Raw genomic sequence first — 115,343 nt, forward strand, 5'->3', positions numbered from 1 at the left:
CTCTATTATACGGTAGAGCAAAAACTTCACGCCCTTCCGTCGATTAGAAGCACTCTATTATACGGTAGAGCACTAACTTTACGTGCTTCCGTCGATTAGAAAGATACAAAGTAGGGATAGAGCTCTAAAATTATGCTCTATCCCTGAATTAGATGATCCTAAATGAAATCAAGCTTAGTAAACGAGAGAAAGAAAGTCTTCTTGCTCAATTTTTCCTAAGTAATGCTGTACATCTACATTTTCGACCGCTTTTAAAATGGATTCGCGATCGTATCGGACACCTTTTAATTTTTCTTCAAGCTCATGTACTTCACCGATACCAAAGAAATCTCCGAAGATAGTTACGTCTTCAATAATTCCTTTTTTCACTTCAAGACGGAAGTCATATGAGCCGACGCCTTCAATTCGTTTTGAATGCTGAATATTGAATTTAGGTGATTTTCCATAGTTCCAATCCCATTGTTGGTAACGTTCTTTGGAAATCTCGTTGATTTTTTGCCAGTCCTCATCCGTTAACTCGTAACGAGGAATGTCATCCAAGTTTTCTGTATCGTAAATATACTTCAAAATAACTTCCTTAAATTCTTCAGTCGTCATTTTCTCATCCATAAAATCTTGGATATTCGCTACTCGGCTACGGATTGATTTAATCCCTTTGGAGCGAATTTTTTCTGATTTTACTTTCAACGAACGAACAACATTTTCTACCTCTGAGTCAAACATCAATGTACCGTGGGAAAACATTTTTCCTTTCGTCGTAAACTGAGCATTCCCAGAAATTTTCTTCCCATCAGCCGTTAAATCATTACGCCCAGTCAATTCTGCTGGAACACCTAATTTATTCAGTGCATCAACAACCGGTTGCGTAAATTTCTTAAAGTTACTGAAGCTATCTCCTTCATCTTTTGCCAAGAAACTAAAGTTCAAGTTACCTTCATCATTATAGACTGCTCCACCACCAGAGAGTCTGCGGACGACTTGAATATTATTGTCCTCCACAAACTCTGTGTTTATTTCTTCAATGGTGTTTTGATTCCTTCCAATGATAATAGAAGGCTTATTAATGTAAAACAGTAAATATTGATCTTCACTCGTGATGTTCAAATGCTTCAGAACATACTCTTCAAAAGCTAAGTTAATACGTGGGTCGTTAATTCCGTCATTTGCATCGATGTAGTACAACATTGCTTGATCACTCCCTTTTTAATATCCATTTTCATTGTAAATAACTATATATAATTATTCAACTTAGTTCGCTGGTTATATAAATTTACGTTGAAAAGCTAAGTCCTTCTTTAGCTAACCGAACTGTACCTTTAAACTGCTCTTTAGCTTCATTGTATAATTGTTCGTGGTCTCCAAAATGCGGCAAGTGTGTGAGCCACAGTTCTTTTACGTTTGCCATATTAGCTAATTTACCGACTTCCTCGCTTGTCATATGTCCCGCTTTCTTTCCATCCATTCCCTTGTAAAAACTCGTTTCTGCTACTAGCAAATCAGCATCTTTTGAGAAATCGATGAGTTCTGGAAAAAATGAAGTATCAGCTGTATAGACGATTGTGTTTTCTCCATTTGTTATTCGCATAGCGTAACACGACTTAGGATGCTTTGTTTTTAAAAATGAAAAATGAACAGATCCAATAGTCAAATCGTGTCCCTCTTGATACGCTTTTCCGACTGTACCATTGTGTGTTAATCGCTGAAAGTCTTTCGGGTTATCTTTTGATGCGTAGATTGGTATTTTCTTGTTTGTTTCATTGAGATGTTGTTGAACCAACAAAGCGTATTGCAAAGAACCTAAATCGGCTATATGGTCATGGTGAAAGTGTGAAAGTACAACACCATCAATATCTTCTATGCTGTAGTACTGAAACAAGCGGGATAGTGCACCACTTCCTAGGTCGATTACAACTGTGGATCCATTGCTTTCCAATACATAACAAGATGTCGCGCTTTCTTTTTCTGGATACGCTCCCCAGTAACCAATTACAGTAAATTTCATAGTTCTTTCCTCCTGTTTTATTGTTATGATACAGAATATAGTTAACATTCTTGTATTAATACAGTATACTACTAGTAAATAAACATAAGGAGGCATTCAAATGCTCGAATCACCTGTAAAATTTTTTAAGAACCTACCGAAGAAGCGTTGTACTAGCTGTAAGAAACCGATGGTAGAACAGGCAGATTGCTATACGAATAAATGTGAAAAATGTACTCCTGTTATATAGTAGTTTAAGCAACTTGAATTGTTAGCTCGTTCTATTCTTAATCCAATCCTAACCACCTGTTTGATTTTCCAAACAGGCGTACTTCCGACTCGAAGAAATGCCACCCACATTTCTTCGGGGTAAAATGTACGAAAAGAAGCTGTTCTATCGGTCCGTTGTCAGACTGTTAGAAGCAGCTTCTTTGTTATTAATAATGATTCGTTTTAATTTGATTGACCGCTTCGATCGCTTGGTCCATACAATCTGGAAGCCCAACACCGCGGTAACTATTCCCGGCAACATATACACCAGGTAACTTTTCTTTTAAAGCTTTCTCAAGTGAATTGACTCGTTCAATATGGCCAACAGTATACTGTGGCATAGCATTCTCCCATCGAGTAACTACTTGAAAATTCGGTTTTTGTTTAATAGTAAACACACGATTTAAATCCTGAATTGCAATATCAATGATTTCGTCATCACTTTTCTGAAGAATCTCTTCATCACCAGGCTTACCTACATAAGCTCTAAGAAGTAGATGTCCTTCTGGCGTAGTATGTGGCCACTTTTTATGTGTCCATGTACAAGCTGTAATTCGATAATCACCTTTACGTGACACAACAAATCCTGTTCCTTCAGGCAATTGTTCAATCGCTTCGTGAGGAAAAGCCATTGCTACATTGGCTACGGATGTATTTTCTTCTTCTAACACTTGTCCGAACAGTTCAGGCTTATTGAAAACTTTCTTAGATGCTTCAAAGGGAAGTGTAGAAAGGATTTGGTCTACAGCAATTTGCTTATGATCATCCAACTGAATCTGGTATCTATCCCCATTTTTCTCTACACTTTTTACTTCTGTATCGAGCATGACATCGACTGAAGGTTTAATCTCATCATGCAGTGCATCAACAAGTGAGCCTAATCCGTCTTTCAATGTCAAAAATTGTCCTTGTTTCGGCTTATTCGATGCTTTGTTTGTTTGTGTTTTTCGTAAAGCTTCAATCAAACTGCCATATTTCTGTTCCAGTTGATAGTATTGCGGAAATGTCGCCTGCAAACTTAGCCGGTCAATATCTCCTGCATAAATTCCCGAGATTAGTGGATGGATTAGTTTATCGACCACTTCATCACCTAATCGATAACGGAAAAATTCACCAACGGACAAGTCATCTTTTGGCTCCATTTTTTCCTTCGTCAACTCTTGCTTGACCAACTCTTTTCCTTCATCGGAAATTAACGTAGTCTCTTCAAACGCATCGAAGTCTGTTGGAATACCCATGACAGCACCTTTCGGCATGGCATGCAAGTGGTCTTCTGACAGAATATAAGCTTGTCCAGTCGCATTACGAATTAATTCATGCTCTAATCCGAGATCTTCCACTAGTTTCTTGGCAGTATCTTTTCGTTCCAAAAATGAATCTGGTCCTCTTTCGATTGTGAATCCATCTGATTGGTACGTTCGGATTTTTCCACCTAGTCTTGAATTTTGTTCAATAAGTACAATATTGACTGGCAGATTTTCTTTCATTAAATAATAAGCAGCAGTCAGCCCTGTAATCCCACCACCTAGGATGGCTACTGTTTGTCGCTTGCGCTCCATGAATGCCACTCCTTTTGTTTACAGTTCTGAAATGACTTTTGCTAATGTTTCAATAAATTTTGGATGTGTGTTTGGCATTTCTGGACGATAATAAGATGCCTGCACATCATCACAAACTTGTTTACACTCGACATCATTGTCGTATAAAACTTCTAAGTGATCGGATACAAAGCCCACTGGCGCATAAACGAATGCTTGATAACCATGTTCTTCAAAAAGGTCTCTCGTCAAATCTTGAACATCCGGTCCTAACCAAGGCTCAGGCGTGTTCCCTTCACTTTGCCAACCAACAGCATAGTTTTCAATACCAGCTTGCTCTGTAATCAAGCGCGCTGTTTCATCTAATTGCTCTTTGTACGGGTCGCCTTCTTGAAGTATTTTTTCTGGAAGACTATGTGCAGAAATAATTAAGCATGAATTATTTCTTTCTTCCTCCGTCATTTCTCCATACGTTTTATTTATTTGCTCTACCCAATATTCAATAAAACCAGGTTCGTTATACCAATCAACAACGGACTTCAATTCAATGCCTTGCTTCTCAGCTTCCTCTTGCGCTCTTCCATTGTAAGATTTAATACTAAATGTAGAATAGTGAGGTGCTAACACAATACTTACCGCTTCTTTAATCCCATCATCAGCCATTTGCTTAAGGGAGTCTTCGATAAATGGGTCAATATGTTTTAAGCCTAAATAATATTTGTACTCTACATCATCGCTTTGTTCGTTCAGTTTCGCTTCGAGTGCTTCTGCTTGCTCTGTTGTAATCCGAGCTAGAGGTGAAATTCCGCCGATGGCATCATAACGGCTTCTTAAGTCTTCCACCATTTCATCGGTCGGTTTTCTCCCTTTACGAATGTGCGTATAATAACGCTCTAGATCTTCTTCTTTATAGGGTGTGCCATATGCCATAACTAAAAGTCCTACTGTTTTTTTAGACATATTCGTTCAACTCCTTCACTTAGCTTCGTGTATATTCATGAATAAAGCTTGCCAAACGCTTCAACGTTTCAGGCTTCACCTCAGGGAAAACACCATGTCCAAGGTTAAACACGTATCCGCCGGATTGATTCATTCCTTGGTCTAGAATTTCTTTTGTGCGTGCTTCAATAATTTCCCAATCTGCTAGTAAAAATGCTGGGTCAAGATTTCCTTGAAGTGTTTTATCAATACCCATTTCTCTTGCTTCCTGGATGGATGTACGCCAATCCAGACCAACTGTTGAAATAGGAAGTTCATTAAACTCTTTTAACAGATGACGTGAACCGATTCCAAACAAGATTGTCGGAATGCCTTCTGCTTTTAACGCTTCAAAAATTCTTTCCATGACAGGACGAATAAATATGCGATAATCTTGCTCATTTACAGTTCCTACCCAAGAATCGAATATTTGAATCGCTTTCGCTCCTGCATTTACTTGGGCTTTCGTATAATCAATGACCATATCACCCAATTTATCCATCAAAGCAAACCACATCTTCGGATTGCCATACATCATAGCTTTTGTCTTGTTGTATTGTTTCGAAGGGCCACCTTCAATCATATAACTAGCCAATGTAAAAGGAGCACCACTGAAACCGATTAACGGAACAGATAATTTCTCTTTCGTCAATATACGGATGGTGTCCATGACATAATGTAAATCTTCTTCTGGATTGATCGGACGTAATGACTCAATATCCTGCATTGTGCGGATTGGGTCATCAATGACAGGCCCGATGCCTGACTTAATTTCTACGTCTACACCCATTGGCGGTAATGGTGACATAATGTCTTTATACAAAATAGCCGCGTCAGTATTATAATTTTGTACAGGTAATTCCGTCACATAGGCACATAATTCTGGTTGATGTGTAATTTCAAATAATGAATATTTTTCTTTTAATTTAAGATATTCTGGTTGTGACCTTCCCGCTTGCCGCATAAACCAAAGCGGTGTGTAATCTGTTTTTTCTCCATTGTAAGCTCTCAGTATAGTATCATTAAACGTTGTCATTCTATATCACCCTTCATATACGATCCACTCTCATCCTTCACTATAAAATAAATATAGATGTGTGTATAGGAAAAGAGCGTAAATGTCATGAATTTGACGAATATGCAGACACTTGTCCGTCATATCTTCCTTGTTTTCATATCATTTCTGCTTTTGTACTATCGAAAATCAAAAAGCGTTCACTGTATTGGATCGCTCCCCTTCTTCTTTCGTTTGCGGATTGACCGGTACAACAAAATAAGATGGATTTTGAAAAACGTTGACGCTGTTGACACGGTATGTCCCTTTGCCTGTTACTTCGCCAATTTTTTTTGGACCATTACCCGACTCGCGGTAAATATGGTAGACGATTCGCTCGTCTGCTGAAGGTGTCCACGATAATTTCACATGAATGCCGCTTCGCCAACCAACAGATACATTCGCTTTTAAATCCGTGATTTTCGCCAGACGGACGGGGTTTTCCAACTCTTTCACTCGTTCCGGCTTTTCAAAAGCGACGGGAAATGTATGTGTTTCATCCAGTTGCCGGAATATTGATGTCGTTAATTGAGTGGGCGCTTTACTCCCTTGCGTCATATAATGTTCTTCATTACTTTGATCGTAACCAATCCATGTCGCAATTGTATAATCCGTATTAAAACCGACAAACCACGCATCTTTGTATGCCCCACTTCGATGGGGATGCTGTGTCGAACCCGTTTTTCCTGCTAGTGCTTTATTATAATCCACAAAGCTAGCTGTACCTTCAGTGACGACACCTTCAAGCATGCGTGTCAGATACCAAGATGTTTGCTTTGAAAATAGCCGCTTCACTTCCTCTTGGTCACGTTCCAACACATCTCCATCACGATCTTTTACTTCGACGACCGTTTTCGGTGTAATGAAGCGACCTTCATCATAAAACGTTCTGTATAGTGAAGCCATTTGAACCGGAGTTAATCCTTCCTCCATTCCGCCTAATGCAATTGAAAGGCCTTGCTCCTCAAATTGAATCCCAACATTTTCAAGATAATCTTTTGCATAATTGACGCCTATTTCATTCAATAAGTCGACGGCTGCCACGTTCTTCGATTGTATTAATGCGTCATACATCGTAACCTTGCCTTCATAAACACCATCGTAGTTTTTCGGACTGTAATCACCGTAGCTTTTTTGCACGTCATCGATTAACGTATATGGTTCGTATATACTTTTTTCCAAAGCCGGACCATAAACAATCACTGGTTTCATTGTTGAACCTGGTTGCCTTCTCACGTAAAGTCGGTTCAGGTCTCCACGGTTATTATTACGCCCACCATGCGCAGCCCGAATCAGTCCGTTTTCTTCATCTAAAACAACCATCGCTGCTTGAATGTTATCTTGTGAACCATGAAAATAATCATCTTTTTGAAGTTCATGATAGGTCGTTTCTTGGATCGATAAGTCAATCCCTACGGTAATGTCATAACCACCGGTCAGTATTTCGTTCTTCGTCAGATGGTAATCTTTTTCAACCTCATCCATAACCATATCAATATACGTATTCAACCACGGAGAATCTTGACGGTCGCTTTGATTAAGCCCAATCGTTTTACCTTGTTCTCGTTTTAATTGTTCCGCAGTTAAATAATCTTGTTCATACATGTTTGATAACACGAGGTTTCGTCGCTCGATTGCCTTCTCTTCATCTTTTAACGGCGAATACGTATTTGGCGCTTTCGGTAAAGCAGCCAGCATTGCGCCTTCAGATATCGATAGCTCGTTCACAGATTTGGAGAAGAAATACTGTGACGCTTCCTCAATTCCATAGATGCCATGGCCGAAATAAATTTCATTTAAATAATACTCTAATATTTCATCTTTCGACTTAATGCGTTCCAAATAGATGGCACCCATCGCCTCTTTTGTTTTCCGAAGCCAAGACTTCTCATTCGTTAATGATGTATTTTTAACGAGCTGTTGAGTAATCGTACTGGCTCCTTCTTTCTTACTCCACGTAACAAGATCGGTATAAACCGCACGTGCAATTGAACGGAAGTCCACACCACTATGATCGTAAAATCGTCGGTCTTCAATAGCGACAAAAGCTTCTTTCACATGATCTGGAATCTGATCACTCGGCACGTATGTTCTGTTCTCGTCATATAACTTCATTACTTGCTCTCCGTCTTCGGTTTCAATGACGGTGGATTCCGAAAAAACAAAATGCTTTTCGTCGACAACGAATCTCCCACCTAGTAAAATAAACAAATAACCGAGTACACTTAAAACGAAAAGAGCGAGTATGGCATATAAAGCCCATTTCCACTTTTTCTTGATCGTGAATGCCAAATTATCCACCTCAATAATTTCCAATTAAACTCTTTTCATTATATTACAGTCGACGTAATGCGACAAAAATATCACCTTATTGACCAAGGAGGCATTTAAATGAAGAAATTATGGATGACAAACGGAACCTATGATTACTTAGCTGAATTACAAAAAGAGTCTGATGAAATTATTATTGCCCAGGACGAAGATCAGTATTTAGCTGTTCTGGAAAACAGTGGTGAAAATCCATTCAGTGAAGCTCGTGAATACGAAGTTATTGGCGAGGCCGGCACCCTGTCATCAAAGGGATTTTTCGTCATGAATCATATTCCTGTTACGTATGAAGGCCGTCCGCTGTTTGAAAGCCGTTTCAAAGACCGAGCAGGAATGATCGAAAATGAACCCGGTTTTCAAGCGTTTAAATTACTACGACCACATAATAATCAAACGTACGTCGTATTGACACAATGGGAAAAAGAATCGGATTTTGAGGCGTGGAAAAACTCTCAATCATTCAAGCAATCACACAAATCTTCTTCAGATAAAAAAGAAGAAAAACCATCTTATTCTGCTGGTCCATCGTATGCGAAGAAATACCAAGTCATCCAACCAGAGGACGAATAAGCTTTTAAATGAAATAAGCCTTGGCGTTGAGGTTCATTATCCCTTTCGCCAAGGCTTATTAGTTTTAGTAGAGAGCTGTTTGATGAAGCTATACCTTTTTGGATCTACAAAAGAAGTTTGGAATGATTTAGAACCGTTTTGTTAACCACAACTAATTCTAGCTAATCCCTTCCGAAATTCTTTTTGCTCAGTACAAGAGGATATAACAATAATATTCCCAAAGCTGATATGATCACTCTAACCGTTTTTCCAAACTTACTACCTTTCCACATAAGAATAAACCCTACAGGGAAAAATAAAAACAACATGAATACGACAAACCAAGTTTTGTAGTAATAAGGGGAATTCTCCGACATTGAATAGTCTCCTCTATTTTTTGTAGTACTTACTTGTAAACACTGCTGATAAAATCATAAAAAGAGGTAAAAGACTCCACATGAAAAATCCCCATTGATCTGTTATTAGAGATAATACCAAGAAAAAGACAAATCCTGTAATCACTATGTAAACAGATCTCTTTTGAGATTTACTCATCACATACACCCTCCTTAAAAGTAAGTGTTCATCTCTACGTTTGTTTTTTCATCAAACCATTTCGATGCGCATAAACGGCGGCTTGTGTTCGGTCATGTACCTCTAGCTTACTCAAGATATTGCTGACATGTGTTTTGACTGTTTTTATGCCAATAAATAATTCTTCACTGATTTCTTGATTGGTCAAACCATTTCCAATACATATTAAAACTTCTCGCTCTCGTTGCGTTAATTCATCATGCGCATCCTTGTTTGGTGTTCGAAATCTATTCATCATCGCTCCTGCGGCCTTCGGTTCGATAACATTTTCTCCACGTTTCGCTTTGCGAATTGCCGAGACAATTTCTTCTGCAGCGGATGTTTTGAGCATATAACTAAAAGCCCCCGCTTCCAGTGCTGGAATGACCTGCTCTTCATCATAGAAGCTAGTCAATATAATGATTTTACAAGATGGGTTTTCAGCAATGATTTTTTCGGTCGCTTCAATTCCTGTGCCATTTTCCATAATCAAGTCCATCAATACAACGTCGGGATTCAAGTCTAAAACGAGCCGAGCCCCTTCGTTGCCGCTTGAAGCTTCACCAACAATTTCAATATCTTCTTCTGTCATCAAATACGTCTTCATGCCTCTCCTGACAACCTCATGATCATCCACTAAAACGACTGTGATTGGTTTCATAACAACCTCTCCCGTCTTCTTATTTAGGTATACGTACATCAATATATGTTCCTTGACCTTCTTTGGAACGAATTCGGAATGTCCCACCAATTTCTTCACTGCGTTCTCTCATTGTTTTTAAGCCATAGGAAGTTTTTGATTGTGATTGTTCTTCAAGGTTGAACCCGATGCCGTTATCACTAATATGTATGTGTATGGCGTCGGACTTTTCCTTAATATTCACAGTGATTTTCGTTGCATTTGCATGACGTAATGCGTTGGATAGCGCTTCTTGAAGTAATCGAAACAAATGGTCTTCTTTTGCTTGAGAAAGTTTTGGCAATTCATCAATGTTCACATCAAATTGTAAATTCGATTTCTGTTTTAATTCGTTCGTCAGCTTCTTAATACCTTCTTCTAATGATTCGCCGGATAATTGAATTGGTCGCAAATGCAATAACAAAGCACGCATTTCATTTTGTGCTTGTAAAGCAATTTCAGAAATTTCCCTTACCTGCTCTATCGCTTCTTCGGGCTTTTTTTCTATCGTTTTGACGGTTGCTTGCGACATCATCGTCAATGCGAATAACTGTTGACTGACGGCGTCATGTAAATCTCGGGCTAAACGTTGACGTTCTTCAATCGTAGCGGCCACGTGCGCTTGATTCGCCAAATCTGTTTTCTCATCGGCTAATTTTTGAAGGGAACGAACTTGGTCCTTTAACTTCTTCGCTAAACCGTTCAATTCGTTTCCAATTAAATCAAGTTCATCATTTTCTTCGAGATTTAATAGCTCGGCCTCATACTTTCCTTCCGACAATGTTGATAGAAAGACTGAATAGACATCCAATCGCTTTTTTATGTTCTTGGTAGATTGTAAGGTTAGATAAATACCGACAGGAGTCATAATAAATACTAGTAAACCTAGGGATAGAAAAATAGCTTGTAAGCTTAACCAAATCGGTTCATAGACGGAATATAAAAAAAAGAGACATAACGCTAAAATAAACAATGAAAAATAAATGATTTTCAATTCTTTACGAATCATTTGAAATCGTATACTTTTTAACTGTTTAAACATACTTTCATCCCCTAGACAAAAACGACTTGAATATCTCCGATTTGATAGTTCATCACGATATTTAGCTTCCGTGTGGCCTGATCATAGTCTTCGGTTTTATACGCAATTGAATTGCTGAATCCAGATTGATCTTCATCGCCAACACGTGTTTCTCCAATCGATATTTTTGAATAAATTTTCACAGGAATCTCTTCAGGTATTTTCATCTGGATGTCCGCTATATAGCCCTTCAATACAATCTTCGACTCTTGGTCAGGAATATAGGCTTTTGAAAAATCAAAGTAGAGATTTCCAATACCTGTTTTTAAACTCATCGATTGGACCTCCCAATTATCCCTATTGAAGCTACGGTCTGCGATTAATTGATTGGATTTTTGAGCATATTTCACTTTTTGCTTTTTTTCTTTCTCTCTAGAATAATTCAGACTGTCGTCTCGTTGCTGATGAGAGGTAATACTTTCTTTAATCTTCTTATCCTTCTTCGGCACATTCACTTCTACGTGGGCCCCTTTATTATCAAATAACATCGAAGCACCGATATAAACGATGATCAAAGGCCATAAATGCCAGATATCCCAAAACTTAAAATCGATATAGTTGTAATTTCCGGCAAAAAGCAAGCCTCCGAATATGATGAGAAAAGAACCAACCTTCCAACTTCCAAATTTATTAGGCTGAAATGAGTGTATGAAGGAAATCAGCCCGAATAATACGACGACTAGTGGCCATGCCCCCCAAATTTCGTCGAATATTTCCAGGGAAATAATGTCGAGATTTCGTAGAACTAAAGCTACGCCAATAAATATTAAAAATAAAGAAAACATCCACTTAAAGAATGTATACATTTTTCCACCTACTTATGATTTGATTATAGACGCTTAATTATTGTTTGAATAGTTACTAATTTAATTATCTTCATCTTATAAGAAAATTCATAGCGTGCCTACATGCTTTGGGTTGTTTTCCTCTCCGCCTTGAGACTGATTCATTGTTTAATACAAATTTCATAGGGTATATAAGTAATATAGTAATTTTTCTAGAAAGGATGATTTGTTTGGACCAAAATGTACAGAAATTAATCGACGGATTGAATGATGATTTAGCGCACGAATATGCAGCAGTCATTATGTATACGTATAATGCGGCAGTTGTTTCTGGTATGTACCGACAAGTTTTAAAGCCTTTTTTCCAAGAAGAAAGCACTGATGAGATCGGACACGCATTATATTTATCTGAAAAAATTAAGACGCTAGGCGGCACACCGACCACCACTCCAGCTAAAGTTAAGCAACTGACTGACGTAAAAGAAATGCTTGAAGAAGCGTTACAAAATGAAAAAGATACAATTGAACGGTATGAAGAACGTAAGAAGCAAGCAGAGGAACTAGGGTACACGGAATTAGTCGTCACGCTGGAAGATTTCATTGCTGATGAAACAGGTCACAAAGAAGAAATGCAACGATTACTGGATGATCCTCGACTTAGTTAATTTAATAATAAAATAACTGTTCAGGCCCCCGTGCGTGATAGTCGTAATGACGTACGGGGGCTATCTTTGTAAATTAGGCAAAATATTCCGCTTTTCTGGTTAGTAAATCATTTTTAGTTGGTTGTTCGTTTTATATTCTTCAAGGTAAATGGAGTTGGTTTCTGCGTTATTTGCATTTTCTCCAGGGTTAAATCAATCTGCTTCAGCGTTATTTGCATTTTCTTCAGGGTTAAATTAGTCTGCTTCAGTGTTATTTGCACATTCTTCAGTGTTAAATCAGTTTCCTTCAGTGTTATTTGCACATCCTTCAGTGTTAAATCAGTTTCCTTCAGTGTTATTTGCATTTTCTCCAACGCTCTCTTAGCACTGGTACGTCTTCAACTTCGCTCGTTTTCACCAATATTCAGCCATTTAACAAATCATTGCTCACGGACTAGTCTATGACAATCACTCTCATTAAAAAATCCTTTCCTAAGTCCTTCTCTCGTCTGATATACTATTTATAAATAGTTTGTGGGGAGTGATTGATGTGTGGAGTCAGGTTTATGAAAAGATTGATCAGTTAGCAGAACAAATGGTGGAAGATCGTCGGTATTTACATCAACATCCTGAATTATCCTTTGAAGAAAAAGAAACAGCTGCCTTTATTGCTGATCGTTATGACAAGCTTGGAATTCCTTATCGAAAAAATGTCGGTGGATATGGAATAATCGGAACCATTCAAGGTGGGAGACCAGGTAAAAACATCGCTTTGAGAGCAGACTTTGATGCATTACCGATTCAAGAAGAGAATGATGTACCTTACAAATCAAAACGTGACGGTGTGATGCACGCTTGTGGCCATGACGGTCATACGGCAACGTTACTTGCAGTTGCAGAAGCTGTTCTTCCTTTTCAAGATGAACTTGCAGGAACATTAACTCTTATTCATCAACCTGCTGAAGAGTTGGAACCAGGTGGAGCAAAGCCAATGATTGAAGAGGGTGCACTTGATGGTGTTGATGCTATATTTGGCACACATCTTTGGGCAACAACACCCGTCCACGCAATTGAATCTTCGAAAAGTGTTTTTATGGCAGGAGCTGATCGATTTGAAATTACCATCCAAGGTAGAGGTGGGCATGGCGCCATGCCACACCAAACGAAAGATGCAATTGTCATGGCTGGCCAAGCGATCGTTGAGTTGCAACAAATCGTCAGCAGGCGAATCGATCCGTTAAAGCCAGCCGTTCTCACGCTTGGTGAAGTTCATGCAGGTTCGACATTTAATGTCATTGCTGACTCTGCACGTTTAACTGGAACTGTTCGGTATTTAGATGAAGACGTTCAAACACAGGTCATTGAAGAACTGCACGCCATCTTAAAAGGAATCACATTAAGCTATGGTGCCGATTATGAACTGGATTATGTGAAAGGCTATCCTCCTGTCATTAACCATGTGGATGAGGCCAATTATTATATTGAAGATGGAACTGAAATACCTGGTGTTCAAAAAGCATACGAGATTATCCCCGTGATGGGTGGCGAAGACTTTGCCTATTTCTTACAAGAACGCCCTGGTGCTTACTTTTTTACTGGAGCAAAGATTGAAGGCCGGGAAGCTTACCCACATCATCATCCAAAATTTGATATTGATGAAAGAGCATTACCTATAGCAGCGAAAGCTTTACTGCACGGTTACCGAAAATCACAAGAGAAATAAATATTATTTAAAAATAGACGCGAACGAAGACTTATAATCTTTGTTCGCGTATATTTTTCTACTTATCCATTATTCAACCTGAAATCCTTGACCTAATACTTCTGATGAATCCATCACAATGACAAAAGCTTTTGGGTCGACAGCTTTAATCGTGCGCTTTAACGCAGCAATTTCATTATGATTCACGACACACATTAAAATCGGGCGATGATCCTCTGTAAAACCACCTTGTGCAGTGATACGTGTCACTCCACGGTCGACACGTGTGTAAATCGCTTCTTGAACATCCAAATATTCATCGGAAATAATGAATGTTGCTTTCGAACGACTAAAGCCTGTTTGAATGAGATCAATAGATTTACTTGTCAAGTAAAGTCCAATCAATGCATACAAACCGAGTTCAATATCAAACACGACCATGGCGGTGATGACAATTAAACCATCAATGATTGCTAGGCTTGCACCAAGTGATAGATTCGTAAATTTGTGAATGAACTGAGCGATCAACGACGTTCCCCCCGTTGATGCGTCGCCCAAAAATACAATTCCCAAACCGATACCGACACCTAACCCACCGAAAAGGCCTGCTAAAAGTGGATCCGTCGTAAATGGTTCCATATTTCTCGACAAAAATACGAAGAAAGGCAATACCAATGAGCCAACGAGTGAACGGAATGTAGCCGCTCTTCCCAATAAAAAATAGGATGTTATGAGAATCGGGATATTAATGCCCCAAATGACATAAGCCGGTTCTAAATCAAATAGCGCTTCTGTAATTGTACTAATTCCACTAACGCCACCAGCAGCAATATAGTTTGGCAGTAAAAATCCGTTATAAGCAAATGAGACAATAAATGATCCTATAATGACGTAAATAATTTGTTCTAAGTAATTTTTTGATGTTGTTCTTCTTTTTCGCTCTATCATTTCTATCTAGCTCCCTTTTTACGAAACCTTGACGATTTTATCACTAAACGACCACTTTGTGAACTTCTACGTAAGAACGCATTAAAGGATCAAAATAATTCACACAAAAAATGCACACCTACATCGAACGGTAAGTGTGCAAATTCAGATAGTTGATTACTCTTAATCGTTAAACAGCATTCATAAATGATGATACTGCATCAACCAAACTGTAAATTCCTAGTCCGCTGACGATAAGAACAATCACTCCGCCAATCATATTTAATTTCATGGAATTGACGTGCTTCCCCATGACATTTCTATTATTCATCACAATGAGGAGCGATAGTGCGATAATCGGTAAAATTAAACCATTTAGAGCTTGTGCGGTTAAAATTAATTGCATCGGTTCAAATCCGATTGCTGAAGTGATAATCCCAATACTAATCACTACACAAAATATTGCTTTGAACTGCCAATGATTGAAGCTTGTCCCACACTTCGTCAAGCCACCAATAGTATAAGCGGCTCCTAATGGAGAAGCCATTGCTGAAGAGAAACCTGCAGCCAACATGCCAATGCTTATGAACACACTGGCCCAGCTACCGAGAGACGGCTCTAATGCAGACGCTAATGCTTCAATTCCAGCCTTTTCCGTACCTCGAATGATTGAACCGGCTGTTACCATAATGGCAATCGTAATCAGACCTCCGATACTAATTGTTAATAAAATGTCCCACCTGGCTTTTCTTAAATCATCAGGACTTCCCCATTTTTCTTTTGCACTAGAAGCATGCATGAAAAGATTATATGGCACAACTGTCGTACCAATCAATGCGACAATTACCACAATTGATCCGGAGGGAATTGACGGAACGAATGCCCCTTGGAATACCTCTGACAAATCTGGTTGGATGACAATCATCGTAGTCAAAAAAGTCACACTCATGATAGCAATCAATGTAAGTAATATTTTTTCAAAGCGCTTATAACTACCTGTCAATCCAAGTATCAAAATAGTGATGCCTATTACAGGCGCAATATAATTTTGTGGGATACCAGTAATCATGGAGATTCCTAACGCTCCACCTGTCAAGTCACCAGCTAAATATGCAGCACAACCGACACCGACAGAAAATCCAATGACAAGGACTAAACTATATTTTAAAATTGGTCTCTCAAATTGATCCCGAATGGCTTCGCCAAGACCACTTCCAGTTACAACACCGAGACGTGCAGCCATTTCTTGTAGGAATATCGTTGTAATAACGGAAAATACAATTGCCCAGATTAATGCATACCCAAATGAGGCTCCTGCTTCAGTTGCTGTTGAAACAGTCCCAGGACCTATAAAAGATGCTGCAATGAGTGCTCCTGGTCCTATTACTTTCGCTTTTTCTTTCAAGCGCTCCTTGAAAGATTTTGTTTGTTTGCTCATCCATGAACCCCCAACGAGAAGATTTGCTAAATCTCTAAGTTGTTTAATTGCCTTCCCCAAATCATGGGCGGACAAACTGGATAGAGGTTCCATCAATTAAATTTTTTCAAAAAAGAAGATGCATAACAAAAATTAGCACGCATAGGTCAGAAATCAAAAAACCACAAACGGCCATCCTCTGACGACACGTTTGCAGTTTCGTTTAAGAATCACTCATTCGATTCATTCGATTTTTTAAATAAAACGTTTCAAACAAAATTGTTAATACAATGGCTAAACTCGTAAAAATTAATGCATTGCCAATATTTCCAAACCAAATATAGACAGGGAATATCACTAAAATTTGAATGATCATTAACAATAAGATTATTTGATGGATTGCTTTTTTCCGTACGGATTCAGACACTGGATACAATCGAATCCAATCCAACCCTTTATGATGATGATAAATCGTGATGAACTGAAATCCACTGACGAATAACAATAAAAGGCTAAAGAAAATCTTTCCCCAGAATAATGGTATCCAGTACACAAAAAAGATTGATAAAAGAATTAAACGAAAGTACATACCAAAATAGTCACGGCTTCTTAAAAAGGTAATGCTGTACAAATAGAAAAAACTTTGCTCTTGGTTGAAAGATAGTGTACTTGTGACTAGACGAACGAGCCAATGGCGCTTCTTCGGCTTTTGTTTTAAATTCGGTACATCCGTTGAGAGATTAGCCATCCGATAGAAAAATTGAAGCTTTTCTTCCTCTCTCTCAATCAATAAGTCCCAAGGGAAGCTATTTCTCACATTGACTTGTGTATAGTGAACGAACATAATCCCTATAAACACAATTGCCGCCATGGCCGCTAACGTCCAAACCTCAGATACAACAAAAAACACAAACAATGTATTGACCACCAAACGTACGCCGTAATCAACGTAGTGATAAGAGTTATCCCGCGTTTTTTGGGCAAACCAGGTTGCTAGTAAGTTGCCTATCTTTAAAACGACAAGAAATGCAAATAATCCTAGCACATGGCCAATTGATATATCTTCCTTGACTGTCATCATTAGTGGCGTTAAGGCAAATAAAAAGAGAGCTAACCAATAACCTTGGATGATCAAACTATAAATAAAAGCATTTCTCATATATGGTTTCATCGCATCTTCAATTGGCAATAAAAACACTTCATCTGCTTGTCTCAAAAACGTACGGACGGAACTAAATGTAACGAGGAAACCAAATATAATGGCCGCCATCCATTCGACAGGAAAGTTTGGTGGAACCGTTTGTAACCATTGTTGATAAAAGTAAGCAAACGCGGCGACAAAGAAAATTAGCGCAAAAGCTAAATGGTCATTGAACATGAGCTTCAGGTAACGGCTAAGCATTTTTATATGTTGATTAAATCGATCCTTCCATAACTGATTGGTGTTCATCTTATCCCTCGTCTCTCGTTAAACGTACATAGAGATCGTCCAAACTAGCACCTGGCATCTTAAACTCATCTTGCAGTTCTCGTAGCGTTCCTTTTGCACGGATTTTCCCATCGTGCAAGATAATGAACCGGTCGCAATAACGTTCAGCGGTTGCCAATATATGCGTCGACATCAAGACACCCGCTCCCTGCTCCTTCATTTCATTCATCGTATCTAAGTAAGATTGAATTCCTAAAGGATCCAAGCCGACAAACGGCTCGTCCACAATATAAAGTGAAGGTTTAACTAAAAAAGCACACATGATCATCACTTTTTGACGCATCCCTTTCGAAAAGTGCACTGGAAACCAATTCCGTTTAGACTCTAAGCGGAATTCCTTCAATAAAAAGCCAACGCGTTCATCATATGTCTTTTTATCTAAACCGTAAGCCATCCCTGTTAAATGCAAGTGCTCATCCAATGTCAATTCTTCGTACAGCATAGGCATCTCAGGTATGTAGGCAAACTCTCGTCGATACGTCTCCAAATCATCATGGATGGTTTGTCCATTTATTTCGACGCTACCTTGTTTAGGTGTCATCAACCCGATAATATGTTTGATGGTTGTACTTTTACCTGCACCATTCAAGCCGATTAATCCAACAACTTCGCCTTTTTTCACATGAAAGGTCAGACCATGTAACACATGATCTCTCGTGTATCCGCCGACCAAATTTTCAATTCGCAATAAATCTTCCAACTAGATCCCTCACTTCTTCGCAAAAGCTATCTTTTACTATCATAACAAAAAATAAAACGCTTTTGATAAATATGTGTTTTTCTCCTGTCATTCGACATTGAGTTACGCTACAATTGAATTAGATGATTAATAAGGAGGAGTTTCATGTCTGACTGTATTTTTTGTAAAATTATTGATGGCGAACTACCATCAGCAAAAGTTTATGAAGATGAAAACGTTTATGCTTTCATGGATATCGGACAGGTTACGGAAGGCCATGTCTTATTAATTCCAAAAAAGCATTATGAAAACATTTATGAGATGGATGAAAAAACAGCCTCCGATTTATTTAAAGTTGCACCAAAAATTGCGAATGGCATTAAGGAAGCATTTAATCCAAAAGGTATGAATTTAGTAAATAATAACGGTTCTTTCGCTGATCAAAGCGTCTTCCATTTTCACCTACACTTCTTACCTCGTTTTGACGAAAACGACGGTTTAAAGGTAAGCTGGGAACAACATAGTGATGAATATACACCAGATAAACTCAAACAGCTTGCAGAGAAGATTTCATCAGCATTATAAATTACAAAAGGTATACAAAATGACTACCAAGTTGGTTTCAACTTGGTAGCCATTTTTTAGTCACAGGAAAAACAGTGCTTTTAAGATACGATTACTGAAAAACTTGAGGATTATTTCCATTCAACATCGGGAAAAATGATATAATGACAATGAGAAAAGAAAGGGGTTAGGTAATATGGTAAATGGAAAATCACTTGTATTAGGTGTCGTCGTCGGTAGTGTTGTTGGTGCGTCGATCTCATTATTAACTGCTCCGAATTCTGGCGAAGAATTTCGAGGAAAAGTGAAAGATCAAAGTAGCCGACTAAAAGATTTAGCAAATCAATTACAAGAAGACGGCATGAGATTGAAAGAACAAATTACAAAGACTTCCCGCGAAGGCGCTGCATTGATGAAAGACCTTTCTCAAGATATAAAAGTCTCTGTGGAAAGTTGGAAAGACACCATCGAACCCCATCAAGAAAGTTTACAAAATCATTTAATGCAAATTGAAGATAGTATCAAAGAGTTGGAAGAAAAAATGAACAGTTCTTCAAATCAGACGAAAGGATAAGTGAAACACGAAAAAAACATTGAACGACTCTCACCTAAAATGTCTTTTGCATTTTTGAGGAAGGAGTCTTCTACCTATAAAAATTAAAACCTCGTCCTTCGTTAAATACGGAGGTCGAGGTTATTTTTGTGCTAAGCTACTATAAGAATGATATTAAATCGTCAACGATTCACCTTATAATCGAACATTCTGATGGACCAAAAACAAAATCCCGTAAAAAAAACACATATACCAGCATTTCTGCCGGTATATGTGTTTTATGTCAAACAGTCGATTACTCGACGTCTGCAGTCCACTCATCAACAAGATCTTGATTTTCTTCTACAAAGGTTGCAGCAGCTTCTTCAGGATCTGTGCCATTATGAATTTCAAGCATTACGTTATTGAATTTCTCTTCGCCCCAAGAGAAGTTCTCCAAAACTTTGTAAGCGTTTGGAAGGTCTTCTTCAAGTCCTTGACGTGCCATTGTTTTAATTTCTTCAGCACCACCATATACTTCTTTTGGATCTTCAAGATATTTCAAGTCGTATTCAGCAAATTTCCAGTGTGGAGACCAGCCAGTAACAGCAATTGGTTCTTCATTGTCAATAGCTTCACCTAAAGCTGTTGCCATCGCACCACTAGAAGAAGTTTGTACTTCCCATCCGTCTAGACCATATTCCTCTACGGAGTTTTCTGATGCTTTTACTACACCAGCACCTGGTTCAATACCAGTAATTGTCTGACCCAATTCATCTGCAACTTCTGGTAGGTCTTCAATACTGTCGATGTCCATATAAGAAGGTACTACCATACCAATTTTCGCACCATCAAAGTTAGCACCTAAATCAACAACTTGATCTTTGTACTCTTCATATAGATCTCCGTGAGTAGCTGGTAGCCAAGCTGCGACCATAGCATCTGACTCACCATTAGCAACAGATTGCCACATAACGGCGTTATCGAGTGGAGTAAGTGTTACATCATAACCTAAATCCTCTAACACTTTACCTACAACATGTGTAGAAGCGATTTCTGTGTCCCACTCAACATAAACAAGTTCGATCGATTTACCGTCGCCTACATTTGAACCGCTAGAATCTCCGTTATCTCCGGCTGATTCACTATCACCATCTGAGCCGCCACACGCTGCAACGATAAGTGTTAATGCTAAAACAGCGATAAACGCAAAACGTTTTCCAACGTTTTTAAACATATAAATACTCCCCTTTTCTAATAATAAATATATTGGATCTTTCTCAATAGGAGAAAGTAAATCCCTTCATTAAAATAAAGTTTACTAAAAATCATGTTCATTACTGATTCGGTTTATTCAAGTTTTGTGTTAACCGGTCAATAATAATCGCTAAAATAACGATCGCAAAACCGGCTACGAAACCAGCACCTGCTTCCGCACGTTGAAGTGCAGATAGTACGTTTCTTCCTAGTCCGGAAGCACCGATCATTGATGCGATGACGACCATTGACAAGGAAAGCATAATTGTTTGGTTGACACCTGCCATAATGGTAGGTTTTGCCATAGGTAGTTCCACCTTAAACAGCTTTTGTTGACCTGTTGCACCAAAAGCATCAGACGCCTCTACCAACTCTGTTGAAACTTGGCGGATCCCCAAGTTGGTAAAACGGACAACTGGTGGTGTTGCGAAAATAAACGAAGCAAAAACACCAGGTACCATTCCGATTCCAAAGAAAGCTACTGCTGGAATCAAGTAAACGAATGCAGGCATCGTCTGCATAAAGTCCAAAACTGGCTTAATAATACTTTCAGCTGTATTACTTTTAGACATCAGTATTCCAACTGGGATACCAATAACAACAGCTAGCAAACTGGAATATAACACTAATGTGAATGTATACATTAGTTCGCTCCACAGTTCTTGGTTTTCAATAAATAGCAACCCAATGATTGAAAATACTGCCAACCCAAACTTTTTCCCACTCATAAAGAATGCCAGTACAGCAACTAAGAGTATAATAACTACAGGTGGAATCATCGATAAATATTCTGCTGTTGTATCCAATAACCACCCAAAATTATCTTTGACAGGATCAAAAAAGAATTCAAATGTATTGGTCACCCATTTAACAGCTTCATCTACCCATGATGCAATCGGAAGACTTGGTATAAAATCAAGCATTGTCTTCCACCCCATTTCCATTCACATTTGCCAAGGCGGCAATTAATGTTCCACGTACGATAATTCCTCGTAACTTGCCTTCTTCTGTCACCGCAACAGGTACAGGTGAATCATGAATAATATCAAAAATTTCCTGAACTGGGGTTTCCTTTTCAACCGTTGGCATATCATTCTTAATAATCTCTTTTAGACTTGTCACTTGATTGTTTCTAGCTTCCAATACATCATCCGCATTGACGTACCCTTTTAATTGGCGAGTTCGGTCAATGACATATATGCTGGAAAGTCCTTGCTCACGCATTCTTTCTAACGCTACGCGAGGTCCATGCTTATCAAAATCAACTGTTTCTGGGCGCATCATAATATTTTCTGCCGTCAGTACTTTCGAACGGTCAACATCTTCAACGAATTTTTCTACGTAATCATTCGCTGGATTCATCAAGATTTCTTCCGGCGTTCCGATCTGAACAATGGAACCGTCTTTCATTAATGCAATTCGGTCACCAATACGCAATGCTTCATCTAAATCATGCGTGATAAAGATAATCGTCTTCTGCATTTTTTCTTGCAGGTCCATTAGCTCATCTTGCATATCTTTACGAATCAATGGGTCCAAAGCGGAAAAAGCTTCGTCCATAAGCAAAATCTCTGGATCATTCGCTAAAGCTCTAGCTAGACCAACACGTTGTTGCATACCACCTGATAGCTGGCTTGGATACTGATGGATGAAACTTCCCAGTCCAACAAGCTCAAGTGCTTCTGTCGCTTTCTTTTCACGTTCTTCTTTATCCATCCCTTGAACTTCCATACCGAATACTGTGTTTTCAAGTACAGTACGGAATGGGAACAGTCCAAATTTTTGGAATACCATACTCATTTTTTCACGACGCACCCGACGCAATTGTTCTTTATTCATTGTTGATAGGTTATCGTCATGAACATATACATCTCCGGCAGTTGGATTAATCAATCGGTTCAATAAACGAACGAGCGTTGATTTACCACTTCCTGAGAGTCCCATAATAACAAATACTTCTCCAGCTTCTACCTGGAATTTCGCACGGTTTACACCTACCGTACAGCCTGTTTTCTTTAAAATTTCTTCTTTGGAAAGGCCTTCATCTAACAGAGATAAAGCTTCTTTAGATCTCTTCCCAAATATTTTCGATAAATTATCTACTTCAATAACAGGCAATTCTCTCACCTCTCTTATTTTCTCTTTTTCAAATTTAAATGTATTACTTATGGACTAATTTGTAACCGATCTGTAATACAACACTCTTTATACTATAGAGGTAAACATTTGAAAGTTCAACGTCTAAATACAGTCGTATCAGTCCATTATTTCTGTACAGTTTAAACTGTACGAACTTACCAAAGGAAATACTTTAAAATACGTTACATAACTCTTTTTTACTCCCAACATTGCTGTTTTTAATTTTTGTAATAATTTAGTATGGTGAATATTAGCAGAGCCAGGAGGTCATTAACTATGACGATGGAAAACTATACTGAACAACTTACTGACATTCATAATGAAGTCATATCGGAATTCTCTAAAACATTAGAAATGTTTGCTTTGAACCCCTCTGAATCACAATTATTTGTCACTCTGTACTTAAGTGATCGTCCAATGAACTTAGATGAAATGAAAGAAGCTTTAGGTAAAAGCAAAACAGCAATGAGCAATGCAACTCGAACATTACTCGATTTTAATTTGATTGAGAGAGTCTGGAAAAAAGGCGAGCGAAAAGATTTATATAAAGCTAAAAAAGATCTTTACTATAAATTCATGAAAGCATATGTGCGTAGATGGCTTGATGCGATTGAACAACAAAAAAACAATCTGAATTTTATTGAAAACAAACTGCAGGATTTAAGTAATTCTGAGGAGCGGGCTTTTATTGAAGAAAAAATCCATGAGGCCATTTTATTTCACAAGTCACTCGAAGAAGTATTTAAACAATTAAATCAGCACAAGACTGAATGACTATTCTACAACGACTAGGATAGTCTTTTTGCTACATGAAGACCCTAGTTTCATTCCTTTGTATATAACATATTAAAAAATCTTCATCTTAACAATACCCGAAAATTTCTTACTATAAACCTCTTTTACACAACCATTCTTATACAATGCTTATTTATAGTATGTTACTATATTGAAAGAAGTAGTCACTTACGGTTTTACTCGATAAAGCTGTCTTTGTTCCCCATTTGCTGAGATTTTATCATTCATTTATTTTTCGAAGGAGTAGTCAGCGTGAAAAATGAATCCTATTCTTTACAAGAATCTTTAATTTACGCCCATAAAATGGCGCAATTGACGAAAGCAATTTGGAAGCGTGTTGAGAAAGATTGGCAAGAGTGGATCAAGCCGTACAATTTGAACATCAATGAGCATCATATTTTGCTAATCGCTTATCATTTGGATGGTGTTTCAATTTCTGAAGTTTCAAAACTAGGTATTATGCATGTTTCAACGGCTTTTAACTTCTCAAAAAAGTTGGAGACTAGAGGGTTAGTCAGATTATCAAAAAAAGTGAATGATAAAAGAAGCACATACGTTGAATTGACCGATGAAGGACGAGAATTATTTATCGAAACAATGCAAGAGATGGATCCCGAAAAAAATTCAATTGTTTCTGCCTCTCTTTCTCTACGATCTGAAGGCGGAAATTTCCCGGAATTTGAAGAACTCGAGACAATTGTTGAAGAGCTCTATGGTGCGGATTACATCGATATTTTAAACCGTTCCTTATCGCGTGTAAAAAGAAAATATTAAATTTATGAAATTAGGCTTGAATTTTCTTTCTATAGGGCGTATTATTCGAGAGGTAAATGCATATTGCATATAAAAGGAATCTATTATTCTTTTCTCTTGAATGGGGGTTTTAACATGACTTGCTGGAAAACAGTGAACGTTACGAAAGAAATCGGTCAGAACAGATTACTACTATTATCAATCCTAACAGCCATTTTAGCCTTTATCGTTTTATATATGCCGTTTTCTATTGTATTTCAACACATTCAATTGACTGAACCTCCTTTTGCGTCTGTCGTGATTAGCTTATTTTTGTTGCCAATTATGCATAAATTAATGCATGTGGCTCCTATATTATTTACGAATAAAACAATCCACCTTAAATGGAAAGTAAAGTATAAAGTCATTGTTTCATTGAGAGCACAAATGGAATCAACGTTATCTAAGAAAACGTCTATTCTATCAATTATTGCACCAACTTTGATTATTACACTACCTTTAATTATACTTGCTTACTATATTCCGACTTATCACCCAATATTATTGTTCATGGCAGCCATCCACATTGGCATGTCTTTACACGATTGGTTGACGTTGTTTTCAATACTTCGGGCTCCAAAAAAATCTGTTATTGAGAAATCGCAAAATGAGTTTGATATACTAGTACGAGACTAAATTGTTTAGACCGAAGTTGGGAGGTACAAGAAATGTTTTATTTTTATATCGGATTTGCGTTGTTTATCTTCTATTCATTTAATTCGTTGACGCACAAATTTTGTACCAAATCAGAAATGTCAGCAGAGAAAAGTAGTAAAGTATACCGGACGATTAATGTCTCAATGCTTATTCTATTATTCTCTTCCTATTATGAAGTATTTCATCTCTACTAAAATTTAATGTGAAAGACGTGTCGGTGAACGGCTCGTCTTTTTTTATTGTCAAATTGCTTAGCTTAAACCATCAATTTAATTACGCGGCTGTTGAGCGCCGTCAAAATACGCACACGAACCAGTACACATTCGTCATGCAAACTATCGATTAAGTTTTACTATGTAAAAACTGACCTTGGAAAGCCTCCAAGGTCAGTCTCTTTCGTCTACGTTCTCCTCTTTAGAACCAAGCGGCACCGACAATGATTAATAAAATAAACAATACGACGATCAACGCAAAGCCACCGCCGTAGTATCCTCCTTTGCCTGACATAACTTCACCTCCTTGGTTGCTTAACTACCCTATACTATGTAAGAAATTAAATGAGTGATTAGGCAATTAACGGAATTTAACTCATGTTCAGAAAAAGATTTTTATGGTATATTTATCTTTGTGACTAGGTATGATTTTCTGTCGTTTATTGACAATCATTAACGACCTAAGAATCAATACATACAGGGAGTGTTTATTTTGGTAAAAAAATTATTTCAAGGACTAGCTATTGGTGGATTTGCGATGTTTTTGACAGCTTGTCAGTCAGATGACACTGACACAGTGGTCGAAACGGAGTATGGATCCATTACAAAAGAAGAATTCCATGCAGAGTTAGAAGAAAAATACGGTGAAGAAACGCTACAAAACATGACGAAGAAGCTCGTGTTAGAGGGACAATTTGATATTGACCAAGAGGAATTTGAACAAGAAGTTGAGGAGTTCAAAACACAGTTGGGACCCCAGTTCACTCAGTTCATTAATCAGCAAGGATACAGAAATGAGGAAGAATTCCGTTCCGCTCTTTATATCAGTAAATTAGAATTCGAAGCAGCTACTGCTGACATTGAAGTAACCGATGAAGAAGTCCAAACACATTATGAGCGTATGCAAGAAGAACGTAAAGCGAGACATATTTTAGTCGATGAAAAAGAAACAGCTGAAGAAATCATCAAAAAATATAACGATGGTGAGTCTTTCGAAGATTTAGCCAAAGAATATTCAAAAGACGGTTCTGCAGCGAACGGCGGAGATTTAGGCTATACGACAGCTGGGCAAATGGTCAAGCCTTTCGAAGATGCTATGTACGGACTTGAGGAAAATGTAATCAGTGAACCTGTTGAATCCAAGTTTGGCTGGCATGTCATCCTTGTAGAAGACATTCGTGAATCAGAAACAGAAGTTCAGCCATTTGATGAAATGAAAGACCAACTACGCGAACAACTATTAGCGAGCAAAGTTGACCCTGAGAGCTATAACTCCAAAGTCAAAGAAGCGATGGACAAAGGAAAAATTGACGTCTCTGATGATCAATATGAAGGCTTATTTGGATCCAATAAATCTGAATCAGAAGATTCTGAAGACGAATCATCCGACGAAGATAACGAAAAGAAGGATTCTGAAGAAGAGAAAGACGACTCGGAATCCAATGATGAATAAAGATGAACAAACTGACTTAGAGAGTATATTCTCTAAGTCAGTTTTTGTTTAAGCGTATTCTTTAATTCAATTAATTGGTCAGTGTATTGTCTTTTTTCATCTTCGGTTAAATGTTGTTCTCCATAACGGACAGTTTGATAGAAGTTTATGACATCTGCATACCTATTTGTATCCAATTGAAGCCGGTGTAACCACTGTTCGACAGTCTCGTCATCATATCGCCCGAGCTTACGTTTTGCTGCCCATCTCTCGAGCTCAAAGAAAGCTTTTCGAATCTCGCTTTTAGGTGCTTTCCTTTTTAAGTTCTCTTTTAAATCACTAAACCGGAATGATAGCTTTTCCGTTTCCATCTTCATTTTTTCTTCATCGGCTGTTTTTGATTTCCTTCGAATAAGAAGGTTCCGATGTCGATAATAAATGCCAATCGCGATGATGAAGCATATGAAAATGATGATATACATAATTGTTTCAGCACTAATTGTCTCTGTTTGTTCACGAGCTTGTTCCAAAACATTTTGTTCTTCTTGTGAGATGTTTTCTTGCTCACCATTTGGAGTCGTTTCTATTTCTGCTTGTTGTCGATTGAACCACTCAAATAACGGTGTTGCACCGAGTCCTATTTGATACGCAATCCAACTAAATAGTGAATAAAAACCTTTGATCGTGAAAGGCGTAAACCAAAATAAGCCAGCGGTAATCAATAAAATGCCGCTTGGAACACCAAATATATAGCTTAGTTGCTTAGCTTTCCCAGAGTGATTGTGTTCTTCGACATTCATCATACGAGTAGAAATCTTTCCACCGATTAGTATTGTAAATTGTACAAGAATAAAATATAGACCTGTATGAGCATCAGGATTTTCTAGAAAGATTGCAGGCAAATAAAGAAAAAAACCAAGCAGCACGCTTGTGATTAATATTCCTTTTTCTTGATTTGTGTCTGGCTTGAAATAATAGAGCGCCATCCGCCACGTAAGAAAAATGGCAATGATCGTTGCATGAAACAACAACAAGCCTAGCCATGCATACATCATGAACGAAATAACACCGATTAAAACAAAGTGAAATAATAACATACGCCCATTCAACAACTGCTTTAAAACAAAATATATGAAAGCAAGAAAGATCGTTGAAATAACTAATGATGCCACATTGATTTCTCTGCCGGCGTCAACGTTTAAGAAATAAATGACCATCATGATGAGACAAGCATCAATTAAAAAACGGTAGACCGCATTTATACCTGTATTCATTTGGCCACCTCCTGATGGCTCTTAAACGATTCAAACCATGTTGTTTGAAACCTTTCATGCATTACGTATACAGAAGTACCTGTATTCTCCATTTCTTGATAACTAGCTAAAAAACTTTGCTCAACTTCACCTATATGAAACACATAAGGATGAGATCGGCCAATTGACTTTCCGAACGCTAAACAACTATTAAAAGAGGCCGTAAGCCCTTGTGTATTCACACGTGCTAACACTTCCAATGAATGTGCGTAATGGTCCCTTCCATATCCATTAGACACATGATAAAACGGTACATTACCTCGCTTAGGCACATTAATGAGTAACTCGTATGGAATACCTTTCATTGTGGCATATCGACTAAGGTATGCAACAGTACTAATCAAATTTTCAATCCGATCCGTAAACGCTGGACTATCCATAGTCCGTACGTTTAATAGAATCAACCAAGAACGCTGGTTGACACGTTCCACGACTTTCGATTGAAACACTTGTTTTTTGGCAGTTGATTTCCAATGAATTCGATTTAGTGGATCTCCTGGTGCATAATCTCGTGTTCCATAACTCGTTATAGGGTCTTCAAAAATAGAGAAGTTCGTTTGATACTCTCCCATTTTTTGATGTTTGCTTCTATGATTTAGATGAACTTTTTTTATTTCAGGGTACACAAGAATCTCTGCTTTCACTAATTCTTTTAGTGTCAACGTTATTTTTCCATATCCGAAAAGTGAGGGGATTTCAATACGTAGCGACCGTACTCTTGCTATTCCTCGCTTTGTCGCCGTGAAAGGAATAGAGATTTTCCTTGATTCCCTGCCAAATAAGTTCAACCGTTTTTCAACTGTAGATATATTCATTGATTCATATTTTGATTGATTACCCATCTGTATATTCGAATCAAATGTCATCACTAGCCGGGCACCGAACATAGGTAACCAGCCATTTTGGCGTAAATGAAATTCCAATTGACCTGTTTCACCAGGATACAATCGAATCGATTGTCGTAAATTAATGAATGCTAACTTGCGATCGATGTTTTTTTCATACAGATGATTAATGAAGTAAATGACATAGAGAAATATACCGATGAGCATTAACGAAGAATAGATGCCAAAGATACCGAAAAAGCTGAAAAAGATAAAAAAGGAAGCTATAATCGCTAGCCCGTGATAAAACCGGTCATTTCTAATGTCTTTATGAAACTGTTTCATCGTTCGACGCTATGTTCAACAGGTACATTTACCTGTTGCAACACCTCTCCCATAATCTCTTTTTGATTATGTTTGGTCGCCCCTTCCAACGTCAACACCATTCGGTGAGATAAAACGAGCGGTGCCATCTTCTTCACATCGCTCGGTGTAACATAAGAACGATTACGCATCGCTGCTTCAGTTTGCACACTTTTCATTAAAGCAATTGTACCTCTTGGGCTGGCACCCACCTCAATATACGGGTGTTCTCGAGTAGTTCTGACGATATCAAGGATATAATTTTCAACAGCTTCGGATATATGTACTTGTCGAACTTTCTCGCTTAGCTCTTTCAAAACTTCCTTTGTAAATATCGGATTTGGTATAGGCCTTTCAGTATCCATCCGATGCGCTTGCATAATTTGTCGCTCTTCTTCGATCTTTGGATAAGGCATTTTCAATTTCATAAAGAAACGATCCAATTGGGCTTCGGGTAAATCAAATGTTCCTTGTTGCGATTCAATCGGATTCTGCGTCGCCAACACGATAAATGGTGGCTCAATTTTTACGGTCTCCCGATCGATTGTGACCTGTTTTTCTTCCATGACCTCCAGTAAACTTGATTGTGTTCTCGGTGTCGCACGGTTGATTTCATCAGCAAGCAAAACGTTTGTCACAACAGGACCGACCCTTAGTTCAAATTGTTGCTCTTTCGGATTAAAAAAATGAATACCTGTTACATCTGAAGGTAGAACATCCGGTGTAAACTGAATACGGTTGAAATCGCCATCGATCGTCCTTGCTATACTTTTTGCTAAAGTGGTTTTTCCAGTTCCAGGCACACTTTCGAGAAGTACATGACCTTCATTAATTAGTGCATTTAATATCCATTCAACAGTATCTTCGTTTCCGATAATTACTTTTCCGATCTCGGCTTTTACGTCTTTTACAAATTGGTGTGTTTCCATTACATCTCCTCCATTAATTATGTTCTTAATTTTCTAACATCATTCAGTAAAGAAAAAGACTCGTCAATTGACGAGCCTTCAAAGGCAAGCTCAAAATCAATATTTCTAAATACAAAAGATTTATATAAGCAGTTATACGTTTAAACACTGAAGTTCGTTTCACTTCGAAATTAATTTTCCTCGAAAGTCGGTCGGTAAAACGAACGATTTTCAAGTGGAAATATTCTAGGTGTAAACTCACCTGGCTTTGTTTGTTTCAATGCCCGATTCATCATATTCATTTTTGCATCGATCAAGTCAATCATATGAAGTAATTCTGCTTCACGAATAAGTGGAGGCTTTGGAGAACCCCATTCGGATTTTCCATGATGACTTAACACCATATGCTGAAGCATTAACACTTCTTCTCCTTCGATCCCTAATTCGCTAGCTGTCGCAGTAATTTCATCAACCATAATCGTGATATGGCCAAGAAGTTTTCCTTCAAGCGTATACGATGGTGAGATTGGATTCGATAACTCTTTGACTTTACCGATATCGTGCAATATAATCCCTGCGTACAACAAGTCTAGATTAATTTCTGGGTATAACTGTTTTAATTGCTTAGCTACTTTTAACATTGAAACAATATGATGAGCTAAACCAGATGTGTATTCGTGATGGTTTTTTGTAGCTGCAGGAAACACGAATAATTGGTCTTGATACTTTTTGACAATTTGCCTAACAATACGTTGGATCTTAGGATTACTCATCTCAAAAATGGTTTGCGTAAGATATGACTTTAGTTCATCGACCTCAACAGGTGCTTTTTCAAGAAAATCTTCGAGACGAACTTGATCTGTATCATTCGTCAAGCGAATTTGACGAATATTTAATTGAGATTTCCCGCGGAATTGACGAATCTCCCCTTGCAGATGAACGATTGATTCAGGTATATACATTTGCTCGTCTTCGTTGGTGATATCCCAAAGTTTCGCATCCATTTCACCTGATTGGTCTCTAAAGATAATCGTTAAAAAAGGTTTTCCGCCTGAAGTAACCCCACGGTCTACCGTTTTAATTAGTAGATAACCTTCAAATAGTTCCCCGACATCAAATTCAATAATCCCTCGTTTCAAGTATTCATCCCCCTTTTGCATCACTTACTTTCTCGGTTTTCTAGGCACATAGTCAAAAATTTCGCCTGTTTCCACGACACGGACTAAGCGAATGAGCCACTCATAGTATTCATACGAGTACTCCAACTTTTGGATGTCTGACTGAATCTTTTCTTTTAATGTTGGGTCAGTCGTTTCTTCTTGAAGCTTTTCCAATTGTCGAATCGTTTCTTCTGCTTCTTCAAGGTTATTTTCAGTTTGCCTACGCCATTTTGTCGTAAATAAGGAAGTAAATGATTTATACCAATCTTTTTCAGTCTGATAGAGATCTTTTCGAATGCCTTTACGAAAAGTCGGCGTGACCATTTTCATATCAGCCAATGCCTTCACACCGGTTGACATGCTTGTTTTACTCATTAATAGAGCATCTCTCATTTGATCAAGCGTCATCGGTTCTTCAGCAAAATACAAGGTCCCATACAATCGCCCGACAGACGGAGTAATTCCATATAAATTCATGTTTTTAGCAATAACTTGGATATATCGTTCAATGAGCTCTTCATAATTGTTCCAATCTTGATTGGTTTGGCGATCATCTGTCAACGTACACCCTCCCGACCTTCACTTCTAGACCTTATGTGAGCAATTCTACTTGCCCATTCTGACTTCGTTCTTGAGCTGTCAACTCAATACGGTTCGCTTCAACTTTATCATTAGAATCATTCGCTTCACATGTAAAGTAAATGATTTGATGTTCTGATGATTGTTTTTCCAGGAGAGAAAACATATGTTGTTTTCTTTGTTGGTCAAAATTCACGAAGGCATCATCCAATAAGAAAGGCAAAGCGGTTGATGCATGTAATGCTTTACTTAATGCAAGTCGTAAAGCAATATATAACTGATCTGCCGTGCCTTCAGATAGTTGACCTACTTGAAACCATTCACCATTGCGGTCACAAACATTAATCGTTTCTGACTCTGATGAGAACTGCACTTCTACATACTTGTTTCCAGTGAGTACAGAGAAGTTATCACTCGTATCTTTCATGATACCTGGAAAATAAACATTTTGATAACGATCTTTTGTTTCTTTTAAATAACTGTAAGCCAACCGATACGTAGCCCATTCTTTCGACCGTCTTCTGATTTCTTCCACAAGCATAGATTTTTGATGGATTAAATCAGACAACTCACCATCTTCTTCTAATTGCTTGATTTGCGCTGTCAATTCAGCTCGTCGATTTAATAACTCGTTGATTGTATCACGGATTTCTTCCAAGCGCATTGATTCAATTCGTAAATCTTCCTCAATTTTATCCCATGTATGGTCGGTTCGTAAAATCTTATCCGTTTGTTCTGAAAAAGTTTGATAAACAAATTCATAAGCTTCTTCTCTTTTTTTCAGTTTGTTCATATATTCTTGATGTTGTGTGATGTTGTGAACGAATGTAGCCTCATCTGCTGAGTTTGTCCGTGCTAATAAGGTTTTCCACTCATCAGCATGTGGCTCAAAACGTGCATGCAAGTCCTTTAATTCCTGTTGCAACTCTAAGAGATCGTTATGAATTCGCTGAAGTGTTTTTCCGTTATCTTTTTCACGTGTAAGATGATTTTGCACCTGTTCCCAGATGGAACGCTCATCTGCGTTTGAATCATAAAGGGCAAGAATGGATTGAGCAACTCGATAATTTTCATCTAATTGAGCTTGCTGTTCTCGCTTCTTTTCCTCTAAATTTTTTATTGATTCTGCTATTGCTTTTGCTTGACTGATGGTTTGGTAAAGACTTGGCCAGAAAGAAATATTTGTCGCTGATAAAAACGGAAAACGATTTATTTCCTCATCACGTTTTTTCTCTAATTGTTCCATTCGATGGTTTAAGTAATCTTGTTCAACGACCAATTCCTTTACATTATTCTTAGCGTATTCCAATTTCGTTTCTAATTGGTTCGCCTTTTTAGAGAGTTCATCTTGTTCAATCAGAGTAAGCTCAATATTTTTCAATTGTTCTGGATCCGTTTGATTCAACGCTTCACTTTGGTCTTCTTGTAGTTGCATTAATTTAGTAGTCGTTTTCTTCGACTGGTTAAAACCGACTAAACCACCCACTACACCGACACTAAACACTACAGCAACAATAAACCAGTCACTGTTATTACCTTCAAATAAAAATACTAAGAAGAGCGCGAGCAATATTCCTGTTACAACTGGAAATCCCCAAGTCATTTTCGTAAACAATTGCTTGCTTGCTTCCAACTCACTTGCTTGCTTTTTCTTTTCTTCTTCGAGCTGTTTTTTCCATTCACTTGCAGATTGGTTTGCTTTCAGTGCATCTCGTTGTTGCTCTAAATCAATTTTTTCATCTCGTGGTAATTGTTTTTTCGTAGTGCTATTTAAAAGCCCTTCTAATTCTGTCACTTCTTCTTCATATGTTCGCTTCTTCAGCTGTTGATCCGCTAGTTTCTCGGTTAATTCTTCTTCTTCTTTAGCTAAGTCTTTCCACATTTCGCCGGTGTAATCATTACTATCTATACGGATTACTTCATCTGGACTATAAGATAATCCTGCTTGATTCATATATCGATTGAACTGCTCGTATTCTTTACGTAAATTTTCATCGAGCTCTGTTAAGGAATGTTCAAGCTGCTTTGATTCACCAACTAACTTCTCAATTGAATCAATCGATAAAGGATATTCAACTTGTTTGGATTGATTTTGAAGCGTTTCTTTTTCTGACTGCAATCGCTCAATACGAGCCAAATGCATATTTTTTTGTTCCTTAAACTTTAACTCTTCGGATTTATATTGATCATACTTACTTTTCGCATCTGGCGGAAAACCTTCAATCCATGACTCATTTTTCAAGTCCTCCGATAAGCGTTGGTGACTTAAAATTTGTGTTTTTAACGAATGGAGTTTCTCATGATGACGTATAGATTCCTGTAATGTTTTTTGCTCTTGTTCATACGTCGAAAGCTCCTCTTCAGTATGCCTCAATGTTTCTTTGAGCGATTGATGAGCTTCTTCATCTGCCTTTACTTCATCAATTTTTTTAAGTATTTCTTTTAACTCGCTAATTTTTACATTCAATAAAGGTTTGCGGCCTGACTTTTTAAATAGTTCTCCCGCTTTTTTATCTAAACTATTTTCTAAAGTGACGATACGATCTGAACCTGTTAGTCCTAAATTAAACAACACTTTCCCGACTTCATCTGCTTTCTTCTCTCGGATTGCCTGCAAATCGCGTGCTTGAAAGGAAAATATGGATGCAAATAAATTACTGTCCATTCCTTGATAAAATTGTTTCGCTTCATCTTCTGTCACACGTTCTCCACCTCGATAAAGAACAGCTTGGCCACGATGACGGTGTAAAAAACGTTCAACAGTCCATTCTTCTCTATTGTGAGTAAGGTGGATTCTTCCCCCAAGTTGTCCGTCTAATTTCGAAATGAATCGTTCACGCAACTCTTTCTCAAGGCCAAACAATATATACGTAACGAACATACGGACCGACGTCTTCCCTGATTCATTTGGTCCACAAATAATATTCATCCCTTTATGAAGGTGAATGGTTTTACGATTCCATTTCCCAAAAGAAACGAGTTCCAATTTGTTCATTTGCATTAGGATTCACCATCTTTAATGAGTTCTTTAACAATCATTTGCTCTGCCTCTGCTTTCATTTCATCCAATGTCTCTTTCGTAAATGGCTCTACATGTTTTTTGACAACACGATTGTTTGCTAAAATTTCTAAATGTCTTATAGGGTCTTCATCATCATCTATTGCTTGCAATACTTCACCAATAAATTGACTAGACGCTTTCATTTCATCTCGATCATAATTCCAATCAACTGACCAATAAATGGCTTGGATCCAAACCCAATCCCTTTCCGTATCTTCTTGTTCATTCAGTAGCTCAAGCAATTCATCAATTTGCGGATGCTCAACGGTGGATGCAAATGTTTCAGGTAACTGTAAGTGTAGCCGAATAATATATTTATGAGAAGTGTTTCTCCAACTTTCCTTTATCCGAAAGAGCTCTTCCGTTAGTTCTTCTATGTTGTTTGCTTCGGAATCATTTATTGTTCGTTGTTCAAAAATAATCTCTTGTAACGAGTGAAATTCAACTTCAGTTTGATGTGGAGTCATGTCGACTACATAACAACCTTTTTCGCCAGGTTCATTAATATGGCGACCTTGAATATTACCTGGATAGATGATAAACGGGTTTTCCGAAAGAATTTCACGCTTATGAATATGGCCTAGCGCCCAATAATCGGCTTGATGTTTTTCAAAGTCTTCTAATTGGAACGGTGCGTAAACATCGTGATCCGTATTGGATTGAATGCTGCCGTGTAACGTTCCAATCTGATAAACATCCGGCCGATCGAAGTTAAACTCACGAATCATTTTCTTTTTGACCGCTCGTTTTTCGTAGCTGAAACCGTGAATTTGTGCGACTTCTTCGCCATTCTTGTTATATGGAAAACATTGAATCTCTTCTGACTGAAAAACGTATGTATTATCAGGAAATGTCAAATCAACCTTATCGCCCATACCGAAGTCGTGATTTCCATAACTAATATACGCAAAAATTCCATGTTCCTTCAGTTTCTCTAGGCCTCTTTTTAAGGTAATGACAGATTTAATCGAAGTCGATTGCTGATCAAATAAATCTCCGACAAATAAAACAAAATCGACTCTTTTTTCTATAGCTAGCTCGATTAATCGGTTATATGCCAACAATGTACTTTCTTTGACGTCTTTAAAAATGGATTCAGGCAAGTTTTGCATACCGACATAAGGGCTGTCTAGATGCAAGTCCGCTGCATGAATAAAACGGATGGTTGTTTTCATCAGATAACCTCCTCATTTTCTTGTTTCCATTTTACCAGAAATAGCACACGAATGCACGTTCGGTCATTAATGAATAAGTATTCACTATTTACAAAATGGCCAAGATTCCATATAGTTAAAAGTAAATGGGTACACAAGTGGAGGGAAGATGACATGCAAACATACTTTTTGACCGTCTATTCGCAAACAGGTGAAGCACTATTAAACGAATCGTTTGAAGCAGAAAATGATGAAGCGGCAACGAGCTTGGGGAAAGAAAAATTAAACGAAAACGGACATGCAGATATTACCCATCGTCTCGTATCGCCTGACGGACGACTATTGTTATTTCATCGTTAATAGAACGCAACTTCATCATAAAAAAGACCTCAAACGTTTTTCATATCGCTTGGGGTCTTTTTCGTTTACTGAACATCATTATTGTCTGAACCGTAAAGCTCTTCTAATGGTTTTGTAATAATTTGGCTAATGTCAGAAATAACTGTGTTCAAACGCTGTTCTTCTTCCATCAATTTGTTAATATCTTCGTTTTGCTGAACAAGTTCAACAACTTGTCTCGCTTTTTCAACTTCTTCTTCAGAAATTTCTTCGCCCTGCATTTGCTTCTGCTGCAAATTCAATTGGGTTTCACGGAAATTATCAAACATTTGCTTAGCGGATGGATCGTTCATTACTTTATCATACGCTTCTTTCAATTGTTGAAATTCCTGGCTGTTTCGCAATCCCTTTTCTAAGTCATAAGCTAAATCATAAATATTTGCCACAATGATTCCTCCTTAATTTTCATGCCATTTGACTCTTTTAACTGTAACAAAAATCATCTTCACTGTATAGGAATAGTCATCATCCAATGATTGATACGAGAATGGCTTGAAAGAAACCGATCGCACCTCCTAATAATGCGCCGAGATACGTAATCATCTTTAACTCTCTTTTTGTAATTTCAATTAACATACCTTCAAGCTTTTTGATTTCAAAATTTTTCACTTCATTTTCCACAAGACCAGCCAAATTCAGGTGTTTCATCATACTTGGTAATCGAGTCGCTAAAAAACCAATCGTTTGCTGTGCAATTTGAGGAATAACTGTTTTTTCAATTCGGTCCGCATAAGGATCAAGGATGTCCGAAAGTGGACGATTAATCTGTTTATTCACATCAATGGCTTCGACGACCTTTTGTGCGATCTGTTTTTCATCAAATCCCGGGAACACCTTTTCTTGAATTGCTTCAATATCATATTTCTTTATTTGTTGCCATTCTTTTGTCAGTAACCGATCTACTGTTTCCTCCAGTTCACCCGACTGAAGAACTTGCAAGATGGAAGGTAACAGTTTTTCACTAATTCGTTTCTCCCCCAAGTATTGAACGACCATCCTTCCTAAAAATCCTTTTTCACGTAAAAACCGATCAGCAAATTGAGATAGTTGATGCTTTCCATCTGTACTTTGGATATATTGTTCAATATTTTTCAATAAACGCATTCGGATTTGTGGAATCAATTGAACGGCCTGCTCATCAAAATCTTTACTGATATACTGTTCAATTTGGTTATTTTTATTTCGTTGGTATAGTGTCGTCAGTCGCTTTTCCAATGACCGTTCTAGCGATTGTGCAATTTGGTCCTCAGTTAAGGAAAATCCAGTTTTATTTATGAACTGGTGTAAAGTCAGCTTTTGTTCATTCATTTCATCCCAATTTCGACGCAAGAATTTTTCCAGTTGTTCTTGATAAATGGGATCTCTTAATTTTGACTGAATGGATGCTGTCGTCACCAAATAATTAGTCACTAACCGCCCGAGTTGATTAGCTAATTCATTTTGACGCTTCGGAATTAAACCAGGCGTAAACGGTACTTTCCATTTCCCAAAATATTTCGCAGTATATGGGCGAAAAAGCATTCGAATTGCTAATAAATTTGTCACGCCACCAATCAATGCCCCAATGATGATCATGATGAGAGATAAGATCAAAAAATTCATGATTCAAGACTCCTTATTAAGATTGATGATTTTTATATATAAAATATTTCATTTAAAGCTTTTATGAACGTTAGTTGGCACATACCTTTCATATTACTACATTCCCTTTCAGTACCTGTTTAAGCACAAACTTCATACTGTTTTTCCAGTAAGCTTGCGGTATGTTCTGTCCGTTAAATCAAAAGATAATGGATGAGGAGGGATGATTCATGTCAAAAAAACAACGAAAAAAATTGACGATACGAAAAGCTCACGATTTAAATTTAGACGGTGTCACTAAGAGCGAACAAAGTGAAGATGGAATCACCGCAAGCGAAATACCAGATGAAGTTCCAGCGTATAATCAGGAGATTGCTGCCGACAGCTCGATTGATGCGGATCAGTACACGCTCGATTTGGAAAATGAAGGTCGAAATGCTTATGACCTCGATGTTGATCGGATGATTAATGAAGGGATGGCCGGTGGCTATATTCGGGGGGAAAGGAATCAAATTAGCGAAGCTCATCCGATTCTCGAAAATGATGCGCCTTTCCCAACTCCTGGAGAAGAAAGTGAATCTGAATAAGCAATATGTATAAATGAAGAGGGTCATGTATTCATGACCCTCTATTGTTTGTGTGATTATTTAGATCCTCCACCTAGTTGTTGTTCAGCCATTTGAACTAGGCGCTTAGTGATTTCACCACCAACAGAACCGTTGGAACGTGAAGTGGAGTCAGGACCAAGCTGTACACCAAATTCTTGGGCAATCTCTACCTTCATTTGGTCTAAAGCTTGGGCAACACCAGGTACGACTAATTGGTTAGAATTATTTCCTTGGTTAGAAGCCATTGTCATTCACCTCCTGTGTATCTCTAGTTTCTTCAGGAGGGCAAAATAATATGAGTAAAAATAAACGGTAAATATTGTTAGCTTATTTAACGTTTGGCTTCGTCATTTCTTCCGGTTTAACTAAGCGTTCAAAGTCTTCTTCGGAAAGAATGCCAGTCTCAACGGCAGACTCTTTTAAGGTTAATCCTTTTTCGTGTGCGTTCTTTGCAATTTTTGCAGCATTTTCATAACCGATATGTGGATTCAATGCTGTAACAAGCATTAATGAGTCATTCAGGAACTGTTCAATTTTGGCATGATCCGGCTCAAGACCTGCTAAGCAACGCTCATCGAATGAGATCATACTATCAGCTAAAAGCTGACAAGATTGCAAGAAGTTATAAGCAATGACAGGCTTGTACACATTCAATTCAAAGTTTCCTTGACTCGCAGCAATGCCGATTGCTGTGTCATTTCCCATCACTTGAACGGTTACCATTGTTAACGCTTCAGCCTGAGTTGGATTGACTTTTCCTGGCATGATGGAACTTCCAGGCTCATTTGCTGGGATTGTAATCTCACCAATACCAGAACGCGGTCCACTGGCTAGCCAACGGACATCATTGGCAATTTTCATTAAGTCAGCCGCAAGTCCTTTTAATGCGCCGTGTGTATGAACTAATTCATCATGACTTGTCAACGCATGGAATTTGTTTTTCGCTGAAACGAACTGACCATTCGTTTCTTCATTGATTTTTTGAGCAACGACATCTGCAAAATCAGCATGCGCGTTAATTCCTGTACCGACTGCTGTACCACCAAGTGCGATTTCACGAACGTATTTTAACGAATCAACGATCATCGATTCCGTTTTTTCGAGCATGCGGAACCAGCCACTGATCTCCTGACCTAGTGTGATTGGTGTTGCATCTTGTAAGTGTGTACGTCCAATTTTTACGAGGTCCATATATTCTTCTGACTTTTGCTTCGTCGTTTTCTTAATTTGCTGAAGTGCAGGCAGAACATGCTCTTCGACTTTTTTTACTGCCGCAATGTGTAACGCTGTTGGATACGTGTCATTAGAGCTTTGTGACTTGTTGACGTCGTCATTCGGATGAAGTCGAACTTCTTTTCCTTGCTCTTCAAGCCACTCATTTCCGACATATGCAATGACTTCGTTGACGTTCATATTTGACTGGGTTCCACTACCTGTCTGCCAAACAACTAACGGAAAATGCTCGGTCAATTCTCCGCTTAAAATTCGATCTGCAGCGTGTGCAATAGCATCAGCTTTTACAGGGTCAAGCAATCCTAGCTGTGCGTTGGCACGAGCAGCACTTTTTTTCAAAATTGCAAAGCCGTTGATAATCTCAACAGGCATCTTTTCATCTCCGATAGGAAAGTTTTGAAAACTACGCTGTGTTTGTGCTCCCCAATACTTATCACTCGGGACTTTCATTTCCCCTATTGTATCTCGTTCAATACGGTAATCCATTCAAGTATCCTCCTCATTAATCTGCAAATTTTTCATTCCTACCTCTTATTATAATGCGAATTGCGATTTTTTTAAATGAATTGTGACAGAATAGATGATAATTCGAGAAATTAACCGTCTTCATATAGGTATTCTCGTGAATCCTATGTGGCTGTCGGGCGGCTTGGTGCATTTGTCGAGCGGTTACACGCGTTTGTCGAGCGGCTTGAAACGCTTATCGAGCGGTTGGAGCACTTTGTCGAGCGGTTCCATCCTTTTATCGAGCGGTTACACGCGTTTGTTGAGCGGTTCGGCGCGTTTGTCGAACGGTTACACGCATTTATCGTGCGGTTCGACGACAAACTGAAGTGTTGATGAAAAGCCAATCAAACAGAAAAACCCGAACGAATATAATCGTTCGGGTTTATGGCTTATTCAACTATTCCAAAAAACTTTTCAATCGTCACGTTTTGTTCGTGGATGCTTGTCGCGATTTCCGGACCAACATAACGTAAGTGCCAAGGCTCATAATTGTATCCGGTAATATCACTCTTCCCTTTTGGATAACGGATTACGAAGCCGAATTCATGAGCGTTTTCAGCAACCCATTGTCCTTCAGGAGTTTCTTCAAATGCTTCAACTAAATCAAATGCAACAGACGCTGCAGAGACATCCATTGCGAGTCCTGTTTGATGTTCACTATGTCCTGGTTTTGCAGAATATTGATCTGCATATTCTTTTCCTTTAACTTCCACATTGCGATTATATAGATATACTTGTGTTTCGTATCTGCGGTATCCTGAGACGGCTACTAATTCAATCCCATCCTCTTCAGCAGCTTTGAATAATTTTTCCAATGCTAATGCAGCCGGTTTCCGTAAATGCTTACGCTCTTGATTGACTGCTTGAAACGCCACATCAGGTATCATCAAATCCGGCGGTTCATAGCCATCAGGGAGCTTGCGGTCCTTATTCACGATGACTTGTTCCGAATCTGGTTCGCCAACGACAGTAACACCATCTGAATTCACTTCACCAGAAACGGCTTCTGCCAAGACCTCTTGTCCAATATTCGCCCTACCATTGGTTATAATCTTTTCTTTCTCTGATTGCTCTGTTTGTATATTATTTAACGAATTTACAGTTTTCGCTTCACCATTCACTGAACAACCTGCAAATAGTGCTAGTAGAGATATAACAAGTATTGTGTATGCAAATCTCATGTTGTACCCTCTTTACTAATCAAATTTAATTCATTGTTTATTGTAACAAAAAAAGCTACCCGAAAGTAGCTTTTTTCGTAATTCCTTATTCATGAATAATATAGTGTGCATATTGTTTACTTAATCGATGAAATTCTTTTTCATTTTGATTGTCAATCGCTGTATCAATTTTAGATTCCAAATTTCGTTTATTCCACTGGTAAATTGCTTCATCTAAGATTAACCTTGCTGCAAGTTTAATTTCATAGTTCATTTCTTTCCGTGCCTTTAACGGTAAGTGTCCATTGGAAAAGTGTAAGCGTGATAGTTTATAGGAGCTGAATTGCTTCTTCATCATTGTAATGCCCCCTTATCTCCTTTTTAATAGTTTACCCCAAATACCCCTTAAATTGCAATAATTTTCTGACTATATAAAGTTTGAAAAAATCCCTGGCATTACTATGCTGCCAGGGAAAGTCCTCTGTTGGGAGAGAGGTGTATAATGAACTTCGCTTCTGCGAAAGGTTCATCTAAGCTGTATATTATATTCATTAGGATGATCTTCCCTGTTTGTGGGGGTAATTAAAAACATTATGAATGAATTTGTTTTGTTATAGTATACGCTCTTTTCGCTTGATGTTTCACAGCTTTTTCAACATCATCTTGAAGATTTCCTTCACCATCTACTGTAGAGCTTGTTCCATAAGGGTTTCCACCTGCTGCAAAAATTTCTTCAGCAGAGTAGCCTGGCGTTACAACGATTGCTCCCCAATGGAACATCGATGTGTAAAGTGCTGTTAATGTCTGCTCCTGTCCACCATGTGGATTTTGTGCAGATGTCATTGCAGTAACGACTTTATTCACCAATTTTCCTTGTGCCCATAAACCTCCTGCCTCATCAAGTAATTGTTTTACTTGAGCAGGCACATTACCGAAGCGCGTCGGAACACTGAAAACAAATCCGTCTGCCCAATCAAGGTCTTCAGTACTTGCTTCAGGAACATCCTTCGTTTCTTCATAGTGTTTTTTCCAATTTGGATTACTTTCAATTGCTTCCATCGGTGCTGTTTCGCGAACTTTTAATAATTTTACTTCCGCACCAGCTTCTTTTAAAGCTTCTTCAGCCCACTGTGCCAGTTGATAGTTAGCACCCGTGGAACTGTAATAAATGACTGCGATTTTAGCCATCTAAACAAAACTCCTTTCAGCGATAACTGTTCTCAAATAAAGCGTTCCCTAGATTTCAAGTAATTAAACGAATTTAATCGGAACTTGTTTTTAGCACTGAAAAGTATTACATGGTTAATAAAAACACGGTCAAAATCGCACCGATTACAGAAAAAATGACATTCACATTTAATAGCGCAATCGCTGCTGCTACAAGACCACCTATAATTCCTACCCAAGGTGCTTCTTCTATGACAGACATAATCCCCGGAAAAATTAATGCACCTAAAGCAGCAAAAGGGATTGCATTTAACCATTTATTGACCCATGGCTTTAACGCAAGTCGATCCATAATAAATGCAGGAATGAAGCGTGGCACCATCGTAACAATCGCCATACCGAGTATCGTTAACATCGTCACGATGCATCATCCTCCTTCATCATTGGAATGGCCATTAAACTACCTACGACTGTAGCCAGAACAATCGCCCACCCTGTGTCTAATCCGACGAACTCACTGAAAATAAAATTAAGCAACATGCTGATGACTGCTACTACTCCAATGCGCCATTCTTTTTTGACTGAAGGAGTCAATAAGCCAATAAACATGGCGTATAATGCAATGCCCATGCTGTCACTTAGTTGCGACGGAATGATTTCACCTAAGAGTGCCCCTGCAAAACTACCCACAATCCAAGAAAAATAGGCCGTCAGAATTAGGGCTAAATAAAAAAACATACTATTTTCTTTATTCGTCTCTTTTTTATGTAATGCGGAAACAGCAAAGGTTTCATCCGTTAATCCGAGCGATAGGCCGAATTTCCACGGTAGAGAATAATTCTTCAGTTGGTTCATAAATGACATACTCATAATGAAATGTCTAAAATTCAAAACGAATGTGGCTACGACAATCTGTAAAAACAACGCTCCTTGAGCCATCATATTCGCAGCCATAAACTGCGCTGCGCCTGCAAAAACTAATACACTCATCATCGTTGTTTCAAAAATTGTCAAACCAGACTGGCTCGCTAGTACACCATAAGCGATAGCAATTGGCATATAACCTAGAAAAATAGGCATTCCTGCAAGCGATCCTTGCTTAAACGCCGATCCGATTGATTGCTCTGTTTCCATGACTACTTCCTCTTTCACTTCATCTCCCCCCATTTTTCAGGCCACTTTATTTTCTATTAAAAATATCTGGATGTAGTATCGGGGCAAGCTTCTTCAATCCTTCCAATAATCGTGGAGATGGGCGGCAATACAAGTGTTCTTCAAGAACGTGAATGCGGTCTTGCTGTACTGCTTGAAGCTGATCTGCACCTTCTCTTTTTTTAATAATTTTTGGATTCATTTTTGCTTCTTGTACACCTACCCATACCATGCAAATATCATCCGGGTCTTTTTCTAACACTTCCTCCCATTCAACTTGGATGCTGGCATCAGCATATGTTGAAAATACATTCTCCGCACCTGCCAATTCGCTAATATAACTTAACCAATTTTTACGACCTGGTGTAAAAATTGGCTTTGGCCACCATTCCCAATAAATTCTTTTTTTCACTGGCACTTCAAGTGATTTTTCTCTATAATAATTAATTGTTTCGTGATATTCATTGTATACGCGATTCGCACGATCTTCATAACCTGTCAACTTCCCAACCGTCAGAATATCCTCTCCAATCTCATCCAACGAGTTTGGATTTAAAATAACATAAGGAAGATTGCGCTCTTTTAATCCTTCAATATTCTTTTCCATACCTGGAACACTTAAAGAAGCCAATACCAAGTCTGGCTGTAATTGTTCTACTGCATCCATATCAACACTTAAGTCGCGACCTACTTTCGGCAGATCATTTACCGCTTCTGGCCAATCAGAATCGTCGTCTACACCAACTACTAAATTCATTAAATCCAAATAGGCCATAATTTCGGTATTGCTCGGACAAATAGAAACAATCCGCATGTCTCATCCCTCCAGTAAATAAAAAGAAAAGACTGCTCAACACAGTCTTTAAATGTTTTCATCTATTATAAACGAAATTTTTCAACTTTTCTATTTAATTCTCCTGCCAACTGATTTAAGTCATTGGCAACCTTCGAAATCCCATCCATCGAATGGCTCGCTTGCTCAACAGAGGCCGCCGTTTCTTCAATTCCTGCTGCTGATTCCTCTGAAATGGATGCAATTTCTTCTACGGATCCACTCATATTCACACTTTCATTCAAAACATCTTGTAAATTGAAAGTAATCTCTTGAATTTGTTGGCTCATCTGCGCAATTGCTTCATCGATTCCTTCAAACGTTTCTTGTGTAGAGTGAATTTGTTTCGTACCTACCGTCACCTCTTCATATCCTGCCTGAAGCGTTTCTGAGACGATGTTTGATTCATTTTGAATGTTAGAAACGATTGATGTAATATCACTGACTGAATTTCCTACTTGTTCTGCAAGCTTTCTCACTTCGTCCGCAACGACAGCAAACCCTTTACCATGTTCTCCAGCGCGTGCAGCTTCGATTGCAGCGTTTAATGCTAATAAGTTCGTTTGATCAGCAATATCTTTAATCACTTCAACTAACTGAGAAATCTCACCGGATTGTTTAGCTAGGTCCTTCACTTTAGCAACCGAATCTTCAACAATCATATGAATCCGACTCATTTGAGTTACGGAGTCTGCCATTTTTTCTCGGCCCGAAGCAGATAAGTTCATTACTTTTTCCGAAGTAGATGAAATTTGTTCACTATTTTCAACCGAAAGATTCATTCGACCGACCAGTTTCTCTGTTAGCTCAGATATTTGTGAAGCACTTTCCGCTTGCGTTTCCGAACCAGAAGATAATTCCTCCATTGTTGAGGCAATTTGCTCACTACCCTCTTTTAATGACTCAGCAGCATGCTTCAGTTCATCTGATTGATTTGTAATGGATTGATTCGAAAAATTAACGTCATGAATGATTCCGTGCAAACTTGCTTTCATGGAATTAATTGATTGTGCCAGATCTGCAATTTCATCTTTCCCTTTTACAGGAACATCGGTCACACTAAGGTTACCTTTTGCCACCTCATTGGCGACATCTTGTACAGCATGGATGTTTTTACGAATTCGACGATTGACGACAACCAATAACAGAACTGCCATAAGGACGGCTAATACGATACCCAGCATTAACGCGAGCTGCATCTGTTTGAATGAAGAACTCATCTCATTTTTGGATTGTTCAAATTCAGCTTGTACAGATTCTGTTAATTGAGTAAGTAGTCCAACAGCATCCCGGCTTATAATGGTTGCTTTCATCCGGCTTGCAATAGCATCCCCTTCGTTCCGATCCTGAACATTAGGGATAATTTCTTCCTCAACAATCGTATTGATTTCCTCATTGATTGTAACCACTTGGTTTAATAGGGTTCTCTGCTCTTTATCCAAGTGTTGGCGCACATTTTCTTCGATGTTTTGAAAGGATTGATTTAACTCCTCGTATTGACTGGCATAGTCATTTGTTTTAAACGTAATATAATCTCCTAGCAATCCATTCTTGGCCCGAAATGCTGATTCCATATTGCCGATATCAATAGCAACACTTGTCTTCGTCTCTTGTTCATTCAGTTTCGCTTCAGACTGAGAAGAGAGTATGTAAACAATGCCTGATGCAATAACAAAGAAAAGCATAATTGTTATGACAATCCAAGCATATTTGGCACCGAGTGACATCCTCCTTCTTTTGATTGGTATGTTTTTTGCCTTTTTTGTCTTTCGTTCCTTTTTCTTTTTGTATTTTTTCACCAATCTCCCCCACTTTCTAAATCATTCTCTTTGGTTTGATAAAAACTTTCTCACCCCAAATAGTTTGTAAATATAAACGTAGTTGTTGAAAATAAGCGCTGTTATGTATGTCTCTTACGTGATAATAGATCGTTAGTTCCCCTGTTTTTTCCGTTTTTGCCCGATCTACCTTTAATATCGGATAAAGATCGAGATTTGATAAGTGTATTAAAAATTTTTTTACTATTTCATAATCGGTGAGGTGTTTTTCTTTCGTAAAAATTACAGAAATATTTTCATGTTGATGGACAGTCTTCGTATATGCGCGTTGTATTAAGTCTGCATCGTTAAATGATTCAATGGCTTGAATGATTTCCGCTTCAGACAATTGCTGCAAAAGAGTTTTTCCTAATTCATGCAGGCGAATACCTATAGGTCGACTTCTCATTCGACTAAATAATAATGCCGATTCAATCGCTTCTTGTTTGGACAACACATTTGATATGATGTCCATTTGTTTTAAACTCGCCCATCCCTCACGTAATAATGAAGTTGAGTGGACGATGGATTGCTGATGAAGTCGAAGTCCAATTTCTTGTCCCAACTTTTTTTGCCATGGAAGCAGTTTGGATTTCGTTCCCACTATGTAATCGTATAAATTACTAAGGCTTTGCAAACTAGAAAACGCCGTTGCTTCAAACGCTTCATTCAATCGATTAACTTCATTTGTTCCATATTTCTCTCGATAGGATTGAAGATCCAGCTTAGGATGAGATCGCCCCAGATGTTTCACTCGTTGATTTCTTCTATAAAAATCAGCATAAACCATTCCCCGAATGATCGCCAACTTTTTTTCGCTATTTTTTAAAAATTTAGATACTATCAATGTTAATTGACCATTGGTACCAAGTGTTATTGCACTAGGCAATTGATTTTTACCATATAAAGAAGCATAGGTAAGTGGAAGGTCATTCACATAGGTTATGTCAATCTGATCTGCATATAGACCTAGTTGTGTACTTACCGATTGAATTTGTAAAAAATCATTCATTGGATATAGCCTCCTTTTTACTTATATATATGAAAGGCTATATCCTTTAAAGTCAATCCACTTTCATTTTCTATACAACAAAAAAGAAACCAGCATATAAAGCTGATTTCTTTCTGTTGGATTAGCGATTATTGTTTTCACGTCGATCTGGAAAAACTCGTTGAATCATATCATTCATTTCTTCGAATAAGCCTTCAACAGGTTCGCCATTTTCAATACTATCTGCATAATCATTTAACGACCCAGCAAAGTCCGGATTTGCTGTAATATACACGTCGTCAATTTGATTACTCGATGTTTGAACGACGTCAGAAATTTGATCGTTTAGTTGTTGACCGATTTCATTTTCGTTTCCATTTGTGTCACGATTCTTATCTAACTCAACTGCAACATAAGCGTTTTGACCATCCGTCATGACGTTTGCATCCTCAACGCCATCGACATTGTTGACAATTCGTCGAGCAATTCCTTCGGCCATCTCAAAGTTATTCTGTTGATTCCCAATACCATATTGATCGTCATCGAGGTTGTTCCGTCGATTGATTCTGTCTTGTACCCCGTTCCCATTTCGTCCATTATTCATCTGGAAACCTTGACCTCGATTATCTTGATTAGCTGTATCATTATACCCTGTTTGTTCATAATTTGTTTGGCCGTCATCGTTGCCCATTCCTGTATCGTCTGTTTGACAAGCTGCAAGCATCATAATGGTGGCGAAAAATGCTGCCATCAAATATTTACGCATAAAAATTCCTCCTTTCACGATATTACTCGTTAGTATGGAGTGAAAAGGAGGAAATATGCTTCTTATCATATTACCAATATTTTCTAGAAAACATGTACCTAACCTTTATGACCGGTGAAATGAGATCATTTTATGAAGAGCAGTTGACGTGTTTGGCAATTCAAGACGATTGTGAACAACTTCATCAACTGTTGTTTCTTGCAGTAAATTTCCGCTTTCCATCAACCACATTTTATCGGCTAATTGATGGATGACTTGCCAATCATGTGTTACGAAAACGATAGTAACTCCCCTTTTGTTCAGTTGATTTAGCCAATTAAGCATATCGTGTTTCGCCGCTAAATCCACACCTACAAAAGGCTCGTCTAAAAAAACAATTTCCGGTTGCTGAATCATACCGACAGTGAGATTTACTTTACGTTTCATTCCACCACTAAGTTCATCAATCTGCTTATTCCAGAAGTTTTTTAATTGTAGCGTTTCAATCATTTCATTTATAAAATTTTCCGTATTGTTACCTGCCATTTTTCGGTAGAAACGAAGATGCTCTTTCACCGTTAAATTATTAAATAACGCTAATTGTTGTGGGACGTAGCCAATTGCGTTTTTAGCTTTTAACAAATCATTAGAAGTAATTGTTCCACCAGTCGGTTCAATTATACCGGCCATGAGCCGCATGAGGGTCGACTTCCCCGCTCCGTTTGGCCCAAAGATTGTCAGTCGATCCCCTGCGTGGACAGACGCTGAGACACTATTGACTAAATCACTTTTACTCTTTCGGTAGGATACATTATTCAGCTGCAGCATAACCTCACCTCTCTTTCACATATTTATCCGAGCAACCATGTTGGTATAAATAAATACATCCATTCACTTTCTATGATTTGCCAATCAGCCAATAAAAAAATAATAAAGGAAGCTACACTATAGCTAATTAACCAAGCATACATCGACCATTTCTTTTTCACGAGAATGAAAAATAGAAAACAGATCAATACAGTACCGAATGGAATGAAATACGCCCAATTGTTCAACGGCACTTCGATCAGTTGGATTGCCACGAATGAAAACGAATAAGTAATTGCGAGCACACCAATGAACCAAGACCAATAATAGTACTGAGTTTGCTGAAGTAACTTCAGCCGTTCCAGAATTCCATCAGTTCGCCATTCATATAAAATTTTTGTGAAATAGCCAATAAGCATCGATAAATATAACCACATGATGATAAACAGTAATTGGTTTCCCGAATCAATTGATGAGGTGTTTTGAGCACTATGAATATGTTCGAATTTCATTTCAAAAATCGGACGTGGATCAAAATATTTTAATCCATATTTAAAAACTTCATCCCATTCCGTTTCTGGTCGATAATGGGAAACAATCGATGCCGCTTCTGCTCTGACCACCCGACTCATAATCGCCGACGCGAGCTTCTCTTTGAATAAGCCGTCCACATAGCTATTTTCAGTCCGATACCACGTAACAATCTTATCTGTATTTCCGGATAAAATATTTGCTTCCAATTCGTCATTGAAAACAAAAATAGCTTCTGCCTCACCTGTTGATAATAAACGAAGGTCCAATGATTCCGTTTTGGTGACTTGAAAAGGTGAATCTTCAATTTCTTTTAATAATTCTTCTGTAATTGCCTGGTCTGTTTGATCGACGACTGTAATTGGCACAGATACTTGACTCACCGTATCCTTAATCATCGGATAAATAATGATTCCTAATACGATTGGAATTAGTACCATTAGCACCCAAGTCGTTATTCTTTTGAAAATTGACTTCCAAATGATAAGCATCAGCGTTGCACCTTCTTTCTAGGCAAGCTGTTTAGCAAGAGAGTAATTCCTGTACCGATTAGTATGAAAATCCATTCAACCCATGGCCATTGATTGTGCGTCAATATAGAAGAATATCCTATATATAAGCTACGTACTGGTGCTAACCAGGCAGCTTGTAAATACTCTGGTAAGTAAGCAGGTGGAATAATGAATCCATTGATTAACAGTAAAGCAATTGAAGCCAGAATGAACACAAACCATTTGCTTGCTCGTTCATTAATCAAACGATCGGTGACCATAAACAATCCGGCTAGAATCATAGCGATACCAAACCATTGGAATACGTATGGCCAGCTAAATGGTAAGTACGTCTCAAACTGCTTGGATATCATCCATACCAATACAAATAAATAAATCCAACTAAACGAAATATGAAATAGGAACGTTGCCAGTCGTTGCTTAGCCTTTGTCACACCAATCAGTCGTAGACGTTCCTGAATGGCTTGGTTTTCTTTTGGTTGAAAGAGGCTCACTAATAATATGTACGTCAGAAAATAAATAAGTAAAATACCAGTTAAAACAGCTTGGTCATTCCAGCTAAGCAAACCACTAGCAACTCCTTCGTGCATCTCGAAAAGATCATTCCTTCCTAAAGCCAAAAACGTAAAATGAATGGTGTTTTTCTGCAATACATCCTTACGTTCTTTACCTTCCAATTCACTGCTATAAAAATGGTGAACTGTATTTACACCCGCTTGAGCTGAAGTGATATAAGATTGTCCACTTTCTAAAAACAACTGAGCCAGCTGGGAACTAAAAGGTATTTGGTCATTCAAGAAAACCGTAATGCTTTCATTTTTCCCCGAACGAAGTTGTTCTGTAAAACCTTCAGGAATTTGAATAATTGCTGCTGCCTCTTTTGGGTTACGTAAATGTTTTTGAAGATCGGCTCCACCGTTAATAAAATCAATTTGTTCTGCTAACGTTCGGTCGCCGGCCAACTGTTTGATAAGCGCTTTCGTCTCAAACGTTTCATCTTCATCGATTATAATCATTTCAACTTCATCTAGCTCTTCTTGAACAGTTGAATATACAACAAAGCCAACAACTATAAATAACGCAATCGGTAATAATAACGTGAATAACAAAAGGGTTGGTGATTTCAAAAGTCTTTTCCACTCATTTACCCACAAATGATATAACAACAATTCACCGCCCCTTTCTTTTTCAATATGAAACCATTATAGTATATTTTCCATTTCTCGTTAACTTGTGTTGAATTTATATTTGATGAAAATACGAAAAAACCCGCACAACGATTAAAAACCTTTTCATCATTGCACGGGTGTGTTCTATCATTATAGTCTTAATCTCAAATTGTCAATTCATCATTCTTTATCCGAATGTTTTCCGCGATTTGATGGATGATCATCATCCTTATTCGATGGATGATCTTGTCCTTTGTTTGAAGGATGATCATCATCTTTATCAGAAGGGTGGTCCCCTGAATGCTCAGGTGGACCGTGACCATTTGAATGAGAAGGATGGTCATCCTCTTTTTCTGAAGGATGACCTTCTTCTTTGTCTGAGTGATTTTTCTTGTTAGTCGAAGGGGGGTCAGCTTTTTTGTTTGATGGGTGACCATTGCCTTTATTGGAAGGATGGTCTTCTCCCTTATTTGACGGATGTTCTTTTCCCTTATGGGATGGATGGTCTTTTTCTTTATCCGAAGGGTGACGATCTCGTTCGGTCTCATTTTCCTCTACATCTTCTTGTGATTCTGTTGAGGAGTTGTCTTGTTTATTCTCTTTCTTTTTCAATCCAGGCGGAAGTGATTGATCTTCATGTATTTTCTTCATTAACCCAGGCGGCAAGGAATCGGCATTCGAACGCTTAAGGAATCGTTTCATAATCTCAACTTTTTGTTTTTGATTATGAGTACTTGAGTGGCTGTTCGTCTTCTCCTCTTTACTCTCTTGATTAGCATCATCTTCTTTTGAATCGTTTGTGTCATTGGAATCATTGTTTTCTTGCTCTTCATAGTACGTTGTCAATGTTTCGCTCGCATAAGTTAAATTCATGGATTGATTTTTATGTTGTGCTTGCTTTCTAACGTGTTCTGGAATAGTGAACATAGCTACTTTAATACGATCATTATAGTCATTTATTTTTTCGGACATTTGACCAAGCAAGTCGGATTCTTCTTCATCATTCAAATAACTGATTCCAAGCATCACTTCATGGTCTTTTTGGAGATAACCTAATTCGTCACTCTTATGAATGATCGCCTCAGCCAAGTCGACAACAAGTTCATCCTGCCATTTTAGTTCATTGATTAGTAGGGTGCCATCTTTGTTTAAACCTGTTATATCGATTACTTCATCGTTTTTATTGACTGTCAATTCAATACTCGGGTTGATATCAATGCTGACGTATGCTTCAGCTTTGTTCGACTGACCGACCCAAGAATATATTGGAAAAATAAGTATCATAATAAGTGCTAAAGCGGTACTAATGCGTATGGAAGGATGTTTGAATAGGTTACTGAAAACGGATACAAAAGACTGGCGAACTTTAATGGGTGGTACCATTGCTTCTTCACCAATTTCGACATCAGTTACAGGACCCGTCTTCCGAAAGTCACCATCCTCAGTCAAAACGATGGCATATGATTTTCTTTTTTCAATCAAAACGCCTTTAATCATACTGAGTTACACCTCCTTTACGTACTCTTTCAGATAAATAAAATCTTCATTGAGTAATATAAATACAGCAAGAATATACTTGCGATTTCGCTCAATTGTTTTTTTGCTGACGTTAACAAGGGGTAAAATTTTTTTAATCGGCAACCGCTTTTTTTCCATAACATATTGGCGTATTTCTGGTTGCTCGTATATAATCTTCGCAATCTTTTGAGCCTGTCGTTTCGCATCTTGGTGCTTCGGTGAAAATTTCACCAATTCTGCAAAAGATAGATTGTATTTACGTAATTGTTCGTTATATTCTTCGATTTCAATTTGTCTGTTCCAGGCGTGTTCGTTTTCGATAAATTGATTCTTTGAAAGCTCAGAAACACTTTTTTCATCGGTATACGTCTCATTCGTATCATCTGAATATTCAAGAGGAATCATTCGACGATGATGCTTTTGTTGACGAATGTAATCAATTACTTTTCTTGAAATCACCAGTCGGGCAAACGTAAAAAACGAACTACCCTTACCTGCTTGAAAAGAATCAATTGCTTCGTTAAAAGCAATTAAACCAATACTGAATTCATCGTCTTGCTTTTGATCGATATACCTTTTACAGACTTTCGACACACTGGTCGCGATGAAAGGCTGGTAGTCTTCAATAAGACGCTGACGAAGCTTTTCGTCTCCTGCTTGCACTTGGAGAACTTGTTGCTCGAGGGTTGTGTCATTTTTCTTCTGTCGGCTGAACACCCCTCATCACTCCCAACTCAATTATAGTTTTCGAATCTTTTATTCGCGTTAAGGCTGTTCTTTAGAAGATTTATCATTCGACTTCGGTAAAATGGTATCACCTGTTTGTTCAAGTAATGCTTCAATTGGAATAGCCAACCCGATTCGCCCATGCTCCGGGTCATCTTTTGTTGCATAAATAACACCGATAACCTGCCCATCCTCGGTCATGACAGGACTACCACTATTCCCTTTATAAACAGGTGCATCGAGCATGTACGCATCTTCTTCAATGGATACAGCATCTGTTTTTCCAATTATTTTTCCCTCGTTGGCTATTCCGCTAAACCGTAACGGGTTCCCGATAAAATAGATTGATTGTCCAGTTAAATCTCCTGGTTCTTCGTTGACTTCAAGATAAGGAAACTGACTTCCTTCTAAGTCCAAAACAGCTAAATCAATTTCTTCATATGTATGGATGACTTCAGCAGAATATGGGCCCTTCTCGTTCATATACACCCATAGTTGTTCTCTGTCCTCAATCACATGATGATTGGTAATGACATATCCTTCCGGGTGAACAGAAAATCCTGTACCCTTACTCGATCCTGTATCCACTAATGCAATGGATTGCTTGTGCGCTTGCATATCTTCATCCATGAATAACGTTACAGACGTTTGCAGAAAATCAATTGCAGGAATCGAAAATATTCTTGGTAAAGCTGCTCCTAAATTAATGACCATAAAAACAGCTATAAGCCAAAAAACCCATTTTGGAAACGGGGGGCCTTTTGGCTTGCTGTTATTAACTGTTTGTTTATGCATTCCTTTTTGTTCATGAATGATTTCACGAATTTCTTCTTCCGTAAGATTTTCATACAAATCGTGTTCATCCACAGTTTCAGGTGGAGATTGTTCGTTCAGAGAACGATCTTCCTGTGAATCGGAATTTACATCTCCGTGATTTGGCCTATGCTCATTTTGGTCTCTGTCACTCATCGTTCTTCCCTCATTTACCAAACGTCTTAGGAAACGCTTTCTGGCTGCCTGCCATGTTGCATTTCATACATCTTAAAGTATTCACCTTTTTCTTTCAACAAGGAATGGTGTTTCCCTTCTTCTATTATCTTACCATGTTTCAAGACAAAAATTTGATCAGCTTGCTGAATGGTTGATAGACGATGAGCAATGACTAATGTCGTTCGGCCTGATTTTAAAACATCCAACGCTTTCTGGATCATCGTTTCCGTTTCTGTATCAATGTTTGCCGTTGCTTCATCCAGAATAAGTATTGCCGGATCAAAAGCCAATGCTCTGGCAAACGATAGTAATTGACGCTGCCCCGTTGAAAATTCATTCCCTTTCTCTTTGACTGGTTCATCATATTGTAGAGGGAGCTGCTCGATAAACGTATCTGCTCCGACAGCTTTTAACGCTTGAATCGCATCCTCTCGTGAAATTGACGGATCATTCATCGTAATATTTGAAAGGATTGTTCCTGTGAATATAAACGGATCCTGAAGGACAATGCCAATATGTTGTCGCGCTTCCTGTCTCGACCCAACGGTGATATCCTTCCCGTCAATTCGAATTACGCCATGTGTCGGATCATAAAAACGGAATAACAAGTTCATTATCGTACTTTTACCAGAGCCTGTATGTCCGACAAACGCTGCAGTATCTCCAGGTTTTATGGTAAACGTAATATTTTTAAGCACATATTGATCCTTTTCATAAGCAAATGAAACTTGATCAAATGCAACCTTTCCATCATAGCGTTTTGAAGGTTTTTCTTTGACCGCCTCACCTGGTACATTCAATAATTCAAAAACCCGACTACCAGAAACGCGTGCTTGTTCTAATTGAGGGAGTTGACTAATAATACGCTCCACTGGCTCAAACAACCGGGTTAAATAATCGACGAATGCATATAGCACACCTGCTGTCACGATACTTGTCGCATTTAGTGATGCTCCACCGAAGTAAAGAATAAATACAACGAAAGCTAGATTTCTAAACAAATCGACGAGATTAAATGATGAGTAAGAAGTAAATGTGTTCATTCGTGTTTGGAAATCTCTTTTCTTTTCGTTTAACGCTTCAAATTCATCCTTCATTCGTTCTGTCTGATTGAAAGCTTGAATAATTGGCATACCTTGAATCGATTCATTAATATTCGCATTAATTTGGCTATTCGTTTCCCGGATGACACGGTTATACTTCCCACCGACTTTTTTATAGACCTTCATCCAAACGTATAAGATCGGTAAAAGTACAAGACAAATAGCCGCCAATTTTGCGTTCAATAAGAAGAGTGCGATAAATATGCCGGTGATATAAATAAATCCAGATGCGAAAACCTCTAACACTCGCTCATATAACTCTTTAATCGCTTCCGTGTCATTTGTCACTCTCGATAATATAGTTCCAGCTGGCTGATCGACAAAATATGAAACAGGCAATCGTTGCACATGTTCAAATGCGTCACCGCGCATTTCCTGAACAATCCGATTGGACACATATTGAAGCAAATACGTTTTGTAGTATAAAAAGACAGATGCAATGAGAATGAGACCCATATATAAGGCAAGAAGCCATAGAATCGGTTCTATTTCTCTTTTAAAGAATAGAAAGACTTCATTAGCTGCTAGCTTTTCACCAGTTGTCTGTATCGAACGTTCTTGATATTCGAACTGAAATTGTCCATTACTATTGTCAATTAGCTTCGCATCTAAAGGTACTCGATCATTTAAGAAGTAAAAGGATAACCCATCTTGAAATAGTGTAAAAACTTGATTTTGGTTCTCTCCTTGAAGTCTTTCTAATTGAATGCCATTAAAAGTGATTGCCGACTCATCTTCTGTTTCCACATAATGATTAGCAACAGCGACAATATGGTCGTCAATTAACTTTTTGGCAATGAATGGACCTGTGAGTTCCAGAGCAACCGCAATAATTAAACAAAATAGTCCAATAAAAATCGTTTTCTTAAATTGCATTGCATAATTAAATAAACGTTTTTCTGTTGATGGATTATTCATGCTGGCTCCCTCCTTCCATTTGTTGTTTTTTATATTGAGAATAATACCAGTTTTTATTGCGCATTAATTCATGATGACAGCCACGTTCAGTGATTTCCCCATCCTTGAGCACGATAATTTCATTAGCATGTTTCACCGCTGATAATCGGTGTGCAGCGATCAACGTTGTTTTACCTTTTCGTTCTTGCTTCAAATGTTCAATGATTTTTGCTTCGGTTTGACCGTCGACTGCCGATAACGAGTCATCTAGAATCAAAATCTCGGGATTTTTAATAAGTGCTCGCGCAAGTGATACCCGTTGTTTTTGTCCACCGGATAGTGTTACGCCACTTTCACCGACAAGTGTGCCGAGTCCCTCCGGCAATTCCTCAATATCCTTTTTTAAAGAAGCCATCTCTAAAATTCGGTAAATCTCCGCATCAGTTGCGTTTTCTTTTCCGAATAAAATATTTTCTCGAACCGTTTTGGAGAATAAAATATGGTCTTGTGGTACATAACCAATCCACTCACGCGTTTGTTCTAACGCATAGTCTTGAATTGGATGGTCATTGATGAAAACACTTCCCTCATCACATGGTGGATATTCCCGTAATAGTTGGCGAAACAAAGTCGTTTTACCTGCACCTGTTTTCCCAACAATTCCAACCGTTCCTCCTTTATCGATACGTAGTGAAACATCATTTAAGCTAGAGTCAGACGCATTTGGATAACGAAATGTAACATCGTCAAATATAATTTTTTCAACCCGCTCTACATGAATCGGATTCTTTGGATCGGATACATCCGCTTTTTGGGATAACAATTCTCCAGTACGATCAAGTGAAGCATTTCCCCGTTGCATGACATTAATCAATTCGCCAACTGCGAACATTGGCCAAATCAACATGCCCAAAAAAATGTTAAACGTAACCAGCTCGCCGATAGTTATGACACTCTGCATGACAAAAAAAGCTCCATAACCAATCCCAATCGTATAAGAAAGACCGACCAATACTTTGATGGTTGGTTCAAAAAGTGCATCCAACTTCGCAACTAAAATATTTCGTTGGAATACATCCTCTGCTTGCTCTTTAAACCTTTCCGTATCCCGGTTTTCTTGCACGAATGCTCGGATGACCCTTACACCTTGAATCGATTCGAGTGTATTATTATTCAAATCACTAAAGGCCGACTGTGCGTCCATAAAGCGCTCATGAATTTTTTTGCCGTATTGTTGCATAATGATTGCCATAATCGGCAAAGGAATAAGCGCAGCAAGAGTCAGTTTCCAATTGATCACAACCGCCATGACACCGATGATCAGAGCCATAAAGATAGTTGCATCGACTAACGTTAATATGCCGAAGCCTGCGGTGATGTTGAGCGCCCGTAGATCATTCGTACTACGAGCCATCAAATCACCCGTCCGGAAACGACTGTAGAAAGCCGCTGTCATACGCATAAAATGGTCCATTAGTTTTGAGCGCATTTTTTTCTCTAATAAAATCGCCCTTCCGAATAATGTGTAATCCCAATAAATAGACAGCAAATAGCTGACTGTCAATATAGAGATAAACAGAACAACATATTGCGTGAAGTTTTCCTGTGTAAGTCGGTTGTATTGAATTAAATCAATGACCTGACCGACCAGTATAGGTGGAATAACGCCTAAAATATTTACAATAATCAGTGCGGAAATCGCTAACGTATACCTTAGCCATTGCTCCTTAAAATACCATGATAATTTTCTAAATACGGAAATCATTTGATTCCCTCCTTTTAAACCTGTTCTCAATGACATAGATTGTTTTCGACTTGCTGTATTCGATTTTTAAAACATGCGCATAAGTGCACTCAGTAACCTGATTTTAGACACAAAAATGCCGTGGGTGATATAGCCCACGGCATGCGCATTCGATGAAAAGATTAAATCAACAATTCATTATTCATTCATCTTATAAGCATCTTAATAAATTGAACTTACAAAATGGATATGAACTGCTTAATCACGATCGACTCCAGCAAGGTCACGGACTTTTCGTGTACTATGCAATTTTACTTTGTTCATTTGTTTACTATTCAACATTTCCCTGACCTCCTTTAAATTGATTTGCTGTTAAGAGTATACCATTAAAAGTTAAGAATTCAACCACTTTTTTAAAAAATCTAATAAATAAAAGATAATCTTAAGACATCTGCTTACATAAATCCTCATTCAACTCACATACTACTTGAAAAGGATAATCAAGGGAGATTCTGTATGAAACGAAAATCAACGAAGAAAAAACAACAAAGTCTTTTTCCTTCTTCATTGGAAGTAGTGGAAGAAGATTTAAATGAAAAAGCGTTGAATAGTAGTCCAGATTTCACGATGAAAATAATTGAAACGGAAAGCGGGCAGCGGATTGGATTCTATTTTTTATATTCAATTATTAAACCGCAAGTATTGTACGAACAAATTATTTCGCCAGTACAAAAAGCGAAAAAAACATTAGATATCCAATCGATTGATAATATGATTGCGTTGCCGAATTCAAAAGAAGAAAATAAATTAGACGAGATTGGCAAGAAACTTCTTCAAGGTGCCGTATGTATTTATATCGAAAACGACCAAACATGTCTCATGCACTCTGCCCCACTGCAAGAGCATCGGTCGATTGATCGAGCAGAAACAGAATCACTCATTTTTGGTCCGCAAATGGCTTTTACTGGGTCAATCGAAACAAATCTAAATATGGTTCGTAACATGATCGACACACCTCAGCTAAAGATTGAACGATTTATTCTAGGGAATAAAATTCCGAATGAAATTCAAATGATGTACATGGATGACATTGCAAACGAAGAAAACATTAACGAGTTAAGAAATCGACTTACTTCCTTGCAGAGTGAAGATATAATGAATGCTTCTGTTCTGAGTCAAAAAATAGAAGATAATCCGTATTCCTTTTTCCCTCAGTATATTGTTACGGAATTGCCTGACCGTTTTACGTACAGTATCAAAGAAGGGAAAATTGGTATCCTCGTTGATAATAGTTCAGCAGGAATTATCGCTCCGATTACATTTTCGAGCTTTTTTGAATCAACAGACGATATTTATGGTCGATGGATTATCGGTTCATTTACACGTTTAATGCGCATGTTTGCCATGATTCTATCGATTACGTTAACACCTTTATATGTCGCTGCATTAACCTTTCATTATGAAGTCATTCCAGAAGCGCTGTTACTGTCACTCGGTGAATCACGTAACCGGGTACCATTTCCTCCGTTAATGGAAACGATAATCTTAGAAACCATGATGGAATTCATTCGGGAAGCAGGTGCTCGCTTACCGACAAAAGTAGGACAAACAATGGGTATTGTCGGCGGTATTGTTATCGGACAGGCGGTTGTTCAAGCCGGATTTACGAGTAATATATTGATTATTTTAGTCGCATTAAGCGCACTTGCTTCCTTTACGACACCTGATTACGTCATGGGGACGTCTTTACGCATATTACGGTTCCCTATTATTTTACTTGCGGGAACATTTGGTTTCGTCGGGATCTTTTTCACGGTAGCTTTTATCATAATTCATTTACTGCGGCTTCGTTCGTTGCATCGTCCATATACAGCACCGATTTATCCATTTAGATTCTTCGACTTTGACCAGTCCCAAGTTCGCGTTCCATTTGTTTTGAACAAGCGACGTGCCGCATCGCATCTTCCGAAAAAAACGAAACGGAAAAAGAAGACGTATGGTCATTCGCTATTTAAGACAAAAGGAAAAGACATCGATGAATAGGTGATTAAATGAAGAATCCAGTTAATATCCCTACACACTTAAAATTTCGTGCTAGTTATTTGTTCTTTATTATATTTAATATATTGATTGGTGTAGGGATCGTTGCATATCCGAGTAGAGTTTTTCAGTATGCCAAGCAAGATAGTTGGCTGGTGCTAATTTTAGTAGCAATCATTGTTCATTTAATTTTGGCTATCATCATCTTTATTTTGAGAACTTATCAAGATACCGACCTATATGGAATTTTACAAGAGACATTCGGTAACTGGTTTGCTAAGTTAATTTGCTACTTGTTCATCATTTATTTCTTTACTGTATACTTAAGCGCACTTGCAAAGTATACCGAGTTTATTGTCGTTTTCATTTTTCCTCAACTTTCAAAGTTCATTATCGGATTCTTTATTACAATTTTAATAGCTTACAGCATTTATGGCGGAATACGCGTGATTGTCGGAGTTTCTTTCATCTTTTTCTTTCTGACTTTCTTTGTCTTTGCGTTATTGGTTGTCCCTGCTAGCATGATCGATATTAATAATTATTTCCCATTATTCGAAGTCAGTCGAAAAGAAGTGTTTGAAGGAATGCTTCTTTCAACATATTCTTTTATAGGAATTGAAGTTTTATGGTATTTGTATCCTTATATTCGAAACAAAGAGAAAACGATGCTTTATAGTCAATTAGGTCTCTTTGCGGCTACAATTTTACTTTTAATAAATGTAATTATTTCCATCGGATTTTTTGCACCAAAGCAACTAGAGTCACTGATTTGGCCTGTATTAGGCATGTATAAAATAATTTCTTTTTCCATCTTTGAAAGACTTGATATTTTCGCTGTTTCTTATTGGATCTTTATTATCTTGCCAAACTTAATTTTGTATGCTTGGTTAATCACACGTAGTCTCAAAAGAATACACCAAATTAAGCAGAAGCATTCAATCTGGGCAATTATTATTTTATCGGCAATAGGTTTATACTTCATTCAATCTTCAATAAAATTAGAAGCTCTTTTGGATGTTGCTGACATTTCCAGTATATTCTTTGTGTTTTTATTTCCGATACTTTTATTTCCTTTTGCAATCATCAAAAGAATTAGGGGTACTAAAAAATGAAAATGAAAATTAAAAAATTTTTTCTAATCTTAAGTATCGTGGTGTTATTAACTGGATGTGCAGAAGAACGAGTACTAGAAGATTTAGGAATTATTACTACTGCCGGATTTGATAAAGGTGAAGACGGTCCAGAAGTATTTGGTACATTTATAACTTATAAGTTTAGTCAACAATTAAGCAATGTGAATTCTCCAATACACTCATCTGGTCGAACAGCTCAAGATGCTTTTCATCTTGCCTTTGCAAAAACAGCAAAAAAATTAGTTACCGGACAACTAAGGGCTGTCGTCTATGGACCTGATCTCGCTAAAGAAGGCATTTGGCCTCACTTAGACACATTGCAACGAAACCAATTCGTTTCTGATTTAGTATATATAACCGTTTCGGAAATGCCATCAAGAGAAGTGCTCAATGCTCAAGTGTTTGAAGAAGCGCCTAATGTTGGTATTTATATTTATCGGTTACTGGATCAGGTGATTGGGAAGGAAGAGATTGTTGATAGTAGCTTACATGAATTTATTAAAAATTATTTAAAGGTTGGAGTCGATCCAATCACTCCAGTCTTATCAATAGAAGAAGATCGGGTGATTGTTACAGGACTTGGTTTATTCCAGGATGACCGATTTATCGATACGATTGATTTACATGAAGCCTTTTATGTCCGATTGATTCTTGATGAATTTAAAGCTGGAGAGTTACAAATTGAGTTACCCACAGAGAACTATCGTCAATTCATGGAAGATTTTGAGCCTTCTCCTGAAGAAGAAACATTTGAAATTACAATGCAGCAAATCAAGAGTGCTTCTCAGATCTCACCAAAAGACTCAGGAAAATATCACTTTAGTATAAAGATAAGATTTGAAGGTGATATTAGAGAGCTTACTAAAGAATTGGATTTGGAAAGCAAAGAAGTCATCCATATGCTTGAAAAAGATATGGCAAAAAAAATTGAGGAAAATATAAGTAAACTGTTAGAAAAAACACAAGAATTGAATGTAGATTCTTTAGGTTTCGGGACTTTTTGGAACGCTAAATTTAAAGGAGATAAAAAATTAACGGAGGAGGAATGGAGAAAAGAATATCCAAACTTTCAATTTGATATCGATGTCACAACAGAAATACTTCGTAATGGAATCACACAGTAACCGGTAATTATCGTAATGATGTGAGCATTTCGATTTCTTAAAAATAGAAACCCGAATGATGCAACTAAATGCACATTCGGGTCTTAGTTATTTTTTCATCGTTTCTTTAATTAATTGAATAACTTCATCTTTTGTTTTTCTCGGTTCATATTTTGCCATATAGTCTTTATAACGGAACCGCTCATTATATAACTCATTCACATGATCGACTAGTCGGTCTCCGTCAAGTTCTTCCTCTTGTAACACCGAAGCGAATCCTTGTTTTTCAAAGGACTCTGCGTTTAGTAGTTGATCTCCACGGCTTGCTTGTAAAGATAACGGAATCAATAGCATTGGCTTACGCAAAGCTAAAAACTCAAAAATGGAGTTAGCACCAGCTCTAGAAATGACAATATCGCTAATTGCCAGCAAGTCCTTTAATTCATCTGTGACATATTCATATTGAACGTAGCTTTCTTGTTGGATAGACGAATCAATATTCCCTTTGCCGCATAAGTGGATTATCTGAAATTTTTCAGTTAGCGTTTGCAGTTTATTTCTAATTGCTTCATTCATTTTGACAGATCCAACACTTCCGCCCATCACTAAGAGAACAGGTTTCTTCTGTGTAAATCCAGTAAATGAATATGCCTGCTCACGATTGCCTTGAAATAGTTCTTCACGAATAATTGCGCCGACATACTTCGCCTTCTCTTCCGGTAAATACTTCACCGTTTCCGGGAAGTTCGTCAAAATATACCGTGCAAACTTTGAAGCGACTTTATTCGCTAGACCTGGTGTAATATCTGATTCATGGATTATGGCCGGTACGTTTTTAAATTTCGATGCGATGACAACGGGTACTGATACAAACCCACCTTTGGAAAAGACGATCGAAGGCTTTATTTTTTTTATTAACCGATTGGATTGATAGACGCCTTTCATCACTTTAAATGGGTCTTTTATATTTTCTTTTGACAAATATCTCCGAAGCTTTCCAGTTGAAATTGCGTGATAAGTCACCCCAGATAATCCTTCGATTAGCTCACGTTCAATACCTTCATAAGAACCGACATAATGAACATCATATCCCTCTTCCACAAACTCGGGAATTAGTGCCAGATTGACGACGACATGACCAGCCGTCCCACCTCCGGTAAATAAAATCGTTTGTTTTCCCACTCATTCCCATCCTTTCTGCTTTTATGTCTTAGGCTATTTTTATACTTTATTCATTATACTATTCTATGGTCAATTTTCCATTATTACTTTCATATTTGCTACATAACCAGAACAGCATTAAAAAACTGCACCTACAATGGAATTCATGTAGATGCAGTATTATTGAAGTATTAAACAAACAATCCAGCAATTGTTGCAGATAGGACAGATGCAAGAGTCGCACCAACTAATAACTTCATTCCGAAGCGGGACACGATTCTCCCTTTTTCAGAACTAATCCCAGCAACAGTACCGGCAATAATACCAATGGAGCTAAAGTTTGCAAAGCTTGTCAAGAATACAGAAACAATAGCTTTCGTTTTAGCGGAGAACTGTGCGGAGATATCTCCATATTGAGACATCGCAACAAATTCGTTTGTAATAATTTTTGTTCCCATTAAACTACCTGCATTAATGACTTCATCCATTGGAACACCCATTAAGAAAACAAGTGGCGCAAGAACATAACCTAAAATTTGTTGTAATGTTACTCCAGTGAAAATACTACCGATGATCCAGTTGACAAGCTCTAGAGATGCTAAAAATGCAATTAACATAGCAGCAACGATTAAAGCAATTTTACCCCCGTCTAATGCACCATTCGCCATAGCTTCAAATACACTTTTTGCGCCGGAAACATCCTTTACATCAACTTCATCATCTTCTTCTTCTGTTTTTACAGGCGCAATAATTGAAGCAACAATTAAAGCACTGAACATGTTTAATGGTAGCGCAACCAAAACATACTGTGGTGGAATCATCGTCATGTATGCACCAACGATCGAAGCTGATACAGAACCCATTGCAGACGCACTGACAATATACAAACGGTTATCTGTTAATCGATGAAACTGTGATTTTATGCCAAGTAATGCCTCCGATTGACCGAAGAACAAACTGTTAACCGCGTTAAATGATTCAATTTTAGGTAAACCAGTAATCTTAGACAAGACAGCACCGACATATTTAATAGTAATCGGTAAAATTCTTATATACGTTAAAACAGACAATATCGTTGCGAAAAAGATAATAATCATCAAGACATCGAAAAGGAATACTTGATCACCCGATATCTCAATCCCTCCGATAACAAATTCTGCACCGGAACGTCCAAATGAGATGAGTTTATTAAATAAGTCAGAAATCCATAAAATAATCTTTTCTCCAATTGAAGTATTAAACATAAACCAGGTAATAATCACCTGTGCAACTAACATAATCCCTATACCTTTGAAGGGTATGTATTTTTTATCATTTGATAATAACCATGCTAGCCCCAACACAAGAGCTATTGCGACAATGGCTAATATAATTCCCATTTCGTCTCCTCCTCATAAATAGAACAAAAAAAGATTTTAAACTATTTTTAAATGTATCAAGAAATAAGTTTTTAAGCAATAGAAAAGGGGAACAAAATTATATTACTTTTAGTTCTTCTCATTGTTTTTTTAGAGGTACCTCAGTATCATTTTGAATAACTTTTCTTCTTAACAAATTAGTCGAATTTTAAATCATTACTGTTTTCGCAGAGATATTTACAGAAGTGGGGAATTGATTAAGAATCGCTTCACCTAGTGAACTAGTCAGTGAACCTTGTTTTCGAACTTCATATAAAGTGTAATCATGACCTTTCTTAGCATACTCATAAAGGTAATTTAAGATCGAACGATACTCATCTGTTGAAATTCTTCCATCACTGATGTGTTCAATGGAAAAAAACCAATGTATCGTGTCATCTTTCATTAAATCATGTAGTTGCCTTAGACAATTGCTAATCGATGTAGATCCTTCAATCGTTGGTAAGTTCAATTGTTTTGACCAGGAAAAGATCGAATCACGATGATAAAGAAAGAACGTTAGGTGTTTAGAAGAATTTAAGTTTACAGGTAACTTGTTTGAATTCAGCAGGTGATTCATCGAATTAGAACAATCAATCAAGATTATTTTGATTATTTGCTCTAGTTTACATTCACGTATCAATGGATAGCGATAGGTGACTGTATCTTCGAAAGAAAATGGTAAACTCACTGCTTTCAATAAAGTATTTTTCTTATCAAATATTTTACGTGGATAACTATTTTTTTCATTTTCATATTTCTTTAATTCCTGCAGAAAGTTTTCCATATTAAATGGATAAACAGGTGTGTGAGATGAAGAAATCCCTTCTATTCGTTTCGTTTTTCCTTCATCTAGATCATTTGGTTCGTGACCATGGAGAATAGTTGGTATATTTTTCATCCATTTTTCAAGATCGTCAAACAATTAATCACTCCTCACGCAAAAAAACTCGCTCATTAATATGTAGTTAATGAGCGAGTTATGATTTAACGATAAGATTTTGGATTCAACGCATCTTTAATTCCTTCACCGATAAAGTTAATTGACAGGATTGTCAAAACTAATACGATTCCGGGCGGCGCCCAAATCCATGGCATATGTTGCAATACATCCGATTCTTGGGAAGCCTTTAACATATTTCCCCAACTTGGTGTTGATGAAGGTACACCGAAACCAAGGTAACTTAAACCGGATTCTACTACAATCATATTTGCAAAGAGAATAGTTGATTGAACAATAATTGTAGATAAAATGTTTGGTAGTAAGTGTTTAGTAATAACTTTAAACGGGTTCGTACCAATTGATACTGCCGCTAACACATACTCATTTTCTTTCTCCGTCAATACTTTACTACGAACAAGACGAGCAACACCGCCCCAACTTAGTACACTAATGACAAGGATTAAAACCCAAACACCATCTACTTCTCCGAATAAAATTGCACTTAGTACGATTACGAAAACTAAGAATGGAAAGTTCAAAACGAAATCCGTAAAACGCATTAAGATACTATCAATCTTTCCTCCGAAATACCCGGCGATTGAACCGACGATTGTTCCGAAAATAGTAACCGCCACAGTACAGGCCATTCCGACTAGCAATGAAACTCGTCCACCATATAATAGTCTCGTAAAGACATCACGGCCACTTTTATCTGTTCCAAACCAATGATCAGCAGATGGAGGTAGCTCCATTTGACCGATATTAACAAGACTTATATCTGCTGTCGTAATATAAGGTGCCAAAAATGAAATGATAATGATAAATAATAAATAAGCTAAACTGATCATAGCCAATTTATTCTTAACAAATTTTCTTCTGGCTATCGCCCATGGCGACATATTTTTTTGTGGCTTTGGTGTAGCGTTAGTAATAGTATTGGTTTCCACAGCCACTCCTCCTAATCTATGCGAATTCTCGGATCCACTATTCCATATAGCAAATCTGCGACTAAGTTTCCTATTAATACAAGTAACGAGAAGAACATTGTTAATGTCATCAATACGGAGTAATCACGGTTGTTCACTGAGTTTAAAAATAATGTTCCTATCCCAGGATACGTAAATATTGCTTCTGTGATGACCGCACCGTTAACAATAGTTACAATGTCGAATCCTAAAAACGTTATTAGAGGTATTAAGGAATTTCTTAAAATATGACTGTTATAGATTTTCGATTCTGAAGTACCTTTTGCTCTTGCTGTTCGGACAAAATCTTTTCGACTACTTTCAATGATATCGTTACGTAAAAACTGAGTGTAACTAGCGGTACTTAATGCACCAAGTACGATTGCAGGTGCTAACACATAATGGAATCGACTAATCCAGTATTCTAATGTACCTGGCTGAAGTCCAATTTCATGTGAACCACCAAACGGAATCCACCCTAACTTAAAAGAGAAGAAATAAATTATGACGACCCCAGCAATATAGTTTGGAACTGCTAAGCCAAAATAATTTAACCCGCCGATGAAATGATCTAATTTTGAGTAAGCTTTTCTCCCTGCAGTCATTCCCATTGCGAAAGCAAAGATATATGTAATGACAATCGAACTTATACCCAGAAACAACGTGTTCAGCATTCGAGATTTAACGAGTTCTGAGACTTGTACTTTGTACTGTGTAGATTTACCAAAGTCTCCTTGTACAAAATTGGTAACCCAAGTCCAATATTGAACATGAATTGGATCGTTATATCCTAATTTTTCTCTCATTTCCTCAATGTACTCTGGATCAGAATTCGTTGGATCAATTTCTCCACCAAGTGGATCCCCTGGCATAAACATTGCCAGGGAAAACACTACAATGGAGATAAGGAGTAGCATTGGAATCATGCCTAGTAATCTTCGGAGTGTATATTTTAACATGTAAATTCTCCTTATCGTTTCATACTAACGGATGGTTTACTTATCTGCTCCGTCTGTAACAAACCAGTTCATAGCGTTGTTGAATCCTGTTACATCATATTCAAGTCCGCCTACACGTTCGTTGACAGCGTAAACTTCTTCAAGCTCACCAATGATTAAAGCAGGAGCTTCTTCGTTTACAAGTTTCTGCCATTCAGTGTATACGTCTTTACGTTTGTCTTTATCATCACCCACAACTTCTACATCAAGTGCATCTTCTAGAAGTTGGTCAGCTTCTTCATTGTTGAAACGTGGGTAGTTCCATAGTTGATCAGATGCCCATAGTGCAGTTGGGTCTGGATCAGCACCGACACTCCATCCACCGAAGAATGCTTCGATTGCAGGATCATCGTTTTCAATCATTTCATAATAGTTTTGTACTTCTACCATTTCTAATTCAGATTTGACACCGACAGCTTCCCACTGCTGAACAAGTGCTTGTGCACGAGTTTCAAATGATGGGTTACCCGTATCATAGTGAGAGAATGATAAGACAAACTCATTTCCTTCAGGGTCTTCTACGAATCCATCACCGTTCGTATCTTCATAACCTGCTTCAGCTAGCAATTCTTTAGCTTTTTCAGTAGAGTATTCGTATTGTTTCAAGTCATCGTTATCTGCAGCAATCCAGTGAGACGTAGGGATTGGTGCGTTAAGTGTTTTACCATAACCACCGAAGAATGTTTCGATCCACTGTTCACGGTCGATTGCATGCCATAGTGCTTGACGTAACTTTTTGTTACTATATTTTTCCTTATCTTCAACGATTTCTCCAGCTTCTTTATCAAATACACCTAGCTTGAATCCTACATAGTAGTAAGAAACACCTGGGTAAGTAATAACAGAAACGTTGTCTAAAGCGTCTGCTTCTTTACCTTGAGTTGGGTGAACTGGAACCATGTCAACTTCGCCGTTCTCAAGTGCACCAATTACAGAAGTGTTGGCTACAACACGAACTGTCAGCCCATCTAAGTGTGGCTCGCCTTGCCAGTAATCTTCGTTCTTTTCTAACTCATAATATTCACCAGCAGATGTATTTTTTACTTTGAAAGGTCCTGTTCCAACGATTTCAGTCATAGAAGGAGCGGATTCTTCCATTTCAGCAACTTCGATTCCTTCGAATGCTGTCTGGTTCATTGGGTTTGTCCATAGGTTCAATAGGTTGTTTACACGCGCTTTATCAAAAGTAATTTCAATTTCATAATCACTCTTAACATTCAAACCTGAAATTTCTTCAGCATTACCTTCACGGAAATCAGCAGCACCTTCGATCGTTTGAACGTTTGCCCAACGAGGTCCTGTATAATCAGGGTGTGCTAGCGTTTCGATTGCGAATACCCAGTCATTAACAGTTAATTCGTCACCGTTATGCCATTTTACGCCTTCTTTAATCGTGAAATTATATGTTTTTTGATCTTCTGTTTCCCATTCCGCTAAGTGAGGAATTGGATTGAATTCTTCATCATATTCAATGAATCCTTCTTGAACAAACTGGTTGATCTCAGCTTCAGTAGATGATCTATAGAAGTTGATATCAAGTGGACCAGATGGTTCTGAGTCAATTGCATAAATCAATGTTCCTCCATCAACTGGTTCACCATCACCAGAAGCCTCTTCTGAACCTTCTTCCGAGGACTCTTCCTCTGTACCTTCTTCTGAGGATTCATCAGAAGATTCTTCTTCTGTACCCTCATCTTCATTGCCTTGCTCTTCACTATCATCCCCGCCACAAGCAGCTAGGAACATTGCAAGAACAAGCATCATGGCAACTAGCCAATAAGATTTCTTCATTTTCTTTCCCCCTGTTTTTTGAATATTAATTGACTTCTTAATCATAAAGGATGCAAGCTACGTGATGACCTGGCTTCACCTCCTTTAAAGTTGGCCTGATTTCTGAGCATTCCTCTTTAGCCATCGGACACCTCGTATGGAACGGACATCCGCTTGGTGGATTAGAAGGGCTTGGTACGTCACCTTCCAATACGATCCTTTCCTTTTTCATCTTTGGATTAGGATGAGGTATGGCAGAAATTAATGCCTGCGTATAAGGATGAAGTGGTTCATTGTAAATCGATTCGTTATCGGCCAATTCCACTAGGTTTCCAAGATACATAACTCCGATTCGATCACTCATATGCTTTACAACACTTAGGTCGTGCGCGATAAATAAATATGTAAGATCAAATTCATCCTGGAGATCCATTAATAGATTCAAAACTTGTGATTGTACCGAAACATCTAATGCTGAAACAGGCTCATCAGCGATGATAAATTTCGGGTTCAAAGCAAGCGCTCGGGCAATCCCAATCCTTTGCCGTTGTCCACCTGAAAATTCATGTGCATATTTGTCATAAGCATCTTGTGGAAGGCCGACTCGTGTCAACAAGTTCCTTACTTCTTCTTCAATTTCTTTTTTACTTTTACCTGTATTATAGTTACGGATCGGTTCGGCAACGATTTCACCGACATTCTGCATTGGATTCAACGATGCATAGGGATCTTGGAATACCATTTGAAAGTCTTGTCTTTTTTTGCGAAGTTTATTACCAGCTAGATTAGTAATGTTTTCGCCATCGAAAATAATTTCCCCTTCAGTTGGTTTCAACAAGCGTAGGAGTGTTCGACCAGCTGTCGATTTCCCACACCCCGATTCACCGACAAGTCCAAATGTTTCTCCCTTTTTAATATTGAAACTAATGTCATCGACGGCTTTCACATGTCCTACTGTTCTTCTGAAAAATCCACCTTTAATTGGATAATAGGTTTTAAGATTTTTGACCTCGAGAATATTTTCTTTTGCGTCACGTTGTTCTTTTCTAACTTCCGCATTTGTGAATGTCTCAGTTGTCGCCATTACGCATTCGCCCTTTCTTTTGGTCGGCTTTCATCGTATAAGATACATGCCACTTCGTGACCGTCTTTCACTTCGCCAAGTAATGGTGTAATCGTCGTGCATTCCGGCATTGCTCTTGCACAACGGTCGGCAAATTTACATCCTACCCGCGGCATGTTTTTTAACGATGGTACGATTCCTGGAATGGAACCGAGTCGTTCTTGTTTTTCAGCCATTTTCGGAATGGAATCAATCAATTTTTCTGTATATGGATGTTTTGGATTTTCAAACAGCTCTTCTACAGTGGTTTTCTCAACAATCTCTCCAGCATACATAACAATTACATCATCACACATTTCAGCAACTACACCTAGATCGTGGGTGATAAGTACAATTGCCATGTCATTAATTGATTGAACTTCTTTTAAAAGATCAAGAATCTGTGCTTGAACAGTTACATCAAGTGCTGTTGTAGGTTCATCAGCAATCAGTAATTGCGGTTGGCAAGCAATAGCCATTGCAATCATGACACGCTGTCTCATACCGCCTGATAATTGGTGTGGATATTCCTGAACGACATCGTCAGGTCTTGAAATGCCTACACTCCGAAGTAATGAAACAGATTTTTGTCGTGCTTCCTTCTTTGAAATTTTGAAATGATTAAACAAAACTTCTTCGAGTTGGAAACCGATTGTAAAGACTGGGTTTAATGCAGTCATTGGTTCCTGGAAAATCATTGATATATCTTTGCCGCGAATCTTATTCATTTCTTTATCGTTATAGTTGGTAATATCTTTTCCATCTAAAAGAATTTGTCCACCTTTTATTTTGCCGATTCCTTTCGGTAGTAAATGCATAATCGATAATGACATGACACTTTTACCACAACCGGATTCTCCTACAACACCAACGATTTTGCCACGATCGACAGTAAATGAAACATCATCTACGGCGTTGTAGTACTCCCCGTCAATCGGAAAAGCCGTTTCCAAATTCTTTACTTCTAGAAGTGGGGCTTTATTTTCTTTAGTATGTTCGCTCATCGAAAGCACCTCTGTTGTTTTAGAATAATTCAGAATCTTAACTATAAAAAATACTTAAAATGGAATAACAGACATATATGTACAATAAATGAAATTGGTTAATAAATATATTATACATAATCAGCTATAATTTCAAGAGTTTTTTAAAATATTTAATTTCAATGTTTATTTAAACTATGTAAATCATCAGAATATTAAGTTGTTATTACAAGTTTGTTTCATTATATCATGAATAATGTAAATTACGAAGGTTATTTTTCATTTTTTCTAACTATTTTCAACATTTATATTTGTGAAAACGTTTTCTATTTGCATTCTTATTGCATTTAACATCTCTATAACCATCGTATTAATAGGATAGGAGTCCATGCACAATAACTAAAATATCATGATTCATAAGCTGTAAAAATTGTTCGCGAGGAAGTTTTAATATCGGAATATACTGTATTATTTGAGCAAAAAATAACACCTACTCCGTAATTTTAGGAGTAGGTGCCATGTTCAAAGTATTAGCTATTTAACTTTTTTATTATCCTTCTAATAGTAGATCATAAGGATCTTCAATCATTTCTTTGACACGAACCAAGAACTGAACAGCTTCTCTTCCGTCAATGATTCTGTGATCATAAGAAAGTGCCAAGTACATCATTGGGCGGACTTCAATTGAGTCATCTGGCATAACGACAGGACGTTTTTGAATCGTGTGCATCCCTAAAATACCTACTTGAGGTGAGTTCAAGATTGGTGTGGATAGCAAGGATCCAAAAATACCACCATTTGTGATTGTGAATGAACCTCCACTTAGATCGTCTAATGTCAGTTTTCCATCACGAGCTTTTTTCGCCAAGTCCCCAACTTCTTTTTCAATTCCTGCAAAGCTTAGACGATCGGCATCCCTAACAACAGGAACAACTAGACCTTCTTCTGTTGATACAGCCATACCAATGTCATAAAACTTCTTCTTCACTACTTCTTTACCTTGGATTTCAGAATTCACTAATGGGAATTCTTTCAAAGCACCTATAACAGCTTTGGTAAAGAATGACATGAAACCTAATTTTACGCCATGTTTTTCCAAGAACTCATCTTTACGTTCACTGCGAAGCTTCATAATATTCGTCATATCGACTTCGTTAAACGTTGTTAACATCGCTGATTCTTGTTGAACTTCAACTAAACGCTTGGCAATCGTTTGACGACGACGTGATAGCTTCTCTCGCTCAACCGGTTTATCGAATTCTGTTTTTTCGCTGCTTTCTTCTTTTTTGGAAGACTTCGCTTTGCTGCCTTCTGCTTTCTGGCTTGCTGCTGCTTCCACGTCTTCTTTGGAAATTCGACCTACTGGATCTTTTGGTTTAATGTCATTTAAGTCAATTCCAAGTTCACGCGCACGTTTACGTGTTGCTGGAGAAGCAACTGGCTGGTCTGTTGAGTCCGCTTGTTCTTTTTCTTCTTTAGCAGGTTCTGCTTTCTTTTCTTCAGCTGGCTTTTCAGTAGATGCTTCTTCTTTCTTTTCTTCCTTCTCTACTGTTTCTTCACTGGATTCTGATGAACTACCACCTGCTTCACCGTTCTCATCGATTTTAGCAATAACGTCTCCTACTTCTACGTCGTCGCCTTCTTCTACAAGAACTTCAGCAAGAACGCCTGTAAAGTCAGAGTTAACTTCAACGTTTACTTTGTCTGTCTCTAATTCAAGGATGGCATCTCCCTTTTCTACTTTTTCACCTTTTTGAACTAACCACTCAGCTACTGTACCTTCAGTAATCGATTCGGCTAATTCCGGTACAACGATTTCCTTCACGTTATTTTCCTCCTTTTAGTCAAGCTTTAGTGCTTCTTCAATGATTTGACTTTGTTCTGCTTTGTGAATGTTTGGATCACCAACGGCAGGTGAAGAACGATCCGGTCTACCTACGTATAAGAGATTCTGTTTCTTCTTCATAATATCACGAATTCTGTCGTTGACGAATTCCCAGCTTCCCATATTCTTCGGTTCCTCTTGAACCCATACAATGTCTTCAACATTTTTGTATTTCTTCAGAAGTTCTTTCAGACGGTCTTCTGGGAATGGATAAATTTGTTCTAATCGGACACAATGCAAGCTTTCTGTATTGTCCATGTCCTCTAAAGCTTCTTCAAGGTCGACCATCACTTTTCCGCTTCCAATAACTAATCGTTTTACGGATTCTGGATTGTCCCCTGTTTCTTTATGCTCCAAGACTGTCTGGAACTTTCCTTCGCTCAGCTCAGTGCCATCAACGGCAACACGCTGATTACGAATGAGACTCTTAGGCGTCATCAAAATCAACGGACGAGCGTTTTCTTTCCCTACGATTGCAGCTTGCCTTCTTAATAAATGGAAGTATTGACCGGCAGTCGTCACATTCGCCACCGTCCAGTTATTTTCTGCTGATAGTTGCAAGTAACGTTCCAAACGTGCACTGGAGTGCTCTGGTCCTTGACCTTCATATCCGTGTGGTAGAAGCATAACAAGGCTTGCAATTTGTCCCCATTTAGCTCGACCAGATGAAATGAATTGATCAAAGATTACTTGTGCCACATTCGAGAAATCTCCATACTGTGCTTCCCATAAGACAAGTGTATCGTCGGTTTGCACACTATAGCCATATTCAAACCCTAAAACCGCTACCTCTGACAATGGGCTGTTATATAAGCTAAAGGAAGCATCCACGCCTTCAATACCGTGCATTGGGCTGTACTTTTCATTTGTTTTAACGTCGCGCAAAACGAGGTGGCGGTGAGCAAATGTGCCACGTTCAGAATCTTGACCAGTCATTCGGATTGGTGTACCGTCTTTTAAAATGGTTCCGAAAGCAAGTGCTTCACCGAGTGCCCAGTCGACTTTTTGGCCTTCTTCTAATGCATTCTCACGACGATTAAGAATTTTTTCGAGTTTCTTAAAACCAGTGAAGTCTTCTGGACGTTTCAACATATCTTTGTTTACTTGTTTCAAAACATCTTGATTAACTTTTGTCTCGATTGAATCAAGCTCATCCGCGACTCCTTCCGGTAATGCTGGTACATACGTTTCATGAATTTCATGCTCTTTCATGCCATTATAAATATCACGAAGTTTTTGGATCGCATCCTCTTTAAACTTCATTTTTTCGTCTTCAGAAAGAACTTTTTCTTCTACTAATCGTTTCGCATACACTTCGTACGCTGTATCATGCGCATCGATCTCCTGGTATAGCAATGGTTGAGTACCACGTGGTTCATCCATTTCGTTATGTCCATAACGTCTGTAACCAACTAAATCGATAACGACATCTTTTTGGAATTTTCTGCGATATTGATAAGCAAATTCAACTGCACGAATACAAGCTACTGGATCATCCGCATTGACGTGAAGAACAGGCATTTCAAATCCTTTCGCCAAGTCAGATGCATACTTTGTAGAACGCCCTTCTACTTTATCGGTTGTAAAACCGACAAGGTTGTTGGCGATAATGTGTACGGCTCCACCAGTTTTATAGCCATGAAGCTGCGCAAGGTTAAGCGTCTCAGCGACAACACCTTCACCGATAAATGCTGCATCTCCGTGAATTTGTACAGAGAATGATTTATTGAAGTCTGGCTTTGCTTCACCATTATTTGAACGATCATCTTGGACAGCACGTGTGTATCCTTCAACAATCGGATTAATAAATTCCAAGTGTGAAGGGTTGTGACCTAAAGTGATCTTCGTTTTCGATTCATCTTGCTTGAAGTTTCCACCAAAGTGGTACTTAACGTCTCCAGTCCAACCGTAATTGATTCCTGTTGAACCTTCTGAAGGTACTAATTCTTTGTTAGGTGAATGAGCAAATTCAGAAAAGATTCTGTCGTATGGTTTTCCAAGAATATGAGCCAATACGTTCAATCGACCACGGTGAGCCATCCCCATCATGATGTGCTCAACGGAATCTTTATTACTATTTTTAACAAGATGATCAAGCATTGGCACCATCACATCGAGACCTTCAATGGAGAAACGTTTCTGTGCAACGAACGTTTTCTGTAAGAATGCTTCGAATCCCTCAACTTCACCTAGTCGTTTTAGTAGATCTTTTTTATCTTCATCTGAAAAGTCAATTTCAAATGCTCCTGTTTCAACCTGCTGATAAAGCCATTCGCGCTCTTCATCATCTGGGATATGGTTGAATTCATATGAAGTTTTTCCTAAATACTTTTGTTTCAAGTGCTCGATATACTCGTAGCCGTTATTAATTCCTTTATGTTCATGACCTGCTAGTAACTTAACATCGATTTTTTTCAAATCTTCGTTCGTTAAGTTATAACTCTCAAGGTCGATTAGCGAATCATGCGATTGATCATGACCGCCGACTGGATAAATATCTGCACCAAGATGACCATGTCGACGAATGGCCTCAACTAACTTCATTGCACTTGTCAACTTTTTCAAGTCAGTAAATGAAGTGGTGCCTCCTGACTGCGGTGCTACTTGGCCACCATAATCGGCATCCATCCATTCCGGTGCCCCGTATTGTTCAAAAATATGACGCAGTGATTCATCTACTGCATCCGGGTCGTCTAAAAACAGTTCATATTGCTCTTCAACATAGCCCATATTGGGACCGTGAAAAGCTTCCCAAATACGATTGCTAGACCCATCCATAGCCACGATTACTACCCCCATCAATTTTGGACTTTCATCCAATTGTCCTTAATGATATTCATGTCGTTTATCCGCTCGATTATCCATATCACATTTACCCGTTAAACCGGATTCACAAACTATTTGGAAGCCCGAGTGGAAAACGGCTTTCTCCTCCAACTAGTATATATGATAAATGGTTAAGAGTGAAGGATTTGAGTCGAAATTTCCCTACTTTTGACTAGTGTCTTTCAATGTTCAGAATACTAAATTAACTATCGTCGTACTTTTTAATAATTTTTTCCAATTCGACTTTAATTTCCAACTCTTTTTCTGAAAGTTTTGGTAATAAATTTCTTCTATACCATTGATTTAAACTTCCATTCAGAAATATCCAATCTTTTACACTCTGTTGAAATATATATTGTTTTAATTTTTCCGGCAAGTCATTAAACTGAATCGATTCATTTTTCTCGTTGGTGTGTTCATGAATGACCGATGAAAATACATCTTCCTCCTTGATAAGATAATCTTCTGTGCTCTTTTCCACAAAATCCTTCTCAATCTCAGCGAATTTCTTTAATAAAAAAAGTTCAATTTCTCTATAGAAATACCGCTTCCCTTGCTGGATTGCTGTTTGATATTTCTCTTTTTCTGTCACTTGAAGTCTCAAGTCATTCGTTATTTCATCTGAAAGTAGATGAAGTAAATCTTCAGAAGTCACGACAGCTTCTCGGTTCGCCATAGCAATAGATAATAAATGAAAGATTAACCTGGGGTCTAATCCATCCATACCTTCATCAGTGAATTCTTGTTTTAGCGATTCATAAGGAGGCTGTTTACTTTGGTACAACGAAATCTTCTCAAGCTTTGTCATTTCGTGTCGACTAGATTGCAATCTAGAATAAATGACGGTGGCTGCAAGTGATTCTAAAGCAAAAGGTTGAATTTTTATTAGATCTTGTTCCGTTAGTTTTGATTTATAAAGCTTAACCTCTTCATCAAGATTTAAGTTATATGGCACGCGTTGAATAATCATTCGACTTGCCAAAGGCCTGTTCTCTGATGATGCAATAAATTGTTCAAAATCTTCAGGATTGCTGTGACCGATTATGACTAGGTCACTATGAGTCATTGCCTGACGTGGTATTTTGTATTTTTGTTCTTCAGTTACAGATAATAATGGATAAAGTAATTTTGGTGACAGCTTAAACAGTTCTTGTAATTCCAATATGCCTTGATTACCTACTTGAAGCTCCCCATCATAGCGGTAGGCATATGGGTGAGATTGTGAACCGTAATCTGTAATTGTAGAAAAATCAACCTCACCCATTAAATCAGAAATCTCCTGAACTTGTGGGTCTCCCGGCAAGAAAGTCCCTATGCCTCTTCGCTCATTTTCAGAAATTGTTATCCGCTCTACAGGAATATTTCGCCAGTCATTTCCCCATTCAACTGTAAGCTTGTGTGAATTTAACGGAGACAGCCTTCCTTTAATTTCGTATCCGGTCACATCTTTAATGGTTCGTTTAAGAGATTGTGGCAATGCATGAAGTGGGTTTTCATGAAGAGGACAATTAAATATGCGATAAACCGCTCCTTGGTCTGTTTCCGTAAAATCACTTAACGCTTGTTTGAAGAACTGAACGAATGTTGACTTACCACTTCCCGGTGGACCGATTAGCACAAGCATTCTTTTACGAATGTCATATCCTTTTGCGGCTGGACGGAAATACCGGGTAAGCAGCTGCTCTAGCAATTCATCCATCCCATATAGAAGGTGATGGTTGTTTTTTTCCATCGCATGCTGAATTGCCAAATATAGACGTTCGTGACTCGTCCGCGGAATAATATTCTTTTTTAATATTTCTTCAACATACATTTCCAACGTAAATGAGTGCGTTGTCATCATTAGCCTCCTTTAAATAAGGACTCCTCTATACTTTATTCGTTGTAAAACATTTGATTTCATAATTACAGCAAACAATTTTACGAACTTTGTTTGACGTTTCGTCGGTTTATAGTTCACAACAGAATAAATTTCAGCTATAATCAAATCATAAAGTATGCTTAAAGAAGAGGTGGATGCTACATGAATCTCGCACTAATTATTGGCGTATGTATTACATTTCTTGTTTCAATCTTCGCATCAGGTTATGAAGCAAAACGCTAATTTTCATTGGGCAAAAAATACACCAGCCATCGATTCGATTCGATGACTGGTGTTTTTATTTGTCCTAGTGTAAATTCGGAAAGCCTTGTTGACGAAGCGCCTCATAAACAATAATTGCTGCTGTATTTGATAAATTCAATGAGCGTACTTTTTCATTCATGTGAATTCGCAAGCAGCGATCTTCTTTACCTTTAAGTAGAGCTGTTGGAATCCCGTCCGTCTCCCTTCCGAATACGAAAAATATTTCTTCTTCTGGGTGACTGAAATCATAGTCGGTATAATGTTTCGTACCGAAGTTCTCTATATAATAATAACTCCCTGTCGGAAAAGCATCATATAACTCTTCAATCGAATCATAATAATGAATATTCACGTTATGCCAATAATCCAAACCTGCACGCTTCAACATTTTATCCTCTGTAGAAAATCCAAGCGGACGAATTAAATGTAACTCAGCCCCCGTTGCGAGCGCTGTCCGAGCAATATTTCCTGTATTCGCCGGAATCTCCGGTTGATATAAAACAATATGTATTCCCATAATATTTACACCTCTTAAGCTTTGTTGAACGGAAATATTATATCATAATTTACGTGACATTTATTCGGTTATGGATTCGATGGTCTAACTATTTTAATTGCAAAAGCCCAATTGCTTTATTATTGAACATCTGCATTTTCAATTACTAGTAGTTTCTCTTTCCGATCCAATCCACCACGATATCCGATTAATTTTTTATTCGATCCAATTACTCGATGACATGGCACGATAATCGATAATGGATTTTTATTAATCGCTCCGCCAACTGCTCGGACTGCTTTTGGATTATCGATTTTTTGTGCAATTTCTTTGTACGTCACAGTTTGCCCGTATGGGATAGAACGTAGTGTGTTCCATACTTTTTGTTGAAATGGCGTGCCGAAAAATTTCGTCGGTGCCGTGAATGCTTGATTTTGATGGTAAAAATATTGATTCAGTTCGTCGATTGCATGCTGGAACGCTTGATTGTCTGTATGCAATGTGGAGTTTGGTAAGTTTTTATTTATCCATCGCTCAATCCAACTCATTTTTTCTTCTAGAGATCCGTGTTCAATAAAATACAAAGTGTCTTCTTGCCCGCCTAATACGAGTTTGCCGATTGGCGAATCAATTTCTCGTATGATCAATGGTTGATTCGACATTTCCATCTTCCTTCCGTATAAAGATATAGCATCTCTATTTGAGTATCGATCATTATAAGGAACAATGCTAATATAAAATCCGAACCGATTCGCATGGTTATGAATCGCCGTTCGGATTTTTTCTAAACTGTCTTTGATCTTGTCGCTTTCGATTTGAATAACCTTCCGTTGTAATCTCCGCGTACGTCAAAGAATTAGCGGAAGACCTGCCATCAAACAAGGGGTGACGCTCGGTGAACGTGTGAAGCCGCTCGATAAACGTCGCGAGCCGCTCGATAAACGACGCCAACCGCTCGACAAACGCCACGAGCCGCTCGATAAACGTTGCGAACCGCTCAATAAACGCTGCGAACCGTCCACTTCACAGCAGCCCATTTTATTACATCGCACTTTCTTGATTTGTTAATGCCAAGCCTTTTTCCATTTCTATCAAAACATCTTCATCTGTTTCTTTTTCCATCGCAGTTTCGATGAGTTCTTTCGCTTCCTCTGTACCGATTTTGCCAATTGCCCATGCAGCTGTTCCACGGATGACTGGTCGTGGATCTTTGTGCATTAAATCATTTAACGTATCAACTGCCGTTTCGTCTCGATAATGCGCCAACGCAATAATCGCATTGCGCTGTAAAGGTTTTTTTCCACGCCAAGAGCCGGCCATGTAGCCGAATTTATCTTTGAATTCTCGATTTGATATTGTTAGCAGTGGAATTAATCGTGGCTTCACCAATTCAGGGTCTGGTTCCAACTCTTCGTGGAGATGAAAGTCCACCCCTTTATTTTTCGGACAAACTAGCTGACACGTATCACAACCATAAATACGATTACCAAGTTTTGAACGAAATTCATCAGGTAGAAAGCTTTTCGTCAATGTTTGAAATGCGATACAACGAGATGCGTTCAATTGACCACCTTGAACTAAAGCATCCGTCGGACAAGCATCGACACAAATATTGCAATCTCCGCAACCATCCTCGACAGGTTCGTCTGGTTCAAATGGTATGTTGGTAATAAGCTCGCCTAAATAAACATAGGAACCATATTCCTCAGTAATTAAAGCACAGTTTTTACCGACAAATCCTACGCCCGCACGTTCAGCGACTGCACGATCATGTAATTCACCGGTGTCGACCATCGCTTTTGTCGCAACTCCATCAACTTTCTCATGTAAAAACTCTTCCAATAAACGTAATTTTTCACGCAATACATCATGGTAATCTTTCCCCCATGAAGCTCTGGCAAAAAAGCCACGTCGATCCCCTTTTCGGCTTTTCGGTGCATCTTTCATTCTTGAAGGATATGCGATGGCGATCGAAATAATCGACTGTGCTTTTGGCAACAACTTGGTAGGAGTGGTACGTTCTTCAATCGAACCTTTTTCAAATCCTGAATGGTAACCGAGAGTTTGCTGAACTAACAATCGTTGCTTCAACGTATCAAAAGTATCCGCAGAAGCAAATCCGATTTTTTGAATGTTGACCTCAGCTCCGTATTCAAGTAATTCTTGTTTCAATTGATGAAAGTCCATGACCACCCCTCCTTTTTTTACAATTTTAATTTACATGGTTAACTTGCGGATCCGGTTAAGCGCGCTAGCTAGTTCCATCCGTCGTGGACGAGCTAGTTCACCCGGATGCTCTTGTGGATTCTTGTGAGTGAAGCTTAAACCATTTTCATCTATTTGTCGTTCAATCCAATCCAACCACTCGGGGATGGATTTCTGTTCATTTGATTTCTTCAATGCCATATATTTTAACACATTTGCAATCATTCTAGTTTGGGAAACGTCGACAATTTGTTCAACTAAACTTAAATCAATCGGATTTTTTCCGAATAAAATGGTATTCTTACCCTTTGCTTGGACTTTTGGTTTATGTCCGAGCATTGATTGCAGCCCAACTAAACTTGGCACACGATTCTGTTGGAATTCCAATGATTTAGTACGAATTAAAGGCTCCCCGGCTATTTCCTTCGCTTTTTTCGTAACATTCTTCGGATAATACTGATCCATCATAATGACTTCATCGGCAACTTGAAAATAATCACCAGAGCCTCCCATGACTAAAATCGTTGAAATGCCTTTTTCATCAAATAAAGATTTCACTCGCTGAACAAATGGTGTAATCGGCTCCTTCTCTTTTGCGACTAATTGCTGCATGCGCTGATCTCGGATCATAAAATTCGTTGCCGTTGTATCTTCATCAATTAAAAGTGTATTCGCGCCTGCTTCTAACGCTTCTACAACATTCGCCGCTTGTGATGTACTTCCACTCGCATTTTCCGTCGAGAAATCTTTAGTCGATGCACCATTTGGCAAGTCATTGATAAATGGCGAAATATCAACACCTGTAATACTTCGTCCATCTTCAGCCCGGATTTTTGTAGCTGTTGGATCCGTTAAAACAAACTCGCGTCCGTCGCCGGCGACATGCTCATAAACGCCTTCTTCAAGTGCTTGTAATAACGTGCTTTTTCCGTGGAAGCCTCCACCGACGATTAACGTTATTCCTTTTTTGATTGCCATGCCCTTGAGAGGTTCAGTGCGATGAGGAAGTTTTACAGAGACTTCATTTTCTTTTGGACTTTGAAAAGCTACGGCATCGTTCATCGGTTTCGTACTAACTCCACTTTTTCTCGGCAAGATGGAACCATTCGCGACAAAAGCAATCCAACCTTCTTCATGCATTTTTTTCCGCAAAGCATCATGCTGATCAGCCAAATGAATCGCTTGAATCACTTCTTCCTTATCCAAGGATAGAACGGATTGTTTCGCAATGTTTGTCAATGCATCGAAAAAAAGTTTCTCGGCTTCTTTCCCGTTGATTCGACGTCCATTAGCAGGTAGCCCGATAGATAAACAAATCGTCCCTTGATTTGGTGTCAATTGAACAGCCGAACGTTCTAAAATTACTTGGTCGGGAGCATCGATTTCAATATTTCCACTCTTGCCGCTTCCTTTTACAGCTACTTTTGACTGTTTAATAGCGTGATTGACCGATCGATTGATGACATCCTCTGCATATATTCTTCTTCGTTTCGTTTCAAACCAACTGTTATCAATGCCTAGTTTTTCTTTTGAAAAAATTAACCGGATTTTCGACGGTGCAGCAAAGGGGTCACCTTGTACGTAATCAATTGCCAGTTGAAAATCAGGAAATGTGTACATGTTCGCGATATCTTTATAAGCTTTGTAGCTTTTTTGATTGATTCGTCTTAAAGCTTGTCGTAATTGTTCCATCAAAACTTCCTCCATTAACCTGCTTTTGATTCACTACGTTTTTCTACTTTTTCCATAATTGTTCGTCTCCATAATAACGGAATAATGACAATGAAGAAATATAAAATAGCGACCGAAGCCATTTTGACTGGACTGCCACTGACAATGCTCGAACCTAATAAGTTATAGACGATCGTCCCTGGAATGATTCCGATCGTCGTAGCTTTCATAAAGTCACTTAATCGCACCTTTGAAATCCCAGCGGAATAGCTGATTAAATCAAAGTTAACAATGGGCATTAAACGAAGAACTAAAATATACATAAACCCTTTTTCTTCAAATCGATTACTTAAATCCTCTAGTTTTCCTTTTAATTTTGCGTTAATGGCCCGCTGTCCAAACTTTCTTGCGACGAAAAAAGCTGTGAAAGCACCGGCAATCGAGCCGATTAATGCAAAAATAAAGCCAAAGAGCGCACCAAACGCAAGTCCGCCAGCTATCGAAAAAACAGATGCTGGAAAGAGAACGAACGGTCTAACTGCATATAAAGCAATATAAAACAACGGGGCTAACCAACCGGCTTGATAGATAAATGTCCGAATGGTTTCCGGTGATATTGTTAATAAACGTTGATTGAATGAATATATAAATAATATAAATATGAGTACGAGAATGATCTGTACGACATGTCTCTTTTTCATCTGGCACCCTTCCAATCCCTTTTGTTCGTTGAATTCCCTTTGTCAATAATGCTCAACCATTTAGTTGTAACATTTCTACCTAAGCTTCGTCTAATATTGCAAATGAGACGATGGGGGTCATTCATTTGATAAGATATTCTTTAAAACTATTTCTGATTGGATTCACTGTATTTATCACTGCTTGTTCTAGTGATTCGCCTTCAGCTTTAAACGACGTAGATATGGATACGGCAGAAGATGCAAGCTACGAAATGGCAAACGATGAAGCTACCGAAGAAAAAGCTCTCGGTTTTGAGGGCGAAGCAGAAGAAAGCCAAGAGCAAGAAATTGTTCAAGAAGATGAGCAAGTTGTAAAAAATCAGCTTCCTGACGTACAAATGATTATTTATACAGGACACATCCAAGTGGAAGTTGATGATCTGACAACGATGAATGAGACAATCCGAACGAAAGTTGCCAAGCTCGGTGGATATGTCGTAAGTTCTGAAGAATATGTATCTGGAGAAGGCGAACGCCGCCATGGGCGAATCCAGCTTCGTATACCACAAGAACATTATGAAGAAATGATGCGTTTCACAGAGGAAAATTCAGCTAAGGTAATGGAAAAAGTTTCGAACGGTCAAGACGTCAGTGAGGAGTACGTTGACTTAGAATCAAGACTTCGTTCAAAAGAGGCTGTAGAAGAACGATTGCTCACATTTATGGACCAAGCAAAGAAGACAGATGATTTATTGAAAATATCCAACGATTTATCTGCTGTTCAAGAAGACATTGAACGAATTAAAGGACGCATGGATTATCTGGACAATCAAGTTGCATTCTCAACGATCACGATTAATATTCAAGAAAACCAAGTGAAAGTTTCCGAATTACAAGGTAGAGACGATTTAAATACGGGAGAAAAAGCTCAAAGTTTATTTATGAATACACTTAATTTCCTCATTACCGTTGGTTCAGGATTCGTTGTCTTTTTAGTTGGACTTTCACCTATTTTAATTCCACTCCTGATTGCTGGAGGGTTCATTTGGTGGAAAGTACGCACGAAGAAGAGAAGTCACTCAAACGAGTAAATCAGAAGACTAGTCTTCTACCGTCGTGATCGATTGAGCGGCTGGAGGTAGTTAATCGACGGGTTGACGTTATTTTTCAGCGGCTTTGCATGATTTATCGGCGGGTTCACGCAGTTTTTCGACGGGTCTCAGCATTTCTTCAACGGCTTCACATAAAAAGCAGCTTACACGATTGATAAACGGGTAAGCTGCTTTTCTGCTTATTCATCAGCTGGCAATTCAGCCAGTACGCCATAATGATTTTCACTAACTGAAACTTCCGTCGAATCAAAACCAATCTCTTTGACTTTTTTCATCAAATCACTCTCAGGAATACGAATGTGAAGCGGAGGACCTGATTCGGTCTCTTTTGCTTTCCAGTCCAATAACAATGCTTTACCGCCAGGTTTTAAGATCCGTTTTATTTCCGATAAGGTTTGATCTAAATCATCGACTTCATGTAACACAAAAGCCGCGAGTACTTTATTGACCGATTCATCCGGTTGTTCGATTTTTTCCAACCGGCTAAGTAAATAACGAACGTTTGATAAATCTTCCGCTTCAATATTTACACGCAGTTGATCCAGCATCGCCTGCTGCGCATCTACTGCTGTAACCATCTCGGCTGTTTGCTTGGCAATTGGAATGGTGAAAAATCCATTTCCACATCCTAAGTCAGCCACTTTATCTTTCTCTTGTAAATCAAGATCCGAAAGCACTTTTTCAGGTGGTAATGCTTTTCTTCGTTCCTCACTCATTAAAAAATGTGCGTGATCGGCATGAAACTGATGTTCACTCAAAACAACACCCCATTATATAAAATTCTTTTGTTTCCTCTATTATATTGCCTTTACTTACTTCAATCTAAACATCATCGAAGATTTCATGTTTCTAACAGTTCAAGCAACCAAAGAAGCCAGGAACATTCCATTCCTGACTTCAATGATTAATCCATATGTTTTTCAATAAACGTATATAGTGTATCTAAGTATTCTTCTTCATACATAACGATTGCCTCTCCATGACTCGCTTCATCAAAAATGTGAATTTCAGCTTCACTATGAGTATTTTCAAAAAGTTCTTGAGCCATCGATGTCGGTACGAAGGTATCTTTGCCACCATGTAAATATAAAATCGGTAGCTCTGCATGTTCTACTTGGTTTAAAGCTGATGCATCATATAAAGAGTAATTAGCCCGCATTTCCGTGATCTTACTTGTAATTGGCAATAACGGAAAGTCCGGAAGATTGAACATTTGCTCCATTTGGTAATCGAATAAATCGTATGTACTAGAAAATGGACTATCAGCGACGACTGCTTTTACATTGGATGGCAGCTCTTCACCGCTCGTCATTAATACGGTTGACCCACCCATCGATAAGCCGTGCAATATAATTTCCGTGTCCGGTCCTTGCATGGCAATAATCTCATCGATCCAATCCAAGTAATCAAGCCGATCATGCCAACCGAACCCTATGTATTCGCCTTCACTTTCACCATGTCCTCGCAAATCTGCTGTAAAGACATTGTATCCTAAGTCTTCATAATAATATTGTCCGTAAAGCGCCATATCTCTCGCCTTACCTAAGTATCCGTGTGCAAAAACGACTGTCTTATTTGTCGGCTCCTCAGCTTCCAAAAAATAGCCTCGAAGTGATAGCCCATCAAATGATTCGATTTCGATTGGCTTAAAATCCGACTGGCTAAACCAACTCCTCCAAGCCCCCGTCAGAAATACATCCATTGTTTCTGCAGATACGACTAAATCCTCGTTGTCTTGCAAATAAGTTTTCACCTCTCGTTTAATCGCTAGATTATAGAAAAAATTACTTGCCACGATACTAGCTGTGACGAGTAGGGTGAAAACGACCAACCCACTAATAAACCAACGTTTTCTTCTTTTTGTTTTGAACACTTCTCGTCCCCTCTCTATTGTTGTCAATCTTAGCTGTAGTTCTATTATACAGAAAATTCTACAATTTTAATAGAGTGAATTTTGGGATATACATGAAAATATTGAGAAAGTGAGTCGCATATGGTCGATGGTAGTTCGAGAATAATTGATTCATAAGCAGTTAGATAAACAGTTACATAATGAATTCAGACTGTCTGGAAACTCTCGGACAGTCTGATTAGTCTTTTTGTTTTTTTACGTAATCTTTCCACTCAAGATTTGACTGATCCCTGGGAATATATTTATTGTTCGAAACTAGTTTGGTTGGCTTATTATTATATCGCCTCACGATACAGTTAGTCAACATTTTTTTCCAAAAATAAAAACGGTACCTACTATAGCCTAGTACCGTTAATACAACCTTAAATTTGGTAAGTTTTCAGATTTCCGCTCTGATTAAAAAATCATAAATACCTGATTATCGTAAATGTTCAACTTTTTTAAACGTTTAGTTATAAAATGAAAAATCATTCCTCTACTCATTGTGTTTGAGGAATGATTTCTGATTAATTATTTTTGATTGACTAGTTGTTTACGCAATAACTTTAACGCTCCAGACCAAGCATTCACTTGATCAAGCATCATGTTAATATTTGTTAAATGAAGCTCCTGTGGCTTGAATGTTGTGTAATTTTCAAAGTCGACAAATAGGGAAAGTGTTGGATGTGCACGAACATCAGCAACGGAAAGCTCTCCTAGAATGCCACGCAAATGCTCTGCCGCACGCGCACCACCTGTTGAACCGTAGCTGACAATTCCTGCCGCTTTGTTGTTCCATGGCTCGCGGGCTAAATCCAAAGCATTTTTCAATGAAGCTGAAATGCTGTGATTATATTCTTGAACGATGAATACAAAGCCATCCAATTCATCCAACTTTTCATTCCACTTGGCGATTCCTTCAGATTCACCTTCACCCATTAGTGGCAACTGATAATCTTTTATATCAACGATTTCATAGTTTGCATCTTTGCGTTCGTCTGCAATCCCTTTCACCCACTCGGCTACTTGCGGGCTGACACGACCTTCTCTTGTACTTCCTACGATAATTCCAATGTTTAAGTTTTCACTCATTATGAATTCCTCCTATGTTGGTTGTAATGATTTATGGTAAATTAAATTACTAGCAAAACACGATTTCCTGATGGGTCAACAGACACCCACTGTTCTCCTTCTTGTGAAACAGCTGTACCGATTTTTTCTAATCGATTAACTGCTTCTTTGCGCGAGTCTTCTGATGGATACTTCACGGTGAATGCTTTAAGACCGGCGCCATTTTCTGGCATGGATGGAGCCCCAACGCCATTCCAGGTGTTAATTGCGATGTGATGATGGTAGTCTTCGGTTGAAAGAAACAGTGCTTGAGCACCAAACCGGTTCACCACATTGAAGCCTAGACCCTTCACATAAAATTCTTCTGCAGTTTGCATTTCAGAAACATGTAGGTGAAGATGTCCCATAACCGTATCGGACGGCATCCCCTGCGACAGTTCATTCTGAGAAGCATGTTTTAATAATTCATCGAAATCGAGTGGATCGACCGTCATATGAACCATTTCACCATTCCATGTCCAATCAGCTGGATCACGGTCGTAATACACTTCAATTCCATTGCCATCCGGGTCATTGAAGTAAAGTGCTTCGCTGACATCGTGATCAGAAGAACCAATAGGTATATTATTTCTGGAAATATGAACCACAAAATTCGCTAAATCCGCTTTCGTCGGCAGCAAAATGGCAAAGTGATACAAACCAGCTGTTCTTCCTTGCTTCGGTGTTACCCCTGAAGGTTGTTCAATGGTTAAGATTGCCGTCTCTCCATTAGCTGTTAAATTGGCAGTTGATGAAGTCTTGTCTAAAATATCAAATCCCAAAATCTTTTGATAGAATTCGATTGAACGATTTATATCGGTAACTTTAAGCTGGACATGCTCCACGAATGTGGCAGGCTGTTGATGAAATTTCATTATATTTCCTCCTAAACAAACCATCGAGACGAAGTTAGGCAAAACGCTCGATGGATGAAGTGGTTGTAAAGTCACTTTAAGTTACTTTCTGTAAGTAAGTATATTTTAGTAATTTAATTTTGTCAATACAAGTTTATCAAAAACTTCACTACGCCTGATATGTTTATGTGTAAGTAGGACTGGACGGCTTCGGACATCATTTATTTTGACCATCGTTAATCAAGCATGCCAAAAAATACCGCTCAAGGTCATCCTAGACCTCAAGCGGCATCACCATACAATTTATTGATTAACGATATCTCTCTTATTAAAAAAGAGCCAAGCAAGCGCGACAAAGACTACAAAGTAGACAATCAGCATCGTAATGGAAAAGCCTAATGTCATGCCTTCAATTAATATATTGCCCGTTTCGTACATTTTCAAGTCCAAGTTTGCGAACAATAAATATTTTGACCATTCATATTGCGAAAAAATACCTGTAATTATATTTCCACCCATCAACAGGAAAATTCCAACACCGATGGCAATGGAGCTATTTTTAAAGATTGTTGAGATCATGAAAGCAAGTGTTGTCATCATAATCAAGTTGACGATTCGATAGCCATATTCAGACATCACTTCACCGACAATCGGCACATATTCGATTCCGTTTGCTGTCATGATGACGGTACTCGGGTTAAATCCTTCGAAGCCGAAAAATACCGCTCCTCCAAGCATTGAAACAAGAAATAGATAGATCATCGTAAATAACCCAAAAACGAATATTGCTATAAACTTGCTAAGTAAAATTATATTTCTTGATATAGGACGAATTAACAGTAATTTAATTGTTCCCCATTTGTACTCGTTTGATATAATACTTGAGCCAATGATAATTGTTAAGAGACTCACGATGGCAACGAGGCCTACATTTTCCAACGTATATTGCCAAGCCCCATAATTTAATGGACGAATATCATTTTCCAATAAATATTCATTTTTCATAATTCGATCGTCATTAAAAGAGTATCCGAATTCTTCGTTATCTTTATGGAGTGCCTCATTTTCTTCTTGTAGTTCTTCTTTCCAATTGTCTGTATATTCAGTTGGTTGAACATCGTCAAAGGATGAAATGATAATGGCACCACCAACTGCGATCAAACCTAGAATAATATACATCACCCAAGTAGATTTTCGGATGTAAATTTTAAATAGTTCATTATATAAGAGACTGAAAAAATTACTCAATGATATTCCCCCCTGTCAATTCAAGGAATTGGTCTTCCAATGATGGTTTGACACCTGTCACGCCATAGATGGTAACACCTGACTCAACAAGTTTGTTTACTACTTGCGGAATTGTCTCACGAGTCATCAATGAAACGAGTTGGCTACCTTCTTTTTCGGCTTTCAATTCAAGGCTTGCCAATACTTTTATCGCTTCCTCGGTTTCTTTCACATCCAAAACAACTTTAATTTCTGATTGATCAGCTTCTTCGCTGTCTTCCTTTACAGACTGCTCGGTAATGAGCTCACCATGTTTAATGATTCCAATCCGGTCACACATGAGTTCAATTTCTGATAACAAATGACTGGAAATCATAACAGCCACATTGTCTTCGACTGCCAATCTTCTAATGTAATCACGGATTTCACGAATTCCAGCCGGATCCAAACCGTTCGTCGGTTCATCAAGAATCAACACAGCAGGTTTATGTAAAATCGCTTGAGCAATCCCTAAACGCTGACGCATTCCAAGTGAATACTTACTGACCTTTTCATCAATGGCTTGATCTAAGCCAACGAGAGTAATCACTTCCTCCACTCGCCCTTTTGGCACATCATCATACATCCGGGCAAAATGGCTTAGATTTTGACGCCCTGTCATAAACGGATACATCTCAGGGTTCTCAACAATTGCACCTAAATTCCGAGCTGCATCCTTGTACTCTTTTTCAATACTTTTTCCTAAAACCTTGATTTCGCCATCGGTCAAGTCCATTAAGCCAACGATCATTCGGATGGTTGTTGTTTTCCCTGCTCCATTTGGTCCGATAAAACCATACACTTCTCCTTGACGGATTGTTAAGTTAACATCTTTGATGATTTCTTTGTTTTTGATTTTTTTCCTGACGTTCGTTAGTTCCAATGCAACGTTACTCATAACCTCTCCCCTTAAAATCATTCTTCATCTTTAGACGATTGAAACATTGAAAAGTTTCAAATCATCAAACAAAACCATTTTACCATAATGTGGTTCATTTAAAGATACCTTTTCAAAAAATTTAATTATTTTGATCTTCAAACAGGTTATTTCTAAGCAAAGAACAAAATGTGTTAATCTTTAGGGTGATGATTATACTAAAAATTACATAGATTTGAGGTTTGAACTACCCATGAAAAAATACAGAATCAATCCGGACAATGGTTTGGAATTCGGCATTTACACATTAGGCGACCATCTTCCAAACCCGCACACAAGCGAACGCATTTCTAATCAACAACGAATCAATGAAATTATTGAGTTTGCCCAATTGGCAGAGCAAGCAGGAATTGATTTTTTCTCAGTCGGAGAAAGTCATCAAGATTATTTCACGACACAAGCACATTCTGTCGTGTTGGGAGCCATTGCTCAAGCAACAGAAAAAATAAAGATCGCCAGCTCTTCAACGATCATTAGTACGCTCGATCCGGTTCGTGTGTACGAGGATTTTTCAACGATCGATTTAATTTCTGATGGGCGTACGGAAATCATTGCCGGAAGAGCTTCACGAGTAGGTAATTTTGAACTGCTCGGCTATAGCCTCCGAGACTATGAAGCACTATATGAAGAAAAGTTCGATTTACTTCAATTAATTAACGAAAATGAAGTGGTCAATTGGGAAGGTGAGTATCGGGCGCCATTGCGAGATGCGAAAGTGATTCCCCGACCAAAAGAAGGATGGTTGCCCATTTGGCGTGCAGTCGGCGGTCCTCCTGGTAGTGCAATGAAAGCTGGGAGGGCAGGTGTACCAATGTTCTTGGCGACTCTTGGTGGACCAGCAACTTCTTTTAAGCACTCCATCGATGTTTACCGCGAAGCAGCAGCCAACAATGGTCATAATCCAGATGACCTTCCAGTTGCAACTGCGGGATTATTTAATGTTGCAGAGACAACACAGAAAGCAATGCAAGAAGTCTACCCACATATCAATGAAGGGATGAAACTGACCAACGGCCAAGGATTTTCTAAACAGCACTTCGCTCAAGGCGCAGACAAGCGGGATGTGTTAAACGTAGGTAGTCCTCAAGAAATCATTGAGAAAATTTTATATCAGCATGAATTATTCGGCCATCAACGTTACATTGCTCAAATGGATTTTGGCGGCGTTACGCTTGATCAATTGAAAGAAAAGGTTGAAATGATTGGGAGTGAGATTATGCCCGCAATTAAAAAATATACATCGAAACGAGCGGAGGATTAAAGCTATGAAAGTTGTTACCTTATCCGGCTCCATCGTCGGTTCAAAAACACGAACGGCTATAGATTATACCGTTCAATCACTTAAAGAAAAATACCCAAAGCATACAGTGACACTAGTCGACTTAGCGGATTACGATATTCATTTCAGCGACGGTAGAAATTATCTGGATTACGAGGGAGATACAAAATACGTAACACAAACCATCATGAATGCTGATGCAATTATATTCGGAACACCCATTTTCCAGGCTTCCATTCCAGCGACGTTGAAAAACATCTTTGATTTACTCCCAGTCGATGCGTTGCGGGATAAGGTCGTCAGTATGTTGGCAACAGCCGGCTCATCGAAACATTTTCTCACTCCTGAACACCATTTAAAGCCGATTTTAGGCTACATGAAGGCTCAGGTCGTTCAGTCTTATGTATTTATCGAAGAAAAAGATTTCGACCAGAAAAAAATCATTAATGACGATGTCTATTTTCGGATTGACCGGCTGGTTGAGGACACCGTGATTTTAGCTGACACGTATCAAAAGATAAAGGAAGAAGACGACAAGAAGTATGATTTTTAGTTTACTTCGCTTAGTCTTCGAATATAGAAGTATTCTGAATTAGTTGCCTAAACTTGCTAGAGATTAATTGAAGCCAAAAAACGCACAGAAAGAGTTTCCTGTGCGTTTACGTATTTATAATATGAGCCGAGTTACTCTGCAACAAACCGGTATCCCATTCCTCGAACCGTTTGTATTCGTTTTGGGTGACTCGAATCTACTTCAATTTTTTTACGTAGCTTTTTAATATGAGCATCTATCGTCCGGTCCATCACTGTTTGATCAGCAAAAGGGTAGAGCTGATTAATCAAATCCTCCCTCGTCACAACGACATTGGGGTTTTCCATAAAATAAAAGAGTAATTGAAACTCATGCTTGGTTAAGGTTAATTTTTTATCAAATAACAGCACTTCGCCTTTACGTGGTTTGATACACAAACCATCATGGATAATTTTTTGACAAAATTGTCCTGTCCGTCGTAGTACCGCTTCCACATGAGCCAGCAATTCTTCTGGGTCAAATGGTTTAACTAAATAATCATCTGCTCCCAATCTCAACCCATTAATTCTATCTTCCGTACTTGCCTTTGCCGATAACATAATAATTGAAACTTCATTCCGCTCTTGTTTACGCACCCACTGGCAAACTTCTTCACCAGACAATTTAGGTAGCATCAAATCTAGTATAATCATACAAGGGTGCTCTCTCAAAAAAACTTCCTTTGCTTCTTCCCCATCCGCCGCTTCAACGACAAAATACCCGTTTTCTAACAAAATATTTTTAACTAACTTTCGATTGACCGGATCATCTTCAACTACCAAAATGGTTTGGTTCAATAGTATTCACCTCAAGCTCATTATAATGAAAGAGTTCTATTGAATCTTCCCTAATGCTTGAAGCATAAAGTCGTAATTCATCGCGCCTTGTACGACATAAGCTGTCCGGCCTTCAGAATCTATAATATACGAAGTAGGATAGGCAGTAATTTGAAAATGGTTCGTCACTTTACCTTCCTCATCCATTAAAACTGGAAAGGTCATTTCAAATTCTTCAACAAAATCAATGACACCTTCTCGGCTATCTTCTGAAGCGGTCATATTAATAGCTAGAATTTCTACATCTTCATTATCGTATAACTTTTGAAAATCAGGTATTTCTGCTCGACAAGGTGGACACCACGTCGCCCAAAAATTTAAGATTACAGGTTTGCCTCGATAATCAGACAGTCGTACCGTTTCACCTTTTGTAGTTTGTAACTTAACGTCTGGTGCATATTGTCCTTGTTTGATACCCGTTCCAGCTTTTTGATCTGGTTCATCTAATTCAGGATAGATGACTACCTTTTCTCCATCTTGATCAGCCGTATCATCTGATGAATCGATAAAATCATATACCGCAAAACCTACCATTAGTACCACGACAACAAGTAAAATCCATTTTTTCATACAAGATAACCTCCATTAGCCAAGATTTTCCATCCAAGTGCCTTCGATTAGGTCCAGTAGGAATCCGGAGATTTGAGGCATCCAACCGAAGAATAGGACGAGCCCCATCGCAATCATGAAAACCGCGCCAACCTTCATAATGATTCCGCTATATTTAACAATCCATCTTGTCGATCCTAGGAAGAATGTCAACACAAGGAACGGTATGATGAAACCTATTACATAAAAAACCGTATATAAGATTCCTTGTCCTGGATCACTTGCCGCGAGCAATAAGATTGAACCGAAGATTGGTCCGATACACGGTGTCCAACCAGCAGCAAAACCGAGACCGATTAAGAATGTTCCTAAAAATCCCGCTGGTTTCTTTGTATAATGTATACGCTTTTCTTTCATCAATGTTGGAATGTTAATCCATCCAGCAACAAAGAAACCCATAAAAATAATGAATACGCCGGCGATCCGTTGAATAAGCAAGCCAGATTCGCCAACGAGCAATTCTTGTGCCCACTGTCCTAAGAAAGAAGCACTCGCGCCAAGTGCAATAAAGACGAGTGAAACACCTGACAAGAAGAAAATGGAATGACTGAGCAACTGTTTACGAATTTTACTCGTATGATTTCCTTGTAATTCCTTTACGCTAATTCCTGTAATATATGATAAATAAGCCGGAAAAATCGGTAGCACACAAGGGGATAAAAATGATAACGCTCCTGCGCCGATTGCCATTAAGATTCCGACTAATACAAACGTATCTGTTTCAATTCCGCCCATTAGTTCTCCCACCTTTTACGTTTCAATAAGATCAATGAAAACATCACTACAAAAAACACACCAATAAACCAAGGCTTCATCAAATAATCGAATAAGGTGACAAATGGTTGGATCAATGTAAGTGCCAACATACCAGCAGACCAACCGGTTACCATCACCATCAGCAATAAATCAACCGACACTTTTTCATGCATCCAGTAATAACTAACAATTAACAAACCTGATAATACAATGTTTCCAATCACAAACGAATCATCCATGACTGTGAGCTGCAAAAACTCAAAAAGAAACACGCTAATCAAAAAGACAGGGATAAAGGTAAGCACCAAAGGGATAACCTGTAATTTTCCCCGATAGGATTGAATTGCAATTGTTATTACCGTAAATAAAGTAGCTACATAAAAAGCCTCTCCATTACTAGGATAAGCCAAAACAGCTAGTGGGTCTTCGAGGAAGAGTGACAGATTGAGTAAAATTTTAGCTAACCAGATATAAAGAACGAAATTTACAAGCTGTGAGGTCAGGTCATCCAGTTGTTTTCGTTTATCTTCCTTAGAGGCATTCGTCATTATGTAGTAAATTGCAATGGCAACAATCATCGAAATGACAATCATTGCAATTGAATAAATTTTCGTTGTGAGTATCATGCTTAGCTCCTCCAATGGAACGTCTACTATTGAGTATATAGTGACACTGTGAAAATTTGATGAAATTATGGAATTTAATTTGAAAAAATCTACCCGGCTCTCTCTATACACCCGAACGAACGAGAATTTTTCTCGGAAAGTCTTATAGAGAAGTTCTATTCACCCCAATGAACTGGTTTTTTGCTCGAAACGTCTTATAGAACCGTTCTATTCGACCGAACGAACCAAATTCTTGCTCGAAACGTCTTATAGAGGCGCTCTATTCGACCGAACGAACTGGTTTTTTGCTCGAAACGTCTTATAGAATCTTTCTATTCGACCGAACGAACCAAATTTTTGCTCGAAACGTCTTATAGAACCGCTCTATTCGACCAAACGAACCAAAATTTTACTCAGAACGTCTTATAGAACCGCTCTATTCGACCGAACCAACCAAAATTTTACTCAGAAGGTCTTATAGAATTATAAAAATGATTATACTTAATAAAAAAGCGTAAAAAATCGCCCAATCATAGAATAGCAAACGCTACACGATTGGGCGATTAATTGAACTTATATGACTTAACTCATTGCAGGTACATTCTTCTTTTCTGAATCTTCATCTTTTCCTTTTACTAACATCGGCGTTCGATCACGGTATAATAAATAACCTGCTAAACCGACTGCTAATATGTCTGATATCGGAAATGCTAGCCAAACGCCGATCACTCCGAAGTATGGTGGAAGAATTAATACGAGCGGAATGAGTATCAATAGCTGTCTGGACAATGAAAGGATCAATGCTTGTTTCGGTTTTCCTAACGCTTGATATAATCCCCCTGCGACAATTTGTACGCCGACAACAAAGAATAGAGAGAATAAGATCCGCATCGCTGTTGAACCTTCTTCAATGACTTCTGGGTTTGCCGTAAAAATACGTAAAAACGGTTCTGGGATGGCTACTAGGATAATCGTGATGGAGGTAGCACTGATTGTTACAACCTTCATCGTTAACCAAATCGTCTCTCTCATTCTGTCATAATTTTGCGCACCGTAATTGTACCCGACGATCGGCATCATCCCTTGCATGACAGCCATAATCGGAAGCGCCATAATCATGACAATCCGTTGAATAATCCCATAAATACCTACATAAAACTCTGTACCGTATTCGATGAGCATCGCATTCACAGCAATTACGAGTATACTCCCTGCAGATTGTTGAATAAACGCTGGCATTCCTACAGATAAAACCTCTTTAACTATTGCAGCTTTCAACTTCATGTTTTCAAAAACGAACTTTAACGAGCTTTTCCCTCGTGCATAATAATTAAGAATCATACCGAAAACAGCCGCTTGTGAAATGACGGTTGCAATTGCTGCCCCTTGCACGCCCATATTCAATCCAAATATGAAAATTGGATCAAGTACAATATTAATAACAGCCGGAATGATCATCAAAATCATTGCAAATCGTGCATTTCCTTCCGCTCGCACGAGATTATTGGCCGCAAAGCCACTCGTAAAGAAAAATGTCCCTAATAAAATCGGAAACATATAATCCATCGCATAGCCGATTGTTGACGGTGTCGCTGCAAAGACTAGTAGTAGCGGTTCTAACGCAAACAACGAAATCAGTATTCCAGCGACACTTGCGAAAAGGATTAGTGTAATAATATTTGCAAAGATTAAATTCGCTTCTTCCGGTTTTTTAGCGCCAAGACGTCTGGAAATAACGGACGACCCACCGACGCCAAGCGCCGCAGCGACAGCGATCATAATCATCATCATTGGAAAAGCTACTGTCGTTCCAGCAACTGCTTCGATTCCAACACCGTAAGAAATAAACACCGTATCTACAACGTTATATAAAGTCATGACAAACATGCCAATTAATGCAGGTACAGATAAATTACGAAGTAGTGTCGTAATCTTCTCGGTGCCTAGTTGCTCTGTTTGTTGTTTTTGTTCCATCTACTTCGCCTCTTCCTTTTGTTTAAGTAAATTCGTTTTCATTCGTTGTAACCATTTCATAAACAAAGCTACCTCTTCTTCTGAAAAACCTTCCATTAATTCATATTCTTTTCCGTTAAGATTATCCCAGAGATCTTGATCAAGTTTTCTTCCTTTTTCTTTTATCGAAATAATCTTTGAACGCTTATCGACTTCACTATCTGATTTCTCAACCAAATCCTTCATCAAAAGCGAGTCTAAAATTCCTGTCATTGTAGAGCCTTTAATATATAAATGTTGCTGTAATTCCACTTGGGATAACGGACCATTTTCAACAAGCAAAAAAAGAACTTTTGATTGTGCTACCGTTAACCCGTGAACAGCAAGTTGTTCGTTATATTGGTTTTCTAATAAATGAGCCACCATTCCTACTTGGTAGCCTAACTTTTCTTGTATGTTCCTCGCCAAATTGCTTACCTCCCTAACTAAATCACAAGGAGTATCTTACCTTTTTTCTGCATTGAACGCAATCTATTAGCTTAACTTTTTAGGTGCCTAAGAATTTTTCATCCAAAAAAGAGGCTGGGACAAAATCTTTAAAGTTGACTCAGATACGAACAATCTAATTTAGTGTGCCGGAAATACCCGCTTCGGAAATATACTCCGCTTTTCGCGGGCAGCTGTTGAGCCTCCTCGTGCTTCGCACTGCGGGGTCTCACCTAGGCTTTTGCTCCCGCAGAAGTCTCCGTATATTTCCTACGCTAAATTAGATTGTCATTCGTGTTTCTGAGTTTATAACTTAGATTTGTCCCAGCCTCTTTCTTTTCTGCAAATTCATTGATTAATGACTTTCCTAGGATCACCCACTGAGCGATGAATAATAAAACAATAGTGATCGACATTCCATATACAAACACATTCACCCAAATTTGAATGGCGTCTTGACCAATCACAAAAATTCTCTCAGTAAAGTATAAAAACATTGCAAACGTAAAAATCCGTGACCATTGACTTGGCGAATAAACCATGAACCCTTCATTCCAACCATATTTCCGATAACGGGAAAATCCACGTAACAATTCGATCCACTCAACTAGGATAAAGAAAAACAATGCTAATCCCCATACAAAATAATGTAGTAAAGAAATCTCTGGATAAGCAAAACTTATAGCAACGCCTGTGATGGATAGTGCTCCATGAATAATACAGTTTGAATTCGTCCAATGATCGATTATTTCTCTGATAGGCAATTTTACATATCGATATAGAATTAAAATGAGATTACCTATATAGAGCAATAAACCAAACCAAATCAGTGTTCGTGCAAGTGGCGCAGGAAACTGTTCTTCAAAAACAAAATATCCCGATATAACAACTGATTGGGTACCTACAGTAGATAATAATAGACCACCTTGAAACTTATCTATGTATTCATTGAAACGATTTAAAATAATTGAATAATTTCTAAACAACCATGTGATATAACCTGTCCATAAAAGTCCAATATTTAAAGAGTAGAAAACAATAGTAATGGCATTCGATTGATAAACGGAAATAAGCACATTCCCAAGTGAAATCGATGCAATCCATGTACCGATACCAAAACTCGTTATGGGGCTTTCTAAATGTCGCTCATAGAATAAGCCTTGTTTCATCTCATTGATCAGATAGAGAACGAGTAAAAGTAAACTAACTAAAAAGAAGATAAATAATGTTAATTCAATCCAATCATATTGAACAACATGATTGAACACACTAATAATGACAATACCCGTTGCCATAATCGGTGCACCAGCTAATGTTGTAATATTTAGTTGTACTTGTCGTTTATAAACTAAAAATGCTCCCGTAAATCCTATTAGAAGAGCTACTATTAAATACATCGTAATACCAACCTTTTTCATTTACATAATTATAAATGTAACATAAGTTTATCGGTTCTTGGGTGGATGAGAATAGCTTTTCATTTTTCAATTGGTTTGAGATAATGAACCCACATCTCAATCCGTAAAGGAGCACAATAATGAACGTACCTATTTTATATGAAGATAATCATTTATTAGTTGTCGAAAAACCGGTCAATATTCCGGTTCAGGAAGATCAATCGAAAGATAAAGATTTATTGACGTTGCTAAAAGAAGACATTAAAATCCGCCATAAGAAGCCAGGTAATGTGTTTTTGGCTCTCGTTCACCGACTAGATCGTCCAGTTGGAGGGGCAATGGTTTTCGCCAAAACTTCAAAAGCCGCTTCTCGCCTATCCGATCAGCTCCGAAGAAAAGCGATTGAACGAACTTATCTTGCCGTCGTGCACGGTGTTCCATCAAAAGCAAAAGATCAATTGGAAGATTATTTAGTGAAAGATCATCGAAAAAATATCGTACGCACAGCGAATCCGAACGAAAAGGAAGCTAAAAAAGCAATTCTCCATTATGAAGTGGCCAGTGAAAAGAAAGGATTCTCATTGTTATCCGTGAAACTTCAAACTGGAAGACCACATCAGATACGTGTGCAGCTTTCGTCACGCGGATTTCCGCTTTACGGAGACCAGAAATATGGGCAACGCGTCAATAAACCAGGACAGCAAATTGCTCTTTGGTCAAATAAATTAGTGTTGGAGCACCCAACGACTAAAGAAGCCATGGAATTCACTTCCACACCTCCTTATGAGTATCCATGGAAGCTTTGGCAATAACAATGTAAAAAGGTTGGGGAATGATATCTTCCCCAACCTTTTATTTCGTTACGATATGTTCTATATAAACAATTCCCACAAAAACTAACCAAACACCAAACGGAAAGGCAAAGCTTTTTATCGCTTGCAATGATTTATATTCCTTATTTTTGCTCAAGAGTATACGGTCAGTAACAAAAAATAAAATCGACGCACCTAAACTATAGAATAATAAAATAAGACCGAACAAGACATGTAAAATTCCCGATAAGATCGTTTCAATTTGATCATCTTTCATTTTCTTTGCAAAAAATTGACTCAATTTATCACTAATAATAGAAGCTAGCACGCCGTAAGTTAAAATCACAGGAAAGCTATACATTAGATAAATCGGTGTGCTTAATGTAAAGGCATATAAATAATCTGTTATTGATGAGGGGTTGTCTCCAAACGGATTGGGCATGATGAGACCTAATAGAACTGCAAATATTGAGCTAGATATGGACGCTGATACGATTTTTCGTGAAATCATTTTGTTCTCCTTCAATTGTCAATTGAACCTTGGGATTTATGTTACATGTTCTGTTGCCTATTATACCAATCGCACGCACATCTTGAAATGATTTCTCTCTTCTATTACATAAAAACAGAAGCTCTCCGATCTAGGAGAAGCTTCTGTCTTTTTTAAGAAAACAATGCTTTGAATTTTTCCCAAAAACTACTCTTTTCTTCTTTCTCTGGCTCTTCCTCTTTAGATTCATCCACTTCAATGCTTTTTGTTTGGATGACAAATTGGACGTGATCCACTTGTTCATTTTTTTCAGAAACAAACGAAACGGAATCGAAATCTGATTTATCATATTGTGAGATCATCTCATCGATTTCTTCGGTCATCTCTTGTGGCATATCTTTTGTTGAATCATGAAGCTCTTGTGTGCCGTCTTTTAATTCAACGACACCTTCTTCCAATTCGCTGACACCGTGATCGAATTCATTGATTCCAGCATGAATGTCAGAATAAGAATTCGAAAGTTCTTTCACACCGTTCGTGTATTCAGCAAGGCCGGTATGGAAGGAGCCATATTCTTTCGTTAAACTGGCAATTCCATCTTTTAATTGTTGCAAGCCTTCCATGCCATTAGACACAGATGAAATCTCACTCGCCATCGTATCGACGTTGGCAGTCATTTCATTTAATCCTGCAATTGTTTCTTCTAATGAACCGACTACTGCACCGAGAGCTGCTTTTGCACCTGGTTTGTCTTGAGTTCCAAAATAAGTGCCTTTTGCGACTTGTGCTTTTTCATAAACTGTTGCTAATTTACCAATCGTCGATGAAACTTGCTCCATACTTGATTGGACATTTTGTAACTTTTGTAACGTCTCTTGTTCAATGCCTGCTTCTTGTAAAGCTTGCATTTCTTTTTCAGTAAATTGAGGAGCCTTCATTCCTTGTAGTCCATTTAATTCTTCTTTTGTTAAATTAGATGGAATTCCATTCATTGCTCCATCTAACGCCTGGTAAGCAGTAGAGTAGTTGTCTTTCAGCTTTTGTAGTCCGTCTTTCATCTCTTTTAACCCAGCGGATAACTGTTTAAGTCCTTCAACCAATTGATCCTGCTGGCTCGTATCGACATCGACATCGCTTAATGAGCCGTTCATCGATTGTAGTGCATTTTCAATTTCTTTTGAGCCGCCGATTAACTCACTGGATGACCCGTCGAGTTCAGCAATACCACCGCGATATTGAGCGGAACCGTTCACCAATTCAGATGCACCATCGTTCATTTCTCTGACGCCAACAACTAAATCACTGACACCTGTGTTCAAATCGGCAATGGCATCGGACAAGGTACGGATATCTCCTGTCATCTCATCCGTCTCAGGATCTTCAATGGACATAGAAGATGGAACGCCGGATATTTCAATGCCGTCGAATTCAAAGTTATCCGTGTCCGCTTCTACCGTAAATGTTTTTTCTTTTTCAGGCATTAACGTAAACGTAATTTGTTGTGTTTTTCCTGCGTTGGCCACCATTCCGTCTGGCGCCTGGATATTGGAGAAGGTTTCTGAATCAAAAGGTAACGTCACTTGCAACATATAATTATTGAAAAACGTTTTTCCATGTTCGCCATTAGCTTTGGCGTCTACTTCAATCTTAATTGTTCCTTCTTTTCCAGCCAATTGTTCCGGTGAGATTTTTTCCCCATCTAAATAATACGTTACATCGATATTCCAAGGTAGTTCAGTTTTTTCCATATTTCCTTGATAATAAAATTTTTCATCAGTCGCCGAGAATTCGACTTTGTTACCATCCAAAGTGACCTCTGTCATATCGGTCAAATTTCTCACACTCGTATAGTCACCATAGTCCACAATCGTTCCTTCTTTAACAATGTCGAAACGATTGACGACGTATAGTTCTTGTTGTTCGCCAGTCGGGGATAATGTTGCGTAAATCACTTCATCCTTCCCTGACATTTCACCTGTTTTTTCCCGCTCGTTTTCTTGTTTTGATTTGTCATTACTTACGTTTGCGGAAACAGTCGTAAGCACAGTCGACGCGAGCAACACAACAATCGTGAGCAAAAAGAGAATCTTTTTTATTTGTTTCATGCATCATTTCTCCTTATAAAAATTCGATTTCCACGTTGTTTTACCAATCACCTTATCAAATACCATCAACATCGCAGGTAGGAAAAAGACAACCATGATGAACGCTAACAAGGCGCCTCGCCCAAGCAACAAGCCAATCGATGATACAATTGGATTTGTTGATGTCAGCCATAAAATGAAGCCAACACTTGATAAGATGGAAGCCGAGATAGCGACAGCAAATATCTTTTCATCGACCGTTTTCTTGATTGCCTTCAACGCTGACATTTCTTTTCGGTTTTCCGTGTAATTTTCCGTAAATAAAATCGCGTAATCAACCGTAGCTGCCAGCTGAACCGTACTGACAATTAAATAGCCGACAAAAACGAGTGCTGAATCGGTGAAATACGGAACAGCAAGATTAATCCAAACCGCCGATTGAATCGTCAGTAACAAAATCACTGGGTACGTAATGGATTTGAACGTCACCAACAGGACAATCGCAATCGTCACGACCGTCAATATATTCACGACGGTATTGTCTCGCTGGACGACGTTTTTCATGTCATACAAGGTGACAGTTTCACCGAGTGAATAGATCTGCTCATCCGGGTAATAACTTTTCGCCGTATCTTGAACCTGTTCGACGACATGAAAGGCTGTTTCACCCTCCGTATCCGTGTTCGTCTGCAAAATGATCCGACTATAATTTTCCGAATAAAATTGCTCGGTTGCCGATTCATCCAAGTATTCAGGCGGAATCGCTGCATCCACCGTATTGACGTAGGAGATGACACTCGTCACATGTTCCATGCCTTCCAATTCGTGAACAAGTTGCTCCTCTTTCGCAATATCTCCTCGAGGAACGAGCAGAACCATTTGCGTGTTCTTCCCGAATTCGTTCTCGATTTCTGCAACATCCGCTCCAGCTCTCGTGTTTTCAGGCTGCTCACCAATTCCATAAATGAAATTCGTTTCACTTTGAGCCAAAAATGCCGGAACGATTAACGCGAACACAATCAGTAAGCTTGGAACCTTGAACTTCATGACCCATTTGCCCACACGCTTGAATTCCGGAATGATCGGTTTATGCTGCGTTTTATCAATCCATTTATAAAACATGATGGTCATAGCTGGTAAAAAGACCATAACACTGATAAAGCTTAAGAGAATCCCTTTTACTAAACTGAATCCTAAATCAGAGCCAATTTCAAAATTCATGAACATCAACGCGATAAACCCGAAGAACGTTGTTGAAGCACTCGCAATGATTGCTGGGAATGACCTCTTCATCGCAAGAATCATCGCTTCTTTCGGATCTGCTACGTTTTTTCGGTAATCACCAAAACTATGCAGTAGGAAAATCGCATAATCGAGCGAAACGGCGAGCTGCAGAATCGGCGCGACGGACGAGGTCACAAATGAAATTTCCCCGGTGAAAATATTCGTCCCCATATTGATGAGAACCGACACACCAATGGCGGTCAGGAAGAAAATAGGTTCCGCCCATGAATTCGTTGATAAAATTAAGATGATGATAATAATCGGAATCAGTAATGCCGCCGCATATAGCGTTTCGGTCAACGCCATTTTTTGCTGGGTCGCTGTATCGAGCGCTTCACCCGCCATGGCATTTTCCTCACCGATCAATTCATACACTTCATCGGTTACTGCTACTTCATCGCCTTCACGAATCGTGAAATTGAAGAGCGCATTCCCGTTTTGATAGTACGATTCAACGGTTTCTTCATCCGCCATTTCGATCGGTGTCTTCAAATCGACCGCGTCATCCAGCCAAGTGACGTCTGACACACCATCAATGGCAGCTAACTCTTCTTTAAATCGAAGTGCCTCCTGAATCGTCATGTCTTTCATCATCACACGCGTATTCGGAACGGCTCCATCGAATTCTTCATCCATAATATCCATTGCTTCTGTCGATTGGGCATCCTCTGGTAAATAATCCGCTACGTTGTAATTCACGGAGACCCCAATTTGTGCAATGGCACTTAAAATCATTAGCACCATAAATGTTATAACAATTGATTTTTTATATTTGATAATCTTAGCTGCAATATCTATTACCCTGCACCCTCTCTTGCGTCAAACAAAATTCCACTATATCATTATATAGACACCGTGTTGGATATACAACATACAGTATTGTAAAGCACGTCTAAAAACCAACACTTGAACATTTAAGTGTTGGATATCCATAAAATTTTCACAAAGTAGGTGAATGAAATTGAACAAAAAACTAGACCGGAGAAAAAAATATACACGGATGGTACTGAAAGATAGCTTAATGGAGTTATTAAAAGAAAAACCAATTTCGAATGTGACGGTCAAAGAAATATGTGAGCGAGCAGACATTAATCGCTCCACATTTTACACCCATTATTCCGATCAATATGATTTAGTCGAACAAATTGAAAGCGAATTAATCCATGACATGGAAAAATATTTAAACTCGGTCAATTTTGATACGGATGAAGAAGCAAAGGAAATGACCGAAAGACTGCTAGACTATCTTGCGTCTAGGGCAGATGACTGCAAAACGTTATTAAGTTATGAGGGAGATTCAACTTTCCAACGAAAGGTGACATCGGTTGCTTATCGGTTTATACTGAATGAAGGAATGACCGCAAAAAACATTGACCCGAGCATTTCTGAATATATTAGCTCCTTTATTGTGAATGGCAGTATCCAAATGATGAAACTATGGCTATACAACAATATGGATCGGAGTCCTAAAGAGATGTCTCAACTCATCAATGATTTTATCAATAAAGGTCTTTACGGACTTAACCTAAAATAACCGAATTATGAATGGAGATTTAACCATGAAACATATACGATTTATATTAATAATATGTTTTTTACTTTTTGTATCGGCATGTCAATCATCCGATGACCAAGAGTCGCAAGAAAAATCGGCGGAAGACACTGAAGTTTTAAGTGATTCTACCGAGGAATCCGAAGAAGTGGAACAAGAAGTTGTCAATACATCTGAAACAAAAGAAGAAGACTCAGAAATTGTCGAACTGGCCGACCCACTCGTTGACTACCCAAGCGAAAAAGTTGAATACGCAAGAGTATGGCTGCAGCACGGCGAATTAAAAGACGTTGATTCATTAAATGTTCGCCATATTCCAGCCGGCACACCACTGAACCCAAATGATGAAACAAGCGCCAGTTATCCAGAAGACGTCATCCAATTATCAGGCGCACGCCTTGTTGCTGGGTCAGTTACGTATAGCGGAAATGGAGATGGAACAATCAATATATACAACGTTCCTTTACGATGGGATGGTCAGTACCCTGCCGGAGAAGAATTTTATCAAGAAATCATCGACAATACAGAGGAAATTTACGTTGAGGTTGGCGATAATCAAGAGATTATGGAATTGATTGAAGTGATGAATGTTCAGTAGGTTTTGGGGGCATGGGGTTGGTAGCTGACTGTTGAAGTTTGCGCGCTGACTGCTGAAGTTCGTGTGCTGACCGCTGAAGTTTACGCGCTGACTGCTGAAGTTCATGCGCTAACTGATGAAGTTTCCATGCTGACTGCTGAAGTTCGTGTGCTGACTGCTGAAGTTTACGCGCTGACTGCTGAAGTTCATGCGCTAACTGATGAAGTTTCCATGCTGACTGTTGGAGTTTGTGTGCTAACTGCTGATAAACGCTCCCTTACTGTTGATAGACGACAACTAACTGTCGATAAACGCTCCCTTACTGTTGATAGACGACGGCTGACTGTCGATAGACGCTACCTAACTGTTGATAGAAGACGGCTAACTGTCGATAAACGCTCCCTTACTGTTGATAGACGACGGCTAACTGTCGATAAACGCTCCCTTACTGTTGATAGACGCTGCCTAACTGTTGATAGACGCTGCCTAACTGTTGATAGACGACGGCTGACTGTCGATAAACTCGAAACAACCACTCCAAATAAAATGAAACGCTTGGATTCTCAAAATCCAAGCGCTCCTTATTTCAATTAAAAATTCTTCACCGCTTCTTCCACGGGCGTATCTCCGCCAATGACTTGAAACTCTTTTCCGATTGTTGAATCATTTTCTAATGTGACGAGTATAGCGCGGGCGACGTCTTCACGAGGAACCTGCCCCATCTCTCCACTCATGCTGACGGTTACTTTTCCCGTTCCTTCATCATTCGTAAGTCCGCCGGGATGAACGACGGTGTAGTCGAGATCGGTCGCTTTCAGCCATTCATCCGCATAGTGCTTCGCCGCCACATATGGTGCAAAGGATTCAGGTGCTTCCTGAATTGCTTGGCGAGTTGTGTCAAACGAGCTAACCATCACAAATCGTTTCACACCCGCTTTTTTCGTCGCTTCAATCGTTTTAACTGCACCGTCCAAATCGACCATAATTGTTTTATCTTTACCGGTTTTCGGTCCAGATCCTGCTGTGAATACAACAGCATCTACATCTTTTGCCGCTTCCGCAATGTCCTCGATTTCACCTTCTAAGTTCACCACTGCCGTTTCTGCACCCAACTCGGTAAAATAGGACGCTTGCTCCTCTTTCCGGATCATTGCTTTTGCCTGCAATTTATCTGTTTCTTGAATAAACGAAACTAAATGCTTACCAATTTGCCCATTGGCACCAACTACGAGTACTTTCACCCAATCACTCCTCTACTGTTCTTCTATATTTATCGTAACGAAAGGATCTTCCTCTGTCGAAAGAAACAGCTTACGCTTTCCGTCCCATTTGCTGGAGCGGATCCCAAACTCCGTTATACGGAGGTGCATAAGAAAGATCGACATCCACCAAGTCATGAACAGTCATCTCATGATGGAGTGCCATTGCTAAAACGTCCAAGCGTTTATCTACGCCTTTCTTGCCAATAATCTGACCACCGAGAAGTTTTCTCGAATCTCGATGATAAATCAGTTTCAAGTGAAGAGTCTCACCGCCAGGATAATAACCGGCATGCGAGTTTGCTTTGGTCGTTTGAACTTCATAGGGAAAATTTAACTGCTTGGCTTCACGTTCGGATAAGCCGGTTCGCCCCAAAGTTAAATCAAAGAATTTAATGATGGACGTACCCAAGATACCTTTGAACTGAAGTGGATTTCCTGCCATATTTGCTCCGGCAATCCGACCTTGTTTGTTGGAAGTCGTACCGAGCGGAATATGGTCATTCACTTGTTTCACCCGGTGAAAATCCGTCGCACAATCGCCTGCTGCATAGATGTTTTTAAGAGATGTTTGCATATAAGGGTTTACTAGAACGGCTCCTCTTGGATTTAAGTGAATACCGGTTCCTTGTAAAAACTGTGTGTTCGCCAAGACACCAATGGCCAATAAAACGAGATCGGTCGAATACTCATTTTTATCCGTTTTCACTGTATTAACACGTTCATCCCCAGAAAATCCAACGACGGACTCGCCTAGCTTCAGGTCAATGTTTTTCCGGTCGGCTTCTTCATGAATTAATTCAGCCATGTCCGAATCAAAAATCGGTGCAACCTGCTTGCCTCGCTGAATCAACGTCACTTCTTTTCCCAACGTTTTAAAGCTCTCGGCCATCTCAAGGCCAATATAACCACCGCCGACAATGGTCACATGCTTGATGCTCTCATCCAGATCTTTCATGATTCCTTCCGTATCGGTCAACGTTTTCAATGTATGAATACCATCTAAATCAGTGCCTTCCCAATCCGGAACAATCGGGTCCGAACCAGTTGCAATCAATAGTTTATCGTAAGGAACCTCAAATCCTTCTCCCGTCTTCAGGTCAATTCCATAGACGATTTGATCCTTCGCATTGATATTCGTCACTTCCGTTTTCGTACGTGCATCCATTCCATATTTTTCACGGAACGTTCCTACACGCCTGGCAACAACGTCCTCTAGCTCAGGAATGACGCCATCGATTACATAAGGCAACCCACATTGCCCATAAGAATAGTCCTCTCCTCGTTCAAGAACAGTAATCTCTGCTGTTTCATCCGTCCGGTAAATCTCCATTGCCGCACTCATACCAGCCGCAACGCCACCGATAATCACATACTTCATCTTTATTCCTCCTCTGCTTTCACATTACCCGAAAAATGAAATGGTTATTTCATTTGGGGAGCATATATCTTTAACCAGGTCACATATCCATGAGCAACGGATACATATCTTAACAATCCAGTCTAATATATTTTCATAATGGAATTAAACAAATGTATAGAAAAACAAACCCAGGTATCCATTCCCCTGAGTTTGTCATCCAATAGCTAGTCTATTCTTTTTTACATATATCATGAACAAGCCAAATGCGACAGCCGACAAAAAGATTCCCGACACATACGGTAAACCAATCCATACCATGTAAAGCGTTCCACCGAGTACCGGGCCGACGATTCTTCCTAAAGACCCGAAAGAAGATAAATAACCGGTGACTTCCCCGTGGCCGGATTTCGCTTGCTTTGTCAACAAGGAAGAAACACTTGGACGAATAACACCATTTCCGACACCAAAAATCGTTAAGAAAACGGCAGCAGTCAAGAAGTTTTCCGTCAACAAAATCAATCCCAATCCTGCGGCTGACACAGCAATTCCCATTTGAATGACTTTGATTTCACCGAATTTCTTCGTCAAAACACCCATCGATCCTTGCACCGCAGCACTCGCCAGTCCCATGATCATGAACACATAACCCATCGAAACGGCATTCAACCCTGCTCGCTCCGCTGCAAAATAGGCGAAAGTCGCTTCCAGTCCGGATAACGATACGGATATGAAAAATTGCAAAAAGTAAAGCATGGCCATTGGACTTTTCAATGCTTGTCCAAACGCCCGCTTCCGCTTCTTCATACGCTGCTTTCGATCAGCCAATTGAATCGATTCTTTCAAAATGAAGAAAACAAAAATCATCGTTAAAAACGATAAAGTTCCCGCTATGTAAAATGGCGCTTCCAAGCTAATTTTTGAAAAAATTCCTCCGACAGCCGGGCCAAAAATAAAGCCAAGTCCTGTCGCCGCACCAATAATTCCCATCCCTTTTCCGCGATCTTCTTCAGACGTCACATCCGCTACATAAGCCATCACCGTCGGCATATTGGCAGCAGATAAAAATCCACCGACAATTCTCGCAACGAAAAGCATCCATAAATGTGAAGAGAACGCTAGCAGGAAGAAGGATAATGATAACCCAAAGATACCGATCATGATCACCGGCTTCCGGCCAATTCGATCGGAAATTCGTCCCCACATCGGCGCAAAGATAAACTGCATGAATGAATAAACTGCCATCAGCAAACCTAGTTCGGTAGCAGTCGCACCTAATTCTTCTGCATAATAAGGCAGCACGGGAATGATGATTCCAAACCCGAGCATGACGAGAAACATAATTGAAAATAATATCGGTAAGATACGTTTTGTAGTCAAAATATTCACCTAGTTGCTTGTTTATTTACATGATTCATGCACATTATAGCACATCGACTGTTTCGTAAAAGAACGTTTCGTACACTATTGACCCTGATTCCCTTCAGGTGGTAGTGTCGGAATCTTTCGGATAAAATAATAATATTTGATAATAGCCAAGATGATAATGATTGCACGGACTGCCCAAATATCCACAATAATTAATGAAAAAATAATAAAAAAATCGGCAACAACGTTAATCCGTATCTTTTCCTTTTTGGTCATCCCCCTATTTTCTCGAAAACGAACGACGTAATTTTCATAATACGTGGTCCCTTTAAACCATTTCTCCAATCGCTCCGAACTCTTCAAAAAGCAGTAGGAGGCAAACAAGAAAAATGGAAGGCCTGGAATAACAGGCATAATGACGCCCATTACGCCCAACCCAAATGATAGCAATCCTAATACGGCAAAAATAAATTTCTTTAAAGTTTTTATGGTAATCACCTGACTTCTATCCACTCATCATCCGTTCCTATTGTACACCAGCGTCGATAGTGAAACCATTGAAAAAGAGGACAGTTTGTTGAACAATGAGCGTTGATAATGAAAATGAACTTCTTTAATTCTCTCCAATCACTTCAAAAGGAACAGAAAGAGTAATCTCATTGCCTGCTGAAAAGGGGCTCAAAAACGTTTTGGTTAAACGATAATTCCCAGCTGGTAAGTATAACCCGTAAGTCTCTATGGAAAATTGTTGCGTCACCATTTCTTTTGGATCTAGTGTATAACCCATATCATTGAAATAAGGGAATTTCTCAAACGTATTTTCAGGATAATTGACCATATACCACTTACCATCCTGCATGGTTTCCACACGATAAAATGAACCATATCGATAAGCTTCATTGCTTTCATTCTGCAAATTTATCGTCATCTCATTGGGCGATATTTTGTAAACAACCTCCTGCAATTCCATCTGGATCCCATTCAACAGAAATATTTCTGACCAAAATGAACTTGAAAAAATCGTTGATGATATGGGGCTTGAAGGTGAACAAATCGTTGCACAAGCGGAAGCGCCCAATGGACAAAAGCTATTGAACGAAGATTTTCAACAAGCAAGAAACCTTGGTGCAATGGGATTTCCAACCATTTTGATGGTCAATGAGGAAAAGAAAGGCGTTAAAATCGTCGGCGGACGGCCACTTGATTTTTATATTCAAGGACTGAAGCAAATTTTAGGAAAAGAAGAACTGGAGCCGAAATAGCAACCGAAACTTAGTGAACTTTTTGATGAAGAAAAGCTTCTATTTTCTAAAGAAATCGAAGTCATGTATGACCTAGATCAAGATGAGGTTACAAACTTCCTAGAAGAAGAATTGGATGCCAACCAGTACAACAAAATAGAATTACTTGGCGAGATGTATATTGAGGTTCAGTAAAGAACATTAGACATAGATAATACTAAAAAACCCCACAAATTCTGGACATTTGTGGGGTTATACATGATGGTCGCTATTTCATTCTATCCGGACATCAACTACACTATAACAAAGGAGGTATTTCAATGAAAAAACCTTTTTGGATTCCGTTAACTGTCGCACTTGGCACCATGATTGTCCTATATGGCATTGGTTCACTCTTTCAAATCGATTATTTTTCCTTCAAACTTTCATGGAACTACACAGAAGTGAGTCTCTTCCCTGTTTTTCTTGGGGTAGCTGCCGGTTTTTTAAATGAGTTCTTCATAAGAAAATCAACAAATACCCGCTAATTATATTTTCTGATCATACTGACAAATTAATGAATGTCCATGCCCATGATCGTCACTTTCAAGCTGGATCGTCACGTGACCGATGCCTTTTTCATCTAATACAGATTCGATTTTGCTCAAAATACTCTGGCACTCAATAATAGACAACTCATTATCAACAACCGCATGACAGGACAGTGCGTTCTGGCCACTCGTAATACTCCAAACATGTAAATCATGAATCGAATGAACACCTTGGACATCCTCAATCGTTTGAATGATCTCTTCCAAGTCAACGTTCTTCGGCGTGCCTTCCATCAACACATGAAACGAATCTTTCGTGACACGATAACCGCTAATTAAAATCAACAATGCTACCAGCACACTCGCGAGCGGATCTGCCCATCCCCAACCGAAGAATAGAATGAGTAAGGCTGCCACAATGGCACCGACAGACCCTAATAAATCACCCAACACATGCAAAAAAGCTGCCCGCAGGTTCAGATTTTCCTCCGTATCCCCTTTCATTAAAATCCAGGCTACAATCAAATTGACGATGAGTCCAATCGTGGCAATGACCAACATGCCCGTCGAAGCAACTTCAGGTGGGTCAGTAAATCGCTGATAAGCCTCATAAAAAATAAATCCGGCAATCAAAATTAATGTAACACCATTAAATACCGCCGCTAATATTTCAAATCGTTTATATCCGTACGTCTTGCTGTAATTGGCCGATCGTTCACCAAGCGTAAATGCCAAGAACGCAACTCCCAGTGAAATGGCGTCACTGAGCATATGCCCCGCATCCGCAAGCAATGCCAAACTATTGGTCAATAACCCCCCAATGACTTCAACAACCATGAATGCAGTAATCAGTATAAAGCTGATTATTAATGATTTTTTATTGGCTGAATGTGAATGATCATGATCGTGTCCCACTTGCGTACCCCCTACTACCTGCACTGCTGATATTTTCCCTCAAAAACAAGCAATTACATATGACTAGCATGATTAATTGATTCCTTTAAAGTATTCATCACATGTTCATCATCCGGTGAATAAAAAATCGTTGTACCTTCGCGGCGGAATTTGACCAACCGAAGATTTTTCAAAAACCGCAGCTGATGAGATACCGTTGTCTGTTTCAGCTGTAAAGTTTCGGCAATTTCGTTGACCGAACATTCTTTTTGATATAACAAATAGAGAATGCGAATCCGCGTCGGGTCACTGAGCGCCTTGAACGTTTGCGAAACGACAAATAACGTTTCTTCATCAATGACGGTTAAATCATCTGTGTTTTGCTTGCTTTCCATATATACTACTCCATTTCCCGGTATGAATTGTTTGTAATGTATATTATATGATTATATGCTCATATATGTATTGTAGCATATGACAGAATGAATAGCAAAGTTGGACATTGTTCTCAAGGACATTTTCTAGTATCTTTATCTGAAATGGCCGCGACCTCTTTTCTGACAGGCATTTCCAAAAGGCCGCGAGAACCAAGTCATCCAACAAGCCAATGAACATCACTTCATTCTTTGCCGTACCACTGATAAACTATTCATAGAAGAACAATCGAGGTGACAATCGTTATGGATATTTTTGATATTGATGCACAACTTCAACCACTGATCACGGAAACAAACAAGGAAGATCTAGAAGACATTAAAGATGAGTTTAAGAAAGCAAATTTTCGGAGTCTTTTGAGCAAAATCGATCCGCTTCAAGAAAAATACCAAGAAAACAGCGAATTGGTTCATGTTCTATCACTCATTAATGCAATCAGTTACTCACAAGTCGGCGAGCAAAAACAAGGTGCGGCGATCATTCAAGGGCTGTTTGAGGAGCTAGAAAAACCGACGATTGATGACCTCTTGCTTTATAGTCACATCGCTTTTTTAAGTGATTATAAGCTTGCCAGACGAATCATGTCAGAAGCGGTTAAACGATTTGACAAAGAAGAAGACGTAGACGACAACAAAAAATCGCAAGCCTACTTACTGCTTGCTGAGTCTGAAGAAAAGTTACAAAAGTTCGGTCGAGCAATCAAGTACTACACGATTGCACTGGAACAGCTAGACCCAAATCATGATGAAGAATATGACTTAGTGCTTTACCAAATGATCAAACTCGGAAACTTGCATTCAATCAAAAAGCAAAATGATGAAGCCGTACATTATTTCAAACAAGTCGTCGAATTGGCGAATGACGAATTTATTCAATACAAAATTGACAGTTTGATTAGTTTAGGGAAAATTTCTTCAACGAGGAATGAATATAAGGAAGCCGTTTCGTATTTGAATGAGGCCATTGAGCTGCTGGAAAACTCATCCATTCAAGACAAAGGTATTTTCATTGAAGCCTATGTTGAAATAGCATACACCTATTTCAGCCAAGCTAAGTGGGGTGAAGCCGTTCCATTTTATGAAAAAGCAATGGCGCAGTTACGTCAATTAGTAACGTATCCGAAAAGAGACTACGGAATGGTACTCATGCAATATGCATATAGTTTAGAAAATAAAGACCATCCTGACCAAAAAGCTGCTGGAAAGACGTACGAAAAAGCCATTGCTGTGTTAGAAGAAGTCAATGAACCTCGACTATTAGAAAGTGCACTCGGTGATACAATTAAATTTTTCGATAAAACGAACCAACAGAAAAAGAAAAAATTATATGAAGAGAAATGGGAACGCGTAAGAAAAGAACGCTATTTGCATAATTACATGCATTAAGGAATAAAAGAAGAACGCCAACGAGGAGCAAGGTCGCTCTTGATTGGCGTTCATTTTATTAAAAACTTATACACCTTGTGCAACAATCGCATCGGCTACTTTTATAAAGCTTGCGATATTCGCTCCGACGACAAGGTTATCTGAATCATCATATTTTTTCGCGGCTTCTATGCTTTCCGCATAAATATTTTTCATAATTTGTTGCAGACGAGCATCGACTTCTTCTTTCGTCAAATGTGTCCGCATATTATTCTGAGCCATTTCTAAAGCTGATACAGCAACACCGCCCGCATTGGCCGCCTTTGCTGGAGCCATCAATACG

General features: G+C 38.5%; 113 protein-coding genes (1 of these 113 running past the window's edge). 27 read left to right on the forward strand and 86 right to left on the reverse strand.

Translation table 11 applies throughout. The features are described from left to right. Positions 1–174: 174 nt before the first annotated feature. Both KC820_RS02320 and KC820_RS02325 read right to left on the reverse strand, forming a co-directional pair. A complete protein-coding gene (locus KC820_RS02320; RefSeq protein WP_212367926.1) occupies positions 175–1,182 on the reverse strand; it encodes a lipoate--protein ligase in 1,008 nt (335 codons plus the stop codon). An 88-nt stretch (positions 1,183–1,270) separates the two neighbouring features. Beyond that, on the reverse strand, positions 1,271–2,002 hold the full coding sequence (locus KC820_RS02325) for an MBL fold metallo-hydrolase (protein WP_144088348.1): 732 nt from the start codon (positions 2,000–2,002) through the stop codon (positions 1,271–1,273). 100 nt (positions 2,003–2,102) lie between these two features. Here KC820_RS02325 and yhfH point away from each other — a divergent pair, with 100 nt between their 5' ends. Beyond that, on the forward strand, positions 2,103–2,231 hold the full coding sequence (gene yhfH / locus KC820_RS02330; protein WP_144088347.1) for a protein YhfH: 129 nt from the start codon (positions 2,103–2,105) through the stop codon (positions 2,229–2,231). 187 nt (positions 2,232–2,418) lie between these two features. On the opposite strand, the gene hemY is transcribed toward yhfH, so the two are convergent. From hemY to KC820_RS02350, 4 genes are all read right to left on the reverse strand, one after another. Then, a complete protein-coding gene (hemY, locus tag KC820_RS02335) occupies positions 2,419–3,810 on the reverse strand; it encodes a protoporphyrinogen oxidase (RefSeq protein WP_212367615.1) in 1,392 nt (463 codons plus the stop codon). A gap of 18 nt (positions 3,811–3,828) precedes the next feature. After that, on the reverse strand, positions 3,829–4,749 hold the full coding sequence (gene hemH, locus KC820_RS02340) for a ferrochelatase (RefSeq protein ID WP_212367617.1): 921 nt from the start codon (positions 4,747–4,749) through the stop codon (positions 3,829–3,831). A gap of 19 nt (positions 4,750–4,768) precedes the next feature. Beyond that, positions 4,769–5,803 (reverse strand): uroporphyrinogen decarboxylase, encoded by a 1,035-nt coding sequence (gene hemE, locus KC820_RS02345; protein ID WP_212367619.1) that lies wholly within the window; start codon positions 5,801–5,803, stop codon positions 4,769–4,771. A gap of 168 nt (positions 5,804–5,971) precedes the next feature. Beyond that, positions 5,972–8,113 carry a transglycosylase domain-containing protein gene (locus tag KC820_RS02350; protein WP_212367621.1) on the reverse strand — a complete coding sequence of 714 codons (2,142 nt, stop codon included), beginning with the start codon at positions 8,111–8,113 and terminating at the stop codon, positions 5,972–5,974. Positions 8,114–8,212: 99 nt separating this feature from the next. On the opposite strand from KC820_RS02350, the gene KC820_RS13370 reads away from it, so the two are divergent. Next, positions 8,213–8,719 (forward strand): antibiotic biosynthesis monooxygenase family protein, encoded by a 507-nt coding sequence (locus KC820_RS13370; RefSeq protein WP_272874436.1) that lies wholly within the window; start codon positions 8,213–8,215, stop codon positions 8,717–8,719. Positions 8,720–9,287: 568 nt separating this feature from the next. Here KC820_RS13370 and KC820_RS02360 read toward each other — a convergent pair. From KC820_RS02360 to liaF, 3 genes are read right to left on the reverse strand one after another with little or no spacing between them, the layout of a single operon-like run. Continuing rightward, the gene (locus tag KC820_RS02360; RefSeq protein WP_212367623.1) at positions 9,288–9,932 is read right to left on the reverse strand and encodes a response regulator; all 645 of its coding nucleotides are present in this window, start codon (positions 9,930–9,932) and stop codon (positions 9,288–9,290) included. Positions 9,933–9,951: 19 nt separating this feature from the next. After that, positions 9,952–10,992 (reverse strand): sensor histidine kinase, encoded by a 1,041-nt coding sequence (locus KC820_RS02365; protein ID WP_212367625.1) that lies wholly within the window; start codon positions 10,990–10,992, stop codon positions 9,952–9,954. 11 nt (positions 10,993–11,003) lie between these two features. Continuing rightward, positions 11,004–11,837, reverse strand: a complete 834-nt coding sequence (liaF, locus tag KC820_RS02370; protein WP_212367627.1) for a cell wall-active antibiotics response protein LiaF — start codon at positions 11,835–11,837, stop codon at positions 11,004–11,006. Between the two features lie 200 nt (positions 11,838–12,037). Here liaF and KC820_RS02375 point away from each other — a divergent pair, with 200 nt between their 5' ends. Both KC820_RS02375 and KC820_RS02380 read left to right on the forward strand, forming a co-directional pair. After that, a complete protein-coding gene (locus KC820_RS02375) occupies positions 12,038–12,481 on the forward strand; it encodes a ferritin-like domain-containing protein (RefSeq protein ID WP_377862725.1) in 444 nt (147 codons plus the stop codon). Positions 12,482–13,010: 529 nt separating this feature from the next. Then, positions 13,011–14,183, forward strand: coding sequence for an amidohydrolase (locus tag KC820_RS02380; protein ID WP_336511011.1), 1,173 nt, complete (start codon positions 13,011–13,013; stop codon positions 14,181–14,183). Positions 14,184–14,252: 69 nt separating this feature from the next. On the opposite strand, the gene KC820_RS02385 is transcribed toward KC820_RS02380, so the two are convergent. The 4 genes from KC820_RS02385 to KC820_RS02400 form a co-directional block, all read right to left on the reverse strand. Next, positions 14,253–15,110: a YitT family protein gene (locus KC820_RS02385; RefSeq protein ID WP_212367633.1), complete on the reverse strand. Its 858-nt coding sequence runs from the start codon at positions 15,108–15,110 to the stop codon at positions 14,253–14,255. A 169-nt stretch (positions 15,111–15,279) separates the two neighbouring features. Further along, positions 15,280–16,527: an Nramp family divalent metal transporter gene (locus KC820_RS02390; protein WP_212367636.1), complete on the reverse strand. Its 1,248-nt coding sequence runs from the start codon at positions 16,525–16,527 to the stop codon at positions 15,280–15,282. Positions 16,528–16,729: 202 nt separating this feature from the next. Beyond that, positions 16,730–17,956, reverse strand: coding sequence for an ABC transporter permease (locus KC820_RS02395; protein ID WP_212367639.1), 1,227 nt, complete (start codon positions 17,954–17,956; stop codon positions 16,730–16,732). A 1-nt stretch (position 17,957) separates the two neighbouring features. Continuing rightward, positions 17,958–18,695, reverse strand: a complete 738-nt coding sequence (locus KC820_RS02400; RefSeq protein WP_212367642.1) for an ABC transporter ATP-binding protein — start codon at positions 18,693–18,695, stop codon at positions 17,958–17,960. 144 nt (positions 18,696–18,839) lie between these two features. On the opposite strand from KC820_RS02400, the gene KC820_RS02405 reads away from it, so the two are divergent. Both KC820_RS02405 and KC820_RS02410 read left to right on the forward strand, forming a co-directional pair. Next, positions 18,840–19,259: an HIT family protein gene (locus tag KC820_RS02405; RefSeq protein WP_212367645.1), complete on the forward strand. Its 420-nt coding sequence runs from the start codon at positions 18,840–18,842 to the stop codon at positions 19,257–19,259. A gap of 175 nt (positions 19,260–19,434) precedes the next feature. Continuing rightward, positions 19,435–19,812, forward strand: a complete 378-nt coding sequence (locus KC820_RS02410) for a YtxH domain-containing protein (protein ID WP_212367648.1) — start codon at positions 19,435–19,437, stop codon at positions 19,810–19,812. 274 nt (positions 19,813–20,086) lie between these two features. Here the strand turns inward: KC820_RS02410 and KC820_RS02415 are convergent, their stop codons facing one another. The 3 genes from KC820_RS02415 to KC820_RS02425 all read right to left on the reverse strand — a co-directional run bounded on the left by KC820_RS02415 (position 20,087) and on the right by KC820_RS02425 (position 23,145). Further along, positions 20,087–21,007 (reverse strand): glycine betaine ABC transporter substrate-binding protein, encoded by a 921-nt coding sequence (locus tag KC820_RS02415; protein ID WP_212367650.1) that lies wholly within the window; start codon positions 21,005–21,007, stop codon positions 20,087–20,089. Between the two features lie 100 nt (positions 21,008–21,107). Then, the gene (locus tag KC820_RS02420; protein WP_212367652.1) at positions 21,108–21,950 is read right to left on the reverse strand and encodes an ABC transporter permease; all 843 of its coding nucleotides are present in this window, start codon (positions 21,948–21,950) and stop codon (positions 21,108–21,110) included. Next, positions 21,943–23,145 (reverse strand): quaternary amine ABC transporter ATP-binding protein, encoded by a 1,203-nt coding sequence (locus KC820_RS02425; RefSeq protein ID WP_212367654.1) that lies wholly within the window; start codon positions 23,143–23,145, stop codon positions 21,943–21,945. Before KC820_RS02425 ends, KC820_RS02420 begins: the two co-directional genes overlap by 8 nt. A gap of 297 nt (positions 23,146–23,442) precedes the next feature. Between KC820_RS02425 and KC820_RS02430 the strand changes: the two genes are divergently transcribed. From KC820_RS02430 to KC820_RS02445, 4 genes are all read left to right on the forward strand, one after another. After that, positions 23,443–23,940, forward strand: a complete 498-nt coding sequence (locus KC820_RS02430; protein WP_236782480.1) for a GbsR/MarR family transcriptional regulator — start codon at positions 23,443–23,445, stop codon at positions 23,938–23,940. Positions 23,941–24,264: 324 nt separating this feature from the next. Continuing rightward, on the forward strand, positions 24,265–24,735 hold the full coding sequence (locus KC820_RS02435) for an HTH-type transcriptional regulator Hpr (protein ID WP_236782487.1): 471 nt from the start codon (positions 24,265–24,267) through the stop codon (positions 24,733–24,735). Positions 24,736–24,849: 114 nt separating this feature from the next. Next, the gene (locus KC820_RS02440; protein WP_212367656.1) at positions 24,850–25,389 is read left to right on the forward strand and encodes a DUF3267 domain-containing protein; all 540 of its coding nucleotides are present in this window, start codon (positions 24,850–24,852) and stop codon (positions 25,387–25,389) included. 32 nt (positions 25,390–25,421) lie between these two features. After that, entirely contained in the window at positions 25,422–25,604 is a 183-nt protein-coding gene (locus tag KC820_RS02445) for a hypothetical protein (protein WP_144088325.1), read from the forward strand. Between the two features lie 220 nt (positions 25,605–25,824). On the opposite strand, the gene KC820_RS02450 is transcribed toward KC820_RS02445, so the two are convergent. Next, positions 25,825–25,917, reverse strand: coding sequence for a YjcZ family sporulation protein (locus KC820_RS02450; protein ID WP_144088324.1), 93 nt, complete (start codon positions 25,915–25,917; stop codon positions 25,825–25,827). Between the two features lie 198 nt (positions 25,918–26,115). On the opposite strand from KC820_RS02450, the gene KC820_RS02455 reads away from it, so the two are divergent. After that, on the forward strand, positions 26,116–27,075 hold the full coding sequence (locus tag KC820_RS02455) for a peptidylprolyl isomerase (RefSeq protein WP_212367658.1): 960 nt from the start codon (positions 26,116–26,118) through the stop codon (positions 27,073–27,075). 32 nt (positions 27,076–27,107) lie between these two features. Here the strand turns inward: KC820_RS02455 and KC820_RS02460 are convergent, their stop codons facing one another. From KC820_RS02460 to KC820_RS02490, 7 genes are all read right to left on the reverse strand, one after another. Then, complete coding sequence (locus KC820_RS02460) at positions 27,108–28,328, reverse strand: MFS transporter (protein WP_212367660.1); 1,221 nt, start codon at positions 28,326–28,328, stop codon at positions 27,108–27,110. Then, entirely contained in the window at positions 28,325–29,536 is a 1,212-nt protein-coding gene (locus tag KC820_RS02465) for a DUF58 domain-containing protein (RefSeq protein WP_212367663.1), read from the reverse strand. The genes KC820_RS02460 and KC820_RS02465 overlap by 4 nt, the downstream gene beginning before the upstream one ends. Beyond that, entirely contained in the window at positions 29,533–30,483 is a 951-nt protein-coding gene (locus tag KC820_RS02470; RefSeq protein ID WP_212367666.1) for an AAA family ATPase, read from the reverse strand. The genes KC820_RS02465 and KC820_RS02470 overlap by 4 nt, the downstream gene beginning before the upstream one ends. 170 nt (positions 30,484–30,653) lie before the next feature. Beyond that, on the reverse strand, positions 30,654–31,601 hold the full coding sequence (gene yhaM / locus KC820_RS02475; protein ID WP_212367669.1) for a 3'-5' exoribonuclease YhaM: 948 nt from the start codon (positions 31,599–31,601) through the stop codon (positions 30,654–30,656). Between the two features lie 24 nt (positions 31,602–31,625). Further along, positions 31,626–32,183: a GbsR/MarR family transcriptional regulator gene (locus KC820_RS02480; protein ID WP_212367672.1), complete on the reverse strand. Its 558-nt coding sequence runs from the start codon at positions 32,181–32,183 to the stop codon at positions 31,626–31,628. A gap of 31 nt (positions 32,184–32,214) precedes the next feature. Continuing rightward, the gene (locus tag KC820_RS02485; RefSeq protein WP_212367675.1) at positions 32,215–35,202 is read right to left on the reverse strand and encodes an AAA family ATPase; all 2,988 of its coding nucleotides are present in this window, start codon (positions 35,200–35,202) and stop codon (positions 32,215–32,217) included. Continuing rightward, complete coding sequence (locus tag KC820_RS02490; protein WP_212367678.1) at positions 35,202–36,437, reverse strand: metallophosphoesterase family protein; 1,236 nt, start codon at positions 36,435–36,437, stop codon at positions 35,202–35,204. Before KC820_RS02490 ends, KC820_RS02485 begins: the two co-directional genes overlap by 1 nt. A 153-nt stretch (positions 36,438–36,590) precedes the next feature. Here KC820_RS02490 and KC820_RS02495 point away from each other — a divergent pair, with 153 nt between their 5' ends. Next, entirely contained in the window at positions 36,591–36,776 is a 186-nt protein-coding gene (locus KC820_RS02495) for a YhzD family protein (protein ID WP_212367682.1), read from the forward strand. Positions 36,777–36,841: 65 nt separating this feature from the next. On the opposite strand, the gene KC820_RS02500 is transcribed toward KC820_RS02495, so the two are convergent. Beyond that, a complete protein-coding gene (locus KC820_RS02500; protein ID WP_212367685.1) occupies positions 36,842–37,201 on the reverse strand; it encodes a YlbF/YmcA family competence regulator in 360 nt (119 codons plus the stop codon). A 79-nt stretch (positions 37,202–37,280) separates the two neighbouring features. After that, on the reverse strand, positions 37,281–38,417 hold the full coding sequence (locus KC820_RS02505) for a DUF445 domain-containing protein (RefSeq protein ID WP_212367688.1): 1,137 nt from the start codon (positions 38,415–38,417) through the stop codon (positions 37,281–37,283). A gap of 209 nt (positions 38,418–38,626) precedes the next feature. Here KC820_RS02505 and KC820_RS13155 point away from each other — a divergent pair, with 209 nt between their 5' ends. After that, positions 38,627–38,983 (forward strand): hypothetical protein, encoded by a 357-nt coding sequence (locus tag KC820_RS13155; protein ID WP_236782481.1) that lies wholly within the window; start codon positions 38,627–38,629, stop codon positions 38,981–38,983. A 56-nt stretch (positions 38,984–39,039) separates the two neighbouring features. On the opposite strand, the gene KC820_RS02515 is transcribed toward KC820_RS13155, so the two are convergent. Together KC820_RS02515 and fumC are read right to left on the reverse strand one after the other, a co-directional pair. Beyond that, the gene (locus KC820_RS02515; protein ID WP_144088312.1) at positions 39,040–39,249 is read right to left on the reverse strand and encodes an alpha/beta-type small acid-soluble spore protein; all 210 of its coding nucleotides are present in this window, start codon (positions 39,247–39,249) and stop codon (positions 39,040–39,042) included. An 82-nt stretch (positions 39,250–39,331) separates the two neighbouring features. Continuing rightward, the gene (gene fumC / locus KC820_RS02520) at positions 39,332–40,723 is read right to left on the reverse strand and encodes a class II fumarate hydratase (RefSeq protein WP_212367691.1); all 1,392 of its coding nucleotides are present in this window, start codon (positions 40,721–40,723) and stop codon (positions 39,332–39,334) included. A 145-nt stretch (positions 40,724–40,868) separates the two neighbouring features. Here fumC and KC820_RS02525 point away from each other — a divergent pair, with 145 nt between their 5' ends. After that, positions 40,869–41,069: a hypothetical protein gene (locus tag KC820_RS02525; RefSeq protein ID WP_377862733.1), complete on the forward strand. Its 201-nt coding sequence runs from the start codon at positions 40,869–40,871 to the stop codon at positions 41,067–41,069. A 64-nt stretch (positions 41,070–41,133) separates the two neighbouring features. Here the strand turns inward: KC820_RS02525 and KC820_RS02530 are convergent, their stop codons facing one another. The 17 genes from KC820_RS02530 to KC820_RS02610 all read right to left on the reverse strand — a co-directional run bounded on the left by KC820_RS02530 (position 41,134) and on the right by KC820_RS02610 (position 58,626). Then, on the reverse strand, positions 41,134–41,925 hold the full coding sequence (locus KC820_RS02530; RefSeq protein WP_212367695.1) for a M15 family metallopeptidase: 792 nt from the start codon (positions 41,923–41,925) through the stop codon (positions 41,134–41,136). Between the two features lie 85 nt (positions 41,926–42,010). After that, positions 42,011–42,262 carry an IDEAL domain-containing protein gene (locus tag KC820_RS02535; protein ID WP_236782483.1) on the reverse strand — a complete coding sequence of 84 codons (252 nt, stop codon included), beginning with the start codon at positions 42,260–42,262 and terminating at the stop codon, positions 42,011–42,013. A gap of 233 nt (positions 42,263–42,495) precedes the next feature. After that, positions 42,496–43,092, reverse strand: a complete 597-nt coding sequence (gene wrbA / locus KC820_RS02540; protein ID WP_212367698.1) for an NAD(P)H:quinone oxidoreductase — start codon at positions 43,090–43,092, stop codon at positions 42,496–42,498. A gap of 106 nt (positions 43,093–43,198) precedes the next feature. Continuing rightward, a complete protein-coding gene (locus KC820_RS02545) occupies positions 43,199–43,492 on the reverse strand; it encodes an AzlD domain-containing protein (RefSeq protein ID WP_212367701.1) in 294 nt (97 codons plus the stop codon). Beyond that, complete coding sequence (locus tag KC820_RS02550; protein WP_336511006.1) at positions 43,489–44,223, reverse strand: AzlC family ABC transporter permease; 735 nt, start codon at positions 44,221–44,223, stop codon at positions 43,489–43,491. The genes KC820_RS02545 and KC820_RS02550 overlap by 4 nt, the downstream gene beginning before the upstream one ends. 28 nt (positions 44,224–44,251) lie before the next feature. Continuing rightward, a complete protein-coding gene (locus tag KC820_RS02555) occupies positions 44,252–45,037 on the reverse strand; it encodes an ABC transporter substrate-binding protein (protein WP_212367703.1) in 786 nt (261 codons plus the stop codon). A 65-nt stretch (positions 45,038–45,102) separates the two neighbouring features. Next, on the reverse strand, positions 45,103–46,854 hold the full coding sequence (locus KC820_RS13505) for a methyl-accepting chemotaxis protein (RefSeq protein ID WP_212367705.1): 1,752 nt from the start codon (positions 46,852–46,854) through the stop codon (positions 45,103–45,105). 16 nt (positions 46,855–46,870) lie between these two features. Then, on the reverse strand, positions 46,871–47,884 hold the full coding sequence (locus KC820_RS02565) for a hypothetical protein (RefSeq protein WP_212367706.1): 1,014 nt from the start codon (positions 47,882–47,884) through the stop codon (positions 46,871–46,873). A gap of 121 nt (positions 47,885–48,005) precedes the next feature. Further along, positions 48,006–48,629: a YhcN/YlaJ family sporulation lipoprotein gene (locus KC820_RS02570; RefSeq protein ID WP_212367708.1), complete on the reverse strand. Its 624-nt coding sequence runs from the start codon at positions 48,627–48,629 to the stop codon at positions 48,006–48,008. A gap of 105 nt (positions 48,630–48,734) precedes the next feature. Further along, positions 48,735–49,436: an ABC transporter ATP-binding protein gene (locus KC820_RS02575; RefSeq protein WP_212367710.1), complete on the reverse strand. Its 702-nt coding sequence runs from the start codon at positions 49,434–49,436 to the stop codon at positions 48,735–48,737. Positions 49,437–49,459: 23 nt separating this feature from the next. Next, on the reverse strand, positions 49,460–50,437 hold the full coding sequence (locus tag KC820_RS02580; RefSeq protein WP_212367712.1) for an ABC transporter permease: 978 nt from the start codon (positions 50,435–50,437) through the stop codon (positions 49,460–49,462). Then, positions 50,437–51,627 carry an ABC transporter permease gene (locus KC820_RS02585; protein WP_212367715.1) on the reverse strand — a complete coding sequence of 397 codons (1,191 nt, stop codon included), beginning with the start codon at positions 51,625–51,627 and terminating at the stop codon, positions 50,437–50,439. The genes KC820_RS02580 and KC820_RS02585 overlap by 1 nt, the downstream gene beginning before the upstream one ends. A gap of 180 nt (positions 51,628–51,807) precedes the next feature. Further along, a complete protein-coding gene (locus KC820_RS02590; RefSeq protein ID WP_212367718.1) occupies positions 51,808–53,124 on the reverse strand; it encodes an anti-sigma-I factor RsgI family protein in 1,317 nt (438 codons plus the stop codon). 6 nt (positions 53,125–53,130) lie between these two features. Continuing rightward, the gene (sigI, locus tag KC820_RS02595; protein WP_212367721.1) at positions 53,131–53,862 is read right to left on the reverse strand and encodes an RNA polymerase sigma-I factor; all 732 of its coding nucleotides are present in this window, start codon (positions 53,860–53,862) and stop codon (positions 53,131–53,133) included. Between the two features lie 48 nt (positions 53,863–53,910). Continuing rightward, positions 53,911–54,840, reverse strand: coding sequence for a S1C family serine protease (locus KC820_RS02600; protein WP_212367724.1), 930 nt, complete (start codon positions 54,838–54,840; stop codon positions 53,911–53,913). Positions 54,841–54,866: 26 nt separating this feature from the next. Next, on the reverse strand, positions 54,867–56,882 hold the full coding sequence (locus tag KC820_RS02605; RefSeq protein ID WP_212367727.1) for an ABC transporter ATP-binding protein: 2,016 nt from the start codon (positions 56,880–56,882) through the stop codon (positions 54,867–54,869). Further along, complete coding sequence (locus KC820_RS02610) at positions 56,875–58,626, reverse strand: ABC transporter ATP-binding protein (protein WP_212367730.1); 1,752 nt, start codon at positions 58,624–58,626, stop codon at positions 56,875–56,877. Before KC820_RS02610 ends, KC820_RS02605 begins: the two co-directional genes overlap by 8 nt. A gap of 495 nt (positions 58,627–59,121) precedes the next feature. Between KC820_RS02610 and KC820_RS02615 the strand changes: the two genes are divergently transcribed. From KC820_RS02615 to KC820_RS02625, 3 genes are read left to right on the forward strand one after another with little or no spacing between them, the layout of a single operon-like run. Further along, positions 59,122–60,648, forward strand: coding sequence for a spore germination protein (locus KC820_RS02615; RefSeq protein WP_212367733.1), 1,527 nt, complete (start codon positions 59,122–59,124; stop codon positions 60,646–60,648). Positions 60,649–60,656: 8 nt separating this feature from the next. After that, on the forward strand, positions 60,657–61,757 hold the full coding sequence (locus KC820_RS02620; protein WP_212367735.1) for a GerAB/ArcD/ProY family transporter: 1,101 nt from the start codon (positions 60,657–60,659) through the stop codon (positions 61,755–61,757). Then, complete coding sequence (locus KC820_RS02625; RefSeq protein WP_212367738.1) at positions 61,754–62,902, forward strand: Ger(x)C family spore germination protein; 1,149 nt, start codon at positions 61,754–61,756, stop codon at positions 62,900–62,902. Before KC820_RS02620 ends, KC820_RS02625 begins: the two co-directional genes overlap by 4 nt. 87 nt (positions 62,903–62,989) lie before the next feature. Here the strand turns inward: KC820_RS02625 and KC820_RS02630 are convergent, their stop codons facing one another. From KC820_RS02630 to KC820_RS02710, 17 genes are all read right to left on the reverse strand, one after another. Beyond that, the gene (locus tag KC820_RS02630) at positions 62,990–64,063 is read right to left on the reverse strand and encodes an undecaprenyldiphospho-muramoylpentapeptide beta-N-acetylglucosaminyltransferase (protein WP_212367739.1); all 1,074 of its coding nucleotides are present in this window, start codon (positions 64,061–64,063) and stop codon (positions 62,990–62,992) included. 170 nt (positions 64,064–64,233) lie between these two features. Further along, positions 64,234–65,421, reverse strand: coding sequence for a NupC/NupG family nucleoside CNT transporter (locus KC820_RS02635; RefSeq protein WP_212367741.1), 1,188 nt, complete (start codon positions 65,419–65,421; stop codon positions 64,234–64,236). A 187-nt stretch (positions 65,422–65,608) separates the two neighbouring features. Continuing rightward, entirely contained in the window at positions 65,609–66,364 is a 756-nt protein-coding gene (locus tag KC820_RS02640; protein ID WP_212367743.1) for a hypothetical protein, read from the reverse strand. A gap of 62 nt (positions 66,365–66,426) precedes the next feature. Beyond that, positions 66,427–67,281 (reverse strand): oligopeptide ABC transporter permease, encoded by an 855-nt coding sequence (gene opp4C / locus KC820_RS02645; RefSeq protein WP_212367938.1) that lies wholly within the window; start codon positions 67,279–67,281, stop codon positions 66,427–66,429. A gap of 59 nt (positions 67,282–67,340) precedes the next feature. After that, entirely contained in the window at positions 67,341–68,306 is a 966-nt protein-coding gene (opp4B, locus tag KC820_RS02650) for an oligopeptide ABC transporter permease (protein WP_212367745.1), read from the reverse strand. A gap of 36 nt (positions 68,307–68,342) precedes the next feature. Continuing rightward, complete coding sequence (opp4A, locus tag KC820_RS02655; RefSeq protein ID WP_212367747.1) at positions 68,343–70,136, reverse strand: oligopeptide ABC transporter substrate-binding protein; 1,794 nt, start codon at positions 70,134–70,136, stop codon at positions 68,343–68,345. A 37-nt stretch (positions 70,137–70,173) separates the two neighbouring features. Then, positions 70,174–71,199 carry an ABC transporter ATP-binding protein gene (locus KC820_RS02660; RefSeq protein WP_212367749.1) on the reverse strand — a complete coding sequence of 342 codons (1,026 nt, stop codon included), beginning with the start codon at positions 71,197–71,199 and terminating at the stop codon, positions 70,174–70,176. Continuing rightward, positions 71,199–72,221: an ABC transporter ATP-binding protein gene (locus KC820_RS02665; protein ID WP_212367751.1), complete on the reverse strand. Its 1,023-nt coding sequence runs from the start codon at positions 72,219–72,221 to the stop codon at positions 71,199–71,201. The genes KC820_RS02660 and KC820_RS02665 overlap by 1 nt, the downstream gene beginning before the upstream one ends. Before the next feature lie 529 nt (positions 72,222–72,750). Next, positions 72,751–74,025 (reverse strand): 2-oxoglutarate dehydrogenase complex dihydrolipoyllysine-residue succinyltransferase, encoded by a 1,275-nt coding sequence (gene odhB / locus KC820_RS02670; protein ID WP_212367754.1) that lies wholly within the window; start codon positions 74,023–74,025, stop codon positions 72,751–72,753. Positions 74,026–74,040: 15 nt separating this feature from the next. Beyond that, positions 74,041–76,863: a 2-oxoglutarate dehydrogenase E1 component gene (locus tag KC820_RS02675; protein WP_212367940.1), complete on the reverse strand. Its 2,823-nt coding sequence runs from the start codon at positions 76,861–76,863 to the stop codon at positions 74,041–74,043. Between the two features lie 250 nt (positions 76,864–77,113). Continuing rightward, entirely contained in the window at positions 77,114–78,751 is a 1,638-nt protein-coding gene (locus KC820_RS02680; RefSeq protein WP_212367757.1) for a P-loop NTPase family protein, read from the reverse strand. Positions 78,752–79,079: 328 nt separating this feature from the next. Beyond that, positions 79,080–79,553 (reverse strand): tRNA (uridine(34)/cytosine(34)/5-carboxymethylaminomethyluridine(34)-2'-O)-methyltransferase TrmL, encoded by a 474-nt coding sequence (trmL, locus tag KC820_RS02685; RefSeq protein ID WP_144088283.1) that lies wholly within the window; start codon positions 79,551–79,553, stop codon positions 79,080–79,082. A 119-nt stretch (positions 79,554–79,672) separates the two neighbouring features. Next, complete coding sequence (locus KC820_RS02690) at positions 79,673–80,194, reverse strand: methylated-DNA--[protein]-cysteine S-methyltransferase (protein ID WP_212367760.1); 522 nt, start codon at positions 80,192–80,194, stop codon at positions 79,673–79,675. A 97-nt stretch (positions 80,195–80,291) separates the two neighbouring features. After that, positions 80,292–80,501, reverse strand: coding sequence for a hypothetical protein (locus tag KC820_RS02695; protein WP_212367762.1), 210 nt, complete (start codon positions 80,499–80,501; stop codon positions 80,292–80,294). A gap of 72 nt (positions 80,502–80,573) precedes the next feature. Next, positions 80,574–81,719 carry a tRNA epoxyqueuosine(34) reductase QueG gene (queG, locus tag KC820_RS02700; RefSeq protein ID WP_212367765.1) on the reverse strand — a complete coding sequence of 382 codons (1,146 nt, stop codon included), beginning with the start codon at positions 81,717–81,719 and terminating at the stop codon, positions 80,574–80,576. Between the two features lie 30 nt (positions 81,720–81,749). Next, positions 81,750–83,429, reverse strand: coding sequence for an ABC-ATPase domain-containing protein (locus tag KC820_RS02705; protein WP_212367767.1), 1,680 nt, complete (start codon positions 83,427–83,429; stop codon positions 81,750–81,752). 14 nt (positions 83,430–83,443) lie between these two features. Then, positions 83,444–84,109 (reverse strand): TVP38/TMEM64 family protein, encoded by a 666-nt coding sequence (locus KC820_RS02710; RefSeq protein ID WP_212367770.1) that lies wholly within the window; start codon positions 84,107–84,109, stop codon positions 83,444–83,446. A 125-nt stretch (positions 84,110–84,234) separates the two neighbouring features. On the opposite strand from KC820_RS02710, the gene KC820_RS02715 reads away from it, so the two are divergent. Beyond that, positions 84,235–85,179 carry a DUF4349 domain-containing protein gene (locus KC820_RS02715; protein ID WP_212367773.1) on the forward strand — a complete coding sequence of 315 codons (945 nt, stop codon included), beginning with the start codon at positions 84,235–84,237 and terminating at the stop codon, positions 85,177–85,179. 200 nt (positions 85,180–85,379) lie between these two features. Here KC820_RS02715 and KC820_RS02720 read toward each other — a convergent pair whose 3' ends face one another. The 6 genes from KC820_RS02720 to KC820_RS02745 form a co-directional block, all read right to left on the reverse strand. Further along, positions 85,380–85,958: a class I SAM-dependent methyltransferase gene (locus KC820_RS02720; RefSeq protein ID WP_212367776.1), complete on the reverse strand. Its 579-nt coding sequence runs from the start codon at positions 85,956–85,958 to the stop codon at positions 85,380–85,382. Positions 85,959–86,104: 146 nt separating this feature from the next. Beyond that, positions 86,105–87,073: an alpha/beta hydrolase gene (locus tag KC820_RS02725; RefSeq protein WP_336511007.1), complete on the reverse strand. Its 969-nt coding sequence runs from the start codon at positions 87,071–87,073 to the stop codon at positions 86,105–86,107. Positions 87,074–87,622: 549 nt separating this feature from the next. Further along, on the reverse strand, positions 87,623–88,183 hold the full coding sequence (locus KC820_RS02730; protein WP_144088271.1) for an NADPH-dependent FMN reductase: 561 nt from the start codon (positions 88,181–88,183) through the stop codon (positions 87,623–87,625). 41 nt (positions 88,184–88,224) lie between these two features. Next, positions 88,225–89,076 carry a VOC family protein gene (locus tag KC820_RS02735; protein ID WP_212367778.1) on the reverse strand — a complete coding sequence of 284 codons (852 nt, stop codon included), beginning with the start codon at positions 89,074–89,076 and terminating at the stop codon, positions 88,225–88,227. A 282-nt stretch (positions 89,077–89,358) separates the two neighbouring features. After that, positions 89,359–90,303: an ABC transporter permease subunit gene (locus KC820_RS02740; protein ID WP_212367783.1), complete on the reverse strand. Its 945-nt coding sequence runs from the start codon at positions 90,301–90,303 to the stop codon at positions 89,359–89,361. Beyond that, positions 90,296–91,219 carry an ABC transporter ATP-binding protein gene (locus KC820_RS02745; protein ID WP_212367785.1) on the reverse strand — a complete coding sequence of 308 codons (924 nt, stop codon included), beginning with the start codon at positions 91,217–91,219 and terminating at the stop codon, positions 90,296–90,298. The genes KC820_RS02740 and KC820_RS02745 overlap by 8 nt, the downstream gene beginning before the upstream one ends. A gap of 232 nt (positions 91,220–91,451) precedes the next feature. On the opposite strand from KC820_RS02745, the gene KC820_RS02750 reads away from it, so the two are divergent. Continuing rightward, on the forward strand, positions 91,452–92,519 hold the full coding sequence (locus KC820_RS02750; protein WP_212367788.1) for an LLM class flavin-dependent oxidoreductase: 1,068 nt from the start codon (positions 91,452–91,454) through the stop codon (positions 92,517–92,519). A 4-nt stretch (positions 92,520–92,523) separates the two neighbouring features. Continuing rightward, positions 92,524–93,090, forward strand: coding sequence for an NADPH-dependent FMN reductase (locus KC820_RS02755; protein ID WP_212367792.1), 567 nt, complete (start codon positions 92,524–92,526; stop codon positions 93,088–93,090). A 131-nt stretch (positions 93,091–93,221) separates the two neighbouring features. Here KC820_RS02755 and KC820_RS02760 read toward each other — a convergent pair whose 3' ends face one another. The 7 genes from KC820_RS02760 to KC820_RS02790 all read right to left on the reverse strand — a co-directional run bounded on the left by KC820_RS02760 (position 93,222) and on the right by KC820_RS02790 (position 99,771). Next, positions 93,222–93,905 (reverse strand): response regulator transcription factor, encoded by a 684-nt coding sequence (locus KC820_RS02760; protein ID WP_212367795.1) that lies wholly within the window; start codon positions 93,903–93,905, stop codon positions 93,222–93,224. A 36-nt stretch (positions 93,906–93,941) separates the two neighbouring features. Continuing rightward, a complete protein-coding gene (locus tag KC820_RS02765) occupies positions 93,942–94,514 on the reverse strand; it encodes a TlpA family protein disulfide reductase (protein ID WP_212367798.1) in 573 nt (190 codons plus the stop codon). Between the two features lie 15 nt (positions 94,515–94,529). Further along, on the reverse strand, positions 94,530–95,288 hold the full coding sequence (locus KC820_RS02770; protein ID WP_212367803.1) for a cytochrome c biogenesis CcdA family protein: 759 nt from the start codon (positions 95,286–95,288) through the stop codon (positions 94,530–94,532). Further along, on the reverse strand, positions 95,288–95,935 hold the full coding sequence (locus KC820_RS02775; protein WP_212367805.1) for a hypothetical protein: 648 nt from the start codon (positions 95,933–95,935) through the stop codon (positions 95,288–95,290). Before KC820_RS02775 ends, KC820_RS02770 begins: the two co-directional genes overlap by 1 nt. A 561-nt stretch (positions 95,936–96,496) precedes the next feature. Next, entirely contained in the window at positions 96,497–97,888 is a 1,392-nt protein-coding gene (locus tag KC820_RS02780) for an MATE family efflux transporter (RefSeq protein ID WP_212367808.1), read from the reverse strand. After that, entirely contained in the window at positions 97,889–98,335 is a 447-nt protein-coding gene (locus KC820_RS02785) for a MarR family winged helix-turn-helix transcriptional regulator (protein WP_236782484.1), read from the reverse strand. It abuts the gene before it with no gap. 293 nt (positions 98,336–98,628) lie between these two features. Beyond that, positions 98,629–99,771: a TDT family transporter gene (locus KC820_RS02790; protein WP_212367811.1), complete on the reverse strand. Its 1,143-nt coding sequence runs from the start codon at positions 99,769–99,771 to the stop codon at positions 98,629–98,631. A 119-nt stretch (positions 99,772–99,890) separates the two neighbouring features. Here KC820_RS02790 and KC820_RS02795 point away from each other — a divergent pair, with 119 nt between their 5' ends. Next, a complete protein-coding gene (locus tag KC820_RS02795) occupies positions 99,891–100,562 on the forward strand; it encodes an RluA family pseudouridine synthase (RefSeq protein WP_212367814.1) in 672 nt (223 codons plus the stop codon). A gap of 40 nt (positions 100,563–100,602) precedes the next feature. Here the strand turns inward: KC820_RS02795 and KC820_RS02800 are convergent, their stop codons facing one another. The 3 genes from KC820_RS02800 to KC820_RS02810 form a co-directional block, all read right to left on the reverse strand. Further along, positions 100,603–101,073 carry a hypothetical protein gene (locus tag KC820_RS02800; RefSeq protein ID WP_236782485.1) on the reverse strand — a complete coding sequence of 157 codons (471 nt, stop codon included), beginning with the start codon at positions 101,071–101,073 and terminating at the stop codon, positions 100,603–100,605. A gap of 152 nt (positions 101,074–101,225) precedes the next feature. Then, positions 101,226–103,157 carry a coiled-coil domain-containing protein gene (locus KC820_RS02805; protein WP_212367820.1) on the reverse strand — a complete coding sequence of 644 codons (1,932 nt, stop codon included), beginning with the start codon at positions 103,155–103,157 and terminating at the stop codon, positions 101,226–101,228. 3 nt (positions 103,158–103,160) lie between these two features. After that, positions 103,161–105,164 (reverse strand): efflux RND transporter permease subunit, encoded by a 2,004-nt coding sequence (locus KC820_RS02810; protein ID WP_212367823.1) that lies wholly within the window; start codon positions 105,162–105,164, stop codon positions 103,161–103,163. Between the two features lie 211 nt (positions 105,165–105,375). On the opposite strand from KC820_RS02810, the gene KC820_RS02815 reads away from it, so the two are divergent. From KC820_RS02815 to KC820_RS02825, 3 genes are all read left to right on the forward strand, one after another. Next, on the forward strand, positions 105,376–105,954 hold the full coding sequence (locus KC820_RS02815) for a TetR/AcrR family transcriptional regulator (protein ID WP_336511008.1): 579 nt from the start codon (positions 105,376–105,378) through the stop codon (positions 105,952–105,954). A 25-nt stretch (positions 105,955–105,979) separates the two neighbouring features. Further along, positions 105,980–106,570, forward strand: coding sequence for a hypothetical protein (locus KC820_RS02820; RefSeq protein ID WP_212367825.1), 591 nt, complete (start codon positions 105,980–105,982; stop codon positions 106,568–106,570). 63 nt (positions 106,571–106,633) lie between these two features. Further along, positions 106,634–107,143, forward strand: a complete 510-nt coding sequence (locus tag KC820_RS02825) for a hypothetical protein (RefSeq protein WP_212367828.1) — start codon at positions 106,634–106,636, stop codon at positions 107,141–107,143. On the opposite strand, the gene KC820_RS02830 is transcribed toward KC820_RS02825, so the two are convergent. From KC820_RS02830 to KC820_RS02850, 5 genes are all read right to left on the reverse strand, one after another. Further along, positions 107,140–107,790, reverse strand: a complete 651-nt coding sequence (locus tag KC820_RS02830; RefSeq protein WP_212367831.1) for an SDR family oxidoreductase — start codon at positions 107,788–107,790, stop codon at positions 107,140–107,142. The genes KC820_RS02825 and KC820_RS02830 overlap by 4 nt on opposite strands. Positions 107,791–107,860: 70 nt before the next feature. Then, positions 107,861–109,189 carry a CoA-disulfide reductase gene (locus tag KC820_RS02835; RefSeq protein WP_212367833.1) on the reverse strand — a complete coding sequence of 443 codons (1,329 nt, stop codon included), beginning with the start codon at positions 109,187–109,189 and terminating at the stop codon, positions 107,861–107,863. Positions 109,190–109,384: 195 nt separating this feature from the next. After that, positions 109,385–110,548 (reverse strand): MFS transporter, encoded by a 1,164-nt coding sequence (locus KC820_RS02840; protein ID WP_212367836.1) that lies wholly within the window; start codon positions 110,546–110,548, stop codon positions 109,385–109,387. An 84-nt stretch (positions 110,549–110,632) separates the two neighbouring features. Beyond that, positions 110,633–111,049 (reverse strand): YbaN family protein, encoded by a 417-nt coding sequence (locus KC820_RS02845; protein WP_336511009.1) that lies wholly within the window; start codon positions 111,047–111,049, stop codon positions 110,633–110,635. 100 nt (positions 111,050–111,149) lie between these two features. Further along, a complete protein-coding gene (locus KC820_RS02850) occupies positions 111,150–111,464 on the reverse strand; it encodes an immunoglobulin-like domain-containing protein (RefSeq protein ID WP_212367839.1) in 315 nt (104 codons plus the stop codon). 64 nt (positions 111,465–111,528) lie between these two features. Here KC820_RS02850 and KC820_RS13165 point away from each other — a divergent pair, with 64 nt between their 5' ends. Both KC820_RS13165 and KC820_RS02860 read left to right on the forward strand, forming a co-directional pair. Further along, positions 111,529–111,798 carry a DsbA family protein gene (locus KC820_RS13165; RefSeq protein ID WP_336511012.1) on the forward strand — a complete coding sequence of 90 codons (270 nt, stop codon included), beginning with the start codon at positions 111,529–111,531 and terminating at the stop codon, positions 111,796–111,798. 299 nt (positions 111,799–112,097) lie between these two features. After that, positions 112,098–112,304 carry an ATPase gene (locus KC820_RS02860; RefSeq protein ID WP_212367842.1) on the forward strand — a complete coding sequence of 69 codons (207 nt, stop codon included), beginning with the start codon at positions 112,098–112,100 and terminating at the stop codon, positions 112,302–112,304. Here the strand turns inward: KC820_RS02860 and KC820_RS02865 are convergent, their stop codons facing one another. Next, complete coding sequence (locus tag KC820_RS02865) at positions 112,305–113,222, reverse strand: cation diffusion facilitator family transporter (protein ID WP_212367845.1); 918 nt, start codon at positions 113,220–113,222, stop codon at positions 112,305–112,307. Positions 113,223–113,275: 53 nt separating this feature from the next. Then, positions 113,276–113,596 carry an ArsR/SmtB family transcription factor gene (locus tag KC820_RS02870; RefSeq protein WP_212367848.1) on the reverse strand — a complete coding sequence of 107 codons (321 nt, stop codon included), beginning with the start codon at positions 113,594–113,596 and terminating at the stop codon, positions 113,276–113,278. Positions 113,597–113,869: 273 nt separating this feature from the next. Here KC820_RS02870 and KC820_RS13510 point away from each other — a divergent pair, with 273 nt between their 5' ends. Next, entirely contained in the window at positions 113,870–115,021 is a 1,152-nt protein-coding gene (locus tag KC820_RS13510; protein WP_212367851.1) for a tetratricopeptide repeat protein, read from the forward strand. 66 nt (positions 115,022–115,087) lie between these two features. Here KC820_RS13510 and gdhA read toward each other — a convergent pair whose 3' ends face one another. Then, on the reverse strand, positions 115,088–115,343 hold the final stretch of the coding sequence (gene gdhA / locus KC820_RS02880; protein WP_212367854.1) for an NADP-specific glutamate dehydrogenase. The gene runs 1,121 nt beyond the window's last position; 256 of the gene's 1,377 nt are visible here — the last part of the coding sequence; the start codon falls outside the window, past its right edge; the stop codon is at positions 115,088–115,090.

Source organism: Allobacillus saliphilus, assembly GCF_018138385.1.
Classification (GTDB): domain Bacteria; phylum Bacillota; class Bacilli; order Bacillales; family Alkalibacillaceae; genus Allobacillus; species Allobacillus saliphilus.

What these genes read in the sequence shown, in the direction of transcription:
- KC820_RS02325 (WP_144088348.1), bottom strand. Translation starts at nt 2,002, where the DNA reads ATGAAATTTACTGTAATTGGTTACTGGGGAGCGTATCCAGAAAAAGAA.
- liaF (WP_212367627.1), bottom strand. Translation starts at nt 11,837, where the DNA reads ATGTATACATTCTTTAAGTGGATGTTTTCTTTATTTTTAATATTTATT.
- KC820_RS02820 (WP_212367825.1), top strand. Translation starts at nt 105,980, where the DNA reads ATGAAACATATACGATTTATATTAATAATATGTTTTTTACTTTTTGTA.
- hemE (WP_212367619.1), bottom strand. Translation starts at nt 5,803, where the DNA reads ATGACAACGTTTAATGATACTATACTGAGAGCTTACAATGGAGAAAAA.
- KC820_RS02610 (WP_212367730.1), bottom strand. Translation starts at nt 58,626, where the DNA reads ATGATTTCCGTATTTAGAAAATTATCATGGTATTTTAAGGAGCAATGG.
- KC820_RS02430 (WP_236782480.1), top strand. Translation starts at nt 23,443, where the DNA reads ATGACGATGGAAAACTATACTGAACAACTTACTGACATTCATAATGAA.
- KC820_RS02810 (WP_212367823.1), bottom strand. Translation starts at nt 105,164, where the DNA reads ATGGTGCTAATGATTTTAAGTGCCATTGCACAAATTGGGGTCTCCGTG.
- KC820_RS02445 (WP_144088325.1), top strand. Translation starts at nt 25,422, where the DNA reads ATGTTTTATTTTTATATCGGATTTGCGTTGTTTATCTTCTATTCATTT.
- KC820_RS02635 (WP_212367741.1), bottom strand. Translation starts at nt 65,421, where the DNA reads ATGGGAATTATATTAGCCATTGTCGCAATAGCTCTTGTGTTGGGGCTA.
- opp4C (WP_212367938.1), bottom strand. Translation starts at nt 67,281, where the DNA reads ATGTCGCCATGGGCGATAGCCAGAAGAAAATTTGTTAAGAATAAATTG.
- KC820_RS02565 (WP_212367706.1), bottom strand. Translation starts at nt 47,884, where the DNA reads ATGAATGATTTTTTACAAATTCAATCGGTAAGTACACAACTAGGTCTA.
- KC820_RS02615 (WP_212367733.1), top strand. Translation starts at nt 59,122, where the DNA reads ATGAAACGAAAATCAACGAAGAAAAAACAACAAAGTCTTTTTCCTTCT.
- KC820_RS13155 (WP_236782481.1), top strand. Translation starts at nt 38,627, where the DNA reads ATGTCAAAAAAACAACGAAAAAAATTGACGATACGAAAAGCTCACGAT.
- yhfH (WP_144088347.1), top strand. Translation starts at nt 2,103, where the DNA reads ATGCTCGAATCACCTGTAAAATTTTTTAAGAACCTACCGAAGAAGCGT.
- wrbA (WP_212367698.1), bottom strand. Translation starts at nt 43,092, where the DNA reads ATGGCTAAAATCGCAGTCATTTATTACAGTTCCACGGGTGCTAACTAT.
- opp4A (WP_212367747.1), bottom strand. Translation starts at nt 70,136, where the DNA reads ATGAAGAAATCTTATTGGCTAGTTGCCATGATGCTTGTTCTTGCAATG.
- KC820_RS02415 (WP_212367650.1), bottom strand. Translation starts at nt 21,007, where the DNA reads ATGTTTAAAAACGTTGGAAAACGTTTTGCGTTTATCGCTGTTTTAGCA.
- KC820_RS02770 (WP_212367803.1), bottom strand. Translation starts at nt 95,288, where the DNA reads ATGGGCGGAATTGAAACAGATACGTTTGTATTAGTCGGAATCTTAATG.
- KC820_RS02505 (WP_212367688.1), bottom strand. Translation starts at nt 38,417, where the DNA reads ATGAATTTTTTGATCTTATCTCTCATCATGATCATCATTGGGGCATTG.
- KC820_RS02365 (WP_212367625.1), bottom strand. Translation starts at nt 10,992, where the DNA reads ATGTTTAAACAGTTAAAAAGTATACGATTTCAAATGATTCGTAAAGAA.
- KC820_RS02600 (WP_212367724.1), bottom strand. Translation starts at nt 54,840, where the DNA reads ATGAGTGACAGAGACCAAAATGAGCATAGGCCAAATCACGGAGATGTA.
- KC820_RS02850 (WP_212367839.1), bottom strand. Translation starts at nt 111,464, where the DNA reads ATGACGATAAATTTGCAGAATGAAAGCAATGAAGCTTATCGATATGGT.
- KC820_RS02660 (WP_212367749.1), bottom strand. Translation starts at nt 71,199, where the DNA reads ATGGCGACAACTGAGACATTCACAAATGCGGAAGTTAGAAAAGAACAA.
- KC820_RS02680 (WP_212367757.1), bottom strand. Translation starts at nt 78,751, where the DNA reads ATGACAACGCACTCATTTACGTTGGAAATGTATGTTGAAGAAATATTA.
- KC820_RS02395 (WP_212367639.1), bottom strand. Translation starts at nt 17,956, where the DNA reads ATGAACACCAATCAGTTATGGAAGGATCGATTTAATCAACATATAAAA.
- KC820_RS02570 (WP_212367708.1), bottom strand. Translation starts at nt 48,629, where the DNA reads ATGCGTAAATATTTGATGGCAGCATTTTTCGCCACCATTATGATGCTT.
- KC820_RS02675 (WP_212367940.1), bottom strand. Translation starts at nt 76,863, where the DNA reads ATGGATGGGTCTAGCAATCGTATTTGGGAAGCTTTTCACGGTCCCAAT.
- KC820_RS02705 (WP_212367767.1), bottom strand. Translation starts at nt 83,429, where the DNA reads ATGGAACAATTACGACAAGCTTTAAGACGAATCAATCAAAAAAGCTAC.
- KC820_RS02360 (WP_212367623.1), bottom strand. Translation starts at nt 9,932, where the DNA reads ATGAAACCAATCACAGTCGTTTTAGTGGATGATCATGAGGTTGTCAGG.
- KC820_RS02625 (WP_212367738.1), top strand. Translation starts at nt 61,754, where the DNA reads ATGAAAATGAAAATTAAAAAATTTTTTCTAATCTTAAGTATCGTGGTG.
- trmL (WP_144088283.1), bottom strand. Translation starts at nt 79,553, where the DNA reads ATGGGAATACATATTGTTTTATATCAACCGGAGATTCCGGCGAATACA.
- KC820_RS02775 (WP_212367805.1), bottom strand. Translation starts at nt 95,935, where the DNA reads ATGATACTCACAACGAAAATTTATTCAATTGCAATGATTGTCATTTCG.
- KC820_RS02390 (WP_212367636.1), bottom strand. Translation starts at nt 16,527, where the DNA reads ATGAGCAAACAAACAAAATCTTTCAAGGAGCGCTTGAAAGAAAAAGCG.
- KC820_RS02605 (WP_212367727.1), bottom strand. Translation starts at nt 56,882, where the DNA reads ATGAATAATCCATCAACAGAAAAACGTTTATTTAATTATGCAATGCAA.
- KC820_RS02800 (WP_236782485.1), bottom strand. Translation starts at nt 101,073, where the DNA reads ATGATTTCACGAAAAATCGTATCAGCGTCCATATCTAGCTCAATATTT.
- KC820_RS02815 (WP_336511008.1), top strand. Translation starts at nt 105,376, where the DNA reads ATGAAATTGAACAAAAAACTAGACCGGAGAAAAAAATATACACGGATG.
- KC820_RS02745 (WP_212367785.1), bottom strand. Translation starts at nt 91,219, where the DNA reads ATGAGTAACGTTGCATTGGAACTAACGAACGTCAGGAAAAAAATCAAA.
- hemY (WP_212367615.1), bottom strand. Translation starts at nt 3,810, where the DNA reads ATGGAGCGCAAGCGACAAACAGTAGCCATCCTAGGTGGTGGGATTACA.
- KC820_RS02805 (WP_212367820.1), bottom strand. Translation starts at nt 103,157, where the DNA reads ATGAAACAAATAAAAAAGATTCTCTTTTTGCTCACGATTGTTGTGTTG.
- KC820_RS02780 (WP_212367808.1), bottom strand. Translation starts at nt 97,888, where the DNA reads ATGGAACAAAAACAACAAACAGAGCAACTAGGCACCGAGAAGATTACG.
- KC820_RS02730 (WP_144088271.1), bottom strand. Translation starts at nt 88,183, where the DNA reads ATGAGTGAAAACTTAAACATTGGAATTATCGTAGGAAGTACAAGAGAA.
- KC820_RS02525 (WP_377862733.1), top strand. Translation starts at nt 40,869, where the DNA reads ATGTGGCTGTCGGGCGGCTTGGTGCATTTGTCGAGCGGTTACACGCGT.
- KC820_RS02535 (WP_236782483.1), bottom strand. Translation starts at nt 42,262, where the DNA reads ATGATGAAGAAGCAATTCAGCTCCTATAAACTATCACGCTTACACTTT.
- KC820_RS02555 (WP_212367703.1), bottom strand. Translation starts at nt 45,037, where the DNA reads ATGCGGATTGTTTCTATTTGTCCGAGCAATACCGAAATTATGGCCTAT.
- KC820_RS02590 (WP_212367718.1), bottom strand. Translation starts at nt 53,124, where the DNA reads ATGATTAAAGGCGTTTTGATTGAAAAAAGAAAATCATATGCCATCGTT.
- KC820_RS02710 (WP_212367770.1), bottom strand. Translation starts at nt 84,109, where the DNA reads ATGAAAAAGAGACATGTCGTACAGATCATTCTCGTACTCATATTTATA.
- KC820_RS02750 (WP_212367788.1), top strand. Translation starts at nt 91,452, where the DNA reads ATGAAAAAATACAGAATCAATCCGGACAATGGTTTGGAATTCGGCATT.
- KC820_RS02490 (WP_212367678.1), bottom strand. Translation starts at nt 36,437, where the DNA reads ATGAAAACAACCATCCGTTTTATTCATGCAGCGGACTTGCATCTAGAC.
- KC820_RS02375 (WP_377862725.1), top strand. Translation starts at nt 12,038, where the DNA reads ATGATTTGTTTGGACCAAAATGTACAGAAATTAATCGACGGATTGAAT.
- KC820_RS02620 (WP_212367735.1), top strand. Translation starts at nt 60,657, where the DNA reads ATGAAGAATCCAGTTAATATCCCTACACACTTAAAATTTCGTGCTAGT.
- KC820_RS02450 (WP_144088324.1), bottom strand. Translation starts at nt 25,917, where the DNA reads ATGTCAGGCAAAGGAGGATACTACGGCGGTGGCTTTGCGTTGATCGTC.
- KC820_RS02385 (WP_212367633.1), bottom strand. Translation starts at nt 15,110, where the DNA reads ATGATAGAGCGAAAAAGAAGAACAACATCAAAAAATTACTTAGAACAA.
- KC820_RS02530 (WP_212367695.1), bottom strand. Translation starts at nt 41,925, where the DNA reads ATGAGATTTGCATACACAATACTTGTTATATCTCTACTAGCACTATTT.
- KC820_RS02755 (WP_212367792.1), top strand. Translation starts at nt 92,524, where the DNA reads ATGAAAGTTGTTACCTTATCCGGCTCCATCGTCGGTTCAAAAACACGA.
- KC820_RS02410 (WP_212367648.1), top strand. Translation starts at nt 19,435, where the DNA reads ATGGTAAATGGAAAATCACTTGTATTAGGTGTCGTCGTCGGTAGTGTT.
- KC820_RS02405 (WP_212367645.1), top strand. Translation starts at nt 18,840, where the DNA reads ATGTCTGACTGTATTTTTTGTAAAATTATTGATGGCGAACTACCATCA.
- KC820_RS02440 (WP_212367656.1), top strand. Translation starts at nt 24,850, where the DNA reads ATGACTTGCTGGAAAACAGTGAACGTTACGAAAGAAATCGGTCAGAAC.
- KC820_RS13370 (WP_272874436.1), top strand. Translation starts at nt 8,213, where the DNA reads ATGAAGAAATTATGGATGACAAACGGAACCTATGATTACTTAGCTGAA.
- KC820_RS02470 (WP_212367666.1), bottom strand. Translation starts at nt 30,483, where the DNA reads ATGGAAACACACCAATTTGTAAAAGACGTAAAAGCCGAGATCGGAAAA.
- KC820_RS02735 (WP_212367778.1), bottom strand. Translation starts at nt 89,076, where the DNA reads ATGAAATTTCATCAACAGCCTGCCACATTCGTGGAGCATGTCCAGCTT.
- KC820_RS02765 (WP_212367798.1), bottom strand. Translation starts at nt 94,514, where the DNA reads ATGAAAAAATGGATTTTACTTGTTGTCGTGGTACTAATGGTAGGTTTT.
- KC820_RS02515 (WP_144088312.1), bottom strand. Translation starts at nt 39,249, where the DNA reads ATGGCTTCTAACCAAGGAAATAATTCTAACCAATTAGTCGTACCTGGT.
- KC820_RS02665 (WP_212367751.1), bottom strand. Translation starts at nt 72,221, where the DNA reads ATGAGCGAACATACTAAAGAAAATAAAGCCCCACTTCTAGAAGTAAAG.
- KC820_RS02575 (WP_212367710.1), bottom strand. Translation starts at nt 49,436, where the DNA reads ATGCTGCAGCTGAATAATGTATCCTACCGAAAGAGTAAAAGTGATTTA.
- fumC (WP_212367691.1), bottom strand. Translation starts at nt 40,723, where the DNA reads ATGGATTACCGTATTGAACGAGATACAATAGGGGAAATGAAAGTCCCG.
- KC820_RS02495 (WP_212367682.1), top strand. Translation starts at nt 36,591, where the DNA reads ATGCAAACATACTTTTTGACCGTCTATTCGCAAACAGGTGAAGCACTA.
- KC820_RS02835 (WP_212367833.1), bottom strand. Translation starts at nt 109,189, where the DNA reads ATGAAGTATGTGATTATCGGTGGCGTTGCGGCTGGTATGAGTGCGGCA.
- KC820_RS02690 (WP_212367760.1), bottom strand. Translation starts at nt 80,194, where the DNA reads ATGTCGAATCAACCATTGATCATACGAGAAATTGATTCGCCAATCGGC.
- KC820_RS02485 (WP_212367675.1), bottom strand. Translation starts at nt 35,202, where the DNA reads ATGCAAATGAACAAATTGGAACTCGTTTCTTTTGGGAAATGGAATCGT.
- KC820_RS02795 (WP_212367814.1), top strand. Translation starts at nt 99,891, where the DNA reads ATGAACGTACCTATTTTATATGAAGATAATCATTTATTAGTTGTCGAA.
- KC820_RS02435 (WP_236782487.1), top strand. Translation starts at nt 24,265, where the DNA reads ATGGCGCAATTGACGAAAGCAATTTGGAAGCGTGTTGAGAAAGATTGG.
- KC820_RS02860 (WP_212367842.1), top strand. Translation starts at nt 112,098, where the DNA reads ATGAAAAAACCTTTTTGGATTCCGTTAACTGTCGCACTTGGCACCATG.
- opp4B (WP_212367745.1), bottom strand. Translation starts at nt 68,306, where the DNA reads ATGTTAAAATATACACTCCGAAGATTACTAGGCATGATTCCAATGCTA.
- KC820_RS02465 (WP_212367663.1), bottom strand. Translation starts at nt 29,536, where the DNA reads ATGAAACAGTTTCATAAAGACATTAGAAATGACCGGTTTTATCACGGG.
- KC820_RS02870 (WP_212367848.1), bottom strand. Translation starts at nt 113,596, where the DNA reads ATGGAAAGCAAGCAAAACACAGATGATTTAACCGTCATTGATGAAGAA.
- hemH (WP_212367617.1), bottom strand. Translation starts at nt 4,749, where the DNA reads ATGTCTAAAAAAACAGTAGGACTTTTAGTTATGGCATATGGCACACCC.
- queG (WP_212367765.1), bottom strand. Translation starts at nt 81,719, where the DNA reads ATGGACTTTCATCAATTGAAACAAGAATTACTTGAATACGGAGCTGAG.
- KC820_RS02460 (WP_212367660.1), bottom strand. Translation starts at nt 28,328, where the DNA reads ATGAATACAGGTATAAATGCGGTCTACCGTTTTTTAATTGATGCTTGT.
- KC820_RS02420 (WP_212367652.1), bottom strand. Translation starts at nt 21,950, where the DNA reads ATGCTTGATTTTATACCAAGTCTTCCGATTGCATCATGGGTAGATGAA.
- KC820_RS02580 (WP_212367712.1), bottom strand. Translation starts at nt 50,437, where the DNA reads ATGCTTATCATTTGGAAGTCAATTTTCAAAAGAATAACGACTTGGGTG.
- KC820_RS02790 (WP_212367811.1), bottom strand. Translation starts at nt 99,771, where the DNA reads ATGAAAAAGGTTGGTATTACGATGTATTTAATAGTAGCTCTTCTAATA.